This is a genomic window from Bacillus sp. UNCCL81, assembly GCF_900112535.1.
Taxonomy (GTDB): Bacteria; Bacillota; Bacilli; order Bacillales; family Bacillaceae_G; genus Gottfriedia; species Gottfriedia luciferensis_B.
Genome location: NZ_FOMF01000005.1, coordinates 281,794 through 397,136, shown reverse-complemented (window position 1 = coordinate 397,136; position 115,343 = coordinate 281,794). Strand labels below are relative to the sequence as shown.

At 33.7% G+C, this 115,343-nt stretch carries 96 protein-coding genes, 1 pseudogene and 1 other annotated feature (2 of these 98 only partly in view); of the genes and pseudogenes, 27 read left to right on the top strand and 70 right to left on the bottom strand.

Translation table 11 applies throughout. The annotated features are described in order from the left end of the window. Both BM319_RS13685 and BM319_RS13680 read right to left on the bottom strand, forming a co-directional pair. Positions 1-857 carry the 5' end (the start) of a S8 family serine peptidase gene (locus BM319_RS13685; protein ID WP_091023180.1) on the bottom strand. 3,412 nt of this gene lie to the left of the window's left edge, so the window shows 857 of its 4,269 coding nt (coding positions 1-857); the start codon lies at positions 855-857; its stop codon lies beyond the left edge, outside the window. Between the two features lie 130 nt (positions 858-987). Further along, positions 988-2,268 (bottom strand): helix-turn-helix domain-containing protein, encoded by a 1,281-nt coding sequence (locus BM319_RS13680; RefSeq protein WP_091023178.1) that lies wholly within the window; start codon positions 2,266-2,268, stop codon positions 988-990. A 437-nt stretch (positions 2,269-2,705) separates the two neighbouring features. Here BM319_RS13680 and BM319_RS13675 point away from each other — a divergent pair, with 437 nt between their 5' ends. After that, positions 2,706-3,068 (top strand): VOC family protein, encoded by a 363-nt coding sequence (locus BM319_RS13675; RefSeq protein WP_091023176.1) that lies wholly within the window; start codon positions 2,706-2,708, stop codon positions 3,066-3,068. 59 nt (positions 3,069-3,127) lie between these two features. Here the strand turns inward: BM319_RS13675 and BM319_RS13670 are convergent, their stop codons facing one another. After that, positions 3,128-4,057 (bottom strand): DMT family transporter, encoded by a 930-nt coding sequence (locus BM319_RS13670; protein ID WP_069035266.1) that lies wholly within the window; start codon positions 4,055-4,057, stop codon positions 3,128-3,130. 138 nt (positions 4,058-4,195) lie between these two features. On the opposite strand from BM319_RS13670, the gene pdxR reads away from it, so the two are divergent. After that, positions 4,196-5,629 carry a MocR-like pyridoxine biosynthesis transcription factor PdxR gene (pdxR, locus tag BM319_RS13665; protein WP_069035267.1) on the top strand — a complete coding sequence of 478 codons (1,434 nt, stop codon included), beginning with the start codon at positions 4,196-4,198 and terminating at the stop codon, positions 5,627-5,629. A 32-nt stretch (positions 5,630-5,661) separates the two neighbouring features. Continuing rightward, positions 5,662-6,507 (top strand): FtsW/RodA/SpoVE family cell cycle protein, encoded by an 846-nt coding sequence (locus tag BM319_RS13660; RefSeq protein ID WP_091023173.1) that lies wholly within the window; start codon positions 5,662-5,664, stop codon positions 6,505-6,507. A gap of 541 nt (positions 6,508-7,048) precedes the next feature. Here BM319_RS13660 and BM319_RS13655 read toward each other — a convergent pair. Then, on the bottom strand, positions 7,049-7,909 hold the full coding sequence (locus tag BM319_RS13655) for a pentapeptide repeat-containing protein (RefSeq protein ID WP_286143761.1): 861 nt from the start codon (positions 7,907-7,909) through the stop codon (positions 7,049-7,051). Positions 7,910-8,101: 192 nt separating this feature from the next. Continuing rightward, on the bottom strand, positions 8,102-9,136 hold the full coding sequence (locus BM319_RS13650) for a DUF3048 domain-containing protein (RefSeq protein ID WP_069035270.1): 1,035 nt from the start codon (positions 9,134-9,136) through the stop codon (positions 8,102-8,104). A 202-nt stretch (positions 9,137-9,338) separates the two neighbouring features. Here BM319_RS13650 and BM319_RS13645 point away from each other — a divergent pair, with 202 nt between their 5' ends. Both BM319_RS13645 and gloA2 read left to right on the top strand, forming a co-directional pair. Beyond that, entirely contained in the window at positions 9,339-9,557 is a 219-nt protein-coding gene (locus BM319_RS13645) for a hypothetical protein (protein WP_069035271.1), read from the top strand. Between the two features lie 197 nt (positions 9,558-9,754). Next, the gene (gene gloA2, locus BM319_RS13640; protein ID WP_069035272.1) at positions 9,755-10,141 is read left to right on the top strand and encodes an SMU1112c/YaeR family gloxylase I-like metalloprotein; all 387 of its coding nucleotides are present in this window, start codon (positions 9,755-9,757) and stop codon (positions 10,139-10,141) included. Positions 10,142-10,678: 537 nt separating this feature from the next. Here gloA2 and BM319_RS13635 read toward each other — a convergent pair. The 8 genes from BM319_RS13635 to BM319_RS13600 all read right to left on the bottom strand — a co-directional run bounded on the left by BM319_RS13635 (position 10,679) and on the right by BM319_RS13600 (position 24,007). Continuing rightward, positions 10,679-12,901: a glycoside hydrolase family 65 protein gene (locus tag BM319_RS13635; RefSeq protein WP_091023169.1), complete on the bottom strand. Its 2,223-nt coding sequence runs from the start codon at positions 12,899-12,901 to the stop codon at positions 10,679-10,681. A gap of 173 nt (positions 12,902-13,074) precedes the next feature. Continuing rightward, positions 13,075-13,473, bottom strand: a complete 399-nt coding sequence (locus BM319_RS13630; protein ID WP_069035273.1) for a VOC family protein — start codon at positions 13,471-13,473, stop codon at positions 13,075-13,077. Between the two features lie 56 nt (positions 13,474-13,529). Beyond that, positions 13,530-14,621 (bottom strand): threonine aldolase family protein, encoded by a 1,092-nt coding sequence (locus BM319_RS13625; protein WP_069035274.1) that lies wholly within the window; start codon positions 14,619-14,621, stop codon positions 13,530-13,532. A gap of 90 nt (positions 14,622-14,711) precedes the next feature. Continuing rightward, positions 14,712-15,320 carry a methyltransferase domain-containing protein gene (locus tag BM319_RS13620; protein ID WP_069035275.1) on the bottom strand — a complete coding sequence of 203 codons (609 nt, stop codon included), beginning with the start codon at positions 15,318-15,320 and terminating at the stop codon, positions 14,712-14,714. A gap of 92 nt (positions 15,321-15,412) precedes the next feature. Continuing rightward, positions 15,413-16,474 (bottom strand): DUF871 domain-containing protein, encoded by a 1,062-nt coding sequence (locus BM319_RS13615; RefSeq protein ID WP_069035276.1) that lies wholly within the window; start codon positions 16,472-16,474, stop codon positions 15,413-15,415. A gap of 206 nt (positions 16,475-16,680) precedes the next feature. Beyond that, positions 16,681-19,059 carry an immune inhibitor A domain-containing protein gene (locus BM319_RS13610; protein ID WP_091023167.1) on the bottom strand — a complete coding sequence of 793 codons (2,379 nt, stop codon included), beginning with the start codon at positions 19,057-19,059 and terminating at the stop codon, positions 16,681-16,683. A 404-nt stretch (positions 19,060-19,463) separates the two neighbouring features. Then, positions 19,464-20,318 carry a MurR/RpiR family transcriptional regulator gene (locus BM319_RS13605; protein WP_069035278.1) on the bottom strand — a complete coding sequence of 285 codons (855 nt, stop codon included), beginning with the start codon at positions 20,316-20,318 and terminating at the stop codon, positions 19,464-19,466. A gap of 179 nt (positions 20,319-20,497) precedes the next feature. Continuing rightward, entirely contained in the window at positions 20,498-24,007 is a 3,510-nt protein-coding gene (locus BM319_RS13600) for a S8 family serine peptidase (protein WP_091023165.1), read from the bottom strand. 952 nt (positions 24,008-24,959) lie between these two features. Here BM319_RS13600 and BM319_RS13595 point away from each other — a divergent pair. The 5 genes from BM319_RS13595 (at position 24,960) to BM319_RS13575 (ending at position 30,713) form a co-directional block, all read left to right on the top strand. Beyond that, the gene (locus BM319_RS13595) at positions 24,960-25,382 is read left to right on the top strand and encodes a VOC family protein (RefSeq protein WP_069035280.1); all 423 of its coding nucleotides are present in this window, start codon (positions 24,960-24,962) and stop codon (positions 25,380-25,382) included. 185 nt (positions 25,383-25,567) lie between these two features. Next, complete coding sequence (locus BM319_RS13590) at positions 25,568-26,338, top strand: MurR/RpiR family transcriptional regulator (protein WP_069035281.1); 771 nt, start codon at positions 25,568-25,570, stop codon at positions 26,336-26,338. Positions 26,339-26,529: 191 nt separating this feature from the next. Next, the gene (gene malX, locus BM319_RS13585) at positions 26,530-28,092 is read left to right on the top strand and encodes a maltose/glucose-specific PTS transporter subunit IIBC (RefSeq protein ID WP_069035282.1); all 1,563 of its coding nucleotides are present in this window, start codon (positions 26,530-26,532) and stop codon (positions 28,090-28,092) included. Between the two features lie 20 nt (positions 28,093-28,112). Next, positions 28,113-29,303, top strand: coding sequence for a MalY/PatB family protein (locus tag BM319_RS13580; protein ID WP_091023163.1), 1,191 nt, complete (start codon positions 28,113-28,115; stop codon positions 29,301-29,303). Between the two features lie 180 nt (positions 29,304-29,483). Further along, complete coding sequence (locus BM319_RS13575) at positions 29,484-30,713, top strand: MFS transporter (RefSeq protein WP_091023161.1); 1,230 nt, start codon at positions 29,484-29,486, stop codon at positions 30,711-30,713. 44 nt (positions 30,714-30,757) lie between these two features. Here BM319_RS13575 and truA read toward each other — a convergent pair whose 3' ends face one another. Next, positions 30,758-31,501: a tRNA pseudouridine(38-40) synthase TruA gene (gene truA / locus BM319_RS13570; RefSeq protein ID WP_091023158.1), complete on the bottom strand. Its 744-nt coding sequence runs from the start codon at positions 31,499-31,501 to the stop codon at positions 30,758-30,760. Between the two features lie 247 nt (positions 31,502-31,748). On the opposite strand from truA, the gene BM319_RS13565 reads away from it, so the two are divergent. The 3 genes from BM319_RS13565 (at position 31,749) to BM319_RS13555 (ending at position 35,697) form a co-directional block, all read left to right on the top strand. Beyond that, entirely contained in the window at positions 31,749-32,867 is a 1,119-nt protein-coding gene (locus BM319_RS13565; RefSeq protein WP_069035286.1) for a CdaR family transcriptional regulator, read from the top strand. Positions 32,868-32,953: 86 nt separating this feature from the next. Continuing rightward, positions 32,954-34,366, top strand: coding sequence for a glycolate oxidase subunit GlcD (gene glcD / locus BM319_RS13560; protein WP_069035287.1), 1,413 nt, complete (start codon positions 32,954-32,956; stop codon positions 34,364-34,366). Further along, entirely contained in the window at positions 34,363-35,697 is a 1,335-nt protein-coding gene (locus BM319_RS13555; protein WP_091023156.1) for a (Fe-S)-binding protein, read from the top strand. Before glcD ends, BM319_RS13555 begins: the two co-directional genes overlap by 4 nt. Before the next feature lie 116 nt (positions 35,698-35,813). Here the strand turns inward: BM319_RS13555 and BM319_RS13550 are convergent, their stop codons facing one another. From BM319_RS13550 to anmK, 10 genes are all read right to left on the bottom strand, one after another. Further along, positions 35,814-37,463 carry an Ig-like domain-containing protein gene (locus BM319_RS13550; RefSeq protein ID WP_091023154.1) on the bottom strand — a complete coding sequence of 550 codons (1,650 nt, stop codon included), beginning with the start codon at positions 37,461-37,463 and terminating at the stop codon, positions 35,814-35,816. Positions 37,464-37,840: 377 nt separating this feature from the next. After that, positions 37,841-38,695, bottom strand: a complete 855-nt coding sequence (locus tag BM319_RS13545) for a MurR/RpiR family transcriptional regulator (RefSeq protein ID WP_069035290.1) — start codon at positions 38,693-38,695, stop codon at positions 37,841-37,843. A gap of 203 nt (positions 38,696-38,898) precedes the next feature. After that, positions 38,899-39,789 carry an N-acetylmuramic acid 6-phosphate etherase gene (gene murQ / locus BM319_RS13540; RefSeq protein WP_069035291.1) on the bottom strand — a complete coding sequence of 297 codons (891 nt, stop codon included), beginning with the start codon at positions 39,787-39,789 and terminating at the stop codon, positions 38,899-38,901. A gap of 66 nt (positions 39,790-39,855) precedes the next feature. Next, positions 39,856-40,764, bottom strand: a complete 909-nt coding sequence (locus BM319_RS13535; RefSeq protein ID WP_091023152.1) for an N-acetylglucosamine kinase — start codon at positions 40,762-40,764, stop codon at positions 39,856-39,858. A gap of 50 nt (positions 40,765-40,814) precedes the next feature. After that, positions 40,815-41,132, bottom strand: coding sequence for a PTS lactose/cellobiose transporter subunit IIA (locus BM319_RS13530; RefSeq protein WP_069035293.1), 318 nt, complete (start codon positions 41,130-41,132; stop codon positions 40,815-40,817). Positions 41,133-41,164: 32 nt separating this feature from the next. Further along, complete coding sequence (locus BM319_RS13525) at positions 41,165-42,499, bottom strand: 6-phospho-beta-glucosidase (protein WP_069035294.1); 1,335 nt, start codon at positions 42,497-42,499, stop codon at positions 41,165-41,167. 403 nt (positions 42,500-42,902) lie between these two features. After that, positions 42,903-44,195 carry a PTS sugar transporter subunit IIC gene (locus BM319_RS13515; protein WP_069035296.1) on the bottom strand — a complete coding sequence of 431 codons (1,293 nt, stop codon included), beginning with the start codon at positions 44,193-44,195 and terminating at the stop codon, positions 42,903-42,905. Positions 44,196-44,232: 37 nt separating this feature from the next. Next, positions 44,233-44,541, bottom strand: a complete 309-nt coding sequence (locus BM319_RS13510) for a PTS sugar transporter subunit IIB (RefSeq protein ID WP_069035297.1) — start codon at positions 44,539-44,541, stop codon at positions 44,233-44,235. Between the two features lie 187 nt (positions 44,542-44,728). Further along, positions 44,729-45,823, bottom strand: coding sequence for a DUF871 domain-containing protein (locus BM319_RS13505; protein ID WP_091023150.1), 1,095 nt, complete (start codon positions 45,821-45,823; stop codon positions 44,729-44,731). An 11-nt stretch (positions 45,824-45,834) separates the two neighbouring features. After that, on the bottom strand, positions 45,835-46,983 hold the full coding sequence (gene anmK, locus BM319_RS13500) for an anhydro-N-acetylmuramic acid kinase AnmK (protein WP_286143760.1): 1,149 nt from the start codon (positions 46,981-46,983) through the stop codon (positions 45,835-45,837). Between the two features lie 436 nt (positions 46,984-47,419). On the opposite strand from anmK, the gene BM319_RS13495 reads away from it, so the two are divergent. Continuing rightward, the gene (locus tag BM319_RS13495; RefSeq protein WP_091023148.1) at positions 47,420-48,613 is read left to right on the top strand and encodes a M20 metallopeptidase family protein; all 1,194 of its coding nucleotides are present in this window, start codon (positions 47,420-47,422) and stop codon (positions 48,611-48,613) included. 101 nt (positions 48,614-48,714) lie between these two features. Here the strand turns inward: BM319_RS13495 and BM319_RS13490 are convergent, their stop codons facing one another. Next, positions 48,715-48,900 carry a hypothetical protein gene (locus BM319_RS13490; RefSeq protein WP_091023146.1) on the bottom strand — a complete coding sequence of 62 codons (186 nt, stop codon included), beginning with the start codon at positions 48,898-48,900 and terminating at the stop codon, positions 48,715-48,717. Positions 48,901-49,124: 224 nt separating this feature from the next. Here BM319_RS13490 and BM319_RS13485 point away from each other — a divergent pair, with 224 nt between their 5' ends. Continuing rightward, the gene (locus tag BM319_RS13485) at positions 49,125-49,889 is read left to right on the top strand and encodes a DUF2935 domain-containing protein (RefSeq protein ID WP_091023143.1); all 765 of its coding nucleotides are present in this window, start codon (positions 49,125-49,127) and stop codon (positions 49,887-49,889) included. A gap of 76 nt (positions 49,890-49,965) precedes the next feature. Here BM319_RS13485 and BM319_RS13480 read toward each other — a convergent pair whose 3' ends face one another. Next, a complete protein-coding gene (locus BM319_RS13480) occupies positions 49,966-50,652 on the bottom strand; it encodes a response regulator transcription factor (protein WP_069035301.1) in 687 nt (228 codons plus the stop codon). A gap of 538 nt (positions 50,653-51,190) precedes the next feature. Here BM319_RS13480 and BM319_RS13475 point away from each other — a divergent pair. Together BM319_RS13475 and BM319_RS13470 are read left to right on the top strand one after the other, a co-directional pair. After that, positions 51,191-52,093: a LysR family transcriptional regulator gene (locus BM319_RS13475; RefSeq protein ID WP_069035302.1), complete on the top strand. Its 903-nt coding sequence runs from the start codon at positions 51,191-51,193 to the stop codon at positions 52,091-52,093. Positions 52,094-52,398: 305 nt separating this feature from the next. Further along, positions 52,399-52,662, top strand: a complete 264-nt coding sequence (locus BM319_RS13470; protein WP_069035303.1) for a CD3324 family protein — start codon at positions 52,399-52,401, stop codon at positions 52,660-52,662. 1 nt (position 52,663) lies between these two features. Here the strand turns inward: BM319_RS13470 and BM319_RS13465 are convergent, their stop codons facing one another. Beyond that, positions 52,664-52,855, bottom strand: a complete 192-nt coding sequence (locus BM319_RS13465; RefSeq protein WP_069035304.1) for a hypothetical protein — start codon at positions 52,853-52,855, stop codon at positions 52,664-52,666. Positions 52,856-53,364: 509 nt separating this feature from the next. Here BM319_RS13465 and BM319_RS13460 point away from each other — a divergent pair. Next, complete coding sequence (locus BM319_RS13460) at positions 53,365-54,000, top strand: FusB/FusC family EF-G-binding protein (protein ID WP_069035305.1); 636 nt, start codon at positions 53,365-53,367, stop codon at positions 53,998-54,000. A 58-nt stretch (positions 54,001-54,058) separates the two neighbouring features. Here BM319_RS13460 and BM319_RS13455 read toward each other — a convergent pair whose 3' ends face one another. Then, entirely contained in the window at positions 54,059-54,805 is a 747-nt protein-coding gene (locus BM319_RS13455) for a TerC family protein (RefSeq protein WP_091023141.1), read from the bottom strand. Positions 54,806-55,018: 213 nt separating this feature from the next. Here BM319_RS13455 and BM319_RS13450 point away from each other — a divergent pair, with 213 nt between their 5' ends. Together BM319_RS13450 and BM319_RS13445 are read left to right on the top strand one after the other, a co-directional pair. Next, positions 55,019-55,930: a bifunctional helix-turn-helix transcriptional regulator/GNAT family N-acetyltransferase gene (locus BM319_RS13450; RefSeq protein WP_069035307.1), complete on the top strand. Its 912-nt coding sequence runs from the start codon at positions 55,019-55,021 to the stop codon at positions 55,928-55,930. Positions 55,931-55,988: 58 nt separating this feature from the next. After that, on the top strand, positions 55,989-56,387 hold the full coding sequence (locus BM319_RS13445; protein ID WP_069035308.1) for a DUF5412 family protein: 399 nt from the start codon (positions 55,989-55,991) through the stop codon (positions 56,385-56,387). Positions 56,388-56,450: 63 nt separating this feature from the next. Here the strand turns inward: BM319_RS13445 and BM319_RS13440 are convergent, their stop codons facing one another. Together BM319_RS13440 and BM319_RS13435 are read right to left on the bottom strand one after the other, a co-directional pair. Then, a complete protein-coding gene (locus tag BM319_RS13440) occupies positions 56,451-57,200 on the bottom strand; it encodes a class I SAM-dependent methyltransferase (protein ID WP_091023139.1) in 750 nt (249 codons plus the stop codon). A 33-nt stretch (positions 57,201-57,233) separates the two neighbouring features. After that, entirely contained in the window at positions 57,234-58,946 is a 1,713-nt protein-coding gene (locus BM319_RS13435; protein ID WP_091023137.1) for an ABC transporter ATP-binding protein, read from the bottom strand. Between the two features lie 326 nt (positions 58,947-59,272). Between BM319_RS13435 and BM319_RS13430 the strand changes: the two genes are divergently transcribed. Then, positions 59,273-62,299 carry an efflux RND transporter permease subunit gene (locus tag BM319_RS13430; RefSeq protein ID WP_091023135.1) on the top strand — a complete coding sequence of 1,009 codons (3,027 nt, stop codon included), beginning with the start codon at positions 59,273-59,275 and terminating at the stop codon, positions 62,297-62,299. Between the two features lie 139 nt (positions 62,300-62,438). On the opposite strand, the gene BM319_RS24740 is transcribed toward BM319_RS13430, so the two are convergent. The 19 genes from BM319_RS24740 to BM319_RS13340 form a co-directional block, all read right to left on the bottom strand. Next, a complete protein-coding gene (locus tag BM319_RS24740) occupies positions 62,439-62,591 on the bottom strand; it encodes a hypothetical protein (protein ID WP_175403534.1) in 153 nt (50 codons plus the stop codon). After that, positions 62,588-63,847, bottom strand: a complete 1,260-nt coding sequence (locus BM319_RS13425) for a helix-turn-helix domain-containing protein (protein ID WP_025569151.1) — start codon at positions 63,845-63,847, stop codon at positions 62,588-62,590. Before BM319_RS13425 ends, BM319_RS24740 begins: the two co-directional genes overlap by 4 nt. 548 nt (positions 63,848-64,395) lie before the next feature. Then, on the bottom strand, positions 64,396-65,103 hold the full coding sequence (gene chbG, locus BM319_RS13420; RefSeq protein ID WP_025569152.1) for a chitin disaccharide deacetylase: 708 nt from the start codon (positions 65,101-65,103) through the stop codon (positions 64,396-64,398). Beyond that, positions 65,100-66,431, bottom strand: a complete 1,332-nt coding sequence (locus BM319_RS13415) for a 6-phospho-beta-glucosidase (protein WP_025569153.1) — start codon at positions 66,429-66,431, stop codon at positions 65,100-65,102. Before BM319_RS13415 ends, chbG begins: the two co-directional genes overlap by 4 nt. A 16-nt stretch (positions 66,432-66,447) precedes the next feature. Then, entirely contained in the window at positions 66,448-66,804 is a 357-nt protein-coding gene (locus tag BM319_RS13410; RefSeq protein WP_439097800.1) for a PTS sugar transporter subunit IIA, read from the bottom strand. A 126-nt stretch (positions 66,805-66,930) separates the two neighbouring features. Further along, on the bottom strand, positions 66,931-68,247 hold the full coding sequence (gene celB / locus BM319_RS13405; RefSeq protein WP_069035315.1) for a PTS cellobiose transporter subunit IIC: 1,317 nt from the start codon (positions 68,245-68,247) through the stop codon (positions 66,931-66,933). Between the two features lie 22 nt (positions 68,248-68,269). Next, a complete protein-coding gene (locus BM319_RS13400) occupies positions 68,270-68,575 on the bottom strand; it encodes a PTS sugar transporter subunit IIB (protein ID WP_091023133.1) in 306 nt (101 codons plus the stop codon). Between the two features lie 495 nt (positions 68,576-69,070). After that, positions 69,071-70,411, bottom strand: coding sequence for a germination protein YpeB (gene ypeB / locus BM319_RS13395; RefSeq protein ID WP_091023131.1), 1,341 nt, complete (start codon positions 70,409-70,411; stop codon positions 69,071-69,073). A 16-nt stretch (positions 70,412-70,427) separates the two neighbouring features. Further along, entirely contained in the window at positions 70,428-71,144 is a 717-nt protein-coding gene (gene sleB, locus BM319_RS13390; protein WP_084007028.1) for a spore cortex-lytic enzyme, read from the bottom strand. A gap of 131 nt (positions 71,145-71,275) precedes the next feature. Beyond that, positions 71,276-73,042 carry an LTA synthase family protein gene (locus BM319_RS13385; protein ID WP_091023126.1) on the bottom strand — a complete coding sequence of 589 codons (1,767 nt, stop codon included), beginning with the start codon at positions 73,040-73,042 and terminating at the stop codon, positions 71,276-71,278. A gap of 50 nt (positions 73,043-73,092) precedes the next feature. After that, positions 73,093-75,345 carry a glycosyltransferase gene (locus tag BM319_RS13380; RefSeq protein WP_091023124.1) on the bottom strand — a complete coding sequence of 751 codons (2,253 nt, stop codon included), beginning with the start codon at positions 75,343-75,345 and terminating at the stop codon, positions 73,093-73,095. Between the two features lie 7 nt (positions 75,346-75,352). After that, positions 75,353-75,691 carry a hypothetical protein gene (locus BM319_RS13375; RefSeq protein ID WP_091023122.1) on the bottom strand — a complete coding sequence of 113 codons (339 nt, stop codon included), beginning with the start codon at positions 75,689-75,691 and terminating at the stop codon, positions 75,353-75,355. Between the two features lie 156 nt (positions 75,692-75,847). Beyond that, the gene (locus BM319_RS13370; RefSeq protein WP_091023120.1) at positions 75,848-76,768 is read right to left on the bottom strand and encodes a DMT family transporter; all 921 of its coding nucleotides are present in this window, start codon (positions 76,766-76,768) and stop codon (positions 75,848-75,850) included. 361 nt (positions 76,769-77,129) lie between these two features. Continuing rightward, positions 77,130-78,608: a protein adenylyltransferase SelO gene (locus BM319_RS13365; protein WP_091023118.1), complete on the bottom strand. Its 1,479-nt coding sequence runs from the start codon at positions 78,606-78,608 to the stop codon at positions 77,130-77,132. Positions 78,609-78,841: 233 nt separating this feature from the next. Next, on the bottom strand, positions 78,842-79,393 hold the full coding sequence (locus tag BM319_RS13360) for a VanZ family protein (RefSeq protein WP_091023115.1): 552 nt from the start codon (positions 79,391-79,393) through the stop codon (positions 78,842-78,844). Next, the gene (gene vanY / locus BM319_RS13355; RefSeq protein ID WP_091023113.1) at positions 79,390-80,304 is read right to left on the bottom strand and encodes a VanY-A/VanY-F/VanY-M family D-Ala-D-Ala carboxypeptidase; all 915 of its coding nucleotides are present in this window, start codon (positions 80,302-80,304) and stop codon (positions 79,390-79,392) included. The genes BM319_RS13360 and vanY overlap by 4 nt, the downstream gene beginning before the upstream one ends. Before the next feature lie 102 nt (positions 80,305-80,406). Continuing rightward, complete coding sequence (locus BM319_RS13350) at positions 80,407-81,519, bottom strand: HAMP domain-containing sensor histidine kinase (RefSeq protein ID WP_091023111.1); 1,113 nt, start codon at positions 81,517-81,519, stop codon at positions 80,407-80,409. Further along, a complete protein-coding gene (gene vanR / locus BM319_RS13345) occupies positions 81,512-82,210 on the bottom strand; it encodes a vancomycin resistance response regulator transcription factor, VanR-F/VanR-M family (RefSeq protein ID WP_091023109.1) in 699 nt (232 codons plus the stop codon). Before vanR ends, BM319_RS13350 begins: the two co-directional genes overlap by 8 nt. Positions 82,211-82,546: 336 nt before the next feature. Then, on the bottom strand, positions 82,547-83,152 hold the full coding sequence (locus BM319_RS13340) for an NAD(P)H-dependent oxidoreductase (RefSeq protein ID WP_069035327.1): 606 nt from the start codon (positions 83,150-83,152) through the stop codon (positions 82,547-82,549). Between the two features lie 119 nt (positions 83,153-83,271). On the opposite strand from BM319_RS13340, the gene BM319_RS13335 reads away from it, so the two are divergent. Beyond that, positions 83,272-83,700, top strand: coding sequence for a MarR family winged helix-turn-helix transcriptional regulator (locus BM319_RS13335; RefSeq protein WP_091023107.1), 429 nt, complete (start codon positions 83,272-83,274; stop codon positions 83,698-83,700). Between the two features lie 253 nt (positions 83,701-83,953). On the opposite strand, the gene BM319_RS13330 is transcribed toward BM319_RS13335, so the two are convergent. Beyond that, positions 83,954-86,485 carry a vitamin B12-dependent ribonucleotide reductase gene (locus tag BM319_RS13330; RefSeq protein WP_091023105.1) on the bottom strand — a complete coding sequence of 844 codons (2,532 nt, stop codon included), beginning with the start codon at positions 86,483-86,485 and terminating at the stop codon, positions 83,954-83,956. Between the two features lie 365 nt (positions 86,486-86,850). On the opposite strand from BM319_RS13330, the gene BM319_RS13325 reads away from it, so the two are divergent. Beyond that, entirely contained in the window at positions 86,851-87,345 is a 495-nt protein-coding gene (locus BM319_RS13325) for an acyl-CoA thioesterase (RefSeq protein WP_069035329.1), read from the top strand. Positions 87,346-87,380: 35 nt separating this feature from the next. Here BM319_RS13325 and BM319_RS13320 read toward each other — a convergent pair whose 3' ends face one another. From BM319_RS13320 to BM319_RS13305, 4 genes are all read right to left on the bottom strand, one after another. After that, the gene (locus tag BM319_RS13320; RefSeq protein ID WP_069035330.1) at positions 87,381-88,088 is read right to left on the bottom strand and encodes a M48 family metallopeptidase; all 708 of its coding nucleotides are present in this window, start codon (positions 88,086-88,088) and stop codon (positions 87,381-87,383) included. Between the two features lie 151 nt (positions 88,089-88,239). After that, positions 88,240-89,055: a DUF5995 family protein gene (locus BM319_RS13315; protein ID WP_091023103.1), complete on the bottom strand. Its 816-nt coding sequence runs from the start codon at positions 89,053-89,055 to the stop codon at positions 88,240-88,242. 285 nt (positions 89,056-89,340) lie between these two features. Then, complete coding sequence (locus BM319_RS13310; RefSeq protein WP_091023101.1) at positions 89,341-91,068, bottom strand: AAA family ATPase; 1,728 nt, start codon at positions 91,066-91,068, stop codon at positions 89,341-89,343. 211 nt (positions 91,069-91,279) lie between these two features. Further along, complete coding sequence (locus BM319_RS13305) at positions 91,280-91,576, bottom strand: hypothetical protein (protein WP_069035332.1); 297 nt, start codon at positions 91,574-91,576, stop codon at positions 91,280-91,282. A gap of 369 nt (positions 91,577-91,945) precedes the next feature. Here BM319_RS13305 and BM319_RS13300 point away from each other — a divergent pair, with 369 nt between their 5' ends. Further along, the gene (locus BM319_RS13300) at positions 91,946-92,677 is read left to right on the top strand and encodes a hypothetical protein (protein ID WP_091023099.1); all 732 of its coding nucleotides are present in this window, start codon (positions 91,946-91,948) and stop codon (positions 92,675-92,677) included. A gap of 125 nt (positions 92,678-92,802) precedes the next feature. Here BM319_RS13300 and BM319_RS13295 read toward each other — a convergent pair whose 3' ends face one another. The 4 genes from BM319_RS13295 to rpiA form a co-directional block, all read right to left on the bottom strand. Next, positions 92,803-93,474, bottom strand: coding sequence for a GNAT family acetyltransferase (locus tag BM319_RS13295; protein ID WP_091023097.1), 672 nt, complete (start codon positions 93,472-93,474; stop codon positions 92,803-92,805). Between the two features lie 15 nt (positions 93,475-93,489). After that, positions 93,490-94,161, bottom strand: coding sequence for a GNAT family N-acetyltransferase (locus BM319_RS13290; protein WP_069035335.1), 672 nt, complete (start codon positions 94,159-94,161; stop codon positions 93,490-93,492). 34 nt (positions 94,162-94,195) lie between these two features. Continuing rightward, positions 94,196-95,050: a carbon-nitrogen hydrolase family protein gene (locus BM319_RS13285; protein WP_069035336.1), complete on the bottom strand. Its 855-nt coding sequence runs from the start codon at positions 95,048-95,050 to the stop codon at positions 94,196-94,198. A gap of 113 nt (positions 95,051-95,163) precedes the next feature. Beyond that, positions 95,164-95,838 carry a ribose-5-phosphate isomerase RpiA gene (gene rpiA, locus BM319_RS13280; protein WP_069035337.1) on the bottom strand — a complete coding sequence of 225 codons (675 nt, stop codon included), beginning with the start codon at positions 95,836-95,838 and terminating at the stop codon, positions 95,164-95,166. A 169-nt stretch (positions 95,839-96,007) separates the two neighbouring features. Between rpiA and BM319_RS13275 the strand changes: the two genes are divergently transcribed. Then, positions 96,008-96,205, top strand: a complete 198-nt coding sequence (locus BM319_RS13275) for a hypothetical protein (RefSeq protein ID WP_069035338.1) — start codon at positions 96,008-96,010, stop codon at positions 96,203-96,205. A gap of 94 nt (positions 96,206-96,299) precedes the next feature. Here the strand turns inward: BM319_RS13275 and BM319_RS13270 are convergent, their stop codons facing one another. Beyond that, the gene (locus BM319_RS13270; RefSeq protein ID WP_091023095.1) at positions 96,300-97,649 is read right to left on the bottom strand and encodes an FAD-binding oxidoreductase; all 1,350 of its coding nucleotides are present in this window, start codon (positions 97,647-97,649) and stop codon (positions 96,300-96,302) included. A 100-nt stretch (positions 97,650-97,749) separates the two neighbouring features. Then, complete coding sequence (locus BM319_RS13265) at positions 97,750-99,081, bottom strand: cytochrome P450 (protein ID WP_091023093.1); 1,332 nt, start codon at positions 99,079-99,081, stop codon at positions 97,750-97,752. Between the two features lie 374 nt (positions 99,082-99,455). Here BM319_RS13265 and BM319_RS13260 point away from each other — a divergent pair. Beyond that, positions 99,456-99,833: pseudogene (locus BM319_RS13260) on the top strand (protease); the annotation flags it as partial. A gap of 132 nt (positions 99,834-99,965) precedes the next feature. Here BM319_RS13260 and BM319_RS13255 read toward each other — a convergent pair. From BM319_RS13255 to asnA, 4 genes are all read right to left on the bottom strand, one after another. Beyond that, positions 99,966-101,753: a helix-turn-helix transcriptional regulator gene (locus BM319_RS13255; protein ID WP_069035342.1), complete on the bottom strand. Its 1,788-nt coding sequence runs from the start codon at positions 101,751-101,753 to the stop codon at positions 99,966-99,968. Positions 101,754-101,848: 95 nt separating this feature from the next. Further along, entirely contained in the window at positions 101,849-102,427 is a 579-nt protein-coding gene (locus tag BM319_RS13250) for a sensor domain-containing protein (protein WP_091023091.1), read from the bottom strand. A 197-nt stretch (positions 102,428-102,624) separates the two neighbouring features. Then, complete coding sequence (locus BM319_RS13245) at positions 102,625-103,965, bottom strand: erythromycin esterase family protein (RefSeq protein WP_069035344.1); 1,341 nt, start codon at positions 103,963-103,965, stop codon at positions 102,625-102,627. 435 nt (positions 103,966-104,400) lie between these two features. Beyond that, on the bottom strand, positions 104,401-105,384 hold the full coding sequence (gene asnA, locus BM319_RS13240; RefSeq protein ID WP_091023089.1) for an aspartate--ammonia ligase: 984 nt from the start codon (positions 105,382-105,384) through the stop codon (positions 104,401-104,403). A gap of 69 nt (positions 105,385-105,453) precedes the next feature. Beyond that, positions 105,454-105,714, bottom strand: a binding site (T-box leader). Between the two features lie 463 nt (positions 105,715-106,177). On the opposite strand from asnA, the gene BM319_RS13230 reads away from it, so the two are divergent. After that, positions 106,178-107,011: a carbonic anhydrase gene (locus BM319_RS13230; RefSeq protein WP_091023087.1), complete on the top strand. Its 834-nt coding sequence runs from the start codon at positions 106,178-106,180 to the stop codon at positions 107,009-107,011. A 672-nt stretch (positions 107,012-107,683) separates the two neighbouring features. On the opposite strand, the gene BM319_RS13225 is transcribed toward BM319_RS13230, so the two are convergent. From BM319_RS13225 to BM319_RS13200, 6 genes are all read right to left on the bottom strand, one after another. Further along, on the bottom strand, positions 107,684-108,094 hold the full coding sequence (locus BM319_RS13225) for a VOC family protein (RefSeq protein ID WP_069035347.1): 411 nt from the start codon (positions 108,092-108,094) through the stop codon (positions 107,684-107,686). A 352-nt stretch (positions 108,095-108,446) separates the two neighbouring features. Beyond that, entirely contained in the window at positions 108,447-109,394 is a 948-nt protein-coding gene (locus BM319_RS13220) for a helix-turn-helix transcriptional regulator (protein ID WP_091023084.1), read from the bottom strand. Positions 109,395-109,560: 166 nt separating this feature from the next. Further along, the gene (locus BM319_RS13215; protein WP_091023082.1) at positions 109,561-110,733 is read right to left on the bottom strand and encodes a sugar ABC transporter permease; all 1,173 of its coding nucleotides are present in this window, start codon (positions 110,731-110,733) and stop codon (positions 109,561-109,563) included. A gap of 15 nt (positions 110,734-110,748) precedes the next feature. Then, positions 110,749-112,263, bottom strand: coding sequence for an ATP-binding cassette domain-containing protein (locus tag BM319_RS13210; RefSeq protein ID WP_069035350.1), 1,515 nt, complete (start codon positions 112,261-112,263; stop codon positions 110,749-110,751). Positions 112,264-112,372: 109 nt separating this feature from the next. Next, complete coding sequence (locus tag BM319_RS13205) at positions 112,373-113,521, bottom strand: sugar ABC transporter substrate-binding protein (RefSeq protein WP_254664640.1); 1,149 nt, start codon at positions 113,519-113,521, stop codon at positions 112,373-112,375. Positions 113,522-113,895: 374 nt separating this feature from the next. Then, on the bottom strand, positions 113,896-115,343 hold the 3' portion of the coding sequence (locus BM319_RS13200; RefSeq protein WP_091023080.1) for a response regulator. Its footprint extends 94 nt past the window's final position; the window shows 1,448 of its 1,542 coding nt (coding positions 95-1,542); the start codon falls outside the window, past its right edge; it ends in the stop codon at positions 113,896-113,898.

Here is a 115,343-nt window from a genome sequence, read left to right as displayed (position 1 = left end):
CCAGCTACATGAGTTCCATGCTCTGTATAATAGGCCTCTCCGTTTGTAGCCAATTCAGGCTGGCCAGATTTTTTCCAATCGGCATATGTTGTTTCCATTGGGTCATTGTCATTGTCGACAAAATCATATCCACCTTTAAAAGCACCTTTTAGATCTGGATGATTGTAATCAATACCGGTATCAAGAATACCAACTTTTACTCCCTTGCCTGTAAAACCTTCTTGATGTAATTTTTCAACTCCAGGAAATGTAACCATTGTATGAGTTGCTACTTGCTTAGTTGTTGATACATCACTGATTGAAGGTGGCTCAACTTGAACTTGCATATCACTCCAAACAGCTTTTACTGCTTTAGATTTAAGCAGTGATTTTACTTTGTTCGCTGGAAGAGTCATAGAGACCCCATTAAATGCTTTTTTATATGAACGTTTAATAGAATATGGATTTTTCTTTGATTTTAATTCACTGCTAAAAATTGTTTTTAAATCTTTTTGGAACGTATCATGTGACTCGTCCACCTTTGCTTTTGCATCATCTGCTGATAGCGTTACACCATCTGATTCTGCCTCTAAAACCGCAGTCTGCTGTGGCTTCTCCTTAAACTCGACAATGACAGAAGTAACCTTGTCACTTGTTTGATCGACTTCAGAAGATAATTGCAGTCCCTCTTTGTCACTTAATTTTAATTGCTTAATTGCTTCACGTTGCTGCGGAGTAAGATTTGCTAATACTTGTTCAACCTTTGAAGTTGCTTGTGCATGAACTTGTTGTGAAAAGGAACCTGGTGTCATTGTAGTACTGATAAGTCCTGTTGTTAATGCTAATGTTGTAACATTCCTAAACATTTTCTTTTTCAACTACTATCCCTACTTTCTTTTCTTAATAAGTTCATTATAATGAAACTTGATATAATTTTATTTTCTGAAAATTATGTCAAATAGTGTTTTTTTTTAAAATTTTTTTCTTCTTCAAACAAATAGAATAGAACTATGCAAAGTTACGCATAGAGCTCTCCTTTATTCCATTAATACTTAATAGTTTTATATACTTATTTATTTGATCAGAAGTCGCATGGTCCTTATATCTCCAATAAATTAGAAGACATTTATTGAATCTCTCCAAATTGCCAATTTGATTTGCAGTATAGGCTACATCCAGTAATTCATCTAAACCATTTGGCAGCTGTAGGCTTTCACACTGATAAAAAGCATATGCATAACGAAAATCCAAATGTACCTTCTGTTTTAACCATGGTTCGGCATCTATTATCAATTCTTCAATTGTATGTTTATATAAATCTAAGATTCTTTTAGCGTCATCTAATCGATTCAAACGAATAAATGCTTCAAGTACCTTTGGTAATCCAACATATACATCTTCTCTATCTTCTAGCCAACTAAGATATTGATCTACATACTCGAGCTGTCCGTAATCCAAATAAGATGCAAGTCGATTTCCAATAGCTAAATCAGCAAAATAATCATTGAACCCCGCATATTGTTCTGTAAGTTCTATTATTTCTTCTAAAGAGCCCCCCAGGCGTGCAAGCGCAAAGCTTTTATACATAAGTGCTCTACCATAATACTCTCCGTTTTTAACCAATTTCCTTAATCTCTCAGAGTAGTAAAGTACCTCTTCCCATTGCTCACGTCTATAATAAAATGCAGAGATCCATAAATATGCTTCCATTCTAACTTTTTTCGGCATGCAGTACAGATACTCCAACACATATGTCAATGCGTTATGACCATCCTCTGTCATTCTTAAAATATAAAAACGCCTATAATAACTTATTGCCAACAGTTCTAAAACGTCCTTCGAATCACATTCAATTATAATGGAGTACAAAAATAAAGCTTTTTCTTCTTTTCCAGCTTTAAAAAGCTCCTCTGCAACGAAAAAAATATAATTCAAATAATCGATTTGAATCGAAACTGATTTCTCAGTTGTCATTTTATGTAATAGATTTTGACAATGCTCCTCATAACCATTAGTAAAGCATTTGAATAAAAACTGTACACTTTTACGCTTGTCCAAAATTTGTTCCTCATTAAAACATTCCTCATAAAAATATGAATAAAGTGCGCCTTCCTCCAACCCAATAGCTTCTGAAATGGCATCCAAATACTTTAGTGTAAGCGAGCGCTTATGATTGAAAATACGACTAATTTCACTAATATGTATACCTGACTCCTGAGCCAAATCTGTTTTTGTCCAGCCTTTCTCTTTGCATATACATTGAATTTCATTAAATAGAGCTGCGTTCATTCTTCTCACCTACCAATTAAATTTACTTATGCTCAGCCCCAATCGTTACAAACGGCCAATCTTCTTAAAGTTATTAAATTACAATTTCATTATAACGAAACTTGATATAATATTATTTCTGAAAAATATTGTCAATTTGCATTTAATCTTGTAAACATACTCTATTTTTTTGGACCAGCAATTGAAAAAGGGCTTCCCATTAGTCACATAATGACGCAAAGAGAACTCCTTTAATTAGTTAATATTATATGAATCTACTTGATAACTTTAAGACGTTATAGATACTTACGAGATTATTTCAAGAAACCTAGGCATTAAAAAAACTCTTTAACTGAAATATTAGAGATGTGATTCATTTTTACTTTTTAAATGATAAAAAAGGTAAGCATCTGCTCTGCAAAGAATAGTTAGTACAGTAAATAAAAGGAGCTGATTAAATGAATGGAGTTTTAGATATTGTTATTTTTTGTATAGACACAAACTCTTCTAAAAGCTGGTATGAAAAAGTTGGATTTGAATATTTAAGAGGACATGATGGTATGTATTGGTTTAAAGCAGGGAATGGCGAGCTAATGCTCCATCCTACAGATACGCAATCCAATACTGATGCAGTCTTTCAATTAATCGTAAGTGAAGTCGATCCACTATTTGAAAGTGTGTTGGAAAAAGAATTGACGCCATTGGATTTCTCAAATGGAGAAAAAGTCATCACAGAACCTACTGTTCAGCCATGGGGGTATAAGGAATTTTGCTTAAGAGATCCAGACGGTTACATATGGGCATTTGTTCAAAAATCATAATTAAAGTAAGAAAATCCACAGGTTCCATGTGGATTTCCTTACTTTTTAGATTAACGATATTACTTTGAAATATTCACTTCTTTTTTTAAAAGCCTTCCTTGCTTTCTATACATAGAAAACGTTGACCAATTTGCAATGAATACACCAGATAATATTAGTATGCCACCAATCGCCATAATTGGTTTGATTGGTTCGTCCATTACGAAATAACCTAAGACACTTGCAATTAATGGTGATACATAAAGCCATGTTGAGGGGAATACCGGGTTCGTTTTAGATAGTAACCAACTGTATAACCCATGTCCCCCTATTGAACCTATAAATACAAGATACAATATTGGCCACACTGCGTCCCAAGAACTTAAACTTTCAATTTTCGGTTTTTCTAATAAAAACGAAACTAATAGTAGAAATATTCCACCATATAACATTTGAAAAGCATTGATTAAAAATGGCGATACACTACTGTATTCTGTTAATATTTCTTTTGAAGAAATGGATCCAAATCCGTAAAAAGCTTCTCCTAATAATACTGCGATACAAGCAGCAACCCATAAGTAAGAGACATGCTGACTTATCCCAGGTAAACAGACAAAAATTACACCTGCAAAAGCAATTAATAACGCTAATAGTTGTTTACCCTCAATTCTCTTATTATTTCTCCTTAATTGGAAAAGTAAGATCATCATTGGACCAGTTGCAGACAAAACTGCAGCTAACCCTGATGTTATATACTGCTCAGCCCAATATAATGTTGAAAATGTCATAAAAGTTAAGCAGAATCCAATATACATAATTCGTTTTGAAAAAATAAATTTCTTCACATTTACCCCTTTAAGAAGGAAATATAAAATAACAATCAGTCCCGCTAATGTAAATCGAATGCCTGCTGAAAATAAAGGCGAAACGCCCGACTCAATTCCAAATTTTATTGCTAGAAAAGTTGTACCGAAAATCATGCAAATAAAAATATAATTAATAATGATCATTTCATCACCCCTTTGATAAAAGTATTATATTAAAGTCGGAGTATAACAGTATAATAGAGCATATAACAGTTAGCTCTTTTTCCATTGACGATTGATCTTTTTTCAACTAATTTATAACTAAAAAACTAGTGGTGATCTATGAAAATTCAAATCCATAAAAAATCAACAGTTCCGATTTATCTCCAAGTAAGCACTCAAATTGCAGGCAGCATTCAAAGTGGACTACTTTTACCTAACGAAAAATTACCATCTTTACGAATATTGGCTGAGGAACTTTCAATAAGCGTTTTAACTGTTAGAAAGGCTTATAAATGGTTAGAGACAAACGGCTATGTCACTGTGATGCCAGGTAAAGGAGTATTTATTAGTAAGAAAGTAAAAAAAACATCCCAAGTTGATCCAAGTAATAACTGGCAACAGACTTTAGGAATCAATATAGTAAGATCCCAATATTTAATAAATAGAGAACAGTTAAAATATGATTTTTCAAAAGCAGTTGTATATCCACGTCTACTTCCTAATAAATTTTTAGCGGATGAAATGCAAAAACTATTAAGAGAAGATGCTTCTATATTAACAACCTACGGACCTGTTCAAGGTGATTCTGAATTAAGAACTGAAATTATTAAACATTTATATGAATTTCAAAAAATACGATCTAAAGCTGAAAATCTTATTATTACAAGCGGAGTTCAGCAAGGCATTGACTTAGTAGCACAAGCACTATTAAAACCTGGGGATTCAATTATAGTCGAGAGTCCATGCTATGGTGGTGCACTTGATATTTTTATAAATAAGGGGATTCATATAATACCTGTCGAGATGGATGAAGAAGGAATTCGATCAGACATAATTGAAGATATGTGTATTAAATTTACACCAAAATTAATTTATGTTAACCCGACCTTTCAAAATCCAACTGGAATCTCAATGAGTAATGGTCGTAGAAAAGAATTAATTGAACTTGCACAACAGTATCAATTTTTTATTCTTGAAGACGATTCATTTAGTGATATTTATTTCGAAAAAGCATTTCAATATTACCCAATTAAGTATTACGATCAATTAGACCATGTCATCTACATTAAAGGATTTAGTAAAACTTTAGCACCCGGGGTTAGAATTGCTGCAATGCTAGCAAATGGACCGGTCCTGGAATGGCTACTTGCGGTTAAAGCTTCAATGGATGTGGGTAGCCCTTTACTAACACAAAAAGCAATTTTACCATTTCTACGAACCGATCGAATGCGAAGTCACGTTGAAAAACTACGAATTGCTCTACAAATTCGGCGTGATACAAGTGTTGAAATACTTTCATCTGTTAATGATCAATTAAATTTTCGGATACCTGATGGCGGCTTTAATTTGTGGGTTACATTTCATAAAACCAATGTAGATATTTTTAATTTATTAAGAAAAGCTAATCATGAAAATATCTCATTCTTACCCGGTGTAGCATGTTTTAACAACAATACTGATATTTCTTCATTTCGGATTAGTTACTCACTAGTTAGCGAAAATGATTTAGCTAAAGGGTTAGAGAAACTACGCAATCTAATTAAACAAATATAAAACTATTGTAAAGGAAGGCCATTTAGAACAAGATGCTTAATTTTAAAAAAATAAACTTATTACCACTTGTCATAACAATGCCAGCATTGATAATCGGAGTACTTGCCATGATCAATAACCAAGTGTCCCCGTCCATTTACGGTCAAAATATTTTAATTGCTATTGTTGGAGGAATCATCTCCTTTTTAGTACTGTGTAGAGATCAGAAATCCACTAAGAAAAAGACAAATATCATTGTCATTACATGCATACTCATATTATTTTTACTTACCTTTTTGGACAAAGGATTACATGGTGTACATCGCTGGATAGCAATTGGTCCAATAAGATTTAATATCGCTTTAGTTTTCGTTCCATTAGTAATAATTCAACTATCAAACTTAATAAAATCAAAACCATTTTGGGTTACTTTTGGTTTTTCATTATTTTTTACAGCATTATTACTTTTTCAACCTGATGCATCTCAACTAACAGCTTTTACAATCGCTATCTCATTTCTATTACTAAATTTAAAAAAGAATAAAAGCGTTCAAATACTCTTTTTAATTGTTTTTATACTTTTAATTATTTTAAGCTGGTCTCACTTAGATCAACTTTCCTCAGTTTCTTATGTTGAGGACATTTTAAGTTTAGTAAAGAAAATGGGAATAGGATGGCTAATCTTAGCAGTAATTTCACTTTTAATTTTACTAATGCCATTTTTCTTATTTCCGCCAAACAGTGCAAAACCATTATCATTTAGTCTAGGGATTTATTTTTCAATTAGTATTCTTTCAAGCTTTTTTGGAAACTTCCCAGTGCCGATTATAGGTTATGGAACATCGCCGTTTATCGGTTATTTAATTGCGATTTCTTGGTATGTATATAATAAAAAATGAACCTTTAAAATGGTTCATTTTTACACGCTGTTGAAAAAAACTTTGTCAATTAAATTACCAAATTTTCGTAAAAGGAGTAGAGTGATGTTGATTTCCATTACAGGATGCTCGCTTTCCATGGGGCGGGATTCTTTAGCCTTCCCGCTAATCCCATAGGAGTCGAGCACCCCTCCATTCCAATCAACTTTTTCATCAAAAAAAGTATACAATAAATCCTAATCAAATAGCCTTTACTTAGAGTAATCTAGCAGTTTTTATTCAGTTTGTAGTTCTATTAATATCGAACATTAAACTAAATTTATCAAATGAATTTGTTTTTCTAAGAATAAGCTCATAATTTTTTAACTTCTGAAAAAAACATGTCTAGTGTTATTGGAATCATAAAATTGCTCGAACATATTAACATTTAAAACCATGAAAAGTCATCCAGAAAAATGATAATTTCATCATTATTAAATGCATTTAATTTCCGTTTTCCCTACTGACCATTTTATATTTCAACACTCTGAAAAATGAACCTTTAAAATGGTTCATTTTTTTCTCACCAATGAGATGGTCTTTTAAGTGTTGCTGGTATTCTAGTGTGATAATCTCCTTTGGCTGAGTTAATTTGAGCTTGAGTAAGAAAAATACTTCCTGTAAGGTCAGCACCACTCAAATTTGCATCACGTAAGTCTGCTCCGATTAGATCAGAACCTCTTAAATCCGCTCCCTTTAAATCAGCGGCAATTAGATAGGCCCCTCTTAAGTTAGCTCCGATAAAATTCGCATCCTTTAATTTCGCACCAATAAAATCTAAAGCTCTACCGGTAGCTTTTTGACGCTTCTTATTGTTGTTAAATTTTTTCAAAGCCACAGTCCTTGCTTTCTCACTAGCACGTAATAGTAAAGAGCTAACTTCTGCACGGTGGGCTGTGATATCTAAGTTTTGTATTCGTTTAGGCTCCATATGTGTTAATTTTTCAGTTTCTTCTAAAACTGTTTTTATTTCATCATGAATCTCACTTGCAGCATTAATGGTCAAACTTTCATTTAAATACCAAAGCATTTCATGTAGTTGCTTCATAATTGGAAATACTTCATACATCTCATTAGCCAATTCTGGATTTTGTCGCCAGTCTTTTCCATTAAAGGTTACTTGAGATACTTTTTGTCCTGCTCCAAAGCAATCAAAAACAGTACAACCTTTGAAACCTATCTCTCTTAAATTCTTGTGAACTCCGCAACGAAAGTCTGATTGTAAATTATGACAAGGTTTGCCTGCAATTTTATCTTTCGCAAAATCAGCCGATGCAGCAAAAGGCAATGCGACACAGCATAGACCAAAGCAACTCTCACAGTCCGATTTTAGATTTTTATAACGCTCGTTTACTAATCCTATATTTTCAATTTTACTAGCCACTCCCTGCGCCCCCTTCCTACCATATATAATTGGATAATATTTTTTATCGTAACATCGTAATTTTTTTTGGTCAAACATAGGACTTACAGCTTATAAAGGGCAACTTTCAACATTCATTAAGCGGTGTTCACTTTTCATTCTTTTAGCAATAAAAAACAGATAATTATATAAAATTATCTGTTTTAATGTACTTTATTTAATTGTTACATCTTTTAAAAATGGTACAAAGTTAATCCAAGTTTGCCCTGGTGAAAGTTTTATTTCAGTTCCATCTAATGTAAACGGAATGATTCGACCATCTACATTCTTCCATTGTATATTCATATATTTTCCATCAACAATATAATAACCTTTTCCTCCATGTTCGAGATCAATTGAACGGCGACCATAACTATCAATAATTTTATGAGTCGCTTCTACGACTAAAATATTTTTAATTTGAAGCTCTTTCCCGTTCAAAGCATCCTTTGCTACAATTCCATTTTGAACTCGCAGAAATTGTTTAGTTGAATTCGAATACTTGTAAGTCACATTATTTCTTGCATCATGAGAGTATTTTATAAATACCTCACCAGCATTTTTCCAAGAACTATCAAATACTAAGTCTTTCTGCGTAAAATCTAATGGAGTAACTTGTTCTGAATAAGAGTAATGTCTTTGAGCAACTCCTTTTTCAATACCCTCTTTCAAAATATAAGAATTGTGAGGTGCTTTTCTCGTTTTATCTCTTTTAAATAACGTTCCGTCGTAGATCAGTCCGTTTAATGAATCAATCATTCCTGAATCCATCATTTGTTTCGCTTTCGGACTATTTCCGTGGCATATAAATAATGCATGATAACCATTTGCCAAATTGATGTAATAATCTCTCGCACTTCTTACAGGACCTATTTTCTCAGGTATATTACTTTGAAAAATGGCTAGAAATCTTGTAATATCTCCCTCTGCTAAAATTTCATAAATAACATCAGCATTACTTAATCCACTTTGAGGTCTAGCTAAATAATAATTATTAACCATAACTGCAACAGGTCTTTGTTCACTAGTCTGACTTATTGGTAATCCACTTAAAGGAGCATAAATTGTATCAATTTCTCCTTTATCAATTACATGTTCATTCGAAGGATTTTTATCATCATTTTTAATTGTTTTTACAGACTTTTCGCCATGCTTACAACCTACTAAAAGCATACTTATCACAATTATTGATAAAAATTTCTTATGCATTGGCTCCCCCACAATCTGTTATTTTCTTAAATTGTATTAAATAACTTTTAAAATAGAAAGGATTTGTTAGAATTTTTCAAAAGTAAAACATTCAACTAATGACTGAAATTATTCCTTTAAATAATCAGCTTAAATATGTTCTTATTTTATTTAATCTTAAATATTGTATAAAGATAAGAATGATTAGAGGAGTTGAAGCTATATGATTGTAGTTCATTATATCGAGAAAAACGTTGAACTATTAAACCAACTACTCAAAAAGGTCCCCTCTGAAGGAGATACTATTTCCATTAAAGGTCGAAAAGGTAAAGTATTAAGAGTTAATCAAATAAATGATAAGCATGTGCACGTAATTGTAGAACTAGAAGTTATTAAGAAAGTACAGGTTTTAGCAAAAGATGATAAAAAAAGAAGAAGATAAATTTCTAAAACTTAATGGGAGATTATTCCCATTTTTTTTTTGAATTTTTGGCAGTTTTACAGTTTCACATTTCATTTTTCCACTTAAAACGATGAACTATACTGTCTAAATGGAATGTATTCTTTTTTCAAATTGTACTAATCATGATAAACTAGGAAAAGTTTTAGTAAATCAACAACGTAATAAGGAGTTTTAATATGGAAATTAAGAATATACATCATATCGCTATAATTTGTTCTAATTATGAATCGTCTAAGCATTTTTACATAAATTTATTAGGCTGTAAGGTAATTAAGGAAACCTATCGAGAGGAGCGAGACTCTTATAAATTGGACCTAAGTATTGGAGAAAATGGACAAATTGAGCTATTTTCATTTCCTAATCCACCAAAGCGACTTACAAATCCAGAAGCGGTTGGGTTACGCCATTTAGCCTTTACTGTAACTAATATAGAAGAAAGTATTCAATTCTTAAAACAAAATGCTGTCTTTGTAGAACCAATTCGTATTGACGAGTTAACAAATAAAAGATTTACATTTTTCCATGATCCCGATGGCTTACCATTAGAATTGTATGAAGAGTAGATTTTGAAAAACAAAACCCAATCTTTATAAAAGGTTGGGTTTTCAGGCTGTTGAAAAACAAAATTAATGATCAAATTTTCGTAAAAGGAGTCCACGTGAGATTGATTTCCACTACAGGATGCTCGCTTTCCATGGGGCGAGACCTGAGCCTCCTCGTCACGTTCGTTCCTGTGGGGTCTCAGGCTTCCCGCATATCCCATAGGAGTCGAGCACCCCTCCGTTCCAACCAACCTTTCTCTTTTAAAAAAAGATTACACTAAAAACCTAATTTATTAACTTTTACTTAGAGTAAAAGCAGTTTAATGGTCAATTTATAGGTCAATTAAGCTCGAACATCAACTTATCATTTAATCATTTTATATTGTTTTTTTGTTTTTTAAAAAGATAGTACAATCAATTTAATCAACAAATAAAATCCACAAAAACTACTATATAATGCACAAACTTTTCAAAATTAACTCCAATTTATTTCAACTAACTGACAAAACACAATCTCAATAAAAGATTGTGTTTTGTTTTTTCCTTTTTTCTCTCTTCTTAAAGCGAAACCTTTATTTTATCTGTTAAATTAAATGTTTCACCATTAATTTCTAATGATACTGGTGGACCATATTCCTTTGTGACTGTTATTGATTTTTTCGATATTGTTATTTCAAGTCTTGCTCCTTGCCATGTGAAAGGAAAAATCATTTCATTCCAATTTGAAGGTAATTTTGGCTCAATTTTTAAACCATTTATGTCCATGGTGATATTTGCAAAGCCAAAGATTGCTACTAGCCAATTTGCTCCCATAGGCGCAGCATGAATTCCATCATCTGATGAATTTGGATTTGGTCCTAAATCAATTAAACATCCTTCTTGAAATAATTGGTAAGACTCTTCTCCGTAGTCACATCTTGCAGCAACAATTGCATGAATTGCTTTACTTATTGGCGAATCATGAACAGTACGCTCTTCGTAGTACTCTAAATTCTTTTTAGCGATTTCCGTTGAGAACAAATCTGGGAAAAGATAGAGCAACATGACAACGTCAGCTTGTTTTAACACTTGTAGTTCATATAGATCTTGTAGGGAATAATCTAATAGAATATCCCGACTTGCAATGGATTGTCTGTATTCCGTTAAGTCAATCTCGGGTTTACTTAAAAATGTATCATCTTGTGGGATGACATTTTCATCATTTTGGCTTGGTAAATATAATCGTTTTAAAAAATCAGTACATTTTTGCTGTAATTCTGCATCAGGATCATTGTATTTCCCCATATAATTTAACGCATTCTGCACATTATAAAAAGCCATGTAATTCGTATAAGCATTATTATCAACTTGATCTGTATATTCGTCTGGACCGATGACATTTTTAATAATTAAATCGCCATTTGTATCAGTTGTCCTACTCACCCAAAAGCGAGCAGTTTCTTTGAGTAGTTCAAGTCCATCATTGGCCATAAAGCTTTCATCTAGCGTATTTTCATAATATTGTACGACAGCAAATGCAATGTCAGCTACAATATGTTCACTTGATTTTGCTAAATTTGAGCTTTGAACGATCTCGGGTTTTGTATTATTCACTGAACCTTTTTGTGTTTCTTCTTTTCCGGAAAAAGCACTTGCCCAAGGAAATAATGTACCCTCATAACCTGATTGGTAAGCATTCACTTTTGCTTCTTTAATATGATGATAGCGATATCTTAGTAATCTTTTAGCAATCTCTGGTTCAGTAAATAAGTGAAACGGCGCAATAAACATCTCTGTATCCCAAAATATTAAACCATTATTGCCCTCACCAGTTAATCCCCTTGCGCCTATACTCAATCGATCATCATGACAAGGGGTCATTGCTTCAATGTGGTACAAAGAAAAATCTAGTGCTAATTGATCTGCTTGATCCTTTGAATTAATGACCACTCTTTTTTGCTTCCAAAAATCCTGCCATTTGATAGTCGTACAATTTCTTAAATTATCATAACCCTCTGATAAATATTTCTGTACAGTATTAACACTAGCAGCAGAAGGTTCTTCCCGTAACATATCATTAGAGGTATAAACTGAGCTAATCTTTGAAAACTCAACAGTTCGGTCAACTACGAGATCTTGTGTAATCGAGGCTAGAAGTTGATTATTCAACGTAAAATATGAAACTTCACTCTCATCAGGAGTTACACAGCATGTTGCGATAGCAATTTTATGTTTAGTCTCTGTAGTTTGATAAACACCATGCATAATTCTATTATCCATGATTCTTACTAATTCTTCTGTAAGTTCATTCTTTTGTTGACTGACACACTCCGCATTAATACCTGTTTTTATTTTAATCTTGGCATTACAATCTAAAGCTGTGACAGTAATTTTTGAAGCAAGTAAATGTAAATCATCCTTTGAAACAAAACGCTGAAACAAAAAGTGGAATCGATTTCCATCATTATTCTTCCAAATTAACTCTCTTATTAATTCGCCGGTCATCATATTTAATTTTCGATCATAAAATGTAAATTGACCAGTTGCATTCGAAAAAATATCACCATTTATTTCAATTTCCATTCCAATTAGATCTGGAAGATTCACAATCTTTGTCGTTTGACTTGGAGATAACTGATTATAGATTCCTGCTATATACATCCCCCTAGTTTGTCCTTCATAGTCTTCTTCATGACAAGATCTTAAACCTAAGTAACCATTACCTAATGCCATTAAACTTGCATATTTATTAATTAATTGCTCGTCAAATTCTTTTTCAGAAATCATATTTACTTCATTCATATCGTTAAAATCTCACCTTTATAAAAATTCATATAGTAAAAGTTTGCAATAAATCTTCTTATTTTAAACTTGATATTATAAAAAAATAGTGGTTGATTTGTTAAAAATAAGATTACTGACAATAAAAAAAATCGTGTCACTGTTTCCAACACGATTTTTCATACAGTTCTTTATTATTTTTTTGCGAGGGTTAATTGCCAAGATACACCATATTTATCATTCACCCATACAAACTTTTCACTGAATGGATATGATTGCAAAGGCATTAATACTTCACCGTCTTGACTTAATTGTTTGTATGCATTTTCAATTTCTTCATTTGTTTCACAAGTCACATATAATGAAACAGCTGGTGTAAACGTAAATTTATGTTTAACGGTACTATCAATGCACATAAATTGTTGGCCGTTTAATGTGAAAGTAGCATGTATTACTTTCCCTTCAAACTCACCCATATCTGCTCCATAACGCTTAATATTCACAACCTCTGAATCGTTAAAAAGTGACATATAAAAATTCATTGCTTCTTCTGCTTGTCCTTCAAACATTAAAAACGTTGTAATTTTTTGCATTAAAGTCAACTCCCTTTTCATTTATATTAAAAATTCATTGCTTAAACAATCTTGGTTTATAGTGATTTCATTTCTTCGTTTAATTTGTTAAAAATACTGTGAAGATCCTCTTTAGAGATTGTTGAATATAAATCTCCAATACTAATCTCGCAATAACAAACTTCCTCATTAACTGGTCTTAAGTTACCAGTAATACCAATTTTTGTTTCTTCATGAATAGATTGTAGTATGATTTTAACCTGTTCAATCGGAGCATTAAAATGGACATGAAACATATTAGAAACAGGAATAGTTGGTACAGTGTTGATTGCTTGGCAACTATTAAAGAATTTGGCTAACTCTACTGCATCTTCATAGTATTGCCCCATCTTATTTGCTCTTTGATCAAAATAATAATTTGCACTTATTATGTAAGGATAAAGACTAATTAAATCTCCTCCATGTCTTCTTTTCCAAACTTTCGATTCGCCGATAAAATCTCGGTCACCAGCAAGAATTGCTCCCGCTACTCCCCCGATGCCTTTATAAAATGACATATAAACACTATCAAATAAGCTACATAATTCAGAAGCTGTCTTCTTATAGTATGGGAGAATTTCCATTAATCTAGCACCATCTAAATGCAATTTAATTCCCTTTTCACGGCAGTATGAAGAAATTGATTCTAGTGTTTCATATGATGGTAGTTGTCCACCAATTTCTCGTTGTGGTAATTCTAGTAATAAACAAGAGATTTCCTCATCCATTGCTAAAACATCCTCTAACTCAATAACACGACTTTTATCTGCTAGTAAAATAGGCTGTATATTATGTAGTTTTTTCAAACCATCTTCTTCATGAATTTCTAAATGTGATAAAGGATGATAAGCAACTTTATTAATTCCTTTTTGATCACACCAAATTCTTAATGCGATTTGCTGAGCCATTGTTCCGCTAGGAAAAAACACTGATGATTCTTTACCTAAAAACTCTGCCATTTTTTCTTGAAAATCTTCAATAAAATTCCCTGCTCCATAAAGATCGCTTTCTTCACTACCATTGAAGTCATTTAGAGCATCCCTTAGTACTTGAATATTTCTAAATCCATTACCCACTAATTGTTTGTTTGTATTTTTAAACGATTCTATAAAAGGATTAATGTTTTTCAAATTGAAATCTTCCTTCCGACTATTAAATTTACTCTTAAACACTTAAAAAAATTCTATATAAAGACCAATAAATCCTTGAATCTTATAAAATTAGTAATTTAAACGATAGACTAAAAATCTTTCATTTTGATTTTTCATATAAGCATCTGCTAATAGAATCTCTTGTTTTAATTCAAAAGCAGTCTGGTTTTCTAAAAAATAAATATAATCATCCGAACTATAATACAAAATGATTTCAACATTTCTTTTTGTTTGCTCAACTGAAATTAAAATATTATTTACGATATTCATAAAAATTTGGATTGAAAATGGATTAAAAAAATAGAAACAATTATCTAATGGATTAATTTGATAATCTTCAGCCAAGCAGCAATAAAACAGAATCTTGTCTTCATTCACCTTTGATTTCTTTATGTAATTCTTTTTATTCTCAACAGCCTGGTTATAATATTTTTCATTCATTTCAATTCCAACAACAGTAGCATTAAATAAACTATTTATATAGAAATTTAATCTTCCTTTACCGCATCCAAAATCAACTATTCGGTCATTGCTTGAGGGCATGTATTGTTTAAATAGTTGTTGTAAAGCGCTATAAGGTGTTGGCTCATATCGATGATAATGAAAAGATTCATTAAATCCTTTTTGCTCTCCCTCTGTTTTTATATTCAGTAAGTTATCATAATACTTATCGTCCATTTTTCCACGACCATTCGAACTAATATTTTGTAAGTATCTTTATCATACCGTTTCTAAATAGTTCAGTCTAACCATACAAAAAGAAGCGTGTTTTAAACACGCTTTAACTTAAACTTCTTACCCGCTCCAATATATTGTAATAACGATAGATCGTCTTCAATAATCCCTATTACATTTACTTTCTCATCGCTTGGTAGATTAGTAAGCATAATTTGTAGCTCTCCTCCATATCTGCCATATAATTCATTATCGATAGTAATAGAACCCCTGTTTCTTATGATCGTATTTACTGGTTTTAGACTTTTCTCGCCAAAGCTACCGTATAATCTAGATTCCATTGATCGAATACAATCGCGTGCAGGGTCTTCGCGATTGGTGTGGACTTGCTCCACAATGGAAAGGGTTTCTTCCTCTTGTGTATACGGTCTATATCTTAATTCAATAAAATCCTTTGTTTTTGAAAGAGCTTCCATCGTATCTATTTTTATGCTAATATCACCAACTAAAACTTTATCAATGTAACAGTTTTGAGTTAGGTCTAAGTAAGCTAGCAGAGGATTAATTCCACGATGTTTTTCTAATGTTGGGAGTCCTTTAAATAGTGGTCCTCTCATTTCATCATTTCCTGGAATAAATGCCATTGTTGAAATACCAGAGTTTTTTAACCATTTGTTTTTTTCGATTAAATAAGTTGTTGCTAATCCGGTTTCTGGGCGGGGATAAAAATTATGCCAAGCCTCTACATTTTTAGTTTGTAATCCGTATTTCAGCAATTCATCTAAAAATGCAGGCGTAAGTGTACTAGCATTAAGAGCAATTTTCATTTCTTTAGAAAGATCTGCTATTTGTTTTTCATCTAATCCGTAATCTACTCGTAGTCCAGTAACACCCCATTTTTGTAATTCGCTGACGTTTGAGTAATCTAACCCTAAATGTGTAAGTGACTTTGCTGAAATATCTGCCATAAGCTCCATTCCATTTTTCATCGCATCTTTACCAAGTAATTGAAGAAGTGTTTTATAAGTCGAAGGGTCATCCTCTGGTATGTGTAATGACGTAAATATTGAATGAAATCCATTTTTTTTAGCTATTTCGATATATTTTTTATTCTTCTCAATATTTTTTTCAGATAAATAGATTGATATACCTAGCATAGTCTTTCCTACTTCCTACTATTAGATTTATACTATTTGGTTATCATTTTAAACTTTCGAAATAAAAAGTCAACACAATCCATTATATACACGAAATTATATTTCATATTAAAGTAATATATTCTTAGTTTGTCTAGTGGTTTCCTATTAATCACTTAAAAACAAAAAAGAAAGACAACATTAAGTTGCCTTTCTTAAGTTCATTATTATTTATAAACTACGATTGATCCAACTGATTTGTCAGTAGATTGACCATTAACACGAACTTTTAAACCATAGTGTCCGATGTTACGACCAGCATCTGGTAAGAATGCATTATTATAGTCTTTGCTATCATTAAATAAAGAGATACCTTCTTGACTTGGAGAATTTAGTTTTTCTCCTGTAGAATAAGCAATGTTATAACCTGATGTCGGATTTAATCCGAATGCTGCATCCGCTACATGGAAACGAGAACTTGCTTCAGCGCCATAGTTCCATAATAAATTTGTATCGTCGTGAGCATCAACAACACCTAAGAATCCATCACCTGGGTGAATACCTGACCAGTTTTCTGTAAAGCTATCATCAACATACCATACTACTAAACCGCCATCGTAGCTCATTAAAGAGTTTCCGCGTTTAATATGAGCTAAACCTTCGTCAGCACCTTTATGGTTACGCCACTCTAATAAGTAGTAATGATTTGCATATTTATTTCCATCGAATTTTGAAAATCCTTTTAATGTGAAAGGAGAAGTTGCATTTTCAGCACCATCATCAACAATTGTTGCACCATCTGCTACTACTTTAATATTATCAGCAAAGAATCCAATATTTGAAGTACCCCAGTCAGTTGCAGAACGTAAGCGAAGCTGAATTTTCTTACCTTTATATGCTGATAAATCAAAGCTTTGTGCTTCCCATCCATTTGATTTTCCAGTGAAACCAGGCATTGAATTTAAGATTGTTGGATATCCTTCAGCTACAACATCACTTCTAGTGTGAGTGTTTCCTAATGATTTCCAAGTTGCACCATTATCAGTTGAAACTTGAACAAATGCGAAATCCCATTGTTCTTCCATATCGTACCAAGCGTCAAAAGTTAAAGTTGCTGAAGATTTTCCTGTTAAATCTACATTCGTTACCATGCTGTTATCCATTTCGTCTGCTTGTCCACCCCAGTATTCATAAGTGCCAGCAGCCGGTTTATTGACTGGTAAAACTTTTTTTGGTAAATTCACTTGAACAGCTTGGTTGTTTTGGCCAAGTGGTGAATTTGCTTGATCTAATAAGAATTGAGTACCTTTTGTCGATACATCTTCCCAATTTACTACAGTTGGGTTAGTCCATTTTCCACCTAAAGTTGATTGGAAATATGATTTTGCCCAAGGAGAGAAACCTGTTGGCTCTGTTCCAGGAATTGTTCCTGCCCAAGAACCAGCTGACATGATTGACCAATATTCAACAGCTTCACCAGCACCAGAGTAAATTGTATCATACTCATCTGGTAATCCTAAATCATGACCATATTCGTGTGCAAATACACCTGTTGCACCGTCTTCTGGCATCATTGTATAGTCATAGAATCCTGGTAAGCCACTACCAAGTCCATCTGGATCTACAAATTTAGCAGAACGGTGAGACCAAATTGCATTGTCTCCTTGTGCTCCACCGCCAGCTTCTTGTCCCATACCTGAGTGGATGATTTGAAGGTGATCAACTAAACCATCTGGCTCCCAGTAGTTACCGTCTCCATCTAAATCATGTGGATCTTCTAAATCGTAATCTTGTAAAGGAACTCCTGCAGCTTTTGCAGCAGCATAAGCATCAATTACTAATTGTTTTGATCCACCTGGTGTTACGTTATCATGTCCAGTTTTAGAATCTTTTCCGTAATATGCTGCAGTTCCTGGTACTTTTAACCAGCCATATGCTTTACCATCAACTGTATAAGTTCCACCAGATTGTTGTTCATAATATTGTTTTTGTGAAAGGAAATTTTCTCCATTTGGACCTTTCACACCATTTTTACCAAAAATCATATCTTCATAGTGTTGTTGAGTAAAATCTGGGTACCAGTTGTCTGTTTCATTCTTCTTAATATTGTTATGAGGAAGATCAGAGAACTCTACCATTAATGTTAAAAGTTTACCCTTCTTTTGAATACCTGGTGAAGCTGACTCTTGAACTGGATCAGGAGTACCTTTTAATTGACCATTTTTCTTACCGTTTCCGTGTAATAGGCCATTATTGAAGTCTTTAAATTCACCGTGTTTAGCAGCATCTGCTTTTTTTACTTTGCTAGCAATTGGATCTTTGTCTGTTACTGGATCCGCTTGACCTTTAACCGCTAAATAACTTTGTAATGCAGCTTGTTTCTGTGCTTCAGAAGCATTAGCAGAAACTACACCACGTTTAATTAATGCATCTAATAACTTTTCGTCATTAACTAACGATAAATCTAAAGAACTTTTTGAATGCTTAGCTAATGCACTATGTACTTTACTTAAGCTTTCAGATGATGCTGTTTTTAATGGAATCCCAGAAAATAAAGTTCCGGCAACCATTACTGATGCAAAACTAGTTACTACAAACTTGTTCAAAATAAGCCCCCCTTAATAATTTTCAAAGTACATTTTAATAATATTCTAAAAATTCTTAGGATTATAGAGGGTTTTATTCATCAAATACTTACAAAATTCATAATATTTTTACTTTTTTTTTACTTTACCACATAAAAGTACGTCGAATTTCGTCAGTTTTTATAACTTGCTTTTTTATAACATCTATCTTTAGTCTTATATTAATCTTTTTAACTAGTTTTTATAATTAGCACTTTAGAATTATTAAAATTGAATTAAAATATAAAATTTAAAAATAATACATGTAATTGTAACTATTTAATGTAAATTTCTCTTTTCAAATTTTGACATTTTTTTCCTTATCACTATAACAAAAAAGAAGATAAGTAAATTTTTTTTACCTATCTTCCTTGACTAGATTCAGATTACCTTCTTAATTTTCCTGCTTCTTCACTATACTCATGAAGTTTACTAGATACTTTATTACCGATTCGATTAAAGCATATGACATATAATGAATCGATTATATTTTGTTGTGCCATTTTAGAGGCTATACTTCCTATTCGAATATCTTGTTCCATATCAGGTGTGCAAAGCTTGATATCAGCTTCCTTAAATAACGGAGACTTGCCAAGCTTTGTAATCGCAATGATCGTTGCTCCCTTTTTCTTAGCAAAGCGAGCAAGCTCTAATACATCCTTAGTTTTCCCAGAATTAGAAACAGCTACAAAAATATCGCCTTCTTCCATATGACCTACTAAAGTGATCACCATATGGAAGTCAGGGGACATAATCGCATGGTAGCCAATTTTCCCAAATTTATATGCTCCGTCCATAGCTGATACGGCTGAACCGCCTACTCCATAAAATATAATTTTCTTAGCTTTTACAATTTCTTCGGTTGCTTTATCTAATTCTCTTTTATCTAGAGTTGATACCGTCGCTTCAATAGCCGCTTTATTTACATAAGTTACTTTATTAAATAAATCATACGGTGTGTCTTTCTTATCCATTACAGAAAAATCATTAATATTCATTTCAGCTACAGTCAAATCTCGAACTAATGCTATTTTAAAGGCTTTAAAACTACCAATTCCAATTGTTTTACAAAATCTAACAACACTTGCTTCACTAGCTCCAGTATTGTTAGAAATATCTTTAGTCGTTAAGTTGGGGACAATTTCAGCATGCTCCATTATATAAACAGCGATTTTCTTTTCGGCTTGCGTAAATCGATCCATATAATTTTCAATTTTTGATAAGATTGTTAAATGTTTCATTTACTAAACACCTTTCTGCTAAAAAACATACAAAATACTATTATTCTCTATTATGAACCAAATGTTTAGAAAATCATATTAATAACCAAATTAATGTTGTTTTTTAGTACTTTTTACATTTAAAAACTTATAAAAAATAAAAAAGTGTAGGAAAAATTCTTCCTACACTTTTTTTATCGTTATTGCTGTACAGTAACTGTTTGTGGTTTTACTGATACTTTAAAACCATCTTTACTAGATACATCCGCAGATATTGTATACGTACCATTTGGAACACTTGCTTCTGGAGTCCATTTTAAATGGATTTCATTTTTATCTTGTACATCCATTGAATCAATTACATTACCATTTGCATCTTTAACATAAACTTTCCAATTTACATTGTTATTTGCAAATGCATTGATTCCTGCAGGCGTTTTTGTATTTACATTTTTATTTGGATACACACTGAAATAGCTAACAAGCATTCCATCGTTAATATAAGAAGGATCTCCCCAAACTGTATAACTTTGGTTAAGTGCATAGTCTGATCCTAATACTACAACACTCTTAGGTTCTTCTTTTACTAGAGTAGATGTTTCACCTTGAGCCAATGGCTTATACTTGCCGTTATACCAAACAATCGCACCATTAAAGCCACTTCCAGCATCATCCGCTTTGAACGAGATTTCGTATTGTCCATTTTTAGGTGTTACTTTTATATCCGAAACAACTGGAGCAACTGAGTCAATATGCAATGGAAGTTTTACGATTTGTGGCTTAGCACCATTATAATCAAGCGTTGTTTTGATTACATAGTTATAAACGCCATCTTTCACCACTTGACCATTTTGATCTTTCAAATCCCAACCATATCCAGTATTCAAATAGTCTCTAAAAGACATAATGTTTTTACGGAATTTCCATGGCTTACCAGTATATTCACTAAAATCACCTAAGTATTGTAGTAATTCACCTTTATCATTTTCTACGTACATTTCAGTTTTAGCTAAGTTACGTAGTACTGTAAATGATGGATATACTTCTTTCAATGGAGTATTAGGAGACATTACAATTCGATCCATATTAAAACTTCCTGTTCTTGGATCATAACCTAATGGGAATACCCCTTCTGCTCCTATTTCATCATTCCAAAGAGTTGTATAGCCTAAGAATGCATCTTTCTCATATGCTGCTGGATCAATGTTTTTTGGTTGATCCCATTTTCCATAATACCCCATGTAAGGAACTGATAACGGAACTGCTGAATCGCTATTATTTCCAGAAGGAACTAAACGTACATAACCCTCGACAAATGAACCGTCTTTTAAGCTTGATGGAAGTTGAATCTGAACATCAAGATTTTTTTCTTGTCCCGGTTTAATTTTTAATGTTTTTCCTACTGTGCTTGTTACTGTTTCACCATTTACAGTTGCCTTAGCACCTTGTACACGCTCACTTTTTAATGTTAAATATTCTTTTGAATCTAATTTCCCATCATTGTCTAGGTCAAATTCTTTTGTTTCTCTGCCATCTGTATATACATCTACATACACTTGATACTCTAAATCTTTTACATTCAGATTTTGAAGAGCTTCTGCATTTAATTTGAAGTGAATATTATTATTAACTTCTTTTAATGCAACAGCTCCTGCTTGCTCAAGTGGAGTTTTCTCTCTTGTCACAAGTACAGGTGTTTTAATTGCGTTTTGAATTTGCATTAGTCCAGAACCTTGTACACGAGGTGAATATGGTACTTCATTATTTGTACTAGGATCTTGAATTAGTTTAGAAGTATTCATTAAAGCAATTTTTGCTTTTAAAGCTGTACTTTCCGAATGTTTTAATCCTTTTTCATATAGTGATTGTAATACTAATGCCGAACCACCAGCAACATGTGGTGATGCCATCGATGTACCACTCATTACCTCATAGCTATTACCTGGTATCGTTGAGTAAATATTTCCTCCTGGTGCAGATATTTCAGGTTTAAAGTCTAATGTATGTGGAGCCCCATAGGAAGAAAAATATGACATCGTATTCTTATCTGGGTTATCAACATATACCCCTTTAGACGGTTTCATTTTTACAACATAACCACTTTTTAACTTAGTAATTAATTCATTCCCTATCGCTTTACTTGTTGTAGCTGCCTGAACATTAAAATAAGGACTCCAATAAACTAATGGATAGTCGACATCTACATCAGCTGGAACAAGAATGATTGCTTTTGCGTTCTTTTTCTTCGCTTCAGATTGAATATAATTGTAAGTAGCATATCTTTCATTTGGTTTTGCTATAACAATTTTTCCTGTTAAGTCAGGAATATTTTTGAAGTCAGCCGTTTTACCTTCTCCAACATATACCATTTCATATGATTCTAATGGTGATAATACTTTTGATAGGTTAAAGTTATATTGTGATTGGTCTTGGTATGGAAGCTGTATCCCATTTTCCTCTTTTAGCGTATTCATATGTATACTTGAATTTTCATATGAAGCCACAGATATCGCAAAAGGACTTACACCTGGTTCCCCAACTGTACCAATATCCGGATTTTCAGCATATGGTTTTAAAGAAGATTGTAGCAAATTATTTTTTGTACTATAAGCAGAGTTTCCACCCGCGACGATTACAAGCGTACCTTGCTCAGTTGCTTCACGTATTACTTTTTGAATTGGATCATCTTCTTCACTAACAAATCCTGAGTCGGTACCTAAACTCATATTAATAACATCTGCGCCCATCGTTACAGCGTGCTCGATACCTGCTATGATATCATCTTCATACGCACCACCGTTTCCGTTATCAGAGAATACTTTTTCTGCTAATAACTGAACGCCTGGAGCAATACCTTCCACACCATCATTAGACTCATCTCCGTTTGCACCTACTGTACCAGCAACATGCATTCCATGCTCATTCCCGGCAACACGCGGAATAACATCTGTATCATGATCTGCCCAGTCATAACCTGTTGGAACTTTATCGCTATACCAAACATCTCCTACACTTGTTTCTGCAAGTTTACTTTTAATGTTATCTTGATTCCATTTTTCTTTTGCTTTCCCTTTATCAGTGATTGTCATGTCTTTATGTGTATAGTCAATACCTGTATCGACAATTCCTACTAACAATCCTTCTCCGTGATATCCGTAACTTTGCCAAACTTTTTGAGCTTGTACTAATTCTTTACTTGCTCCCATTGAAGGTTGGAACTTTCTTGCAATATGTACATTCGTTACGCCTGGTGTTTGTTGAATTTCTTTTAAGTTACGATATTCTGTCTCCAAACTAAAACCATTAAATCCTTCATAAAAGCGTTGATTTATTTTAGGTACGGATCTTTCCTTTGAAATCTTTGAAATGACTTGATCTTGTTTTTCTTTAAAGCGCGCTTTTTTAGTTTGAGTAGATTCATCAGAAGTTGTTGGTTGTTCAACCTCAACGATTACGCGAACTTTTTCATTTGGTTTATAAGCATGAGCATCATTTAAACCCTTATAACCGAATGGGTCTACAGCTTCTTCCCCAGTTTGTTTTTGTTCTTCAGCAAAAATCTTTTGACCCTGCTTTGCAATCTCATCTAAACTTGGAGCCGGCACTTGATTTTCATTTGTTCCTTCAGCAAATCCAGTTGATGTAAATAACATTGAAGCTAAAGTTGTCGTTGCAAGGACTTTGTAAGGAAAGCTTTTTTTCTTTTTCATCTTTAATCTCCTCTACAGTAAACTTTAATGTTCTGAATCTATTAAAAATAGATTCAACCAAACTGATTTAATTAATTGCTAATGCTTTACTAAGAAACTTGATACTAGTTTAATTTTAATTACGTTGCCCCTATAATCATATTGGGTTATTCAACCGGACTTTTGGCATATTCAATTTGGAGAGAACTTAAAGAATTCAAGTAGAAAAAAAGTGGATTTTGACATATTCAGTCGAGGATGTTCGAAAAAATTTTATTAACTTGTGAAAATTGTATTAATTAGGTTATGACAAATTGGAGTTATATTAGTTTGTATTAGATAAAAAAAGCATTTTGCCATTTTCAATTGGGGTCTATTATTTTATGAATAGGTAAAAATATGCTATTGAAAGTAATCTGAACAATCAGATTTTACCATCTTTACGACAAACTTCTACTTATTTTCCACCTGAACATTGGAAGGTTTGGTAAGTTGATAGATAATGAAGCATTTTTGTGTAAAAATTGTTTTTAGCTTATCAATGAAGTAGATTTCAGAAAAAAATACTTCAATATAGGAAGTATTTCAATGGTATCAGATGCACTTTGATTGTTTTGGATGTACTTATTGGTTATGCTTTTGTTTTAATTGCTGTTTATTTGCGGTTCCAAGATTTTAATTGCCATTTCCCATTTTTAATTGCGATTACACGAATTTATTTGCCATTTCCCATTTTTAATTGCGATTACACGAATTTATTTGCCATTTCCCATTTTTAATTGTGATTACACGAATTTATTTGCCATTTCCCATTTTTAATTCCTCCCCTAACGATTAATACAATTTCCCATCTCAAAAAAATCAGAATTTTTCATACAATTTACAATTCTTAGTTTGTTAAATTACCTTTTTTTGGATAGAATGGATTTGTAGGCTTTTAAAGTCTTAATACATAACATTAGGAGTGAAAAAAATGCCAATCGATGTTTATTTAAATTTTAATGGTAATACACGTGAAGCAGTTGAATTCTATGCGTCTGTATTTAACACAGAAACACCAAAAATTATGACTTTCGGTGAAGCACCCCCAAATCCAGAATACCCACTACCTGAAGAAGCGAAAAATTTAGTTATGCATACTAGACTGAACATTAGCGGTAGCAATGTTATGTTCTCTGATACTTTCCCTGGTTTCCCTTTTAACCAAGGTAATAATATTCATTTATCTTTTTTAAGTGAGGACTTAGAAGAACTTAGATCTGTCTTTACTAAATTAAGTGATGGCGGTAAAGTAGAAATGGAACTTCAAGAAACATTTTGGAGTAAAGCTTATGGTAGCCTAACAGATAAATTCGGCATTCATTGGATGTTTAATCACGGTACTGGTGAATTTTAAATTATAGATAAAAAAAGGAAATGAACCCTGTTAATAGGATTCATTTCCTTTTTTTACATATTTCTACTACACTTCCTCATTTGAGAAATCTCTCATCTTGCTCCTAACTCTATATTTCTTTTCATTCAGAATATTTACTATATAATAAAGTATATTTCTAGTTCTCTAAAAGTAGGTGAAATTTTATGCAAATACTATTAAAACGATTATCACAAAATAGAGAAAAACTTAGCCAGCTTGAAAAACAAGTATTGGATTATATTTTACAAAATACGGATTATATTACGAAGCTGAATCTTGATGAATTATCAAAAGAGCTTTATGTATCTACAGCAACAATTAGTAGAACATGCCAGCAATTAGGCTTTCGTGGGTTTCAAGATTTAAAATATACCCTTTCAATGGAAACAAATAAAGTTCAAAGTCCAGTTTCCTCTACCTCCTATCTACTTAATACTCATATAGAGAGAATGAAAGAAGAAATGGAAAAAACATTGGAATATATTGATGAAGAAAAGATTAAACTAGCTGCTAATTATCTAAAGCAAAGTACACATGTAGAAATATTCGGAGTTGGTAACTCCCTTCCCGCTTGTGTCGACGCTTCTAGAAAACTCATGTTTGCAGGAAAGTTATGTAATGCGCGAACTGATTGGGACGAGCTACGTAGTGCTGCAAATAGTTTAACTGAAAATGATTTGGCCATACTAGTTTCATTTAGTGGGGAGACTTTACATATGTTAGAATTTGCCCATATTTTAAAGAAACGGAATGTTAAAACGATCGCCATAACTGGCAGCCACTCAAATCGTTTACAAAAAGAAGTTAATCTATCTCTTCAAGCTTATATTACAAGCACATACTTTGGTGAGCTTGATATGACATCAAGGTTTCCATTAAGTATGGTACTAGATTTCATTATTATTGCCTATTTAAACGAAATGAAAATATGTTAGGTATTTAAAAGAGACAGAAGTCGTCAATTACCAGACCACTACTGACTCTTTTTCTTTATGAACTTATTAAGCTACTTAAAGTAAGCAATATACAAAAAATGTACACGCTTACATAAACACCTCAAACGGTTGTTAAACAATTTTGCCGTGAGTATTCTTAAGACATAATAAAAAACGAAGGAGCTAAAAACATGGCAAAGAAGAAGTCCGTTAAATCACAACTTTGGGAATTTTTTCAAGGGCTAGGTAAGACCTTTATGGTGCCTGTAGCATTATTAGCCTTTATGGGTCTTATATTAGGGATCGGAAGCTCATTTACTAGTCCGACAACTATCGAGACATTCCCATTTTTAGGAAACTCCGTACTCCAAGTTATTTTTAGCTTTATGTCCACTATTGGTGGATTTGCATTTTCATACTTACCAGTTTTATTTGCAATGGCAATTCCGTTTGGACTTGTACGATATGAAAAAGGTGTCGCTGCTTTCTCGGGATTTGTTGGTTACGTCATCATGCACTTATCGATTAATTTTTATTTAACAGAAACAAATCAATTAGTAGCGGTAGATAAAATGCGCCAAGCTGGTCAAGGTATGGTTATGGGTATACAAACAATTGAAATGGGCGTATTAGGCGGTATCATCGCTGGTATTATTGTCTATTTATTGCACAACCGCTTTTATAGTATTAAACTTCCAGATGCATTTGCATTTTTTGGTGGTGCTCGCTTTGTTCCAATCATAACGACACTTGCATTATCAGTTGTTGGGATCATCATTCCGATGATCTGGCCGATTTTCGCAATTGCTATTACAGGAATCGGAAGTTTAATTCAAAAATCTGGCGTTTTCGGGCCATTTTTATTCGGTGCTGGTGAGCGTTTACTACTTCCATTTGGTCTTCACCATATTTTAGTTGCAATGATTCGATTCACAGAGGCTGGTGGTACTGAAGTCGTTAATGGTCAAACGGTTTCAGGAGCTCTAAATATTTTCTATGCACAATTAAAAGCCGGTGCTCCGATCAGTCCATCAGCGACAGCATTCTTATCTCAAGGAAAAATGCCAACATTCATGTTTGGTTTACCTGCAGTAGCGCTTGCGATTTATCATACTGCCCGTCCAGAAAATCGTAATAAAATTAAGGGGTTATTAATCTCTGGTGTTATTGCAACTTTTGTAACCGGTATCACTGAGCCAATTGAATTCTTGTTCTTGTTCGTTTCTCCACCTTTATATTTCATCCACGTTATTTTAACGGGTCTAGGTTTTATGGTAATGGCTTTATTACATTTAACAATTGGTAACACAGATGGTGGAATATTAGACTTTATTATCTTTGGCGTTTTACAAGGAGTAAAAACAAAGTGGTATCTTGTACCTGTAATAGGGGCAATTTGGTTTACCGTATACTATTCAGTTTTCAGATATGCAATTTTGAAATTTAATTTAAAAACTCCTGGTAGAGAAGAAAAAATTGATGATCAACAAGGTGAGGAACCATTGGTGAAAGGCACAAATGCCCAAGCATTAAAAATTCTCACTGCTTTAGGTGGCAAAGAGAACATTCAATCACTAGATAACTGCATTACAAGATTAAGACTTGTTGTAGATAATATGAATATAGTTAATGAAAAAGTTCTAAAGGATTGTGGTGCACTTGGTGTTGTAAAGTTAGACGAACACAATTTACAAGTCGTTATTGGTCCACAAGTTGGTATTCTTAAAACACAATTAGAAAAATTATCATCTTAAATAAATTGGGGTTGTACGAAATGAAATACAAATTTGATCAGATATTTGATCGGACCGGTACTTATTGTACACAGTGGGACTATATTGAAGATCGATTTGGAGTGCCAGATTTACTACCATTCTCGATTTCAGATACTGACTTTCAAAGTCCCGATGAAGTAATACACGCTATAGAAAAAAGAATGAAACACGGTATATTTGGCTATACGCGATGGAATCATACTGAATTTAAAGAAGCAATTATAGATTGGTTTCGTAACCGATTCTCTTGTGAAATAAAAGAAGATTGGATTGTTTATAGTCCAAGTGTCATTTATTCAATTTCAAAACTAATCGAATACTTGACGAATGAAGGTGATCATGTCGTTATCCAGACTCCGGCTTATGACGCTTTCTTTAAAGTCATTCAAGATAACAATCGTTTCATTTCTGACAATCAATTAATCTACGAAAATGGTAAGTACCGAATCAACTTTGAAGATTTAGAACAGAAACTATCTCACGAGCGTGCCAAGGTCCTTCTACTTTGTAGCCCGCATAACCCTACAGGACGTGTTTGGACAAAACATGAATTAGATATAATTGATGGCTTATGTAATAAACATAATGTATTTATTATTTCAGATGAAATTCATATGGATGTTGTACATGATCCTTATTCCCATAGTCCGATTATAACCACTGGCAGTGACTTGAGAAATGTGTGTATATGCACTTCCGCGAGTAAAACGTTTAACACTCCTGGACTAGGTGGATCATATATGATTTTACCTAATGAAACGATAAAACAAGCTTTTCTTTTATCATTGAAAAATCGAGATGGCCTTTCATCCGCAAGTATTTTTGGGACGTTAGCGACAATTGAAGCCTACAAAACTTGTGAAGAGTGGGTTGATGAATTGACCGAATATATTCATGATAATTTAAAAACAGTAGAAGACTTTATTAACGAACAACTTCCGAATCTTAAATTTACAGTGCCAGAATCAACATACCTAGCATGGATTGATATTTCCAGGCTACCTTTTTCTAGCGAGCAATTACAACATGCACTTGTTCATCATGCAAAAGTTGCCATCATGCCCGGTGAGACCTATGGTGAAGTTGGTAAAGGATTTATCCGTATGAATATCGGCTGCCCAAAGCCTAAGATTATTGAGGGATTAAATCGTCTAAAAAAGGCAATAGATTACTTAGAAAGTAATAACTAGTTAATTTAATAACCTCTAAAAGTAGAAAATCAACAAACTACTTTTAGAGGTTTATTCATTTGAAAAAAATAGTTAAATATCCCTTATTCAATTTTGTTAACAAGTAGTTATTAATTAGCAAAGTAACATATATTCTATTAAATCGCTTTTTTTTAGAATATAAATTGGGGAAGTGTTAGAATGTATTCCACTAAAGCTATTAAGCATTCATCAAACTGGTATGTCTTACTTTCGTTTGCTGTACTTGCTGGAATTAGTCAAATGCTTTGGTTAAATTTTGCACCTCTAATTTCATATTTAAAATCGCATTATGAAGTTTCAGAATCAGATATTAATCGGTTATTAATTGTATTTCCATTAATTTATATCGTATTTTCTATTCATTCAGGTAAAGTAATAGATCGAGCTGGCTATCGATTTAGCATTTTACTAGGTGGCATTTTCATGTCAGTTTTTTCTACTATTAGAATTTTTGATTCTAGCTTCTCGTTTTTACTAATTGGTCAAATAGGAATTGCGATTGGCCAACCTTATATTTTAAATGCAATATCAAGTTTAGTAGTTGATTGGTTTCCGAAAAATAAACAAGCTACCGCCACTGGCATAGGTACAGTCGGTATGTTCGTCGGTATGGCAGTAGCCTTAGCAGGGACACCGCTTCTTGTAGATCTGTTTGGATTCCAAGCCACATTAGTCATCATGGCAATTATAACTATACTTGCAACACTCGTCTTTTACTTCATCGGTCATCATAATTCAGATTTCAACCGAAATTCCAGTACTTCAGGAAGTTTTAGTACTACATTTAAATTATTGAAAAACAAAAATCTTTTACTACTAAACATTGTTTCCTTTCTAGGCTTAGGAGTCTTTAATGGACTAACATCCTGGCTTGAACAAATCTTAAAACCGTACGGAATTTCATCAGAACAAGCCGGAATTATAGGAGGCACGGTAATAGTCGGTGGCATTATTGGTTCGATCGTTATCCCGCTGTTTTCAGATAAAATTGGTAAAAGAAAGCCCTTCTTATTAGTCACTATAATCGGCTCCCTACTATTAATCTATCCTGTTTGTACTTCAAGGAATTTTACTGTTCTAATTGTAATAGGCAGTGTACTTGGATTCATATTTTTACCAGCCTTTGCTTTGCTATTGTCTGCTACAGAAGAGCTAGTTGGTGACAAAGTTTCCGGTGAAGCTACAGGACTACTTTTAATGGCAGGGAATTTAGGAGCTGTTATTGTAATTGGAGCAATGCAGCTAATTAAAGGCGAGCAGACAACGTGGAATCATTCAGTTTTTTTCATGCTAATCTTAATGCTTATTGGATTTTTCCTTATGATTTTATTTAAAGAAAGAGCTTGTTTGGTAGTAGATAACAAGAAAAATGCTAACGAACATAAGTAAAAAAAGCATTGGAATCCATATATTCCAATGCTTTTATAGTTAAATTAAGACTTAAATTCTATTTTCTCCAAATATAACCCACCCGGATCTGCAAGATTACTCACTTGAGCACGATCCTTTAAGTCAATTATTTTTGATATATTTTCAGCTTGTAGTCTACCTGCTCCAACTTCAATTAGTGTTCCTACGATTTTTCTTACCATATTGTATAGGAAACCATTTCCGCTTATTCTTATTTGAAGAAATCCGTCTATCTTTTCAAAATCAATCGAGTAGATTTCTCGTACCATCGACTTCTTTTTAGATTTGGCATTTGAGAACGCTGTAAAATCATGTTCACCTAAAAAGTACTTGGCTGCAGCCTTCATTTTTTTAAGATCTAGTTTCTCTTCTACATGCATACTATATTTGCGCATAAATGGATTCGTATATTCCTCATTCCAAATTTTATATATATACGTTTTTGAACTAGTATTATATCTTGAATGGAAACGGTCAGATTCAATCGAAACTTCCTTTATACTAATATCTCTAGGTAAATAACGATTTAAATAACTTTTAATTTCGATTTCAGGCAGGTTCTCTTTTATTTTAAAATTAGCAACCTGTTCAAATGCGTGTACACCTGCATCAGTTCGACTACTTCCAATAATTTCAATTTCTCTTCCTACCATTTCTGATAGTACATTCTCAATTTTACCTTGAATTGTATTTTCACCATTACCAAGCCTTTGCCAGCCTTTATAACGGCCTCCATCATATTGAATGACTAATTTATAATTGTTCATCTCTTGCTCCTTTATCTAACTCTATGTATGTACTATTTTGTCTTTAACGTTAAGATTTTAAAGTACTTATCTTTTTTACTTCCTGCTCTTAACACTTTACCACTTTTTTATTACATATCCTATTTTTAGCCTATTGGCTCTAAGTTCATAACTTTTTTCACTTTTTCACAAACTACTTTAAGACTATATAGTAGAAATAAGACATTTTACATTATACTAATAGTAACAATTTTTAAGGGAGTTTGACATGGTACTTGATGAGTTGGCACTAAAGATTATTAATGAAGTTAGAAAGTTAATACATGAAGATATCATTATTATTAATACAGATGGCATCATAATAGCAAGTACAGACCCAGCACGAACTGGCACATTTCATGAAGGCTCATTAATTGCAATTAATGAAAGAAAAACATTCACAATCACATCTGATGATGAAAATCGTTTAAATGGTGTGAAGGCTGGAATTAATCTTCCTATTTATTTTCAAAATGAAATAGTCGGAGTAATTGGCATTACAGGAAATCCAGAGCAAATTTCCCCTTTTGGAGAAATGCTTCGTAGAATGACAGAATTATTGATTAGAGAAAACTATTATACAGATCAAATTGATTTGCAACAAAGAACGCTTGAAGCGTTTGTATTTGATTGGATTCAAGATATTGAGTGGGATGATTATTTTTATGAACGTTCTACTATGCTAAATATCGATTTAAATTATATTAGGCAGGTTATTATTTTTGAATGGGAAAATACCAAAATGGTCCCAATCGATACAAGACAACTAATAATTGATTTGGCGAATCGTAATAAAGATGACGTATTTGTTCGTTGGGGCAATAATCGAATTGTATTTTTGATGAAAGTTGACGATACGAATAAAGATATTCATATACTACAAAGAATACATGATTTATATGAGATCATAAAAAGTCGATTAAACTCACCCATTTCTGCAGGCGTTGGGCAACAAATCTCTCCAAAACAATTGCATCAATCATATCATCAAGCGGATCGAGCATTAAAAGTTGCATTAAAATCAAGTTCAATTATTTTTGATGAAGATTTAACAATTGATTTAATTCTGCAGGAACTTTCACAAGAGATTAAGAAAACATTTATAGAACGGACAATTGCACCTTTATTAAGTGAAGAAGATTTATTTATTACAATCAAAGAGTATTTAAATCAAAATCAATCTCTTAAAAATACCGCACAATCCTTACATATTCATATAAACACACTTCTATATCGCCTAGGTAAAATTACTGAATTAACGAAATTGAATCCAAAAGATATCCAAGATTTAGTTAAATTGTATATCGGAACATACCTACTAGATGATTCTACAAAAAAACACCGATAAATGGTGTTTTTTCTGTATGTTCCTCTATAGTAAATTCATCTATTTACTCTTTATACTTGAATTAAGATAATGGGGGGAATTTATTTATGATTACAAATGACATTGCACAAAGTTTCATAGCAATTGTTGGAAAAGAAAATTATGATGATTCAAAAGTAGAGAGACTCGTATATTCTTACGATGCTACACCAAATTTGCAAGCTCTTCCGGATGCAGTCATTAGTCCTCGTTCTACTAAAGAAGTATCCGAAATCGTTAAAATATGTAACGAAAACCACATTCCAATCGTTCCTAGAGGTTCTGGAACGAATTTATGCGGTGGTACTTGTCCAACAGATGGCGGTATCGTGATCTTATTTAAACACTTAAACAATATTCTCGAGATAGATGAAGAAAACTTAACAATTACAGTTCAACCTGGTTTAGTGACTCTTGATATGATCAATACAATCGAAGAAAAAGGTTTATTTTATCCACCAGATCCAAGCTCAATGAAAATTTCTACAATTGGTGGAAATATTAATGAAAATTCAGGTGGTTTACGTGGATTAAAATATGGTGTAACACGTGATTATGTAATCGCACTTGAAATCGTATTAGCAAACGGAGACATCATTCGAACTGGTGGAAAGCTAGCAAAAGATGTTGCTGGATATGATTTTACTCGTTTATTTGTTGGTTCTGAAGGAACTTTAGGTATTATTACCGAGGCTACATTAAAGCTTATTCCGATGCCAGAAACGAAAAAAACAATGCTTGCATTATATGATAGCTTGGAAGATGCAGCCAAAACGGTTTCTAAAATTATCGCTAATAAAATTATTCCTACTTCCCTAGAATTTATGGATCAACCTACACTAGAAGTTGTTGAAAACTTTGCGCAGATTGGGCTACCAACCGATGTAAAAGCTGTCTTATTAATTGAACAAGATGGTCCTAGTGAAGTTGTAAACAGAGATATCGAATTAATAAAATCAATTTGTCAGCAAGAAAAATGTATTTCAGTTAGCGTAGCTAAGTCCGAAGAAGAAGCAGTAGCATTACGTACGGCTAGACGCTCTGCTCTTTCAGCTCTTGCACAATTAAGACCAACAACAATTTTAGAGGATGCGACTGTCCCTCGTTCTAAAATTGCTGAAATGGTCTCTGCAATTAATGTGATTGCTGAGAAACATAATGTAAAAATTTGTACATTCGGTCATGCAGGAGATGGAAATCTACACCCTACTTGTCCTACGGATGCTCGTAATCACGAAGAAATGGAACGAGTAGAAATGGCATTTGCAGAGATATTTGAAAAAGCAATTGAACTAGGTGGCACGATTACAGGTGAACACGGTGTTGGAATCGTAAAAGCTCCTTATCTAGAATTAAAGCTTGGTAAAGAAGGCATTAACGCAATGCTCGCTGTCAAATCAGCTTTAGATCCGAATCATATTATGAACCCAGGCAAAGTCTTTGCAAAAGACAGTCGTAAAAGAATGGTGGTGTCAAAATGACAACACTTCAAGAACAACAAGCTATCGGACAACAATTTAAAGAGCGTATGAACGAAGACGAGCTTTTAAACTGTATGCGATGCGGTTTTTGTTTACCGAGCTGTCCAACATATATTGAATCCGGTCAAAAAGAATCACACTCACCACGTGGTCGCATCGCTTTAATGAAAGCAGTAACGGATGGATTAATTGAACCAGATGAAGATGTGGAACGTACACTTGAGCTTTGTCTTGGATGCCGTGCATGTGAGCCTGTTTGCCCTTCTGGTGTGAAATACGGTCATCTACTAGAAGAAGCTAGAGATATTATTGCTCAACACAAAAAACATTCACTCCCTGCACGAGCTGTTCGTAAAGTTGTATTTAAAGAACTTTTCCCGCATCAAAAACGTATGAGACTTGCAGTTGGTTTATTAGGTTTATATCAACGAACAGGCCTTCAAGTCGTAGCAAGAAAAGCTGGTATTATGAAGTTGATCCCAAACAATTTATCTGCAATGGAAAAGGTTTTACCAAAGGTCCCTACTATGAAACAAATGAAGTCACGCCCTGACTATTTGCCACCATTAAAAGAAAAAGTAAAGAAGGTTGCATTTTTCTCTGGATGTTTAATGGATACAATGTTCTTAGAAACAAACAATGCAACGATGAAGCTTTTACAATTAGCTGGTTGTGAAATTGTCATACCAAAAGACCAGGCGTGTTGTGGTGCATTACATGGTCATAGTGGTGAAAAGTCCATTGCAAAAGATATGGCAAAGAAAAACATCGAAGCCTTCGAAAATCTCGGAGTAGATTATATCATTACAAATGCAGGTGGCTGTGGTGGTTTCCTAATTGACTATGATCATCTTCTTAAAGATGATCCAAATTGGAAAGATCGAGCTCTTGCGTTTAAAAATAAACTAAAAGATATATCAGAAATTCTAGTAGAAGTTGAGTTTCATAACAAAGTGAAATTAAGTTTACCAGAACAAATTATTACGTATCAGGATTCATGCCATTTAAGAAATGTCATGAAAACCGCTTCTGCTCCAAGAACATTATTGAAGTCAATTCAAAATATATATTATCACGAAATGAAAGATGCAGATCGTTGCTGCGGCTCAGCTGGTATTTATAATATCGTCGAATCCGAAATGTCAATGCAAATACTAGATTACAAGATGAAACAAGCAACAAAAACACAAGCTACTACAATTGTAACTGCTAACCCTGGATGCTTATTACAAATGAAGCTAGGTGTAGATCGAGAGAATCAATCAGAACATATGGAAGTTGTACACATAGTTGATTTACTTTTAAAAGCCGCTGAATATAAAGCAAATTAATTCTAAAAAAAACACAAGGAAATTAATTTTCCTTGTGTTTTTTATTACCCTACTATACGTTTTGATTTTATAAAATCAAAGGGCCATGGAAAGAATCCTTGGATCCCATGTAAATATTAATGACTTACAACTGTATATTTTGCAGCAGCACTTGTATTTCCTGCTTTATCTTTTGCAGTTACAGAAATAACTGTTCCTTTTTTCTGTGCTTTGATACTAACTGAATAAACTCCACTAGAGTTAGTTGTTGCAGATCCTAATACAGTAGTACCTTTTTTAACTGTCAAAATTGAACCTTTTTCAGCTTTTCCAGTAACTTTTAAATCATTGTCGTCTACACGATTAATCGTTGGTTTAGATGGTGGGATTACATCAACGACAGTTACTGTAGTCGCTACGCTTGTATTTCCTGCAGCATCTTTAGCAGTTACCGTTAATTTTGTCCCAGCCGCTTGAACCGCGATTTTCGCTGAAAACGTTCCAGTAGTTGTAGCCTTTACAGTCGCTAGTGTTGTTGTCCCTCTTTTAATCGCAACAGTAGAACCAGCTTCAGCTTTACCTGTTACAACTACATCGTTATTATCAACTCTGTTAACAGTTGGTTTTGCAGGCGCAATTACGTCTACAACCTTTGTTGTTCCAGCCACACTCGTATTACCAGCAGCGTCTTTAGCATAAACACTTAACGTTACTCCTGCTTTTTGAACAGGAATCTTAACTGAATAAGTTCCAGTAGATGTCGCTTTTGTAGGAGTTCCTAATACTGTACTACCGTTTTTAACTGTTACAGTAGAATTCGCTTCAGCTTTTCCAGTTACAACTACATCATTGTTATCAACTTTATTTACAGTTGGTTTAGTTGGTGCAATAACATCAACAACTTTTGTTGTCCCAGCAACACTCGTTTTCCCAACAAAGTCTTTAGCATAAACACTTAACGTTACTCCTGCTGTTTGAACTGGAATCTTAACTGAATAAGTCCCATTATATGTTGCTTTTGTAGGAGTTCCTAGTACCGTACTACCGTTTTTAACTGTTACAGTAGAACCGGCTTCGGCCTTACCCGTAACAACTAGATCATTATTATCAACTTTATTTACAGTAGGTTTACTTGGTGCATCATTTAATAATGTATAGACTCCATAATAATCATCTTCGGTATTATCATCGTATTCATCATTATCATCATCCCATGCAACTACATAATATGTACCAGCTTTAGCTTGATAGTATTGTTGTTCAAGATCAGTATCTTCATCATAATCGTAACCTAAATCAATTAGTTTATTATCTTCAACAAAATCTTTTTGATAAATGCCCATTGCTAATACAATATGTTCAGAACCAAAAGCAGATCCACCTAAAGTAATTTTCCCATCGGTAGGTACAACGATTTTATAAAGGTCTACATCATCCAAAGGAAGCAATTGACCGTACATATTTGCTCCAATTGGTAAATCATTTGCTACATCAAAATCATCATTTACTTCTTGTTCGTCCAGTTCTTCAATCTCATTATCTAGAGTAGTATAATTTAATAGATTTATAGATGATTTATTAGTAAAGCCAGTAAGATGTGATTTTAAGTTTAGACCATTAAATGTATGTAACTCCTTTGCACCTTTCGGAAGCAGCTTTTCAACGTGGCTCTCACTGCTTTTCTTTAATAAATTATAATAGTTTCCTTCAGCATGAGCAGTTGTGAAAGAAAATGGTGAAGCTAATAAACCTAAAGTTGCTAAAGATAAAATTCCCTTTTTCATCATAATATTCTTTCCCCTTTGTATTTCGTTCGTTATAGTGAATCTCTTATTAGTATCCTTTAATAATTAGCTATGTGCAATACAAATTTTGCATTATACTAACAAAACTTTATGACCACCAAACAGTGCTCCGGCCAAAGTAATTGGACAACACCAATCACAATAGCCTTTTCCTTTTTTCTGCCTTCCCAAGCAGCTTTCTAATCCTCCTTTGTATTTTTATTGTTAACTATATTCTACCAACTCACCCTTTCATTTTTTTGAGCACCCAACTGCTCATCATACTAACTGTCTTAAAAATAAAAAGCACAAAGAACTTAGATTCCCTTGTACTTTTTATATAAATTGCCTATCTCCTGTTTTAGCCTTGAACCTTACTTTTATTTTTTTAACGAAGAAATAGCCGTTCTTGTTTGATCGATATACTGAATTGTTTGATCGTACTCTTGTGTCGCGACCGCCATAAATAAAATATCGATGACATGTAGTTGAGCCATCCTTGAAGACGTTGCTCCACTACGAAATGTTGCTTCCCTATGTGGAGAATTAAATAATTTAATGTCCGCTAAGTTTGATACAGAATTGGAACCAAATCCAGTGATACTAATGGTGTTCACGCCGTTTTCCTTTGCAATTTGAAATGCTTTCTGGACCTCTAGCGTTTCGCCAGAAAATGAAATTCCTACTAAGACATCATTCTCCTCGTGGTTCGCTATTTGAACAGCTAACAAATGCAAATCAGTAAATGCAGAGGTGTATTTTTTTATACGTAAGAACTTTTGTTGTGCGTCTAAGGCGACAACCATTGACCCACCTACACCGAAGAAATAAATATTTCTCGCTTTTGTTAAAGCTTGAACAGCTTCCTCTAAATCACTCACATTAATAATATCACTAGTATCTTTGATAGCCTGGATATTGTTATTCATCATCTTTTTAATAATGGATCCAGTTGATTCCCCTAAATTGATATCTCTTGATCCTACTTCTGTTGTCGTGATAATATCACCTGCAATTCGCAGCTTAAGCTCTTGAAAACCCTTTAGACCAAGTGAACGACATAATCGAATAATTGCAGAATTACTTGTTTGACTTCTTTCTGCAAGTTCAAAAACTGTATATTGAATCGATTTTTCTGGGTTTTCAATTATATATTTAGCTGCTCTTCTTTCAGATGGTGGAAGCTTATACAGCATTTCGTTTAACATGATTAAACCGCCATTTAGTGCATTCATTTAATCTACTCAACTCTCTTTTTATTTATATAAAATGATGAATTATAAAAATCTTTATCCGGCGTTTATTGCTTCTTTAACCGTGTTGACCACATGATTACAACAAAATTATATAGTATAAAATGAAAAATCTGAATCATATTTTGATATGAAATAGAAAAGCGACATACTAGTGAAAAAAATGACTAGTTGTCGCCTTCTAATTAATTTTTTACTACTTTGCTAATAAAACCACTAGCTTTATTCAAACTAACAATTGCTTCATCATAATTCATTCCGGTTAAAATCATAATGATTGCTACTTTCGTTTGATTATTTGCTTTCAGTAAGTAATTACTTGCCGTTTCATAATCACAGCCAGTAGCTTCAACGATTATTCTTTTTGCTCGATCAACTAGTTTACTATTCGTTAATTGCAGGTCTACCATTAGATTTTTATATACTTTTCCAATACCAATCATTGAAGCTGTCGAAATCATATTACAAATTAATTTTTGAGATGTTCCAGCTTTTAATCGTGTAGAGCCTGTCAACACTTCTGGACCATTATCTACTTCAATTTTTTGGAGGGCAACCTCTCCAATTTTTGAATCTTTATTACATGCTACCGCTACAGTTTTTGCCCCAATCTCGTTTGCATACTTTAAAGCACCAATTACATAAGGCGTTCGTCCTGATGCTGCAATACCGATCACAATATCATTTTTTGTAAGTGATATTCGTAATAAGTCTGCCTTACCAAGCTCTTCGCTATCTTCGGCACCTTCAACAGCTTTAATAAAGGCCCTCTCTCCGCCTGCAATTAATCCAATGACTTCACTAGGATTCGTTCCAAATGTAGGTGGACATTCAACTGCATCAAGCAGACCAATTCGTCCGCTTGTACCAGCACCTGTATAAATTAAACGTCCTCCGTTTTGAAATGCTTCAACAACTAGTTGAACTACCCTTGAAATCATCGGAATTTGTTCTCTAACTGCTAGAGCCACCTTTTGGTCCTCTTCATTCATTATATTTAAAAACTCATCAACGCTTAGTTGATCTAAGTTACTCGTACGCTTGTTTCTAATTTCAGTTGTTAAGTTCTCTAACACAATTACACCTCAATCATAAAGCAGGATTTTTTGTACTACCTGTTCTTCCTGTTTTAGCTCACTTAATTATTCCTTACGTGAATTTATTTCTTTCATGGCTAATAGATATCCTCCGAAGGTCGAAGAGATTTCGTTCGTATAAAAGGTTACTGTTGGATAGTGCTCATGAATTGTTTGAATAAACGTTTTCTGAACGACGGGTATTTTACTTAAAATACTTCCTTTTATTGCAACTCTTGGCTCTTCTCGAAGATTTAACTTTTTTATGGCTTGAATCGTCGTTTTCCCAAGAAGTTGACCTGCTCTTTCTAGAACAGACAATGTCATTAAATCACCTATGTTGGCCATTTCAACTATAAATGGAACATGTGAAGCAATCTCGGCTTTTGTATTGTGGTAAATATATTTTTTAAGTTCTTCTGCTTCTTTTAACTGCAATTTTCCCAGCATTTTCAAAGATAAATAACTTAATGGGATACCCTCATCAAATTCCTGTGTAATCTTTTTAAAGATTTCCATGCAAATCCAATATCCGCTTCCTTCATCCCCTAAAAGATGTCCCCATCCGCCTGCCGTTACAGTACGCTCTTTATGTATTCCAATACAAATTGAACCCGTGCCAGCGATTGTTAATACACCACTTTGTCCATTTAGTAATGCTGCATGTGCAATTTGTGCATCATTAACAATTTTAAATGGGATATCAAAAGCATCTTTTAATGCTTTTTCTAAAGGACCCCGGTCTTTCACTCCACCAATTCCAGCAATTCCTAAAAATAAGAACAGGCAATTCTCTTTTGATAAAGGGCTCAAGCAATTTTCAATTGCTTCTATAATGTGATTAATTCCATCTTTTTCATTGATTAGTAAATTACTAAAACCAGAATAACCTTGACTAATAATTTCACCTTCTAAATTATAAGCAATAGCTTCTGACTTCGTTCCTCCACCATCAAGACCTATAACATATTTCACTTAAATTGCCCCCTACCCTCTTTCGTCTATTCTATGACGATATGAACCGATTATTTCTCGGCTAATTTTTTATGTAAACGAATGATATGCTCTATAAGCTTTTGTTCACTCATTGCAGTCATTAAATGATCTTGAGCATGAATCATTAATAGCGACTTTTCACTTGGCTGACCATTTAATTCAGCTTGTATTAAAGTCGTTTGTGTTTTATGTGCATGACCAATTTCTTTATGAGACTCTTCGATTAAGCGATCTGCTGTTTCAAAATCATTTTTTTCCGCAGCCTCTAATGCCTCGTAAGCTAGTGATCTTGCATTCCCACCGTGTGATATAATTTCAAAAATTTCTTGTTCGTTAGTCATCATCATATTCATACTCCTTAATTTTTGTTTTGCTATCCTTATCGAGCTGCCAATTCTTCTTTATAAAATAATGGTAAGTATTCTTTATGAGCATCTAAAAGTGCATCTAGTACATCCTTTGCAGCTTCATCACTCGGAACTAAAGGATTAATCGTTAATGCCAATAATGCTTTATCATAAGAACCAGTAACAGCTGCCTCGGCTCCAACTCGTTCAAATGATTTAATCTGCTGAACTAATCCATTTATTTGAGGTGGTAATTCACCTACTGATATCGGAATTGGACCTTGCTTTGTAACGATACAATTTACCTCTACAGCCGATTCATTCGGAATTCCCTGTATTGAACCATTATTTTGAACGTTTAATACTTGGATATCCTTTTTATCGTTATAAATAGATGTAATTAAGCTACAAGCTGCATCACTATAATAAGCTCCACCTCGTTTTTCAAGCTGAGGCGGTTTAATAGCTAAATTCTCATCTTTATATAATTTAAATAAATCATCTTCCAACTTCTTAACAACCTCTGCTCGAGTAGTACCTGTTTTGAAAGATTCTAATTCTTCGTCTAATATATGTTTCGTTTTGTAATAGTAACGATGGTATGGACAAGGAAGTACACCTAATGACATAAGAAATTCTTTTTGCCATGGTAATGGAGCAATATTTTTCATGGTCATTTGTATTTCTGGATTTGCTAATAGCTCTAAGACATATTCAGTCACTTCTTTTCCATCAACATAAACATGAAGTCCATATACCATATGGTTTAATCCTGCAAAATCAATATGTACACGACTAATATCCACTTCTAACAATTTAGCAATCGTCATTGTCATATTAATTGGTACATTACAAACTCCAATTACCTTTTTATGTTTACTATATCGAAGTAATGCTTCTGTAACCATTCCAGCTGGATTTGTAAAGTTAATCAACCATGCATCAGGACAAAGTTGCTGCAATTCTTCAGCAATTTCAAGTAATACAGGTATTGTTCTTAAACCTTTAAATAGACCACCTGCACCATTTGTTTCTTGACCAATCATACCGAATTGTAAAGGTATACGTTCATCTTTAATTCTTGCCTCAAGTAAACCTACTCGCATTTGAGTCGTTACAAAGTCAGCATCCTTTAGCGCAAATTTTCGGTCTAACGTTAAATGAATTTCCATTGGAACTCCAGCTTCTTTTACCATTCGTTTAGCTAAATTACCAACAATCTCTAACTTTTCCTTCCCTGCTTCTATATCAACTAGCCATAACTCACTTACAGGTAGCTCGTCATATCTTTTAATAAAGCCTTCCACTAATTCTGGGGTATAGCTAGAGCCGCCACCTATTGTTACGATTTTAATACCTTTATTCATGATTATCTCACCTCATAATATTTTAAGAACTCAATATAGTATTCTTTTATAGTGGGAATAACAGAAAATAACTCATTATTGTACAAACAGCCGTAGAAACTAAAATAAATTTTAACGCTTGACTCTTATTCTTGTATTTCCCTTCAAGTTTTAAAACAACAAAAGGCAATCCAATACTACAAGCAATACTATTTGCAATAAATAATGATGTCTGGTAGGCAAATCCTATTTGTTGAAAAAGAGGACAAAGTAATAAATTGATGATTATTACGAGGGAGAAAAATATAATTGCACTTTTATAATTAAACTTTATAAACCAACTAGATTCTTTCAATCTGATCACCCTTTAAATTTAATAAAGAAAGGTCGAACTGTTCTAGAAAACAGTCCAACCTTTTTACTTTTATAATGAAATACTAGTATTTTTTTCAGTTACAGTCTCTACATTTTCTTCTTGTGCAAGCTTATTATCATAAACTTTAAAAAATGGTAAATACACAAAGAATGAAATTGCGATGTTAATGAATACTAGTACAATCGCTCTCCAGTCTCCTCCAGTAGATAAATATGCTCCAATAGGTGCAGGTAAAGTCCAAGGAACCATTATATAAGTAGGTTTTACAAACCCTGCAACAGTAGCAAAATATGATAGTGTTGCTGTAATAAATGGTGTTAATACAAATGGAATAATTAAAATTGGATTTAACACGATTGGTGCACCAAAAATTACTGGTTCATTAATATTAAAGATACCTGGAATAATCGCTGATCTACCAACAGCCTTTGTATACTTCGATTTTGAGAAAAATAACATTGCTAGTACTAGTCCAATTGTTGCTCCTGAACCGCCAATCCAAATAAACCATTGGAAGAAAGTTTCTGGTGCTACGTGAGGAATAGCATGTCCAGCCGCAACCGCTTCAGCATTTTTTGCTAAATATACTTCCCAAAGTGGTCTTGCCACCGTACCAACAATCGAGTCTCCATGAATACCAAAAATCCAGAAGAACGTAATAAAGAATACTGGTACTAATACTCCTCCAAGACTGTCCCCAGCGCTAACTAAAGGAGAGATTGCTTTATCAACTAAAGTATGTAAATCAATTTTAAGCACAACAGTTACTAAAGTTAATACGAATACAACAAAAGCAACAGGAATTAATGATTCAAACGAGCGAGCCACTGATGGTGGAACTGAATCTGGCATTTTAATCGTAATTTTCTTTTCCTTAAAGAACCTCAATGATTCAACAGCAAAGATTGACGTACACATTGCCACGAATAATCCGTGACCACCCATATTCCCCATCGGTAATACCATTCCAACTTTATCATCTAATTGAGGTGTTAAAGTTAATAAGAATGCTGCAGCCGATAATTGGGCACCTGATAATGGATCTAACTTGTAGTTTTTCGCTAAGTTATATCCAATACCATAAGCAATATATAGCGACATAATATACATTGTTAAACGATATGGAATTAGAATCTCAAAAATATGCTTTTTTGCCCAAATTGAGATTGCCCATTTTTCTGGTAATGGAGGAAAAGCAATAATTAAAAATAAAGAACCAATAATAATAAAAGGTAGTGCAGAAATAACTCCATCACGAATTGAACGCAAATGTTTTTGCTCAGAAATCTTTGCCATTGGGCCAGAAAGATTTTTTTCCATAAAATTAATAAAACCGTTCATGATTCTCCCCCTTTTTCATTTTTAATGTCTACTAAACTTATTTCTTAGTAATCTCTTGAACCATCGTTAATAATTTTGGTCCTCCCAGTGGTGTGTAAGCCATAGGCGGTATTACTTCACATGGAACGTTCGCTACATCTGCCTCAGCTTTAAAGCTATCAAAACGATGACGTACTTGTGGAGCAACCATCGCTACGTCCCAACCGTTTTTAACCTCTTCACCGAATTCTTGGGTTCCTACTGCTAGGACTTCCATTTGGATACCATTTTTTTCTGCTTCTTTTCTTAACGCATTCACAACAATTGCACTAGACATTCCGCCTGCACATACAAAAAGTACTTTCATTTTATTCCTCCTAGATCTAGATAAATTGTTTTTAAAAAAATACTGAATACACAAAATACTGAAAACGTTTTCTATAAAGTTATTATATTCCCACCAAAAATAAATTTCAATATTTTCCGAAAAAAAGTGAAATAAAATTTCAAAAAGATGTAAAAAATTTTTTCACATCTTCTTAAATATTAATCATTTAGTTTTCCTTAAACTGAAACTTACTCCAAGGATGTAAGAAATCTAATAGGAAGATTTCTTCCTCTGCAATGCGTCCAACCACATTCGTTTTCCCTGAATTCTCCATATCCTGTAGTGCTATTTGCAATTCACCTTTATACTGTCCATATAATTCATTTTCTATTAAAATATCGCCTCTACGAATAGGTGGAGTATAAGTAGGTTTAAACTCTTCATCTCTATATTTAACGCGAGACTGAGTTGAACGAATTAAGTAATCTGATACGTCCCCGCGGTAAAAATGAAACTCATCTAAAACAATCTTTTTCTCTAAATCTGTAATTGAATCATGTAAGTCAATATTTAGTGTAAATAAGTCTTTACCGTTCTGATTTAGCTCCGCAAGTTGTTTGAACTCTTCTTCAGATGCATAAGCATTTGCGATAATAACATCATCAATTAAGTCTGAATAAAATAAATGTTTCGCTTGCGTTACGACTGATAAATTACGGTGCATCTCTAAAGTACAAAGACCTTCTGATACTGGCCACGGTCCGTATGTTGCAGCTTGTGAATTAATAAATGCTGCTGTACGAATACCATGCTTTTTAAACTCTTCGCTACATTTTACGAAATGTGAATAGCTTAAACCTGCATAACGATGAGGATAAAAATTATGAGATCCGATTAAATTAGATTGATTAGGCTTATAGGCTAAAATATTTTCTAGATATTTCGTAGCATTACTCATGTTAATTTCAATTTTTAATCCATATGGATTATAAGTCATAATAGACTCTTCATTCCCAGTAAATCCCATATCAAGTCTAATTCCATAAGCTCCTAAGTCAGCAAAAAATGATAAATCATTATATGAAATATTTAATGTACCAAATACTCGAGGGGCAATATCAACAATGACTTCCATTTCTAAACTATTTGCATAATCAACTATTTCTTTGAACTCTTTTATAATCTGTTCCTTGTCACCATTTACTGATAATAAACATGTAAAGATTCGTATAAAACCATATTGATGAGCTAATTTAATATAAGCCTTATCTTTTTCAACAGTTGAGTGCTCTGGATAAATTGAAATCCCTAATTTTTTCACGATGAATCCTCCTAGTATGGTATTGGTGTAATATTTCCTAAAACAACTAAACGATTTGCTTTTGTTGCTCCAGGTACATTACTTGGTAAACCGTTTAAAGTTTCATTTGCTAATATCGCAAAGGCAATTGCTTCTTTTGCATCCGAAGAAAAACCAATATCTTCTTGAACTATTACTTTGGAATCCACACCTAATAATTCTTGAAGCATACATAGTAGCGTTTTATTATGACTACCTCCGCCACCTACAATTACTTCATCAATTGGATGGTCTGGTAAAATATACTTTTTATAATTTTCAGCGATCGATTTTGCAGTAAACATCGTCATTGTAGTCACTAAATCAATTGGTGAGAGATCACTAAACTCTTCCAATATTTCATCAACAAACTGTGTACCAAATAACTCTCTTCCAGTTGTTTTAGGTATAGGTGCTAAAATATAAGGAATACTCATGCATCTTTCTAGTAATCTCTCATTTACATTACCTTTAGCAGCCAAATCTCCATTTGCATCATATGGAACATTAAAATAGCGCTTACAAATTTCATCAATAATCATATTACCTGGACCTGTATCAAAGGCTACTAAATCATCGATTGTAGAATTCCTTGGAATGATCGTAACATTACCAATCCCACCAATATTTTGTAGTAAACGCGTTTTAGTTTTACTTTTATAAAGTAATAACTCAGAATGTGGAACTAACGGCGCTCCATATCCACCAGCTGCCATATCCATCACTCGAAAATTAGAAACTACTTTCGTTTTTGTTTCATATGCAATAACTGCTGGCTCACCTAACTGTAATGTGGATTGAATGAATTCCCCATGAGCTTCAGGCTGGTGATAAATCGTTTGACCATGCGATCCAATAAATTCAAGTTGATCTAATGAAAATTCGTTTTTATTACAAATTTCCTTTACTGCTTCTGCAAAAGCATAGCCAAGCTTAAAGTTTAAACTACATAAATGCTGAGCGTTTGAAGAAACAAGTGTAATCGCATCTTGAATTTCTTTTAATAAACCTTCCTCAAGAGGAACTGTCATAAAATCAATCATTCTTACCTCTGTCTCAGGTCCACATCCAGTGATTTCTACTAAAGCTGCATCGATTCCATCTAAAGATGTACCCGACATTAACCCAACTGCATATCCCAAATCATTCACTCCTTCATATTTTTATTAATAATACCTTAAAACAGAATTTCAAATTTGTAAAAGAAAAGAGTGAAAGTTTATTTAGAATCTTTCAAAAAATAATTGTAGATGTTTTTTATAAATTAGCGAATAAAAAAAGATCTTTACAGACTGATTTAGTAACTACACATCTACCCTGACTCATTTCATATCTAGCATAATAAACTTCCGTATAATGCATTATTACTCATTTCACTCTCTCTCATAAAAATAATACTTAAAGAAAAATCCAAATTAAACTAATTACCAAAAACCCATTCATCACTTTAACAAATAGGTATAATTATCTTCTAAAAATTAGTAACTAGTAAAAAAGTATTGATTGAACAACAGAATAATTATACAATTCTTTACATAATCAAACATAAATTCTACCTAACAATAAGGAGTATCTAAGATGAAGCATTTAGAAACACAAATAGATGAATTAGCAGATCAATATTCTACGAGACTAATAGAGATCCGTAGACATTTGCATATGTATCCCGAATTAAGTAATCAAGAATTTCAAACAACGAATTTTATCAATCAACAATTAGAAAAAGCTAATATCAAAAAAATTCAGTTGAATAGTCAAACAGGAACTGCAGCCGAGATCAGTGGCAATTCAGGGCCGATTGTTGCCCTGCGAGCTGATATTGACGCACTTCCAATTCAAGAAGAATCTGATTTGCCATTTCGTTCAGTTATTGATGGAATCGCTCATATGTGTGGACATGATGTTCATACAACTATTACACTCGGAGTTGGATTTATTTTACAGGAATTAAAACACCTGATTCCTGGTACAGTTCGATTGATTTTTCAACCTGCTGAGGAGTCTGAGGGTGGCGCTGAGCAAATGATCGCTGAAGGCTTACTTAACGATGTAAAAGCTATTATCGGACTTCATAATATGCCGGATCTTCCAGTTGGTACGATTGGAATTAAAGAAGGCTTCCTAATGGCAAGTGTAGATGATTTTGAAATTAAGATTAAAGGGAAAGGCGGTCACGCAGCACTTCCTGAAAAAGCAATTGATCCGATCGTAATAGGCAGTGCAGTCGTCAACCTTTTACAAACTCTAGTTAGCAGAACAATTTCTCCAAAAGACTCTGCTGTCATAACAGTTGGATCGTTTCAAGCTGGGAATACAAATAATGTAATCCCTGAATTTGCAGTTTTAAAAGGCACAGTGCGAACTTCAAATGAAACAATTCGAAAGCAAATTCAAGAAAACTTTCAAACACTAGTTCAAAATCTTGTACATTCACTTGGAGGAGAAGTAGAAATAGATTATCAAGTATTACTGCCACCAGTATTTAACCATTCAAAAGTTACTTCGGTAGTACGAGAAGCAGCAATCTCAACAGTCGGAGCAGAAAATATTGTGACTGCAGAATCGACAATGGGCGGAGAAGATTTTTCATTCTATCAACAAAAAGTGCCTGGTTCTTATATATGGTTAGGCTCTGGAAATAAAGAAAAAGATATAACGTATGGATGGCATCATCCAAAATTTATGGTTGATGAAGATACAATAAAAATTGGTGTAAAACTAATGGCCCGATCAGTATTAAATCTATTGAGGGATACAACTCTTGATAAGTAATAGACAAAAAGTGAAATCATTGATCGAGCAATGTTTTCACTTTTTTTTTCATATATTGGCTTGAAAGTGTTTTATAAACACTATGAGGTAGGTCTAATAGATTAGTTGTCATTCCTAAATATAAGTATAGCGAGCATAAATCCGAAAATTGTAACTAAACCACCAAATACACCGAAAATATATCGATTATGAAAATAGTCCTCAAATATTGTAGTTATAGTTGCATAAAAGGCACACGCAAAAGCCATTCGAGAAATACTCATTTTTCCTTTTAAATATTTTCTCATTAATTTTCTCCCTCTTTAAATTGCTATTTATTAATTCTATTTAATTGATAAATAAACCTTTCTTAATGAAAACTATAGCGCCTCTTAGACCAATAAAAATTTAAAAAACAAACATAAGATACTCCAATTTACCTAATTCTTTTACTAACTCTTCCTGCTTTTAATTTAATATTTTAGGACATTCATTAATATAATTACCATGTAGAGTTTATAGGGGGGATTATATGCCGGATTTTGTACAAACTGCCAATTTTGAGCATTCGTTCTGGTTACATGTGTTAAGAGATCATTCTCAATTTATATTGGATGCATTACCGTCTAAGCAAGAGGAAGAAATTAAGATTGCAAAATCATTTTACGTAATTTTTAATAATTTATTTACTAGGGTAAATAACAATGAAAATATGAACGAAATTACAATTCAAGCAGAAAAAAGTGCTTTAGCATTGCGCGATTTTAAACTTTCATTGCTAACGAAACATATAACTGACGCTAATTTTTCGATTTACTTAACACCTACATTTTTAAACCATATGGTTAATGAATTGGAAGAATATTTATTAGTACTATCTTACTTAAAACAAAATCAAACCCCACCTATCTTCAATGAACTTCATCATCATTTATTATGGGTGCTAGATGCGGCAGGTCATGCAGATGCCATTTATACGAATCTCGATGGTACAGAAAATATGCTAAGAAAGAAAAGTCATGAATTCACAAAGCATTTTGAACACTTTTATCTAAAAGCAGTAGAACTCACCGGATATTTACGTACTAAACTAAGTACATTTCCTGCATTAAAAAGAATGAACCAAGACGTAAAATTAGAAATTCAGCTATTTCAAATATTTCTAAAAGAAATCGAAGAATTAGATATTTCTAGCCAAATGTTGAGTAACTTTTCCGCTTTAATGGCAGATCATATGTACAGAGAAGAAATGTATTTCTTAAAAAAATTAGAAGAATCTTCATCCATTAATAATTAATTTTTTGAAAATTAAAGCACTCTATTAAACACGTAATATGGTGTGTTTAATAGAGTGCTCTTTTACTTTAATGAAATTATTGTTTTATTGAAATCCAGTTATTTTTAATTACTTTAATGACTGCATTTAAGCGATCTGGTACGTCTAATTTCATCAAAATATTGGCGACGTGGTTTTTGACTGTTTTATTCGAAATAAATAATTCCTTACCAATTTGGATATTTGAAAAGCCCTTTACTAAAAGGTGAAGTATTTCGTATTCTCTATTTGTAAGTAGTTCTTTTATATATGAATCATTGGGCGGCATAAAATGGATTGAATTATCCTTAAGAAACTTGTACTCTTTTATCAATTCATTCGTAAAGCGATTGTCTACCATGAATTGTCCACCCTGCACTAGCTTAACAGTATTCACTAAATATGCCTCGTCAACATCTGTTAAACAAATACCTTTTACTCCTACATTCAATAAACGATCTATTTCATAAAAGTCTAAAGAGTTTTTAATGGTAATAATTTTCGAAGAATCATCATGTAACATAATACTTCTTGCATGCCTTACCATTTCTTCTCCCGAAACTTGAGTTATAAGAATTGAATTACTTACTTCCTGCAACGAAAAACTATCTTCTAAATTAATTTTAATAGCATTTATTCGATTAAATTCTAATATTGTACGAATACCCGCAACGAAAAGCGAATTTTCAACAAAAATAACAGTATTATTATTTCTTGGATGATTTGGAACTAATTTTGCTAACATTACTGCCACCTCCAATTTGCAAATTTTTTATAGCAACATTTGTATTGTACATATTTGAATTGATTAAATAAATTAAATATTTTTGAAATTAAAGTTAAGTACTTCTTAAACATAAGATTATTTTTATTAAAATTTAAACTAAATCGTTAAAATAAAGGATTCAAAAACTTACGGTCTTATATTATGATATCTATGTACAGATATTTTTTTATTACTATAATTTTCCCAAGGAAATATTTTACTTTGCAACGTTTCAACTTCTTGCTTCTTTAGTAAAAAGAGATTACGAACAAAATTCAAGAATTATTTTAATAATATAAATTTACCTATGTACAAGATTTTCCAGTAAAAAAGGTGTATCATTAAACTGTTTTCTTATCTTAAGTGTTTCTTCATACCATATCCACAATATAATTTTATTAGCTCCTCAAAATTAATGAAATTACTAAATTTTAATCAACGATGTCCACTATCTTTTAAGTTTTTATGTTCTTAAATTACTACATGTTTTAGAATTTTTTATTATTAGGAGATTACTATGAATTTCGAACAATTAGAGTATATTGTTTATGTAGCAAGTGAAAAATCAATATCTAAAGCTGCCGAAAAGTTATATATCTCTACATCAGCTATAAGCCAATCTATTTCACAACTAGAAAGAGAGTTAAATATAACAATATTTAATCGTTCAAGGATAGGAACTACTCCTACTCCTGAGGGAAATATTGTAATAATGAAAGCAATAAATATATTATCGAATATTAAGCAATTAAATGAGGAACTTTTTAACTTAAATATAAAAAAAGAAAAACAGTTAAAAATCGCTGCAGCAACAGCATTTTTTGATATTTTTCAAGAAGCAGTAACAAACTTCAATTTAGAAAATCCTCAAATCTCCATTGACGTTGAGGAAATGCTTCAAGAGCAGTTACTAAAAAGTTTTAATCCAGATCGTTATGATGTTGGTTTTCTACCAATAGAGAAAGAAGAATTAGATAAATATCCAAAATTGGGTAAAAAGTTAATCAGTAGAGCTAGAGTAGGTATAGTAGTTGGAAAGAATTCAAAATTATTCAATTATGAATATGTAACACCTGCAGATTTAAATAATGAGAAAATAGTAATATTAAAAAATACAAAAAATGGCATAGTAAAAAAGTTTTCAAAATGTATTACGAATCATGTTATCTTAACTACAAATAACCCTAGACTACTATTAAACGTCGTTAAGGAAAGTGCTGGTTTTTCATTTATTCATGAGTTTACAGTAAAAAACTACCCTACATTTCGTAATGATGAACTCAAAGTAATACCGATTACATATACTGATGAAACTAATTACATCTATCAGGATATATGGGCTATTTATTCGCGTGAACATGGACTATCAAGTTCATCCAGTGAGATTATTAAACACATATTATTTCAGTTAAATAAATAATGAAAAGGAATAGGAGCAACCCATCTAAAAGGCTTTCTATTCCTTTTTCATATTATTTATAAGTAACAAATGCAATCTGAACAGATATAATTTATAATAAGTAAAAAGTTTTCATGATTTCTTTAGGAGGTGATCTATTATGACAAGTACTGTTAGTTTGTCAGATAAATCAACATCCCATGCAAAGCCTAGATTTAGAAAGGCGATACTTTGCATGGGCAGGTTTTACTAATCGCCCAAGTAAGCAGTTCTGATTCAACGGCTTTGCACCTTATTTACTAAATAAGAATAAGGGGCTGGCAAAGATGGCATATATAAAAGCGACTGCTATTTTACCTGAAAAGTTATTATTGGAAATACAAAAATACGTACAGGGAGAAACACTTTATATTCCAAAAACTGAAAAAGTCCACAAAAAATGGGGCTCACGTTCAGGAACAAGAAAGCTAATTGATAATCGAAATAAAGCAATTAAAGAAGCATTTAAAAACGGTCAATCAATTGAGCAACTAGCGAAAGAATATTTTCTCTCAATCGAAACGATAAAAAAAATTGTATATACTAAATAAATCAAAAAACACTGATTAATATCAGTGTTTTTTTCATGCTGTTGAAAACAACCTTATCAATTAAATTACCAAATTTTCGTAAAAGGAGTAGAGTGATGTTGATTTCCACTACAGGATGCTCGCTTTCCATGGGGCGAGATTCTTTAGCCTCCTCGGCAAGCCTGCGGGGTCTCAGCCTTCCCGCTAATCCCATAGGAGTCGAGCACCCCTCCGTTCCAATCAACTTGTTCATCAAAAAAAGTTTACAATAAATCCTAATCAAATAGCCTTTACTTAGAGTAGCCTAAATGTTGTATATTAATTATTAATCAGCTTGTAGGTCAATTAATATCGAACATTAATTAAACTATTAAATTGAATCTGTTTTTCTAAAAAATTAGCTCATAATATTTTTAACTTCTGAAAAAAATCATTACATTTGTTATTGGATTCATGAAATTGTTCGAAAATATTAACATATAAAACCATTAATAGATCATCCAAAAAATGATTAATTTCATCATTAAATAAATGTTCATTAATGTCATTTTTCCCTATTGACCATTTTATATTTCAACACTCTGACAAAACACTGAATCAATATTTTTTTATGGCAACTTTGTTTATTAGATAAACTCAACATATATAAATTCGCTTTTTTGATGTAAATTAAAGATGTTAAGTTATAAATCGAACTTTCCTCTCAAATTAGGAGTGATATAAATGAAACCTTTTATTAGAACAGAACAATATAATTTTATTAAACATCAACTTCAAGTCTTAACAAATGGACATTCTACAGTAAATGATAAAACTGTTTTAAATGCTTTACATTCACTAGTTAATGATAGAATTCTAAGTTTATTTCCTGAACTAACTGAAGAGCAACATCTACTCTTCAATCCAATTAGCACAATTAAAAATTCTGATCAAGCAGATGTTTTACTGAACCAACTAAAGCCTTATATAATTCCTTTTAAAGAAGTATCAGAACAATCCATCAAAAAGCTATTTCCAAAAGCAAAAAAATTAAAGCTTCCCTTATTACAAAATATTGATTTAGTTGAGACAACATATATCGGATGGGATGACTTAGGCTCGAATTCTAAGTTTATTGTCACATATTTAAATGACAAACTAATTGGTTTACAAGGTACCTTTAATCCTATGAAAAAAAGAGGCAACTGCACAATATGTAATAAATACGGTGACTTAGGATTATTCATGACAAAAACAAAGGGAAAAATTGAAGGTACTTTTACACAAAGAGGAAATTACATTTGCAAGGATAGCCAAGTATGCAATCAAAATATTATGTCGCTAGATAAACTGCATGATTTTATTATGTTGGTTAAGTAGCGAAAACTAAAAAATCGCTTAGTGCTACAAACCTAAGCGATTTTTTATTATTTATCATTTATTCTACGTTAGTATCTGTTGATTTCTTTTTAGAGAGAAACCAACCACCTAAAGCGATTAATAGCATGACTGACCAGAAAATCGTATTCCAGATTGGTCCTTCAACGAAATGATGTGAAATAATGTGTAGAGATGGATGTGCCAAAGTATGCATTAGTAGTTTAACCCCTACCCATCCAACTAAAAGCATAGCTGCTGTTTCTAAACTTGGACGTGTTGTCAACAATTTAACAAAAATACCTGCCGCAAAGCGAATAACAATTAAACCGGCAATTGCTCCAATAACAATGACAATAAATTTAGAACCATCCATGCCACCTATATTACCCATTTTTGTATTAGGTAGATCAATGACTAGCGCTACTGCTGCTAAAATAGAATCGATCGCAAATGCAATATCTGCTAATGATATTTGAGCAACTGTCATCCCAAAGCTTTTTTCCTTTTTTCCTTTATCATCATCATGCTTTTTAAATAAATGCTTTAATGCTATGAAAATTAAATACGCCGCTCCGATTGCTTGAACCTGCCATACATTAAAAAGAAATGAAATAATAAAGATGGCACCGATTCGAAAAATAAAAGCTAAAAGTAAACCAATATTGATCGCTTTCTTTTGTTGTTCCTCTGGTAAATGTTTTGCCATAACAGCAAGTACTAGTGCATTATCGGCCGATAATAACCCCTCTAATAAAATTAGAATTATTAATACCCAACCGTACTCTAATAACAAAGTTGGTTCCATGTTTTCCCCCTATTTAATTTACTTTTAACTTATTTTTAACCACTTTTTAATTATATTCCCTTTTTTATAAATTCCTTATCCAAATTTTTGAATATTCTAGTACAATTTTCACCATTCACACCTTTATCACCTTCAAGATAGTTGACTTAGTCAACTTTATTAGTTTATATTATTAGTAATCTAAAATTTCAGAATATTAAAGGTGAGAAAAATATGAATTATGTTGAAAAAATACGCAAATTTAACAGACATTATGCTAATGTATTGGGAAAAATTGATCAAGAAATCTATAATCACCCTTTTCCATTAACCGAAGCTAGAATCATAACGGAAATCAACGAGAACCACGGATGTACTGCCACAGATATTATCGAAAAACTCGGCATTGACCGTGGTTATTTAAGTCGCATTATTCAACGATTCGATGATGAAAACATCATTTCAAAAATCCAATCACCTGAAGATAAACGTCAATATACACTTCATTTAACAGCAAATGGAAACGAAATCTACAATAAATTAGTTAATGATGCGAACATTGGAGTAGAAAGTATGATTCAAAGCCTTTCTACTCCTGAAGTAAAAGAGCTAGTTAAATCAATGGAAACAATTGAATCCATTTTCTCTTTAAATCAGACACCTAATCCTGAAATTTTGATTCGACCATTTAAACCTGGCGATGTTGGGTATGTCGCTTATATTCATGGAAAGATTTATAGTACAACCTACCAATTTGGACGTGTATTTGAATATTATGTAATGAAAGGATTAAGCGAATTTTTATTGAATCCTAATGGAGGCGAACTTTGGGTCGCTGAAGTAAATGGAGAAATCGTCGGATCAATTGCTATTACAAAGACAAATGAGTCAGTAGCACAACTTAGATGGTTTGTATTAGATGAAAAATCCCAAGGATTAGGTATCGGTAAAAAGCTAATCGAAACAGCACTCAACTTCTGTAAGGAAAATCAATTCGAACATGTATTTTTATGGACTGTAAGCACATTAGAGACCGCACGTCATCTATATAAAAAATATAATTTTACTTTAACTGAAGAAAAACCTAACTTTGAATGGACTGGATCTGAGTTAATTGAGGAAAGATGGGACTTAGTACTTTCATAAAAAAGTAATGATATAAGATTATACGGGATAACTTTTAGACGTTAAGACGGAGAAAATAATGAAAAACAAATTGATAAAGATTATAAAAATATTTTCAATCATTGTAGGGATTATAACAGCTATCTGTTTAGCTGGTTATTATACTTTAGATTATTTATTTGGAGATATGTGCGGAAATGAAATTACCCATAAAGAAGTTTCTCCTAAAGGCGATAAGGTAGCTTATATTTTCGAAAGAAATTGTGGTGCTACAACTGGATATTCGTATCATCTATCTATAATGGATTCAGATCAGAAGTTAACGAATAATTCAGGAAATACATTTGTTTCAGACGATTTATTTAAAATAGATTGGATAAATAATAAGAAAATACAAGTTAATTATCCAAAGTCCACTAAGACGTACGAAATGGATCAACACGTAAACGGAACTAAAATTATCTATGTAGGAAAATAATGTTATTTTTTCAATAATAAAAGAGCATCGATTAAGATGCTCTTTCTACTTATATTGCCATATCTACACAAAACCTAAATAACTTTTTGTAATATAAGGATAAATGATTTTGCCATTTAAACTGTACTTATTAAATAAATTTGTAAGTGCAGTTCGATATGGTTCAAATTCTTTTTCCCCATTTAATGGAGAAAAAGAAGAAGATAAGTTTCTACCTAAAAATCCTTCTAAATCCATTTCCAAATCATTTCTATAAACCAGCGTTTCATAGTTCCCGTTTTTAAAAAATTGGTTAGTAACATTTGGGGGCTCTTCTATTCCACCACTAAACCCATTAAACTTAGGACAAGTTGCTTTGCAAATCTCCTGCAATTCAGTCATTAATGGACTTAATAAATCTTTACTATTCCAAACTAGAGATACTTTTGCATTCTCTTTTAGGATCCGTTTGCATTCTAAACGGAAATTTTCTTTATCAAACCAATGAAATGCTTGCGCTACTGTTATTAAATCAACGCTATTATTTTTTAAAGATGTATTTTCAGCTCTTGCATTAATTGACTTATATTGATCGTATTCCTTCAAGGCCTTCTCTGCGATTCCTCGCATATCATTATTTGGTTCAATTGCTAAAACAGTTAACTTTTTTTCAAGTAAAAGCCTAGTTAAAATACCCGTACCTGAACCAATGTCTGCAATAACACTCCCCTCATTTAAATGATTTTCTGAGAGTAAATAATTGATATATTCTTTAGGATAACTTGGGCGAAACTTCGAATATAGATCTGCCTTACCAGTAAAATTTTCAATCAATACAAAACACCTTCTTAAAAAATGTTTTTTAGGTTAAATTTGATGAGCATGAAGTCTAGCAAATATCCCATCTTCCTGTGATAGTAGTTCTGTATGCGTACCATCTTCAGCAATTCCTTCTTCAGTAATGACTAAAATACGATCTGCTTTTTTAATTGTACCTAATCGATGGGCAATGACTAATGTTGTTCGATCTTTTGATAAATCATTCAATGCCTCTTGAATAATTGCTTCTGTCTCTGTATCTAATGCTGAGGTAGCCTCATCTAATATTAGGATTGGTGGATTTTTCAAAAACATTCTAGCAATTGCTAATCGTTGTTTTTGTCCTCCAGAAAGCTTTAATCCTCTTTCACCAATTTGAGTTTCATAACCATCAGGCAATGAAGCAATTAAATCAGTTAAGTGGGCTTTTCTAGCTGCTTCTTCTATTTCTTCATCGGTTGCATTTAACTTACCGTAAGCTATATTTTCTTTTAATGTACCTGTAAATAAAAAGACATCCTGTTGTACGATTCCAATATTTGATCGCAACGATTCTTTCGTCATGTTTCGAATATCAATTCCATCAATTGTGATCGCACCGTCTAAAACATCATAAAATCTTGGAATTAATGAGCAGATTGTTGTTTTCCCTGCTCCTGAAGGTCCTACAAAAGCAATTGTTTTACCGGCCTCAATAGAGAAGGAAAGATCATTTAAGATTCTACGTTTGTTTTCGTAACCAAAAGAAACATTTTTGAACTTAATATCCCCTCTTAGATTAATTACTTCAATTGCATCAGGAGTATTTACAATGTCTGGCTCGTTATCAATCAATTCAGTAAAACGTTTAAAGCCTGCCATACCCTTTGGATATAATTCAAGTAAAGCACTAATCTTATCAATCGGTTTAAATAAAATGTTTAAATATAAAATAAACGCTACTAATTCTCCATACGATAAAATTTTCGTAAAACTTAACCAAGCTCCAAAAACTAGAATAACAAGTGTCATTAATCGAGTAGATACATAGATTCCTAGTAAATTCACACTCATAACTTTATAAGCTTTTAGTTTCGTTTTACGGAAGTATTGGTTATTTTTATTAAATCGTTTCATTTCATATTGTTCATTCGTAAAAGATTGAACTACCCTCACGCCTGAAACACTATCTTCAACTTGTGAATTTACATTCGCAATATTTCCATACATTTTACTCCATGATTTATTCATTTTCATGTTTGAGTAGGAAATCAACCATACTAAAAATGGAACGATTATGATTGCTACTAATGCAAGCTTCACATTAATTGCTAGCATAATCCAAAATGCACCGATGAAGGTCATAATTGCAATAAATAAATCCTCTGGACCATGGTGCGCTAATTCACCAATATCCATTAAATCATTTGTAATACGGCTCATTATATGACCAGTCTTCGTATTATCAAAGAAACGAAAAGATTGACGTTGAACATGATTAAATAACTCACGACGCATATCAGTTTCAATATTAATACCAAGTTTATGGCCCCAATAATTTACTACAAATTGCATACCAGAACTTACTAAGTAAAGTACTAAAAGTCCAATACTAATTGAGATAATTTTACTCCAATTCCCTTCAGGCAGCAGTTTATCAATAAACCAAGACACTGCTAGAGGAAATCCCAGCTCCATTAATCCAACTAATATTGCACAAAAAAAGTCTATATAAAATAGCTTTTTGTGCGGGCGATAATAACTAAAAAAACGTTTAATCAAAATACAGCACCTCGAATTCTATTGATTAATCTAGTCGTTAGATGTTAATACCTTACCACATGTGTTTTAAGTGTGCTATCATTTCAGAATTTTCCAACTAACCAACAAAAATATCGGAAAACTGAATTCATTAAACAAGTATAAAAGACCAATAGTCTCATACTTTAATAAAGTATGTACTAATTCATTTACCTGTTTAAATGTCGAATTGTGCTTTTAAATATTTTGTAAATTCTAAATAAAATGTGTTTTATTTTCAAGATTACTGTGTTACGATTCAACTTGTGTGTTACTGGATATTTTTACCATAAAGGGGGATAACTTGAATGTCGTGGTTTACAAAATGGGCCTTTAATAATAAAGCCGCCATTACCTTTTTATCAGTTCTCATTTTATTAATTGGAGTACTAAGTTACAAAAAGCTTCCGATGGAATTCCTACCTGCTGCAGACCAACCAATTGTTTCTGTCATTGTTATGGGCCAAGGTACTGATTCGAAAACAATGGAGGATCAAGTAACTACTCCGATCGAAAATGCCGTCTCTGGTGTGAAAGGTAAAAGTCATATTTATTCGAGCACAAGCAATGGTTTTTCAAAAATTGATGTATATTATGAATCAGGAACAAATATGAAGGATGCTAAACAAGAAGTCCAAGAATCTTTAAATAAAATCACTCTACCTCAAAATGTTAGTAAACCTACAATTGTACAATTAAACACTTCCATGATCCCTATCGCAGATGTTGCAATCACTTTCGAGGATGGATTAAGTCCAAATAATATTGATTTTGCAAACAAAAAAGTTATTCCATATTTCAAAGACATAAAAGGCGTAGCTGACGTTCAAACATATGGTACAGAAAAATCTTTTGTTTCTGTAAAAATCGATAATGCGAAGCTCACGCAGAATAAAGTATCACTAGAAACAGTCATGGGTATTATTCGAGGCCAAAATTCTGCAGTTTCAGTTGGCGAAGGTATTATAAATGATAAAACTAGTAATATAAAAGTTGTTGGGAATTTAGATAATATAGACAAAGTAAAGAGTCTTATGGTCGCTGATCATGTTAAATTAGCTGATATTGCAACTGTTGAAGTGAAAAAGCCAGCAAACAATCTAACAAGAATCAACGGAAAAGACGGGTTATTATTAATCGTCACAAAGGATAGTAATTCTAATGCTGTTAGTATTACAAAGGATGTAAGAGAAGCTACTAAACACTTAAATAAGAAATATAAAAATATGAATTCAGATGTCATGGTCGCAACATCGGATATGGTTAAAACTTCTGTACATGCAATGATTAAGGAAGTTTTACTTGGTGCATTATTTGCTACGATTGTCATCATGCTATTCTTAAGAAATGTACGTTCAACACTAATTACCATTGTTTCAATTCCGCTATCGCTATGTTTAACATTATTTTTACTTGCAGAGTCTGGTATTACACTGAATGTTTTAACACTCGGTGGAGTAGCTGTAGCAGTTGGACGATTAGTTGATGATAGTATTGTCGTTATTGAGAATATTTTTAGAAAAACTCAATCAGAGAAATTTTCTGTTCAAATGATTATTGATGCTACGAAAGAAGTCGGAAGTGCAATCACAGCCTCAACTTTAACGACTGTTGCTGTATTTCTACCAATAGGAATTATTAGCACGGGGCTTAAAGATTTTATGCTTCCTTTTGCTTTAACCATTACTTACTCTTTATTAGCTTCATTATTTGTTGCATTGACGGTCGTTCCATTATTAAGTGCATTCTTCCTTAAAAATGCTAAATTAAAAGCACATAATCCTTCATTACGATATAAAAAAGTTCTTACTTGGTCATTGAATCATAAATGGGTAATTGTTGTCGTTTCATTATTATTATTTGTCGGCTCAATTGGTACTTATTTCGCTATGCCAAAAGGGGCAACAGATAATTCTTCATCAGATTTTGTTCAAACAACTTTAACGTATCCGAGTGATACACCAGTCGAAAAAGTAAAAGAAAACACTCTTAAACTAGAAAAGTATATTCTTGAACAAAAAGGGATAAAAGGAGTTTACACTCAATTAGGTAGTACAGCTGATGCTGCAAAATATGGAGATGTCCGCTCTTCTACTCAAGCAATCTATTTAATTACATTAGACGATAAAAAACTTACTGACCAAGTCGTAAAAAAAATCAACACGCAAAAGTCTAACTATGCAGATGCAGAATTAACTACGATGGCATCTAGTTTATTTGGAGGTTCTAAAACCCAAATTACGATCGATGTGGTCGGAAATAATTTAAATGATTTAGAGAATACCGCAGGCGAAATTAAAAATAAGATTAAAAATATTGATGGAGTTAAAAAGGTAACTACAAATGAGGAAGATAAAAAAACTGTTTATTCTTTAGAGGTTGACCCTTCCAAAGGTAATGCAGAGCAACTATCACAACAATTATTTGTTATGTTGAATCGAACTCCACTTGGTACAGTTACAATTGATCAACAACCGACTGATGTTTATCTTGAACCAATATTAGAACCTAAAACTCCTGAGGATATAAAATCAGTACCGATTATGACGAAAACTGGAATGATTCCAGTATCATCAGTAGCTACACTAAAAGTAGAAGAAAAGTCTTCTAATCTATATCATAAAGATGGCGATCCGTATTTAAGTATTTCTGCCGAAGTAAAGCCAGATAAGCTTTCAAAAATTAATGCAGATTTAAATAAAGTTATTTTTGGAGATAAAAAATCAAAAGGCATGAAAATTGCTGATGGTGTAAATGTATACATTGGTGGGGCTCTTGCTCAACAATCACAAGATTTCTCAGATCTATATATGATCATGCTTGTCTCAATCGGATTAGTTTTCCTAATCATGATTATTACATTTAAAACATTCCGTGCACCAATTGCTATACTATGTTCTCTACCTTTAGCGGCGATTGGAGCTGTGCTTGGATTAATTATAAGTCGTATATCCGTTGAACCAACAGCACTATTAGGAGCACTGATGCTTATCGGAATTGTCGTGACAAACGCAATCGTATTACTAGATCGAGTAAAACAAAAGGAAAAACAAATGATTCTTCGTGAAGCAATTATCGATGCTGCAGTAACTCGTATTCGACCAATTCTTATGACGGCTGTTGCTACAATTTGCGCAATGCTACCATTATTATTCAAAAAAGCCGAAACTGGTAGCCTTGTATCTCAAAGCCTTGCAGTTGTAGTAATAGGCGGACTAACTGTTTCAACATTATTAACACTAATTGTCATCCCTGTTATTTATGAGTTACTTTATTTTAGAAAGTCTAGAAAACAGCGTAGACAGCAAGATACTAGTAAGCCAGTAAGTTTGTAAATAAAAAAGGGATATCTCGTTTTTTAGAGATATCCCTTCTTTGGTTAAAGATCCTCAATTTTTGAACTCGGTTAAATTGAAATTAAAACAAAAACACAAGGAAAATGAATTAACCTTGTGTTTCTTGTTTATACCAGCATCAACTTCCTGGAGGTTTTGGATCATCTTCCTGCTTATTTGATGCGTAAATTTCATTGTTTGGCGAATGATGACTTTGAATCGTATTTATTCCTACACTCACCAGAACAGTAATAACTAAGGAAAGAGCGATAAGTTTAATCTTCTTTTTCATCTGAGAACTCCTGTATTATGTGTCTTCTTCATTTGATGTAAACTGATTTGTAAATACTTATTAGCTAAAAGTGTGTCGCCTTGTCTTTGGTAATATTCAGCAATTCGTTCACTGTATTCATAAACCTTCATTCGATTACCATGTTTCTCCATAATTGGTAAGCCGTCTGCCACTAAATACAGGATTAGTGCCTTCTCTTCATTTTTTGCTTCAAAATATAATACTCGTAATTTCACATATTCTATTCTTGTTGTATCTTCGAATGACCCTAGTTCTTGTTCTAACATATTCACAACTTGTTCATTTTTTTGTAGCTTTAGCAAATGAGTAGCAATATTACCTATTGTAAGGTAATAACTCTCAGTATATTTCTCTATTAACGCAAGTGATTTATAATAACACTCCAACGCTTTTTCTGAAAAATTTTGTGTCCCATATAAAAAACCTAAATTATGCCAAGCCATTTCTTCAATTGTTGTGTTTTGAATTAATTCTGCATCATCTAGTATTTCTTTTAATAAATTTTCTGCTCTTTCATATTCACCTGTTTCAGTTAAATGGATTGATAAAATAGTTTTCACATCTAACATTCTAATAATATTATTTCTTTTTTTGAAAACTTCAAGAGCTTTATTACCGAAATAGATTGCTAATGCAGATTGTCCTAATCTACAATGCATTAAGGATTTTAAATAATAATATTCAGTAATGTCGTCACGATACTGTTTTCTTAAATCTTTTACCTCTTCCAGTAAGTCTAAAGATTTAATAAAATTGTTCCTTTTATGATTAAAAATTGCATTTAATACATTCCAAACAAATAGTTCAAACTCAGAAAACATCTTCGTATTTTGACCCATTTTTTCAATTAATTTCTCTGCCAAATCGACCTGATTTAAAAACAAAGTATACCTTAGCATGTATAATTCATATACATAAAGCAATTCTGTATATTGGACGAACTCCTTATATTCCGTGAGATCTAGATAGAGTATATTTGCTTTTTTATGATGCAGTCGTTCAATTGCATCATAGAACTCCTGTAGTTTTATTTTAATGTGACTAACTTTATTTTTTTCATCTTCAATTGATATACCTAGCTTCATACACAATAAGTTTAAGGTTTCGATATTAACCTCTTTTGAGTTGTTCTCTATCTTACTTAAATGAGAAATTGAACAAATTCCATCACATAGTTGTTCTTGTGTCATCTGTTGTTTTTTTCGATGGTAATTAATAATTTTTCCAATTTTCATAGGTATTTTCCTTAAATATTATTTTAATATTGTTAATATTCATTATAGTGTAAAACCACTCCTATTTCATCTTACATTTTTTCCCATTATTATAAAACTCTAATTATATATATATACTAAAAAAAAGCATAGAGCCTAATACAGACTCTATGCTACACGCTATAGAAAAAAGATGTTGTCAGTTAAATAAGTAGAATCATGTTGATTTCCACTACAGGGTGCTCGCTTTCCGCGGGGCGAGACCTGAGCCTCCTCGTCACGTTCGTTCCTGCGGGGTCTCAGCCTTCCCGCATATCCCACAGGAGTCGAGCACCCTTTCGTTCCAATCAACTACTCAAATATAAAAAACTAATCTTATTAACCAATAAAAATTCCGATGAGAACCCCAAATTACTCCTGATCTTAAATTTAATAATGATTTTGTTTAATTTTTGAACAAGTGAATTTACAATCAGGTCAATTAAAAACGTAAATATTTGATTTGCAAGAGTCAACGCATTGAATAAATTTATCTTAATTCAGACTCTATGCTAATTAATTAAATTACTCTATAATAAATCAATCACTCTTGGTAGTTTTACAGTAGATAAAATTAGTGTCTCTTTTACTCGATCTTTGGCGTAAGAAGAATTGTTTAGTATCTCGTGATCAAGATATCCAGGATGGCACATGACTTCAACAGATTGACCGTTCTGAACCCGTGTTAATATCTTTTCAAAATAATCATCTGTCACGCCTTCCCCATAGAAATCATGAAGAAATACATCCGTAAAAGGAGCGACTCCTTGTAAAGCATTTTCAGAAATACGTCTAGCACTTAAATTATATTTTTGAGCTAACTTCTGTACGACTGGTAAAAACTCAGGTACGGTATGAACATGGTGGTGGCTATCAAAGTGGGTTGGTTTTAGGCCCGATTCTAAGAATTTTTCTATTTGTGCAGTCCATTCTCTTTCTAATTCATCCAGTGATATATTTTTATCTTCAAAGAATTCATGTCTACTTTTAAAATTACCATGTTCATTAACAAGTGTTGGAACATCATTTAAAAGGGGCTTTCCACATGTTAGAACAAGATGGATTCCTACTTGAAGGCTTGGATTTTCTTTTGCTAGCTCTACTGCGTGACTTACGCCGGGCATATTCATCATCATCGTAGCTGAGTTAACAACCCCATTTTTATGTGCATCAATTATTCCATAATTAATTCCCCTTGAATAACCAAAATCGTCTGCATTCACAATTAATTTAATCATTTAACTTTCACCTCTTTAAAAAATTGAGGTAAGTATTTTTTATGTGCTTCTAGCATTTCATCAACAATTTCCTTAGCAACTTTATCCGATGCCACTAACGGGTTAATCGTTAATGCTAGAATTGCCAAATCATAATCACCTGTTACCGCTGCTTCACAAGCTACTCTTTCAAATGATTTGATTTGTTGAACGAGCCCTCTTACAGATACCGGTAAATCCCCCATTACGATTGGTTTTGGCCCATCCTTTGTAATGACACAGCTAACCTCTACTGCTGAGTCATTAGGAATACTAGCAATCGAACCATTATTCATCGTATTAACTGGTTGAATATCACCTTTATCATTATATATAGAAGAAATTAAGCGAACCGCCGCATCACTATAATAGGCTCCTCCGCGTTTTTCGAGCTGAGGTGGTTTGATTGAGAGGTTTGGATCTTTATAAAGTTCAAAAAGATCATCCTCTAATTTTTTAACAACTTCAGCACGAGTCCCTACAGTTTCGGCATTTTTTATATCTTTTTCAACCATTTCACGAGTTTTATAATAATAGTTATGATAAGGACAAGGTAGTGCATTTAAAGCACGAAGAAACTCAGGTTCCCATCCATATCCTTGAATATTCTTAACAAAACTAGAGTTTTCTGGATTCGTTAATAATTCAATGACTTGTTCTTTTACACTTTCACCGTCAACAAACACATCTAATCCATAAACCATATGATTTAATCCAGCAAAATCAATCCGAACACGAGAATGCTCAACATTTAATAATTTGGCAATTCCCATTTCCATTCCAATTGGGACATTACATAAACCAACTACTTTTCGATGGTCGGTGTAACGAAGTACCGCTTCAGTAACCATACCAGCGGGATTCGTAAAATTTACTAACCACGCATTTGGACATAGATCCCTCATATCTTTTACAATATCTAAAATGACTGGAATTGTTCGCAAACCTTTAAATAATCCTCCTGGTCCATTTGTTTCTTGACCAAGTACACCATATTTTAAAGGTATTCTTTCATCCTTTGCCCTCGCATCTAACAAACCAACGCGAAATTGCGTTGTAACAAAATCAGCATCTTTAAGTGCCTCTTTTCGATCAAGTGTCAAATGAACTTCTACTGGAAGACCTGCCTTTTGAAACATTCGTTTTGCTAATTGACCAACAATCTCTAATTTCTCTTTGCCTTCTTCAACATCTACAAGCCATAGCTCTCGTAATGGAAGCTCATTGTACCGCTTAATAAAACCTTCCACTAACTCTGGAGTATAACTAGATCCTCCACCAATTGTCGCAATTTTGATTGATTTTCCCATCCTATGTAGCCTCCTTTTATTGGTTGCTTACCTCTTGCCGCAGTTCAATAATCTCCCTTGCTAAATCTTTAAGTGTCATTGCTGTCATTAAATGATCTTGTGCATGAATTAATAGAATTGGCGTATCAAAATCTTCTCCACCAGCCTCTGCTTGAATCAATTGAGTTTGAAAGCGATGTGCTTGACTAAACTCGCGATCTGCCTCTGCAAGCTTCTCAAAAGCTAGCTCAAAATTCTTTTCTTTTGCTGCATACATTCCCTCCATTGAAAGACTTCTAGCATTTCCACTATGCAAGATTAACTGAAAGGAAAGGTTGTACAATTCTTCTTTTGTCACTAGAATCACACCCTTTACTAGAATGTAAGAATACAATACCAAGAGCCTGCCTATAGGCAAGCTTCCAGTGTGTTTACACAGAATCAAAAATCTAAAGGTGCCCAGACAAATTGAAAGCGAGCGCTTAGCAGGTAGTCTGGGCAATCCCCTTTTTTGCTTTTCTTATTTTGGTGAGCCTTGTTCAGTTTGTAAATTTTGTTTATCCCACATTCTAAAGAATGGGAAGTAAATTAAGAATGCTATAACAAGATTAATCAATTGCATTGCAGAGCCTCTCCAGTTACCTCCAGTTGCTAGCCAACCGCCGATAATTGGTGGAGTCGTCCAAGGAATTGCAATACCATGTGTTTTTGGAGCAAATCCCGTTTTCATTCCTATATATGTGGTTACAACAAGTACTAATGGCGTTAGAATAAATGGAACTAATAGCAATGGATTCATTACGACAGGGGCACCGAATGTAATTGGTTCATTAATATTGAAAATACCAGGTCCAATCGATAGCCTTCCTAGTTGTTTTGCATGCTGACTCTTTGCAAATAATAGCATCATAAGTGCAAAACAAATTGTTGCACCAGAACCACCCATGTAGATGAAGATATCAAAGAATTGTTGTGTAACAACATTTGGCATTGCATGATGAGCTTGAAGAGCTAAACGGTTTGCATCAGTTGCTGCTAACCATACTGGACCCATTACACCACCAACAATTGCCGCACCGTGTAAACCAACGGACCATAATAACTGAATTAATAATACAGCAATTAACGCGCCAGCTAATGAACCACCAAGTCTACTAAGTGGATCTTGTAATAGATCCCCAACGACATTGTGTAAAGTTTCATAGTGTGTATGTTCAATTAATAAACGAATAATCCATACTAAGAGAATAACTAGAAATGCAGGGAATAATGCAACGAATGATTTACTTACACTAGGTGGTACGCCATCCGGCATCTTAATAACAAAATTCCTTTGAATTACCCATCTATAAATTTCAGTTGAGAACAACGCGATTATAATAGCAACAAACAGACCTTTACTTCCTAAAAATGCCATAGGGAGTACTCCGCCTACTTTAATAGCAGCAGTTGCTCCATCCGGTGTAAACATTGTGAAGTATGGTGTTGATAAAATAAATGAAGCAATCGAGATCGCACCAGCATTCAACGCATCTACTTTGTAATGTTCAGCGAGTCGATAAGCAATACCAAATCCTGCAATGAGCGCCATTATATCAAATGAAGCACTTACCGGATAAAGAAGCTTTGTTTGCCAAGCGGCACCAAATGTTTTTGCCATAAAATCCGGATATCCGTCAAACGGTAAGAAGCCTAAGATTAAGAAAATAGAACCGACAATAATAAGAGGCAGTGTTAAAATAATTCCATCACGTAATGCTTGCAAGTGTCTTTGACCTGCAATTTTTCCAGCAATAGGCATTACTTTCTCTTCTAACGTTTGAGTAAAGTTGGCCATCATAAATCACCCCTATATGAAATTATGAACCTATTAAATCGATTGCAAATTTCAGGACCTCTGCTCCTTTACACATCCCGTAATGAACCGGATTGATGGCATCAACTGGTATTCCTTTTTGTAAACCTTCTTTTTTTAATTGTGGGAGTAGGTACCTTACTTGGGGCCCTACAAGTAATACATCTGCTTGATCAAGATGATTTTTAACATCATTAGCACTCACTGCCCAAATCCTTGCATTGATTCCTTCAGATTTTGCAGCAGCTTCCATTTTTGTAACTAATAAACTTGTAGACATACCGGCAGCACAACATAATAATATGTTCATTTAATCCCCCTTTCTCTCTAAAGGAAACGCTTACAATACAATTAAACTTCTACTAACAAGCAGAAATTACCCCTAACCTCTCTCCCTCTAGAATTTTAATCTCAAGAAATATATATTCACCATTTTGGACAATAGGACAAATCTAAAAAATATTTTTTTCTAATTGAACGCTATAAATTACTACTCCTAAAGTCGCTTAAAATAAAGCTTTGTACAAGCCTAAAGTATGATAACTAATCAAACTTAACTGACAGGGTTTTACAATTAAAAGATCTGAAAAAAGTCTCGTATTTGTACTATATAATGCATGTATTTTGAACTGAAATACTAGTTTGGAAAACCGATCGTCTTTAAATCTAGTAACAAGAAAAAGGAAATGGTTCTAACTCAAACCATTTCCTTTTTTTATCTTCATTACTATTAGGAAAATCTTTGAAATTCTATAGAGGACTTAAGTTACATACTTAAGTCCTCATCATTAAAAAAGTATGAGCTTCAGTCGTAGTTTTCGACTAAGACATTCAATTTTTTAATCTGTTCTTCTACACCAGTATCCGCATTCACGAATATTTGATATGTGTCATTACCACGTGTTCCTACAAATTCATAGCAAAGTACTTCTTGATTCAATTTATTTAAAATGATCGCTTGGCGTTCTTCCATTATTTTTAAGTTTGAACTAATACTATTTCTCGCTTCCTCAACCGATATTTTCGGCTTTGGAATCGTTCGTTTTGTATATGCTGCTAAGTAATTTTTTGATGAAAATCCTACAATACTTCCGTCATCAAGTGCAATTTTCATCGTAACAGATTCAGGATAGATTCTTACGCCGTCCTGTTTTGTTACATATGTAAACACACCAATCGTATCATATTGTGAGCTTTCTGTTAGTTCCATATTAGAGAATTTATTACGTTCTAAAAATTTAAGCCCATTAATAGAAGCCTGATTTAAATCGATTTTTTGCGCCTTAATATTTCGACTATCAATCACCCAAACTGGATACCCTCCTTTTTCGGTAATATCCATATAAATTTCACTATTTGTTTTTGGTTCCTTAATTTCTAAGCTATAGTACCGATCTGCTAATTTTTCACCTGTAAGATCAACTTTTATTTGTGCTGTACTATTTAATTCAAGAAACTTTTTCGCAATGTCCTTCGCTTGCTCTGTCGTTATTTTTTCGCCTTTTACATTCGAAAGGTTAGCACGATTTACTTTATAATTTGTCAGTGAAGGATCTGCATTTGCATCGGAATAGGTCATTACATTCCTTTCCACTGTCTTAAATCCGTCAATAATTACGTTATTTTTCGGATTTTGATCTTTTGCATAAGCTAGCTCTACATCCATCCAACGTAATTTATTCTCAAATACCATATGCTGAACTTTTCTAATCTCTCCTTGAATTTCAGCAGAGTTATCATATAACTTTTGCAGTGTTGCGTATTCATTTTGGGTCAATGGTTCTTTATCTAAATCTCTTACGGCAGTTCGATAACTAAAATCACCAATATTTGTTAGAAATTCTTCCGTTTTATTAACTGGTAATAGCCTCAAAGGAAGTTGGCCTACGTTAGATCTAGCTTGAGAAGTTAATCCCCAAACTTCTACAAGTGCTGGAGAGAGGGATGACTTTGATTTCATTGCTAAAGTATCGCCAATTTTATCATGTAATAAATCTAATTCATAAGTTAGTTCATGAAATGCTCGTTGATAGTTGTTTTCTGCTTGGATATTGATTTCGTTTTTAGCCTTATGCTCTGTATAACCCCAATATGATGTTCCGATAAGTCCAATTGCTAACACGCCTATAGCAGCTTCCTTAATCACTTAAAACACTCCTTTCTTATCGGCAAAATATATGTCTACCAATTTGTTTTATTTGTGGTCTGCTCCAAATCCAAGCACTTGTCGCTGTGTCTGGATTAAAATAATAAAGTGCACTTTCACTCGGGTCCCAACCATTTACAGCGTCTAAAACAGCTTTTTTAGCCGTCTCATTTGGTGTTAAATAAATTTGTCCATCAGACACAGCCGTAAATGCACCCGGCTCAAAAATAACTCCTGACACTGTATTTGGAAACGATGGATTGCTAACACGATTCAGAATTACTGCAGCAACTGCTACTTGTCCGATATACGGTTCTCCACGCGATTCACCATAAACTGCATTAGCCATTAGCTGAATATCATTTTGCGAATAACCATTCGGAACATTCGATCCAGCACCTGCATTTTCACCTTTTTCATATTTTGTAGCTTTTACGAGCATCGCTTTTGTCTTAGCTCCAACAACCCCATCGACAGGCATCCCGAAATTATTTTGGAAATTCCGAACCGCCCAATATGTGTTGTAGCCAAACACCCCATCGACCTTGCTAGTGTAATAACCGTTATATTTTAACCGAGACTGTAATTCAATAACATCTTCTCCTGTAGCACCCATTTGCAGGACTTGGCTTGTAAACGCATTTACATTTTTAGGTTGAACATTACAAAAGAAACTAAAAAATACGATTAGTAATATTAAAGGACCTTTTAAGAAAACTAGTTTCCTCATCACAAACCTCCTAAAGTCTAATTATCTCTTTTTGTATTTTTTTCAAGAACGACCAATTTATGTAAATTCTTTTAAAATAGTTAAAAACAAGTCAGTTTTTTACCCAATAAAAAAGGGACCTTTTGGCCCCATTTTTACTTTCTATTAAAGGTAATACCATCACCATATACTCGATCATAGATTACCCAATCCCATATATCATTTGAATGATTTTGAAGTACCCAATCATACCATGAATGTTCAATCTGACCGTTTGTTAGAACTTTCATTAGAAGAGGTGCAATTTCGTATGATTCTAATTTAAGATTTCCTTTTTCTAAAAATGGCTTTGAATAGTTTCTAATCTTGTCCATTGTATTTTTGTCATTACTCCAAATCCACATCGGTGTTTCATTATACCAATCTTCTCCTTCACTCTTCTCCACTGGTGCTCCCCAATGCTCGTATGTTGCCTTTTTATCACCAAATGTTGGACGATGATCACCATAAAAAAGGACGATTGTAGGACTTTTACGTTTTTTTATTTCCTGCCATACTGAAACAAGAGAATTGCCGCTTTTATAAATACCACTTGCATAACTTTCCACTTTTCCTTTTAAATCCTCATCCATCGGTACTCCACTAACTCTCATGTTTTCTTCAGGAAAACGGCCTTTATGCCAATCAAAATGATTTTGCATTGTCACAAAAAATACAAATTGACTCCCTTTTTTATTAATTACTGACAATGCTTTTTTCGAGCTACAATCGTCTGATAGATAGGAACCGAATTTTTCACAAGAAGTTAAATCTGTTTCTGACAAGAACTGATTAAATCCTATGTTAGGATATACTTCTTTTCGTTTGAAAAATGACGTTTTAAATGGATGAAGGGCTATCGTATCCATACCAAAGTGTCTAACATCTTGAATGAAACTAGGTGAAAGTCTATTCCCCATTTTTCCTTCTTGGTATGGTGTCCGATCTTCGAATTTACGTTTTAATTTTAGACTAGTTAATACTTCAAACTCCTCGTTAGCCGTCCGTCCTCCAAATGTATTACTAATTAACGTTCCATGAATCCCTTCATTTATAGAGCGAAGAGGTGCATTTGGATCAGTCTCCCATTTTAATTTCATGTCATCTAGAATACTGTATGCCTCACTTTGAATCACTAAAATATCTGGTAATTGTTTAGGTTTAGAAAGTGGTTTGAAAGATTTGATTTCTTTAATAACCTCATTCTTTACTTTATTAGATACTTTAGGTTCTTCACGTTTGCTATTTACATAAGTTACTAAAAATGCTGGATACATACCATATCTTTCGACACTAGTCTCGTAATTCCAAGGTATATATTTTACATTTGAGTTTTTTACAAAATAAGCATAGCCTTCTTTTGAACTAAATGTAAAAAAGACCCCAAGTAATACGATTAGTAAAAACCGTAGACTATTTTTCCTTGCAGAAGCATTTCTCCATTTTTTATAGGCAAAGAAAGTCCCTAAAAAAAGAAATGTTATAATTCCAATTAAACCTCCCCATTTAAGAAGAAATGGCAGCTTTGAAAATTGTAAAAAAACGATTGGGTCACGCAGGAAAAATAAGTCGCTTGGATGAAAAGGCTCACCAGTATATTTTATTTTTTCTGATAGCGCATATGAGAAAATTCCAATTGAACCTACAATCGTAATTAAAATCCACCACACATTAAAACCTAGAACAGAAAGTCCAATTACTAGTATGGAAACAACAACTGCCACAATCATAAAATTCCACTTAAAGAAATCCGTAATGATCCAATTCTGATAAAGATTTACATTGTTCTTCCACAAATAATTATGAGACCAAATAACCAGTAAATAGCTACAGACCAATCCGATTAGAATTGGTCCTAGCAAATTAAAACTCTTTTTCATCATGAAGAATCTACCCTTTACAAAATTATTAACACTAACTTTGTTTATTTTTTTTACATTAATTTCTCATTCGGTAATGCTTCATCAAGCTGGTTGAATTTTTGAATTAATTTCTCCGTAACTAATGATTCAAACACTTTAGTAGCACCTTCAATATCGCCAATCTCTGATTTGTATTTTGTTTCAAATTTACTAAGAATACTACCTTCTTCAAAAATTCCCCATATATTATTCCCACTACCTTTGTAATCGCTCAACTTAGAAGGTAAGTATGGATTAATATTTTTATAATCCTTCGTAAACGCATCATTCACAATAAGACAATCGAATTTTGTTGTAAAATTTAAAAACTCTAAAAAGTTAACATATGGGTTTACTTTTACATGTTTTTCAATTACTTCTCCCGAAAGTTCATTTGCAAGTGATTTGGGATCTGAAGTGAAAACATGAAGTTTAATTTTATCCCTTAATTCTGGTTTCGTTAATTTAAGCCCTTCAATTATTTCATTTAATTTCCTCGTTTGATAAAACGTTCCAAAGTAGCCTAGGTTTACTTTGTTCTCATCAATTCGATATTTACTTGCTTTAACGTGATAATATTGTTTCGGTAATGTCGGTTGATTACAAATTCTAGCTTTCTTTAAAATGACTTCTTTCAATTCTTTTATCGGGAACATCTCTGACATGTATTTCAACTGATTTTCATTTGTAAAAACAATTTCATCTGCAAATGCATAAGCAATGTATTCACACCAAAAAAACATATTGTTATTTAATGCTAGTGGCAAGTTTTTTTTCTTTAAAAGTGCATTTACTTTTTTATAAAACCCTAAATCAATAATTGCGGACTTCCGTTCATTTCCATGAATGTCTAATAGGATCGGATCTGAGAATTCTGCAACCCATTTTGCCTTTGGATTTTTCATTTTATATTCAAATGCTAAAAAGTGTGAAGCTGGCCATAGTGCTCGGCTATAAATTTTATGGTATGTACCATTTTTTCTTTCTTTCAATTTAATTTCCTTAAGAGATTTTTTAATAAAGTCTTTCATTGATTTCCATTGTTTAAAACTACTGGCAGATGATATTTCCATTCGATTATTAATAAAACCATCAACCATTGCATTTTGTCGATAATCTGTTTCTCTTACCTTCGACATGTTATTATAAATTACGTCCACCACTTCATTATTCTCAATAATACGCTTAGCCATTACAGTTCCGCTTGTATCAACATATGGTGGGAAACAATAAGAAATAATTAAAGAACGCGTCTCACCATTGTATAGCTTAAAATAAGGAAAATAGACGAAACTGTGTTTATTTACTTCTTCAATTACTTTTTCTCTCAATTCATTGCTATTGTTAATATACCTGTCTATAAATCCATATTGAGCGTGTATTTTTCCTTTAATGAATTGTTGAATTGTAGGACTATTCGTTTCCCCTAGTAAAACATCAAGATGTTTCATGACTTCCAAGCGTTCTTTTACATTAAACTCAAATGAATTTTTACGTCTAGAAACTGAATTATCTCTTAAAACTCGATAATAAATTGCCTGCTCTTCTAATGGAACAATCTTTAAGTGAAAATGATGCAAAGCAAATAATTTAGTAAAAAACACTACATCTTCTCCACTTTTTAAACCAAGTTCGTATCGTTGGGTTTTTACTTTCTTTGTTGGTATTAATTTACATGCATTCATTGTTAAAACACTATTTAAATCAGTATAAGTGTAAATTTTAGTATCTAATGCTTTTTTAATTTGGGAGTTAACAGGATTGTTAGAATTACTATTACCTTCTAGATCTACGTCCACAACTTGTGAAATGACAACAGATTCTTCATCAGCATGATCAAATAGTTTTTCAAGAAAGTTAGGTGAAAGATAATCATCGTCATCCAAGAATGTAATGTATTTTTTTGATGCTTGTTGAATTCCCATATTTCTTGCAGCAGAAACACTAGCTTCTTCTGAATGAAGAATATTGAAATGATTAATATTATGTTCCTTAATGAAATTCATCAATATCTCTTCAGTTAGATCTTTTTCTCCATTGATAATAAAGAACACTTCAAAATATTTTGGTGATAAAGTTTGATTTTTTAGTGATTCAATACATTTTTTTATTACTTTTTCACCCTTGTATGTCGGGATGATTACGCTAATACCGTTTATTAATTTTTTAAAATGATATTTAGAAAATATTAGGTCTTCCGGGATTTCCTTATTCATTCGTTGGTAAATTTCGATCTTAATTTTTTCAATTTCTTCTAATCTTTGCTGAATTTCAAATTTGTTCAAAACTGACTCACCAACCTCTTAACTTTCTAAAAAGCCATCTTTTAGCTTTCCAATAAAACTGAATTAATCTGCCTAGCTTTGAGTGCATTACTTTTCGATAACGTTCTTCCATTATTTGAATTTCATTCTCTAGCTTTTCAATATACTTTATATTTTTATAATGCAGCTCTAACGCTGTTTCTTCATTAATTAATAAGGTTAAAAATTGTTCATAAAACTGAGACTCTATGTCCAAATTATTTAAATTAGATTTAAACTTGTTTAATTTTATAAACCAACTTGGTATTTCTAATTCATTCTCCATTGTTTCTGCATTTAATGAATGAGTTCTTGGGTCGATTGTCATCTTGATGAGTCCTTCCTAATAGCTTGAATACTTTATAATATGCCCTAAATAGGCAGTTTTTTTTCATAAAATGATGAATTAGAATCATTTCTTAAAATAAAAAAAGACAATCACCTTATCGGTAAATTGTCTTATGATCCGTATACTATTTTGTAATTAGATTTGGATTTGATTATCCCTTTTAAATTTGCGAGATACATCTTCATATACTCCTGAACCAAATAATACACCTATTAAAATTAAAATAAATCCGACTACTTGAGTTAAAACAATTTTTTCACCTAAAAATAATACCGCACCAATAAGTGAAAAGAATGGATTTAAATTTAAAAAGATTGCCGCCTCTGTTGTGCCAACCTTTCCAAGAGCAAAATTATATAGCATATGCCCCATAGCTGTTGCAACAACTGCTGATGCAAAAAATACTGCCCAAATTCCTACTGAATGATGCACCATACTAGCCATACCACCTGGCTCAAGTATTTGACTAATTCCAAATAAAATAATCGAACCCATAACTAGCATATATCCAGTCATTAATCTTGGGTCTAATGTTTTCGAAACTTTTTTAATTAAAACAAAGCTAGATGCCTGAGCTAAGATTGCTAAAAACACATAAAAATCTCCATGCGAAACGCCATGAAAACCTCCACCGCTCTGGAAAACAATAAAAGCAACACCTGCAAAACCAAATAAAACGCCTAAAATTCTAACAAAATTCAATACACTTCCTAAAAAGAAAACCGACAATAAAGCTGTTAAAAGCGGCCCCATACCGAGAATTAGGCCCCCGTTTGATGCTGAAGTTTGGGAAAGACCGATTGATAAAAAATAATGATGTGCAACTACATTCAATAGCATCGCAAAAAATACATACCCAAACTCTCTCCTAGTAAGCAAACGAACTTTTTTTATTAAAAATAAAATAATAAAAACACTTACTCCAGCAGTGAAAACACGGATAGCTGTCATCGTAACTGGCATAAAGTTCTCTACTAGAACTTTTGTCGCAATTACATTAAATCCCCATACCACCATAATACAAAATAAAATGATATAAATTTGTTGCTTCTTCAACTTCCCCACTTCTTTCTACTGGCCTAAATATAAAAAGAGGGAAATTTCCCCTCTTCAGACTGCCCGCCAAACGCTCACTTTCTTCGTTACTTCGCCTGTTGAGCGGTGCTCATTACCGTATAGGGTAACTTCGCGCCTCGAAAGACAAGCTCTTGCAATCCGTCTGAAAATAGTTTTTAGTTCCCCTCTTTATTTTAATTCAGAAAACGTTTAATTTACTTTTTCTAATATAGTAAATTTTTGAGATTTATTCAAAGTGTATGCTCGGATTCACTAAAAATATGTTCCTCGTTTTACTTAAAAATAAAATACTACCCTTGAAAAAGGTAGTATCCGTACTATAAAAAATATAAAAATATAATCATGTGCCACAGAAAGTCTGATATGGACGATCGGGATCAGGAGGTAGTGTACAATAATTTATCTGTTCATTCGTTTCAATAAAAGGATTAGAAAGTGCTTTAAGCAATTTCTCCATCACGCTATAATCTCCGTTTTCTACCGCTGCTTCTAAAGCTTCTTCTACGCGATGATTTCTTGGGATTACAATCGGATTGTTGTCTCGCATTAATTGAAGTGATGCTTCTTTTGATTCTGGTTGTCTACTTAATCTCTCCTGCCACTGCTTCTCCCACTGTTTAAATTCAGTTGATGTAAACAAAGGCAGTTCATCTTGATTGCCATATGATAATGCTCTAAACGTATTCGTATAGTCTGCTTTATACTTTTCCATTATTTCAAGTAACTCATCAATTAATGACTTATCCTGTTCTTCTTCATTAAATATTCCTAATTTTCTCCTCATGCCTGCGATCCAATTATCTACATAAATTATAGGGTACTCAGATATTGCATCTTGTGCTATTTCTAAGGCTTTTTCCTGATCATCATGCAATAAAGGTAATAAGGTTTCGGCAAATCGAGCAAGATTCCAGCCAGCCATTTTGGGTTGATTTCCATATGCATAACGACCTCGGAGATCAATAGAGCTAAATACAGTTGCTGGATCGTACGCATCCATGAATGCACATGGACCATAGTCAATTGTTTCACCGCTAATAGTCATATTGTCAGTGTTCATTACACCATGTATAAAACCAACTAATTGCCATTTGATAATTAAGGAAGCTTGGCGCTTAATGACCCCTTGAAGTAATGAAAGATATCGATTTGGATCATTTAGTTCAATTTCCGGATAATGCCTTTGGATTGTATAATCAGCTAGTTCTTGAAGTTCATTCACGCTACCCCATCTTGAAACATACTGAAACGTACCAACACGTATATGACTAGCAGCAATTCGAGTCATAACTGCCCCAGGTAATCGAGTTTCACGCTGGATTTGTTCACCTGTCGTTACAACAGCAAGACTTCGTGTAGTTGGTATCTTTAGTGCATGCATCGCCTCACTAATAATGTATTCGCGAAGCATCGGGCCAAGTGCTGCACGACCATCACCACCCCTTGAATAAGGTGTTCTACCTGAACCTTTCAGTTGTACATCAAATCGCTCGTTTTTTGGAGTGATTTGTTCACCGAGTAATAATGCTCTTCCATCCCCTAGCATATTAAAGTGTGCAAACTGATGTCCTGCATATGCTTGGGCAAGTGGCAATCCACCTTCTGGCACTTGATTCCCGGCAAAAACATTTACACTTTCTTCGCTTTGAAGAGATTGAACATCTAGACCAAGTGATAATGCCACTGGTTTATTTAAAACAACTAATTTCGGTGAACTTACTGGATTTAAGTCTTGAGTAGCAAAGAAGAATTCCGGTAATTTTGAATAACTATTATCAAAATTCCATCCTGCATCACTTTTTACTTTTCCCTGTGTCATCTTATCCCCCTTTTCCACTTTTTTCTTTTTTATTATTTACTCTCTACATATAACAAAAAAGAAATCGTTTTTCTATGATTTTGATTTCTCCATCCATTTCCCAGGTTAGTGTCTACTCCTCAACTTCAATATATTCTAACATTGAAGGAAAAAAGCAATTAGTTCTTATAACAAAAAAACGGCTACTATACAGCTGCAGTTTCTAGTATCGTTTTCTGTTTAAATCGAGGATTTTAAAATTCCTGTTTATCAACAATTTCTCTATCTTGGACACTGCTTGAAGTATTTACGATAAGTTTATTATAAACCTTATCACAAAGCTTGATCGCACAATAGCCAAGCAATCCTCCAGAGGTATTTAGTATTAAATCATCTACATCAAATATCCCTATCGAAAAAATAACCTGAAAGCTTTCTATGCATAAACTAAAACTCAAAGAACTAATGAATACTCCTATGAATGATATCCTTCTATTTTTTGATAAAAATACAAGAAACATTCCAAATGGGATGAATGCTACGATATTCCCAACCAAATTACTAAAATCAGGCCATGATGATAGACTCTGAATATTAATGGATATTGTTTTAAATGGAATAAGATTTCCCATTTTCAATTCGTTTATAAGATTAACAGGATTCCTGAGATTAGTCTGAAGTTGATACCATAAAAAGGATAGATCTCTCCAGCGGAATTTAAATAGAATGACTCTAATTAATGCATACATATAAAAGACGAATAGTGCTGAAACAAAAATTTTGTTCATTAATTTTATTATTTTCATTCTACTAATCGATCCTCCTTAGTATGTGTTGAGCTATTAAATACCGTCACAATCACACCATCCATATTGTTGCCTGATATTTCATAACGAAGATTGGTAGGCACATGAATGGTCGTATTTTTTGTAACAGGGTAATAGGATATTTCGTATTTTTGGCTATTTATAGTAGTAGAAATAGCCTTTTGTTTTTTTAAGAAATCCAAATACTCTTCTAAAGAAAAATTCTTTTTCTCCATAATCACACTGTGTGGCAATCCAACATAGCGAATATGCCAAGGTTCATACTGAATCCCTGTAATTGCCGTTTTATCCTTTGGATAGCGTATGATAAAGCCATATTTCCAAGCATTTTTTTCTAGCCACTTACCTTCAGGTGCCTCATTCATTTTCATTTCGGTAGATCCTACATCAAGTGATAAACCCAAATTATGTTCACTACGGCCTGCAGGCAAGGCATAATCTGATCCCATTTCATGATAAAGTGCATTTTGCTCATCAAAATCTCGAAAACCACTATTAATTGTAAAATGGCGAACCCCTTCTTTTTGAGCAGCAGTTATCATCTTCGAAAATTTACGGGCAACATCCTCTGACAATTCAATTTTCGTATCTAGTAATTCGTATCCATTTTTCAATTCTTTGTGAGTAAATAAGTTTACAACATCTGATTTTATACTTTCCTGGTGTACAGGATATTTTTTGTTTATTAAGAGTAAATTCCCTTTATAGACCGATTCTTTAGTAATGCTCTTCTTTTGAAAACTTTCAGAAGTCTCTCCATTAACTAATTGGTCATTGTTAATTTTTTTATATGTTTGAATCTCTACTTTATCTTGAAGCGACGTTTCTTTATTAACGAATGTAAAAATCAGGCAAATTATTAAAGCAACTAAAAATCCCCACTTCTTCATTTTCACGTTCCTCCTAATTCTGATTGATTCTAGAATAGGAAAAACTTTTTAAATAAAAAGTAGGGTAAACTTTAAATTTTTCTTAAATTCTTTATGAAACGTTTAAACTTTGTCAATTGGGATACGTTCCTGCGGTAATCGAACTTCAAATACAGTTCGGATTATACTACTTTCGGCTGTAATTGTTCCATTATGTTGCTCCACGATATTCTTTGCAATAAATAAACCAAGACCTGTGCTATCTTCTTGATGAGTTCGTGCTTTGTCACCTGTATAAAACATATCAAAGAGGTATGGAAGTTCCTCCGGTGGAATACAATCTCCAAAATTAACAACCTGAACAATCACTTCTTGCCCATCAACAAACCCGTTAATATCTACGAACTGACCATCATATCCATATCGATTTGCATTGGTTAATAGATTTTCAAACACACGAGCTAACATCTCACCATCACCCAAAATAGGTAAATTAGGCAGAAGATTCATTCGAGCGATCAAATTATTTTTCTCAAAAACAGGGTACAATTCTTCTTTTAGTTGAAAAAGTAGATCACTTAAATTAATTTGCCTTTTTTCAAGAGGTAACATGCCATAGTTCATTCTAGTTATTTCGAATAATTCATCAATCAGTTTTTCTAAACGCTGAGATTTAGTAAAGGCAATCGTTAAAAAATGTTTGACTTGTTCCTTGGTTAACTTCTCATCCTTAAGGATTAAATCTAAATAACCTAACACAGAAGTTAGCGGAGTACGCAAATCATGTGCCAAATTTACAACTAATTGTTCTTTACTGTTTTCTGAAAAATCGCCTCTTTGTACGGCTTCTTCTAATTTTTCACTTGCTAGATTAATTGCTTGAGCAATATCTTCGAACTCATCATTTGACTGGATCGAAACCCGATGTTTAAAGTTGCCACTAGCAAGATAATGAATCCCGTTTGATATTTCATTAAAATAAGTAGAATAGGGTTTAGTTAGTAAATAGAAAAACAATATCGAAAGTAGGATAAATAGAAATAAAAAGAAGTTAACGTCTCCAATACTCTGAATGAATCGACGAAGCTGGGCTAAGGGATCACCATAACGAACCATCGTGTGATAATAAAGCTGTAATCCTTTAAAAATTATGTAAGTTATCATACCAGCCAGCGTCATACTTAAAGCAAATAATACGATGATTTTGGAGCGAAAACTGCGTATAATTTTATCCATTAAATGAATACCCCACTCCCCAAACCGTTTTGATTAACTTATTTTTTCGCTTATCTTCTCCGAGTTTTTTCCGCAAGGTGCGAATATGTACCATTACTGTATTACCACCTTCAAAGTATGCATCACCCCAAACCTGCTGAAAAATATTTTCTACACTAAAAACTTTCTTTGGATGACTCGCTAGTAAATACAAAATATCAAATTCTTTCGGCGTTAGCTCGATGTTTTCACCATAATGCAAAACTGTCCGTTGATCAGGGGAAATCATTATTTCACCAAACTCCAAAAGAACTTTATGATCATCTACTTTCGGTTGGTTCAACTTCATAAAGCGTCGCAATTGAGCATTCACACGTGCAACCAATTCAATGGGGGTAAATGGTTTTGTAATATAATCATCTGCTCCAATAACTAATCCTTGTACTTTATCAAAATCAGATGTTTTAGCACTCAAAAATATTATTGGCATATTATGCCGCTCGCGAATGAGCCGAGTTACTTCATATCCATCCATTTTTGGCATCATTATATCCAATATCAACAAATCAATTGACCCGGTCTCGACTACACGGACAGCCTCCTGTCCATCCGAAACTTTAATAACATGATACCCTTCTTTTTCTAGATGTAAGGCTATGAGATCAGCAATCTCCTGTTCATCATCCGCTATTAAAATAGATATAGGTTTCAACAATTTTTCCTCCTATTAATCGTTACATTCAGTGGATGATTATCCAATTAAATATCCTAACGATGATTTCTCCCAAAGACTTAAATTAGCAATTGCTGAGTTGTCCAATAAATTGGGACTCTGTTTTATTTTCTATTATTTCCTCTTATTCTTCAAGAATATGGAGCATTTTGAGAATAAAGCTGAACTTTTAAAAATTTCTTCTAACTAATGTCCTTGTTCTTATACACATAAAAAACACCTCTTTAGATTATTACTTCTAAAGAGGTATTTCTTCACGATTGTAGATTTAAAATAAAGTTTGATCATAAATATCTCACAAACCCACATCTTACGTTAACTTAAAAGAACTTGTTTTGACTCTATTTTTTTAAAATACTGGTAAACCTTTTCTAGTTTTTTCTTCTGTTTTCCATTAGGGCTCTCCATTTTACCGAATTCAAAAAACTTCACTTTGTTAATCCCTACAAATTGAAATAAGGCTCTTTTCATTAATATTTTATGAGCATTATTTAACCAAAGAAGAGGATATTTCGCAGGCCCCTTCATGGTAGAGATACATACTACTGACTTTCCTTTTAACAGCCCCATGGGCAAAAGTCCCTTCTTATCTTTATAAGCAAAGTTTGATGCAAACATCTGATCAATGTAACCCAGCAGCATTGCTGGGGGTCGCCCCCACCAAATTGGATAGACAAGGACTAGTTGATCAGCCCATAATATTTGTTTCCTGTACTTTTCTAGGTCAGGATCACGATGCATATCACGTCTTCTTTTATTCTCATTAAATACCAGGAGAGGATTAAAGCCCTCTTCATATAAATCCAGCACCTGCAACTCCTTTATGTTTGTGTTTTCATTACATCCTTTGATGACGTTTTGTAAAAAAGAATAACATAAACTTTGGTGATTAGGGTGCGTGTAAATTATTAGGGTCTTCATAGGCCACCTCTTTTAGTTATCAATTGATAACTAAATCATAACACTTGCTCTTTTTACTTGTCAATTGATAATTGTATTTTGACAACTTTTTTGATATCTTATCAAAAGAGGTGAATTTTATGGACAATTCAGTACTTTTTTCTAAATGTGTATCATTCATAACTTCGGTGCATAGAGTAACGCATGAATTAACAAAAAACTCAAAATCCGGTTCAATCACACCAATTCAATATAAAATTCTTGAATATATAACGGTTAGTCAGCCCGTAACTCCAAGTGAAATTAGTGATTGTCAGAATATATCGATGCCAAATACCAGTCGTGAATTGAAAAAGTTAAGTGAAAAAAATTTAATTGAAAAGATGAGTGATCCTGCCGACCGACGAAAACAATTCATTCGTCTTACAGTGGAAGGAGAAGCCATGATGAGTGAATCCTTTAAGAGCTTAGAATCTCTTTTACTCTCTCGTATACAAAATGCTTCGAAGGAAGATTTACAAGATATTGAGCATGCAATGGAAATCCTGCAAACAAAAGTGTTTTATTAATAATAAAGAATCATGGAACAATAGCACTCAATTGAGTGCTATTCTATGTTTCTTTGAGGTAAACAAAAAAAGACTTCAAACTGCTACCTAATGGAGGGTCTACCTCTTTATCAAAAATAGATGTAACTCTACCCAGAACCACGCCCTTCTTTAATCCATTTGTCGATTTTAATTGTACTTTTAGACATAAAAAAACCCCTTTAGATCATCACATCTAAAGAGGTCTTTCATCAAAGCTATTTAAAATTTACTTTTATATTCCACACTTCAACTGAACTTGACAATTATCGCATGTATTACAACCACCATGTTCAACTACAGTACCTACTAGGCAGATTGGACAAGTGTCTCCGTTTTCTACACCAACGTTACCTGTTTTAACTTGTGAAGTTTCATCAGGATCGTTATTCGTTTCATCTTTTATCGTTTCAACTGTTTCTAATTCTACATTTGTAAAATCATTTTCTTCATTAGTTAGCGATAGTACTTGGGCATCACGTGAACCGTCTACATATACAGTCCCGCCTTTTGCTCCACCTTTGTGTAATCTTTCATACACTTTTGCTACTTGTTCAACAGAATAACCTTTAGGAGCATTAACTGTTTTACTAATTGAAGAATCAATCCATCTTTGGATAATACATTGAACATCAGCATGCGCCTCTGGAGAAAGGTCCATTGTTCCAACAAATTGTTCAGGAAGATGTTCAATCATCTCATAAACATTTTCTTCATTTACTTCATATCCATTTGCTTCTAACCATTCTAGTGCGATATCAGCTACAACTGGAATGAATTTACCTAATCGTCCTGAACGGAAGTATACGAAGTTAAAATAAGGCTCAAGTCCAGTGCTGACATTCATCATCGTACCAGTACTTCCTGTAGGAGCAATTGTTAATAAGTGCGAATTACGAATGCCGCTTTCTAAAACAGCTTCACGAATTTCTTCAGGCATTTTCTTCATATATCCCGAGTTAATAAAACGTTCGCGTCCATCTTCAAAAGTCGATAAGAATGGGAATTCTCCCTTTTCTTCCGCTAATTCAATTGAAGTTTTATAAGCAGTAGTTGCAATCACTTCAAAAATTTGATCAACTAGTTTGTTGCCAGCTTCCGATCCATATACTAGGCCACAACGGATTAGTAAATCATGTAACCCCATTACACCTAATCCGATACGACGTTCACCTTTTGCTTGCTTTGTATTCTCTTCTAGGAAATACGGCGTTGCATCGATTACGTTATCTTGCATTCTCGTTCCAATTTGAACAGTTCGTTTTAACTTTTCCCAGTTAACTTTACCATTTTCCGTCATTTCAGCTAAGTTAACAGCTGCTAAGTTACAAACAGAGAATGGAGCAAGTGGCTGCTCTCCACAAGGGTTTGTTGCAACTACTTTTTGACCATAAGAAACAGCGTTTGTCATTTTGTTTGCATTATCTAAGAAGAAGATTCCTGGCTCAGCAGAATAAGTTGCACAAACATTGATTAAATCCCAAAGTTCTTTTGCTTTTATTGTGTGGTACGTTCGTACACCATATCTACGTGCAGCCCATTCACGTACATCTCCACATTCCTGCCATTCTTGATCATAAATTAAACGCATTTCATCGTCATAGTTTTCTAAATCAGGGAATTGAAGCTTGTACTCTCCATCATTTTCAACTGCCTCCATAAAATCATCAGTTAAACAAACAGATATATTTGCACCTGTTAAAAACTCAGGGTTATGAACTGAATACTTACCACCGTCATTAAGCAGTTCTTTTGCCTGTTCGATTTCAGGTGTATTTAATTTCCCTTCAATTGTTGCAATATGAATTAAAGCTTCATAAGCTGCTTTTTCAGTTGCATTAATTGGCTCGAACTTTAATTTACGCTCTACTTCTTCACGAATTAATTTCGATTTTGTAGTTTGCGCAATATAGCGTAAAACCTTTGGATTTTGGTTCTTTGATACGATGAACTCTACAATATCAGGATGATTGACGTTCATCATAATCATTTGCGCACCACGTCTTGAACCACCTTGAATAACTAAATTGGTTAATTCAGATAAATCATGTAACCAAGAAACTGATCCACTTGAACGTCCATTCACACTATAAACAATCGCATCGCGAGGACGTAAAGTTGAACCGTTTGTTCCAACGCCACCACCACGTGACATAATTTCCATTACCTTCTTACGGTGTTCACCAATCCCATCACGAGAATCGTGAATATGAGGCATTACATAACAGTTAAAGAATGTTGTTGAAGCTCCTGTACCGGCACCAGCCAAAACACGTCCCGCTGGTACAAAAGTTTTGTTAGCTAAAATTTCATAAAACATCTCTTTTACTTCGGAGAATTTTTCTGGAGTTTCTGCAGATGCAAGCCCACGTGCAACACGGTCTGCAATTTGTTCGTAGAAGATTTCAAGTGGTTTGTCTACTTTATTAAATGCAACTGTAATGATTGCTCCGTCTTCAAACTGAGAATCTAATTGAACAGTTACTTCTTCCTGACTATTGTCAATAGCAATTACTTCACCATAACCACGACGAGGAAACTTTGGATCATCCTTATATGTTAGTACAACTAGGTCACCTACACCTAATGTAACAAGTTTAATATCTTTAAATGCGTATCGATCTAACATAACCGTTCTAGATACACCTTTAAATGTTGTTTTATGCATCTTTGGATTAATAGGTGTAATCATTGGAAAATGCATTATGTCTTGATTTAATTTCTGTATATTCGCAGGTAATTCAGCATCAATTATTGTATTTATCATCACCTGTTCCTCCTCGCAAAAGATTATATCGATTTTACCATATATCGATATATAGGTGTTCTCTTTCTTTTTAACACCCATATGTAGTATTCATCCCGTCTCAACAAGATATAAATATACCGACTTAAGAAGTAAAAGTCAATGTAAACGACTGAAATAAACTTATTTAAATTTGCACTATTTCCTACAAATTTCATTGACAAATATAAATTTTACTACGTGATGTTAAAAAACAACTACAAGAATTCCTAATTCATAAATATACTTCAATGGAAAGTTTGTTCATATAATTTTTTTTATTAAGTATGCTAATTTCTCTTTTAAATAGTGTACAATTTATAGATATTAAAGAATGGAGAAATCACATGGTAACTTGTAGTGAAACAAGAGTCATTAGAACAAATTTAGTTCTTCCCAATGATGTAAATAGTCATAACACTTTGTTTGGTGGAAAATTAATGAATGACTTAGATATTATCGGAAGTATATCAGCAATGAAATTCTGCCGATCTTCAATCGTAACTGCTTCAACTGATTCAGTTGACTTTCTTCACCCAATTACAATGAAAGATTCGGTGGCATTCGAAAGTTATGTAACTTGGACTGGTACCTCATCATTTGAAGTTTTCGTGAAAGTAACTGCAGAAAACTTAAGAACTGGAGAAGAGAAAATCGCTGCTACTGCTTTTTTAACTTTTGTTGCACTGGACGAGGAAGGTAAATTAATTAAAGTTCCACAAATTGTTCCCGAAACTGAGGAAGAAAAATTCTTATATCAAGGCGGAGAAGAACGAGCTAAAATCCGTAAAAATAGAAGACTTAAAAGTAAGGAATTAGCAGACTTTTTTTACAAAAAATAAAAAATGGGCCGACTATTGTCGTTCCCATTTTTTATTTATACGGTCATTTTCCAACTAGATAACGCTAACCAATTTTCTCTTTCCTTATATTCTGGAATAATTTTACCGACAAGTCGCCAAAAAGACCTGTCGTGATTCATATGAACCATATGGCACATTTCATGGACAACAACATAGTCAATCACCTTTTGAGGTGCCATTGCTAGTTTCCAATTAAATGTTAGTTGCCTTTTTGAATCACAAGTCCCCCAGTTTGTTTTACTATCAGTAATACGAATTGAAGATGGCTTTACTTTAAAATTACTTTGATACTTCTGAATACTCTTTTCAACTATTGCTTTAATTTGTTGGTAATAAAACCTTTTAAGCGCCTGTTTTATTCGTTCATCCTCTAGTTGTTTTACAATAATATTTAGCCTATTCCCTTCAAAAACTACTTGATCTTGCTGAATACTTTCATCGTGTGAAATTTGTATAGGATATGAATTCCCTAAATAAAGAAATGTCTCACCGAATTCATAAGTCCGTTCTTTTGGACCACGAAGTCGCTCCTTCATTTCATTTGATTTTTGAAGAATCAACTCCCAATTAGCCTCTAAAACTTCGATGACACTTTTATCAGGTGTATCTTTAGGAGCCTGAACCTCAACGTTTCCATAAGCATCTATATAAATACCGATCGATTTTTGCTTTTTATATTTTATATTAAAACTGATTGTTTCATTTAAATATGTATGTATCATTTATTTATCACCTATCGTTAACCTTCTAATCCTGAATCTTTACAATTATATAATATACTACAGTAGCAGTTTTAATTTTTAAATAGTAAAAACAACACCCTAATAAACGAGTGTTGCCTTAGATTATCCAATCTGCTTACTCTCTTTGAATTTACAATTGAATACCATCAGTTGAAATTGTTTCAAAGCGAGTATGATTTAAAAGATCTAAGTTTCGTTCAATATTTTTGGATTCACGAAAACGAATTGCCCATAAACCAACCTTCAGCATCCAACTACTTGGACGTGCGACCATATTTCCAATTGATGCAACCTCATTATCATGCACTTTTATCAGCGCTTCCCACTCACTATCATTAGCTGTAGCCAGCTTTTTTGCAAAATCCCATGCATAATTTCGAGACTTCTCTAGACTAAAGTTTATGATTGCCTTTGAAGCTTTTGGGTCAACATGATCTAAAAAACCAATCCAAGGTGAAATTCGATCCATGTCATCCCTCACCTCATCAACTAATGAGGCCAAAATACTATTTATTTTCATAAAGTCATTGTAAAGCGATAAAATATCTGTGCCTTGGCATACCTTCGAAGCAGCTACTCCTAAATCTAAATTAATATGTGCATTAATACCAAGCAACAAATGCTGTAACAATATAGATTGACGGTTTTCTGCGTGTCGAAACGCTAATTGCCAACTGAGACTTACAGGTTCTCCATTTAAATAGTTTTTAAGTGCTTTTAAATAGAAATTTGCAAAATTTACATCCAGCCTTTCCATTCTTGTCCCGTCTTCGAACTGATTATTTAAAATTCCAACTTTCACTTTAATCGTTACCAATCGATATAAAGAAGCAAAATATCCTAGTTTGCTTTTTGTTTTATTGCTCATTGAAATAATCTCATCTAACTGTTCAATTACATCATCAATTGTATTTGCGTTTCCTATATGATTTAATAGACTATTCATTACTCACTCTCCTAACTGTTGTGACAAGTACGTTGTATTAGATTTGTTAATCAATATGCTATTTGTTTTAAAAAGATACTTCTATGGTGGAGATATCTTTTGATATTCAGTGCGTCTATTGAGAATTCCTTCGTATGGCGAACACTTCATAAACTTTCCTTAAATAATAAAAAAGAGCAACTCATCGCGAGTGCTCTTTTTATTTATTTTTGACCAATATTTTAGAATCAATAAAATCCACAAGGAACATCGAATACCTTGTGAATTTCCATTATAGTTCTTTTACTAACTCTGATCGCTTTCAGGTAATTTATCAAAATCCTTAAGCAATCCTTGAATATTTTTCTCATAAACAGTACCAATCTTTACAATAGGTGGTTCAGGACGGGTACGTGCATAAATGCTTTCGTAAATATCTTCTATTTCTTCGCCTGTTAAGTCACCTCTTTTTAGCAGCTCTTGTGCAATTGAGTGTACAAAATCTGCGTGTTCGGTAACAAGTTTTTTTACTTGGCTCATTTGGTCCTTTAGAAGAAGGTTAATTTTTGGTCGTAGCGCTCTAAGTCCTTCTGCTTGTGAGCCTAGTGCATTCCAACTGAATAACTCATCGCCCATTCCAACTAAACCTAAATATGCACCAGCAAGTAGGGTTGCTTGTTGTAGATCAGATGTGACACCGTTTAATTTCTTGTAGAGAAACTCTTCTTCTACTGCTCTAGCCGCCAAACAAACTTGGATTGCTGCAAGTATTTCGCTGTCGCTTCGATTATATCTTTCTGTTGTTGGCTTAGTCGCGGCAAGCCCAAGTGCGTCACCCCTACGAATAATTGTTACCTTCCATACTCGATCGTGTGGCTTTAACAAATATTGAGCTACGGCGTGACCTGCTTCATGGTACGCTACATTTCTCTTCTCATCTTCACTCATAGATCTAAGTGGCTGCTTCAGTCCCCACTCATACGTTTCCATTGCATCTCGGAAATCAGTGTAATTTGCAACCTCAGCACCTCGCTGATGAGCAATTACGACAGACTCATTCACTATATGTTTAATTTGTGCTGGACTATATCCAATCGTATCAAGAGCTGCTCGCTCTGGTGTTAAAGATGAATCGATTTTCACCTTTTTTAGATAATATTGGAAAACATCAATACGTCCATCATAATCAGGAGAATCTACCCAAAGTTTTCGGTCAAAACGACCTGGTCGAAGTAATGCTTGATCAAGTACATCTGGTAAATTGGTAGCTGCAATCGTCAGAACTGCTGGACGCTCAGCTTTCTTTTTACGTAAACCGAGTGATCGAAGAAATTTTGCTATTTTAGAAGTATCAATATTTGGAGGATCCATTTGTAGTAAAAGTTCATTCAATAATCCAGTACCCATTCCCATACCGAACATTCCTCCGCCACCTGCTCCTCCTCCTTGACGAGACATACCAATTGCGTCGACTTCATCGATAAAAATGATACACGCTCCGTAAATATTAGCTAACTTTCTAGCCTTTTTGTAAATTCCCATTACTTTCAAATTCCCTACACCAAAGAACATGTTTTGAAAACTTGGAGCCGAGGCATAAGCAAAAGGTACTTGGGCCTCATTCGCAATAACCTGTGCAAGATAAGATTTCCCTGTACCCGGAGGACCACAAAGCAGCAATCCACGAATAGCCTCTCCACCCATCTCTTTAAACGTTTTAACACCTTTTAGTAATGTTACGATTCGTTTTGCATTTTCAACAATCTCAGGGTTTCCACGATAATCATCCCACGTCGATCCAGTCTCACCAGGTAAAATCCAATAAGTACGACCTCTAGCTAGAAACCAGAAAATTGCTACAAATTGGATGATCGCCATGAAAATCATAACGGCGAACTGAAATAAAAGACTAACAATCGATATTGCTACACTCCAGTATGTTGGCCCCCCTTTAGTAAGCACAACACCAATAAAAATAATAACAGCTAACCAAATTAATACTCTTCGCCATTTAACCCATTGATATTTTGTCATAAACATTACTTCCTTCTAGGGAATTTTTTGAATATTCTATGAAAAAATTAGCCCATTGGTGCCTAGAAATATATGTATGCAAAAACTAAATAAATTTGTGTATTTAAATAAAATAAAAAAACCTCTTTGTCATAGGCATTTAAGTTTGTTTACAAAGTCCAAAAACTTGATTTCAAACTAAAAAGCCCCCATTTAATGAGGGCTTCAATACTTATTGAAATTTACTAAATATGTCTTTCAAATACTTAATAACGATTGCGATTCCAGCAATGAAATAAAATGTTATTAAAATCCATCCTGTAGGATCAAGTCCAAACATTGTTATTAAAAACTTCAGTGGAAAAATGAAGTATAGAATATCCTTTAAATATCCTAGTATAAAAGATGTATCGAATGAACCTTTCCAGAATGAACGGATAAATGCTATTACAAAATCAAGAATCATTAATCCAGTAACTGCCCAAATAGTATATAGCATCCAATCCGCAAGTCCGAAGCCTAAATCCATAGTTATCACCACCTTACATCATACTATTCAAAGAAAATAGGCTGGTGATATTAATTTACTTAATTTTCAGATAATATTTTTTAAACCTTTTAATGAGCATTGTTCTGTTCTTTATCCTCGTGTTTATCATATTAATTTAATAAGAGCTTAATTGCTAAAAATGAGTCTAAGTTCCCACTTCATATTTACTAAAAATACTCTTTTACTAAAATTTATTATATGGAAAAGACAGAACATTCCACACTTCAAATTGCCTAACTAACCGTCGTTTTCCAGCTACACTATAGCCCAACTAAGCATACCCAAGTTCCCCCATCTGTACTTGAACATAAAATATTAGTAAAAAAATATAGAAAGGGAGAAATAGTAGTGGGATTATTTATAAATAAGAATGAACACCCTGATGTCTTTAAAAATAATGAAACAATACAAACACCGAATCAAGGGCTTGTTCGGCATAATTACTTAGCTGAACTAATGGAAGAACAACAAAAAAATAACATGAGCCTGGAAAAATCAATCTCTGAATTGAAGCCACGATATGAGCAATTAGAAGAATTGCAAACAAATCAGTGGAATCATGTTAAAAATCAAATAAATAGTCTCATAGGTAGTAACCATGAGCGTGAACAATTTGAAAGAATCATGATCCAGCGGTTAAATACATCAGACGCAAATGAAAGTCTGGAAAAAAAATCGTTGATTGATAAAATGATTAGTTTAAATGAAGCTTACACAGAATTGGCAAAGCGATTGGAAAAAAGTGAATCTGATAATCAAGCTCTCTCATTACAACTTGATAAGCTAATTGAAAAACAAAATGAAGTAGCTCATGGATTATTACAACAAGAGGAATTTCAACATGGGGTTTTAGATCGCCTTGATACGCAAGAAGCAATGATGGATAGAATCTCTCACCAGCTCAACAACTTACGCTCGATTATTTTTGAACGAGCAAGCTATATCACAACAAAACTTGAAGACAGCTATAAACTAACAACTGACTATATTTATAAACTAATAAATGGTACAGATAAGCCCAAATCATATACTACTACGGTGAGCACAAAAAAAGAAGAAAAACAAAAACAAGCAGACTAACTATATGGCAAATGCTCAATTGGAGAATTGTTCGAAATCCTTTTTAAGTTTCATTCGATCGAATATAAAAAAAGCTTCTCGAAGTCTGCACTTAGACTTAATCGAAAAGCTTTTTTTATGTTCACTTAAAAGTAGACTAATGCAACTTTTTCTTTCTCTTCTAAATTTTCAATCATCGAATACCAAGACTCTGGTTTATTAGATAACACTGTGTAATAACGCTTTAGAAACTTTACGATCAAGTCTGATTGAAGCTCATTCATTTCCCCATCCATTGGAAGGAAACACAGATCTAGACCTGTTACTGCTTCACCGTCATTATTCCATGAAGGATGGATATATTCAAAATCCAGACGCTTATACCCTAGGTGAGCTAATACTTCCCTACGCACATATGGATTCATTGGTTTAACCCCGCCAAACTCATGGTGTTCTACTTGATAAGGGTCATAAATTTCAGCAAACATACCTGATAACTTTTTATTATTTTCGGTTGCTAATGTCTGTAAATCTACTAATCTATTTTGTGCCAAATATGGGCCGATTCCCAAACCAGCTTGGCCAATTATTGTAAAGTCAGTCATAGCAACATTAAAATCGTCATAATAGCGGTATTCTGTAGCACCTACTACTTTCTCTTCATGGACAGCAACAAAAACACGAATTCCTGGATCCTCCAAAGGCTCTTTCCAAAGATCGAATTCTAATACTTCTTCTGGAGGAAATACATCTTGCATTAATTGATGCATTTGTTTAAATAATGGGTCATTAATATTTGTAATTCTTTTATAGTCCATTTTCTTTCTCTCCCTTTAATTAGAATGTTTAAATGGATTTTTCCATTCCATTAGAGTCCCATAATTGCATGATTCTTCATCCTCTAAATAATTAGCTACTACCTTAACCGGGGTACGACCACATCGAAGTAGAAAACTAATAACTGGATCCTTTAGCTCCCCTTTTATTACAGCATCTAAGTATTGATCGGGTGACAAGTTATCCGCCTCTTTATGATATCCTGGCATCCTGCCTCCACCAAGCAATCTTTCCAAACCAAGATGTACAACAACATCATACATAGAAAACATTAACCATTTACCTAAACCTAATTTTCGATAGCTGGGTCTGACACCAATATCAACGACATAAAGTGTATTTCCGTTTGGGTTATGGTTACGAATATAACCATGATCAGTAACCTCTTCCCATGAATGGTCAGGATGGCTAGGATCAAAATGAACTAGTAGACCTGTCATAGAACCCGCCATTTGACCATTTACTTCTATACATAACGCTCCCTCTGGAAAAAGAGTTATATGATTTTTAAGTTGCTCCTCATTCCACCATAGTTCCGATGGGAATGGTGGCGGAAAGCTTTCTTGTTGAATACGGATTAAATCAGTAAAGTCATTCTCATTATAATTACGAATTACCACTGGGACTGGTTTGTCCTGGTCGAAAACAAAAAATTCCTTTCGATACATGTGCTAAAACTCTCTTTTCTATTTAAGAATAAGTTTACCAATCTGGATAAAGGTCTGTACGTCTGTCACGCCATGTTGTAACGGATCCTTTTTCCCGAACTTTGTATAATAAATCTAAATTAAGATCAGCTGTAACAATCATATCCTGGTTCATTTCACCTTCTACCATAATTCCTTTTGGAGGAAATGGGATGTCGTTAGGAGTGATTACAACTGCTTGACCGAAATTTGCACGCATAAAATCAACAGTTGGAAGTGAACCAATCGTACCTGTATTTACAACATAAACTTGATTTTCAATTGCTCTTGCATGACATGTATAACGTACTCGGTGGAACCCATGGCGATCGTCTGTGCATGATGGGCAGAAAATGACATCTGCTCCTTTTGCTTTTGCCATGCGAACGATTTCTGGGAATTCAATGTCATAGCAAGTCAACATCGCAATTGTTCCTTTTTCTGTTTCAAAAACCTTTAAACCGTCACCTGCACTCATATTCCACTCATTTACCTCTGTTGGTGTAATATGTAGCTTTGCCTGCTCACCAATTCGGCCATCTGGATAGAATAAATGTGCAACATTATATAGTCGATCGCCTTTTTTAATAACATGCGTTCCTCCAATAATGTGCATATTGTATTGTTTTGCCAACTTTAAAAATAAAGAACGATATTGCTCAGTAAAGTTAGGTAAATCTTGGATTGTTAATGCCTCACTTTTTTCATTCCCAATTGACATAAGCTGAGTTGTAAAAAACTCAGGAAAAATGATAAATTCCGCTTCAAATTCCTCTGCTGTCTTAATATAATGCTCTACTTGTTTTTCAAACTCTTCAAAGGAGTTTATTGTGTGAAGATGATATTGAACGGCTGAAACTCTTATTTGCATATTATCCCCCTCTTCCCTTTAACTCTTTATCTCTTACTATTATTATTGAATAAATAGAAGGAACGGGCAAGTATGTACTCTGCATTACATTTAGTAAATGACTTAACTATGCACTATTTACTTAATATTTCAACATCCCCATTTTTATCCAGCGTGATAACTAGATCAGTCATTCCAACAAATAATCCGTTTTCTACCACTCCTGGAATTAAATTGAGTTCTCTTTCTATTATTTCAGTTTGAATATGATTAGGTATACTGCAGTCAAAAATATAGTTTCCGTTATCCGTAATAAATGGAGTCGCTCCATTTAAACGAAGTTCAGGGCTTAAACCGATTGCTTTAATATGTTTCATCGTCATTTCCATGCCAAATGGAATAACTTCTACTGGTAGTCGGAACTTCCCTAATCTCTCTACCATCTTAGTTGGATCAGCAACTACTATAAATGTTTTAGCTGCTTTCGCAATGATTTTCTCTCTTAATAGAGCGCCTCCCCCACCTTTAATTAGCTCAAAGTTTGGATTAATTTCATCGGCACCATCAATTGCTATATCAATCTGTTCAATTTTACTAAAGTTTACGAGTTGGATACCCACCTCTTTAGCAAGCTTTTCAGTTTGTATGGAAGTTGGAATACCCTTTATATTCAGTCCTTCCTGAACTAATTGCCCAAGCCTTTTTATTGTATATAAAACTGTAGAACCCGTACCTAATCCAACAACCATACCATCTTTTACAAATTCTGCTGCCTTTTCTCCTACAATTTGCTTATCATTCTCATTCATGTTTACACCTTCTATTTTTTGTTCTATTTCTTAACTAGTATAAGTAATAAATCCAAATTTCATTTTTCCATAAGATGATCAATTTAATCGTACTATATAAAAATAATTTGAATAAAGAATTTTAACTATGAAAAACTAAATGAAAAATACTAAGTAAGGTGAAGATGATATGGATGTCCCTAATTTTGTACTTAAGTTTTGCATCATTTTAATGATTTTACCTGTGACGATCGTGTGTTGTTATTTTGGTTACTTAGATAAAAACTACCAAATCGTTATTTTCGGTTTTGCACTGCTATTATTTTCAATACTCGGTAATTACTTTGTCTTTACAAGAGGCAATAAAAATAGTAATTCAGAGCAATAAGAACTTTTTGTTAGTAACTACAGTTATGGAAAAACCGACCAATTTGGAAATTCAATCGATCGGTTTTTCACTAGTATTTTTTGAATTTTTCACTTTAAAACCAACTAATAAAAGGAGGAATACTTTGAGGGAATTTAAATAGATTGAATGGGTCATATTCTCGTTTCACAACTCTTAGACGATTTAAATTCCCACCATAATATGCGGTTGGCCAATTTCTAATAAACCGATCAGGCCAATTTACGTAGTCACCAGTAGTGTATCTTGATAAGGCATTCCTTAGGTCTTCAACCCATTGATTGTTTTTTCGCTCTTCGTCAGGTGTACTCCAATTAGCAAGATACTCTTGAGCAATAATGGCATCCCTGTAATAATAGGCAGTTTCATCTGGTCTAATCCGCCTTACTGCTCCTCCAAGAGATTGGTGCCAAATACTTGACTTTCCATTTGGTGTATTTTCTAGAAAACTTTTCATGATCAAGATTGCTCTCTTTGGAAAAGTTTTATTTAGAAAAGACCCTGATCTTTTTTTATAAGCTGGGACATTCCCACTTGGTTCATCAAAAAAATGAACAGCTTCTATATAAGGTACTTCCCTTACCATTACTTTTATAGGTGAACCAGTTTCTGTTAGTGGCCGTAACAGTTCTTTCAATTTTGTTACTGGACCTACAAATTCCCCTTGAGCAATAATTTGATTTACTTCCCTAGATTTTAGTTCAATTTCTGAAGTTAGCTTGATATCAGTGTTAATTGCCCAATTTTGCCAAGCATCAAAAGCGGCTTCAAAGTCTTCCCACTCCCAAATAATCGAGAAGATCGAAACAGTTGAAATTGGGTGTACTTTAAATTTAAGCGACGTGACAATGCCAAAATTTCCGCCTCCACCGCCACAGCAAACCCAAAAAAGATCACTATTCTTGTTCTTATTTGCTTTAATCAGTTTCGCTTTCCCATGCCCATTCGATACTACTATTTCTATTTCAAGTAGATTATCACATGTAAGACCATATAATCGCGACAGCATCCCGATACCTCCACCAAGTGTAAGACCAACAAGGCCAACACTACTTTCAGTACCTGCTGGGATTGTCGTACCATTTTCCCATAGAATATTATATACTTTTCCTAAATCAGCCCCGGCTTGTATTTTTGCGGTCATGCTTTTGCAATCTACACTAACTGTATTCATCTCACTAACATCGATAACAAGACCACCATCTACGAGCGAATAATTTTCATAGTTATGCCTGCCACTTCTTACTCTAAATGGCATATTATTTTCCTTCACCCAATTCAAAGCATTTATTACATCTCGTTTCTTTTGGCAAAATACTATTATTTTAGGAAATTTAGGATTGTTTAAAGTATTATTTGTTCTAGCCTGTTCATAATCCGCATCACCTGGTGTCACAATCCGTCCAGTCAGTTTTGTCTTTTCCAAAAAATATAACCCCTTTCAAACATACAGTAAAGAGAATGCTATATTCTATGAAAAATCTCCTGGAAAAGACACTTGCCTATGTGTGTACATTAAATACCGCTCATTTTCTCTTTTTTACAATCATACGCAATCCATCTTTCGGACGAAGTGTGATAAGTGGTTCTGTCTCCACTTTATGATGATTAGGAGCTAGTTCAATCGTATAATGCTGAACGACTGTTGCTAATACTAAAGCAGCCTCCATAATTGCGAAATGATTTCCGATACAAACACGTGGCCCACCACCAAAAGGAAAATACGCATATTCAGGAACCCCTTCTACCTTTCCATTCTTAAAACGCTCTGGAAGAAATTCTTCCGCATGTGAGAAATACCTTTCAGAACGCTGCATGATATAGGAACTCATCATGACTGTCTCACCTTTTTGAATTCTGTAGTCACCAATGCTGACATCTTCTATTGCTTTTCTGCTAATAAGCCATGCAGGGGGATAGAGACGTAAACTTTCCCAAATAATTTGCTGAGTATAAATTAAATCTTTCATTGATTGATAATCTGCTCGTTTTTTACCTAGAACACGATCTACTTCTTCATATAATAATTTAGCTTTATCCGGATGCTGAGATAAAAGATATAAGCACCAAGATAATGCATTTGCAGTCGTTTCATGACCCGCAAGAAAGATTGTCATTGCTTCATCCCTTAATTGTTGATTCGTCATGCCTTCATTAGACTCTTCATCCCTTGCTTGCATTAATAGTCCTAGTAAATCTTCCTTTGTTTCTGAGCTATTTCTTTTTTCAATCATTTCATATAACACCTTATCGATAGCCTTAATAGCCTCCGATAAAGATTTATTTTTTGGTGAATTCAGTTTGAGTGGAGCTTTTAAAACGGATCGAATTCGCTTCGTTGCAATATCCATAATAATGTCAAAATGCTTCCCAACACGATCATGTCCTTGACTCAGATCCATACTAAACATAGTTTTAGCAATAATAGCTAATGTAAGCTCCATCATATCTCTACTAATGAGACGCTCTTCACCATCTTTCCATGAACTAATAAACTCTTCAGTGAGCAATGTCATATCCTTTGCATAGGATTGGGTATGCTGCTTCGTAAATGATGGCTGAATCAAACGCCGCTGCCTCATATGTACTTCATCTTCACTCGTTAACAATCCCTCACCGAGCAACGTTTTCATCTCTTGAAATGGCTTTGATTTATGGAATGAATACTGCTTCGTTACTAATACCTCTTTTATTAAATCGGGCTCTAATAGCAAGTTCATTTTACGATGAGCAAATCGAAATGAGACAATCGTATCATGATTTCTATAAAGTTCACTTAAAAAATATATTGGATCTTTCCGAAACTCATTCAAATGCCCTAAAGGTGAATAAGAAGCCAGTCCTTTTACTTCAAGCATTAAAATCACTCCATTTCAGGAAATTTTAATCATAGGATACTCTTATTATATTAAGAAGAAGAGACGGCTAATGCTTTTTATATTTAGATCTACGTGTACTTAAATTTAGTAGACTTGTATTCTAGGATTTATTTTTAGAACTAAAAAAAGACTGCCTAATTTAGACAATCTTTCAGAGATGATACGTTCTGATAAAGAATATGGTACAAATCTTGAAAAGTTAATCTTCTTCTCGACTGTGTACAATCCATTCTGAAACGACATAAGAAATAGAAGGTTCTTTTTACCATTCCAAATCGTGTTTCTCGACATAGTGTTTTTTTATTTCTAGTCCATATGCCTAATTCTTATCAAAGTTTGTCGACAACAACTGGACAGGTCAAGGATACCATCCTGGTGATGGCTTCTTAGGAGTTGTCGATGCCGATCAACATAACAATATCTGGCATAATAAAAATTGGACAGATCCTACCGATAGCTATGGACTAAATAAAGTCCTAGGTTCAAACAGCTACCAAATGCATGATGCGGCATTTAGCTTAAATAAAGGCAGCGATGTCACTATTGGTGATTCATCTTTCTACATGAAAGATAATTTTACACAAAGTAATGCCCTATTCGATGATTCTCAAGATTATAGCAACCCTCAAGATCCAGATGTTGGCCGAAATGTTCCTAAATACGGATTGAAAGTTCGTGTAGTGGGTCAAAGTGCTGACGGTTCAGTTGGGAAAATTGTTGTCTTTAAATAAAAATGAAGTAAACCCAAAAAGTTTATAAAATTGATAGCGAGGATTGAATCCTGTATTGTACAGGACTCAATCCTCTTAATTTTGTCTAAAGTCGTCTTCCGCTTAGCTCTAAAGAAACAATAAACATTTTTCTCATTCAATTATTCCTATTTCTTGAGCCATCTGAACAGCTTCTTCCTTGTTACGCACGCCTAACTTTGTGTAAGCCGTGGAAGCATAGTTTCTGACCGTACCATTTGACAAATATAACCTTGAAGCTATCGTATTGTATCGTAGTCCCTTTGCTACTAGCTGCAATATTTCTATCTCTCTAGCTGTTAGCTCATAAGCTGTTGCTTTTGATTGTGGTGTCTCATTTTGCGCATCAAACTTCTCAAATATTTTGTGAGACATTTCCTGATCTATCAGGGTCCCACCTCTGTGTATAAGTCGGATCGCATTAGCTAGCTCTAGCGTTTCAATAGATTTAAGTAAAAAACCATCCGCACCACAACGAAGGGAGTCCAACGCCTGTTCCGTATCCTGAAACGTTGTAAAAATCAATACGCGGATATGTGGCCATTGTTGTTTAATCCTTTTGGTTGCTTCGACTCCATCCATGTGGCGCATATCTAAATCCATTAGTACAATATCGGGTTGAAGGCTCCCGCACATCTCGATGGCTTGATTGCCATCTTCAGCCAAACCGACTACATTTAAATCTTCATATCTTTCGAGTAGTGTCCTCAAACTTTCCCGAACAAACGGTTGATCGTCGACAATTAACAATCGAATAAGTCCATCTTTTATTTCAGTTTGTCGCGGTATAGTACAAGTAACAAGCATTCCTTCATCTGGTTTTGTATATACAGACAATTGACCTTGCAAATTCATTGCCCGCTCTTTCATCGCTCTAATACCAAAGCCTTCCTGCCATTCTACATTTCCCTTACCATTATCTTGCACTTCTAACCTAGTAAATTGTTGTTCAAACTGCAATGAAACTATAATTTCATTCCCCTGACCATGACGTACTGCATTTGTAAGGGACTCTTGTAAGCAACGGATGAATGCCATTCTCGCCTGCCGAGACAGTTCGTATTCCTCTCCGAATGCTCGAAAGCTTACATTCACCCGAGCGTACTCTTGAAATTCGGCTCCAAGATTTTGTAGAGATTGAGTTAAGGAAAGCGATTGACACGGTGAATCCATTTGATGTAGGTAACCTCTCACGTCCTCAATGCTTCTACGCCCCATTTCAAGCAGAGAATCTAACCTCTGAATACCCTTTTCGGTAACAAGCTCGGTACGTAACGTTTCCATCCCCAAAATAATGGATGTATAAGTGTGGCCAACTGTATCATGAAGCTCACTAGACAGCCTGCTTCGTTCCTCTGCAAGTGTAATGCGTTCGATCTGAGACATATATTGCTCAAGTACCGCGTTTTGTTTACAAATCGCTTCATTTTGCTTATGATTGACGATTAATAAATGAAAAGCGAACCCCATTACATAAGCGAATCCGTAGTATGTGACCATAATCCAATAGCTATTACTTGGCGCAACCGCATCGAAAATTCCAGTTATAATAAAAATTGTTGTTGGAGCTGTCCAATAATAGGACAAATACTTACTATTTGCTGCGATAAGAAAGACCGATATAAGAAATGTGCTGTAAGCTTCTGGAAATAAAGAAGTTAAATAGATACATAGTCCGCCATATAGCAATATTTCTGTGAACAAGTAATATTTGTAATTGAACAGTAAGGCTACCCATGGAATAGAGAAGGCAACAATCTCCCAAGGAATAATAACCCAAAGTGATAGTGTTAAACCATCCTGAAAATTTAATGTAGTTAGGATGATCGAGACACTAACAAGTAGACGGATTCCTAACATAATCCAATCATACCAAAACCAATACTTAACCATATTCAACAAGTCATTTACCCCCTAAGTAGCCTTCCTTCTTATTACCTATATTATAGAATAATCTTTATCGCATTTTTATACTTTTAAGTTTAGACTGCAAACTTCTATCGATTTAGCTGCCGAATCATATTGCGTGTATAACCTCCAATTTTTTTTGCCAAACCATCTACTAATCTAATACTTATAGCGGTAATCATTATACCCATAGACATTACAATGAGTGCCTTGACAAAAGTATCAATCTGCATGAAAAAAATATTCATGTCGATGTATCGATACAGTATTGGTGCCAATAGAAACATAAGTGGCATTACATATAAAACGACTGCACTTATGAGACTGAAAATTCCAATCACAAATTTCTGCATTAACCAAAAGACTGCAGACCAGGTGCGACGATTCGTAAGCCCTAATTTCACTTGTGCCCAGTCCGATGTATCCGTTGTTACACTACTATTATAAGAGTCTGTCGAAATATCAGTGTAAATTTTCGTTTGTATACGTTCGAATTGGATAAAGGATGTGGTCGTCTGAAGTACGCGTATAACTAGTGGAATCCCGACTACAGTAAATGAAAGGGTGAAACTCAATAGCAGAGCAACCAGGTAAAAACAAAAATAAAACAGTCCTGTAACAAAAGTTAGCAATAAAAAATAACCATTCTGGATGAATCTTAGTTTCATAAGGTTCATCACTCCTCTCTATTTAATACCAGCATCATACTGCTTTCTTTGTCAAACTCACTAGTGTAAAAATGTCATATGACATTTTTACATAATGCTAAAAAGGGCGAATTAGCCTACTCCTGTTTAAAAAAAGATGATTTCCATCATAAAACAATCCCGTTCTTGGCTCTGCAAGAAGGGATTGTTTTGTACTCTTAATTAATATGAGATGGACTTGTTTTTCGGATATGAAAAATTATATCGAACTGCTCAAGCAATGAAGTATCATTATATAATGAACCGTTTGGGAGGATCTGTCCCCCTATACTCAGTAATGGCCTCTTTTCTCTAACCCATTTCTTTGCTTGACCATTAAGGTGACGATTATCTAACAAAAACATATTATATGGGACTTTTCCAAGGATATAATTGAAACTATTCACATCTTGTGGAATCGTATCAGTTGCAATCTTACCTCCAGTGGTAGGATTATATTCGCTGTATAAGGTGAATTTTCCCTCGGTAGTTGTACTGCCAATTGAAACATAATTATTGTCTAAACGTTCTTTCAAAAACTGTCCCGCAACATTAGGGTATAATTTCTCATCGATAATACCTTTGGCTATGTGGATATTGTGTGCCCATACCATAGTTTTACCGCCAAATGTCTCTTGTGCCCACATTGCATGATCAGCCAAATATTGATCATGTAGCTTCACCATACTTGGATAATCATTAGGAAGCATCATTGTGGTAAATTCCTCTATTACATTCGCCGTCTCTTTCACCCAGATAAACTCGGATGAAACTCTCTCTGTGTTTGCTTGTTCATTTTCATTATTTAGCAATTGGACTACTTTCTCAGCATTTGCCTTGAATTTTTCTTTCATTTCAGGAGCAAGCTGCATATATTCCTGTATACTTCCAGTGTAAGAAGAAAGCTCTTTATAGTTTTCTTCTACTTCTGCCCGTATATCTGGTCGATGCTGCTTTACATAATCAGTTACTTTATGAAAGACACTTTGATCCATTGTTTTTAAGTCAAGTCCGATAAATTGGATTTTCTTTTTATTGGATGGATCAGCATTATAATCTTTCATCCACTCAATCATGGCTATAATTTCATCAGTAGGATATAACAATTTTAAGAAATCTCTAGGATTCCCTTTTCCTGTTTGGATATAGTCATTTAGCTTTAAGCCGTTCCCCCAATCTTCTTCCATTCCGAAATTCGTAAAACCCATCTCAGTAACTAAGTATTTCACTAGGCGAAACTTCATGGTGAAAATTTCGGAGCTTCCATGAGTATTCTCTCCTAATCCTACATATTGAGCGCTCCCAATCATGTTCTTAAGTGGTTTTAAATCGTCAAATGGTTTTGATGGTTCTATCGTTTTTAATCGCTTTGCCTGTGATTCTATCGAATTAACGATATTATGTTGGATTGGTTGAACTGAATCTTCGACTGCTACCGCTTGAGCTTTTCCTTCTCCACCAAATCCTGCAACTAATATAGCTGTACTAACCATTGCACAATACATCTTTTTCTTATTCATTTTCTCACCTCAATTGAATTATTCAAAAGCAAGATTGATTGATGCACTTGCACGGATCAATCAATTGCCTGAATTCAATTGTTAGCTATTTCATATCACATTTTCTAGTTACATATTGTCATAAGATTAATTGACACAGGTCATATGCTAATCATTACACTTTCGTACTTTCAGTTTTATCTGTAATTTTTACAATATTAACTCTAAGCTAACTCTACTTTATTTTCCAATTACCTTTGACTAAACAGTCACTGCCATTCAGAGCAACAAAAAAAATCGAATTTACATTCGATTTTTTTGTCCACTAATGCATGGTATATTTTAGTTTTCGATTTTCTTAAGTTTCAAGAAAATGATTCATAGTCTTATAATGTATTCTAATTGTTTAACCTTTGGTTTTGTATATTGCATTCTTATTTAGAGGTCCTGTCTTTTCTAAAACAAATGAATGTTTTCTTTCTTACATGCTTCTCGCATTTCATCAGGCCATACAGAAGATTGAACTTCACCAATATGCGCTTTACGTAAGAAGAACATGCACATTCTTGATTGCCCAATACCACCACCAATTGTTAGTGGAAGTACTTCCTCTAAAATACCTTTATGAAAATCATAATCGCGTTTGAAATCTTCACCTGTCTTCGTTAACTGCTCATCAAGTGATTTACGATCAACACGGATACCCATTGATGATAATTCAAATGAGGATTGTAATACTGGATGCCAGAATAAGATGTCTCCGTTTAATTTCCAATCGTCATAGTCAGCTGCACGTCCATCATGTTTTTCACCAGAACGAAGTACATCGCCAATTCCAATAATAAAAACTGCACCATGCTCTTTTGCAATTGCATGCTCACGATCTTTCGGTGTTAATTCTGGGTATTTATCTTCTAATTCTTGGGCTGTAATAAATATAATATTTTCTGGTAAATACTTCCCAAGATACGGATATTTTTCAAATAAATAATTTTCCAAATCTTTGAAGATTCCATAAATTGTTTGTACGGTTTCTTGTAAATAATCTATTGTACGCCATTGATTTTGAATAATTTTTTCCCAATCCCATTGGTCAACATAAATTGAATGAGTAGCATCAAGTTCCTCATCACGGCGAATCGCGTTCATGTTTGTATATAAACCTTCACCAGCTTCATAACCATATTCATGCAGTGCAAATCGTTTCCATTTAGCTAGTGAGTGAACAATTTCTAACTCTTCTCCTGAATGTAGCATATCAAATTCAATGGGGCGTTCTACACCGTTTAAGTGATCGTTTAAACCCGATTTTTTCGTTACGAATAATGGTGCAGATACGCGGAACAGTTCAAGACGTTTTGCTAATTGTTCCTCAAAAAATGTTTTAACTTCCTTAATTGCGATTTGTGTCTCTCTTACTGTCATTAATGATTGATACATGCCTATTTCCTCCTAAAATGTTTGGATGTAGTAAAAGAAGCCAACAAAAAAAGCCCTTCTTTCCCAAAAAACTGGGACGAAAGACTTTGGTTCCGCGGTACCACCCAAATTAGCAACAGAGGTTGCTCACTTATTCAGTACGGAGATTAGAGAGATCTCGATACTGTTCTTCTTTAACGGCGAAGTTCACGGCTAAGTCTACTTTCCTAAAAAAGGATTTCGGTTAGCGACTCCAGGAGGTTCTTCATAACAGGCTTCGTATCAGGCTCACACCACCCCTGACTCGCTTTGTCTACGTCCTACTACTACTCGTCCTTTCACAGTCGTTTGTTGTCACATCTCTGAAACATTTTATTAATGATTATTTTATAGATAAAAATGAGAAAGTCAATGTTTTTTTCAATTTTTATTTTATTCTAAACAAATAAACATGTTAATGATCTATCTTTAAACTGTTCTCTTTTGCGTTATTTTGTAGCCAGTAATAGATCTTTTGAACTCGAAGGTTTCATTCATTGTTGTCAACTATTTTCACGGATGGCTAACGCTCAACTAGCCCAATTCAACAACCTTAAAGCTGCTTTTTTAGCTTTTTTCTTATTCAAGTAAATGGCAGGTTAGTGCAATAAGAAAGGATTAGAAATTTAGTTAAATAATCTACAAAAGAAGGAAAAATTTCCCTTTATATAGAAATGGATATATTTGGATATCATTTTTTATAAGGAGAATTTTAAATTATGATAAAACGGAAAGTAGTCATATATAAAAACAGGAAATGGGGAAAGACACTGACATGAAGAAGATACTCGTTTATCCAATTTTAGCTGTGATGTTAAGTTCTGTATTAGGAGCTTGTACATCACAAAATGCACAAACTCCCAAACTAAAAGAAGAACAGGCAACTGAAAAGAATGCAGGAACAGAAGTAACTAAAATAAATACTTCCCATTGGTCCTATAAAGGGGAAACAAGCCCCGAGCACTGGGGGGAATTAGATCCTGCTAACTCAGCCTGTGTAAATGGTAGTGAACAATCGCCAATTAACATTGAATTTTCGCAAGTTGAGAATGAACAAGATGCAGAAGACCTTCAAATTAATTATGAACCGATGTTATTTTCACTCATGAACAATGGTCATACTGTACAGGCAAATGCTGCGGGTGGTAGTAACAGCATACTCATTGAGGGGAAGGAGTACAAGCTTGCACAATTTCATTTCCATACCCCAAGTGAGCATCAATTCAACGGCAAAAATTATGTAATGGAGCTTCACCTTGTACATAAAGATTCAAATGGAAAGATTGCTGTCCTTGGAGTGATGATTCAGGAAGGTGAAGAAAATAAAAATCTGGCAGCGGTCTGGGATATTCTACCGAAAGAAGAAACAGATAAAGATATTCCCTTGAATGAGACAGTTGATTTAAAGGCTTTGCTTCCTGAAGATCAAACTGCATTTCATTATGAGGGTTCATTAACGACCCCTCCTTGTACAGAAGAGGTAAAATGGACCATTTTTGAAATGCCGATTGAAATGTCAAAAGAACAAATTGAAGCATTTCGAAAGATTTTCCCCGATGATCATCGTCCAGTTCAATCTCTAAATAATCGTAAAGTCATAAAAAGCTAAAATATCCACGTTAATAGATTGTTATACCCAACGGGAGCGTTGATCAAAGAGAGATTAATACTCTATTTTGTTGACCTTACTTATATAGGGAATAATTAATAGTCTTATCATGATTGAAATGAGGGAAATTAGAATGTAGTCTCCTGACAATAATTGATAACTAATTACATCACCATCTTTTAGATCAGTATTAGCAATGAACCTCTTTGGTATTTTTTTAGCTTGTGGTTGTTAGGAATTTATTTGTTCTTTTAGTTTTAGTAATACTGCTTGCCGCTTCTTTTTTAATTGTTCGTCATCTGCCCAATATTCAAGATCATCACCACTATCAATAATTTGAATGGCTATATCTTTTACTTCGTCTTGGAGTCTACCTAATTTCCATTGAATACACGCAAATGTTAACCAGAAAGTAGTGATTTCATCATCATCTAATCATTATTCTTTTTTATTAATAAAGCTCGATAGAAATCTATCTTTTATTTTATTGGCAACAATTTCATCAAATTGTTTTATTCGATGAATATAGAGGTCCATTTTCTTAATGGTTCATTTTCAAACCTGGAAGACGATGTAGCCACCAGAGAAATGATATCGGCACATTCGGCCCAAAATGGTCATATATTTTACAAATCGTGGCCACTCTCAAAATTGTGGCCACACTCGCTTCAACTATCCGTCAACCCTACCGCTGAACCGTTTGATCGCTTCCTCGGTCACCGGCTCGAAGAGGTTTACAAGGTTGCCGTCGGGATCACGGAACAACATAGCACGGTTCCCCCACGGCATCGTGGTCGGTTCCTTCACCCACTCGTCAATAAAAGGCTTTAAACGTTCGTATTCAGCATCGATGTTGTGGATTTGAAATTCGATGATAACAGTGTGATTACTGGCCGCTATTGCGGAACCAGTGCCAAACAGTGGTACCGTCTGCGAGTGGCCGATTGCCAGGGTGCACGATTTCAAAACAAGTTCGGCAAAAACAGGCGCGGGGCGTTCCGCTGAAACACTCAAGACTTTTTCATAAAACTTGACAAGACGATCCAAGTCGTCGGTAATAATGCGAACAGAAGCAAAATTCACTAGATAACACCCTTCCTAATAAAATATCGTATCATATCATTTTTGGCCAGAACCAGCGATGCTATCGTAAATTGCAAAAGGTTACGAAGTCCTGTTTTTTCCATTTTAAGTAACCTAATTTGCGATTTAACGGACATTCGTTGGTTCTACCCAGGTTTAAAACTGTAAAGGCTAGATTTAATCAATAATTATTCCATTTTTGGTTTTAGGACCCATCCTTCCATGTCTGCCTACTGTGCAATTGGTCCATAGTAATATGAATTATCCTTTGCAAGACATACTTCGCATTTATCTCCCACTCCTTTACGTTTGCTTACTCCCATTATAAAAAAACACTACTGACAACAGTATGTCAGTAGTGTTTTAACATTTTTTTGACTTCCTCACGAATCCGATTTCGGAATGATTCAGGCTCCAATACAATCACTCCCGCTCCCCAGCCAAGCACCCATTGTAGCAATTCGTCTAGTTGACGAACGCGTAAGACCACATGCAATCCATCTCGATGCTCTTCCATATCCTCCATATATTGATGGTTCGACTCCCTCACTTTATCTACGATGTCATGGTTAAATCGAAGGCGTACTCGCAAGTTCCTATCATCCGGAGGGGTATACTCCCTTAAGTTAAAATGCGACGCCAGTTCGAATCGTTCTTCCAGATCGATAAGTTCCGTCATTCGGGACAAGCGGAAGTGGCGAATCTCTTGGCGCAGATCACATCGAGCTACGAGCATCCACGATCCTTGAATGAGCACCAATCCATAGGGAGCAACGGTACGAACACTATGGTGCTTCCCCTCGGAATCTGCAAGTCTTTTTGCATAATGAAAGTTTATCTTTCGCTCGTCTAATATCGCTCGACGGATCTTTTCTAGATATTTCTTTTCTTTTGACGGCGTAACCTGTTTATCGGAAATGAGCAAACGCATAGTTTTGAGTACTTGAGAAGTTTCATTGCGAACGCTCGACGGAAGAATGGCCTCGATTTTGGCACCAGCCGCTTGAGCCCTGACACGATAATCATCATCAAATTGTTGTTCGATAAAGTCTGTTCCAATCAGTAGGCTCACGGCTTCTGGTACCGTAAAACTGATAGGGGGAAGGAAATAGCCTTCCATTAAGGAATATCCTGTCCCAGGGGCTCCTATGATTGGCACACCAGCTTCACTCAGCGCCTGAATGTCGCGGTAGATGGTTCGCACGCTAGTTTCAAATAGGGTTGCCAAATCTTCGGCACGTACAACTTCTTTACGTTGCAACTCCAGCACAACGGCTAACAATCGGTCTGTTTTGTTCATTGGTTCCCCCCTTGAATGTTTATTACAAAATAATATACCACATGTTCTTCAACTAACCTGCCATTTAATCGAATAAGATAACCTCAATCCACTTTAACAAATTCAAATTTTAAAAATAAAAAAACAGAAACAAGCCACCACAATCGACTGTTTCTGTTTTTAAATATTATTTCCCTTTATTACGTGTCATTACGTCAAACACAACCGCAAGAACAAGTACTGCTCCTCGAATGATGTATTGGTATGAAATATCAATACCCATTAAGTTCATCCCACTTGTTAATGAAGCCATTACGAATGCACCGATAATTGTACCTGTTACTTTACCAACACCACCAGCAGCAGAAACACCACCTACATAAGCTGCAGCAATTGCATCTAACTCAAACATTGTACCTGCTTGGGGAGAAGCAGATGCAAGTCGAGCTGTAAACAATACGCCTGAAAGGGCTGCAAGCATACTCATTGAACCGAATACAATGTAAGTGATTTTCTTTACGCTAATACCACTTAACTGTGCTGCTTCAGGGTTTCCACCAACTGCATAAATGTGACGCCCTAAAGGAGTTCTTGTTGTAATGAAGTGGTAGACTACTACTACAATAAACATGATCACAGCAGTCCAAGAAATTCCTTGATAGCCCGCTAGAATATAGCAAATGTAACCAATGATACCAGAAATAAATAATAATTTAATAATTTGCATTGGCATTGAAAGTACTTCAAAACCGTATTTTATGTTTACGCTTCTCTTTTTAAAATCACTCCAGATAAAAAGAATGATAGAGATCGCACCGATTAATAGTGTTGATATGTGTAAACCATTTAAATTTCCTAAACTAGGAATATAGCCATTTCCAATTGCCTTAAAGCTTTCGTTAGCAACGATGATTGTACCAGTTTTAACAAGAGACATTAGTAGTAATCCCTTGAATATTAACATTCCTGCTAATGAAACTACGAATGAAGGGATTCCTAAATTAGCAACAAAGAATCCATTAATTAGACCAATAATAGCGCCAAATACTAGAACTGCAATGATAGAAATCCAGACTGGCAAACCGTGTGTTAGAAATAGAGCAACTACTGCTCCTAGAAAACCAGCAACGAAACCAACTGATAGGTCAATATGTCTAATGACAATTACTAATGTCATCCCAACTGCAAGGACTGCAACATAACCTGTCATATTGATTAAATCACTTAAGTTACGAGATGACATAAATAATCCATCTGTATTTAAAGTAAATACTAACATTATTACTGCAAGAGCTATATACATTCCATATTCACGGATGTTTTTCCTTAATAACATGCCTGCTTCTTGAAAAAAGTTCATTTTATTCAACCTCTCTTAAACGGTAGCTAGAGCCATAACGCTCTCTTGAGTTGCTTCTTCTCTTGATAATTCTCCGGTTATTTTACCTTCTGCCATTACATAAATTCGGTCACTCATACCAAGGACTTCTGGAAGTTCAGAGGAAATCATGATAATGCTCATGCCTTGTTCAACCAGTAGATTCATAAAACTATAGATTTCAAATTTTGCACCTACGTCTATTCCACGTGTAGGTTCATCAAGAATAAGTACATTCGGATTTGTAAATAACCATTTACTTAACGATACTTTTTGCTGATTTCCCCCACTCAATTTCCCAACAATTGAAGTAATTGAAGGAGCTTTTATGTTTAACTTGTTTAAATAATCATTTGCAACGACAATTTCTTCATGTTGATTAATCACACTTGACTTGGAAATTTCAAATAAGTTCGTAATCGAAATATTATTTTTAATATCTTGTTCAAGGATTAATCCGTCGCCTTTACGATCCTCTGTTACATAGGCTATACCAGCTTTTATTGCATCTTTTGGATGTTTAAAACGCTTTTGTTCACCATGCACTAAAACGGAACCATCAAGTTTAAAATTTGTTGGATTACCAAAAATACTTTTTGCTAGTTCTGTTCGACCCGATCCCATCAATCCAGCAATACCGATAATTTCGCCTTTTCGAACATTTAGATTGATATGATGAAGAATTTTTCGACCTAATTTTGGATCGTATACATCCCAGTCTTTTAATTCTAATGAAACTTCACCAAACTTTTGATTTGGACGCTTCGGATAAATATCATCAATTTCACGCCCAACCATATGTTTGATAATTGTGTTTTCGGTGATTTCTTCTTTATTTAAAGAGCAAATTGTTTTCCCGTCACGAAGTACAGTAACCGTATCTGCAACAGCAATTACTTCTTTAAGTTTGTGCGAAATCATAATACAAGAAATGCCTTGGTTTTTTAATTCTTCCATTAAGAATAGTAGATTTTCACTATCATCTTCATTTAAAGCAGCTGTAGGCTCATCAAGAATCAGCAATTTAACATCTTTACTAAGTGCTTTAGCAATTTCAACAAGCTGCTGTTTCCCAACACCTAATTCCTTAATTTGCACGTCCGGATTTACATCCAACTTTACCTTTTTTAACATTTCGATTGCTTTTACAATCGTTTCATTGAAATCAACCGTCATTCCCTTTTTAATTTCATGTCCAATAAAAATATTTTCATATACGGACAGTTCAGGAAAAAGCGATAATTCCTGATAGATAATTCCAATACCCTTTTTTTCACTATCACTAATTTTTGAAAATTTTTGAACTTCATCTCCAAAAACAATATCACCTGTATAGGTTCCAAATGGATAAATACCACTTAAAACTTTCATTAGGGTCGATTTTCCAGCACCATTTTCACCAACTAAGCAATGTATTTCCCCTTTTCTAACCTTGAAGTTAACATTGCTTAATGCTTTCACCCCTGGAAACTCTTTTGTGATATTTCTCATTTCTAAAATAAATTCACTCATATGATCCGTCTCCCGAATTTGCCATCTACTTGAGTCATTGAAATTGAATAATTAACAAAATAGTGACGGTTAGACCATCACTATTTTGCAAGTTTTTTTCTTCTATTAATTACTTCAATCCAGTGAAGTCTGAAGCACTATAGTATCCAGAATCAACTAAGTCTTTCTTCACTGTGCTTTGATCAACAACAATAATATCTGTTTGTTTTGTTTTGATATCAGCTTTACCGTTGTTTGTAACGCCTGAAGCATCAGGAGTTTCATTTTTTAAGATTGAAGTTGCAGTAGCGATTGCATCTTTAACTAAAGTACGAACATCTTTGAAAACAGTCATAGATTGTTTGCCATCGATAATGTATTGTACAGAAGCTTTTTCAGCATCTTGACCAGAAATTACATATGAAGTTACGTCTTTATCTGATTTAAATGTATCAGCGATTGAACGAGCTGTTCCATCATTTGGAGCAAGAACTAATACATCACCTTTGTCAGCTTTAGTAGCCTTTGTTAAGTTAGATGAAGTTAAGTTTTTAGCTACATTGAAATCCCAGTTAGTTGTAACTTGACCAATAATTTTTGCTTGCTCATCACGAGTTAAATCAGCTTTAGCTTTTAAGCTATTTGCAGCTGCTGAATTCTCAACTTTGAATGTTCCATCAGCAATTTTTGGTTGAAGAACTTTCCAAGCACCTTGGAAGAATAAGAATGCATTGTTATCAGATGCAGCACCTGCGTATAGGTATAAAGGTTGGCCAGTTTTACCTGAAGCATGGTCTACAAGATATTGTGCTTGTGCAGCACCTACAGCAACGCTATCAAATGATACATAGTAATCAACTGCGTCAGTACCTGTAATTAAACGGTCGTAAGAAATTACTTTAACACCAGCAGCTTTTGCAGCTTCAGCTGAAGCAGCAGCAGCAGCACCGTCTTGAGGACAAATAATTAAAACTTTAATGCCTTTTGCAATTAAAGAATCAACGTTTGCTTTTTCTTTAGCAGAGTCACCTTGTGAGAATAAAATTTCAACTGAATAATCTGTATCTTTTAAAGCATTTTTAAAGCGAGTTTCATCTTGAGTCCAACGTGGCTCATCTTTCGTAGGTAAAACGATACCAATATCAACTTTACCATCCTTACTTTTCTTACCAGCAGAAGTGCTATCACTTGATGTTGCTGAAGATCCACATCCAGCTGCGACAAGAGTCATTACTAAAAATACTGAAATTATTGCAAAAATCTTTGATAACTTTTTCAAAGTGTTTCCCCCTTTTTTTCTGGTTACGCTTTCATAAATAAGGTTATCACGATTTTTATTGGAAACGCTTACCCATTTCCTTCACTCTTTTGTCTATTACCTGTACTAATTTACCCCACATCAGAAAACGTTTACATTCAGAATATTAAAACTAGCATTATCTTAACTTTGAGACATATTAGTGCAGTTAATTTCGATTTAATACAAAAAAGAGTCAAACAGAAACTCAATAAAAGTATGTACAAATTTAAAAACAATTCGTAAATACGATCATTAAGTACGTCGTTAGACTCTTTAAACAATAATTATTCAAATAAAGTAATTAATCATTTATTAGTTCAAATTTAAGTTTCCAAATTCTCCTCTAATTCTCTTTAAATATTCATTAAAACTTTCTTCCTATATTCCTTAGGAGACTCATTCGTACATTTTTTAAATACTCGACTAAAGTAATTTGGATCATTATAGCCCACTTGGTAACAAATTTCTTTTAAATTCAATTCTCTTTTTTCCATTAATTGTTTTGCTTTATTGATTCTCAAATTCATTAAATAATCACTGAAAGTCTCACCTGTTTGTTTTTTAAATAGTTTACTAAAGTAGACCGGATTCAATTTTAAATAGTTGGCCACTTGCTCAAGTGAGAGATCCTCTATGAAGTGATGAGCGATATATTCCCTGGCCAATATCATGAGATGATTCGTTTTGATTTCTTTTTCTCGATCGATCTTTGTAATTAAATGAATGATTTGTTGCTCCACAAACATCTTCAATTCACTGATTTCGTTAATTTCTGGAATATGAAATTTCTCAACTTCAATCGATGAACTACGGAGAGATTGGAAAACATGATTAAATAATGAATTTAATTCCCTTCTAACTTGCTTAACATTATAATTAACAAATCTTTCATACAAATAATTAAATTGGTTCATAACGTCTTCTAAATCAGCTTTTCTAAAAGTATCAATTAAAACTTGTTTTTCCTCGTCCGAAATACTTAAAGAAAGATTTACTGAATGCAGATTAACACGTGTTAACTCATCACATTCTAAACTTGCATGAAATGCCTCATTATAAGATTGTCGTAATCCTTCAATCCCTTGCTTTAAAGACCCGATACCAATCACTGTTTGATAACCAGTTTGATTTTCTATATATTCAATGGTTTTTAAAGCATCTTGATAGAGTACAAGCGATTGTAGATCAGCTTCTTGGTTTGGCTGTACTGGAATAAATATGGCTAATTGGCCATCTACAACAGGGCTGATTAAACAATTCCTCGAAGATTTCATAAAATGCCTTACGCATTCATAAATTCTCCTCTGCTCCTTGTCATTTTGACTAATTTCTTTTGGCAATTTAATGACGTTCGCATAACCTAATTCGATTTCAAAACCGAGAATACTAGATAGTTGAGACACATTAAGTTCCTGAACAGTATTAAACATTAACATTAACGTATATTCATTTTCAGTGAGAGGACGTATAATCGATAAATTTTCAATAGCCTCTAATTCTTGTAATCTTTTCTTATGATCTTCTTCTATTTCATCGATCATCTTTTGAAGCAAAGAGATAATATGATCCTTTTTAGCTGGCTTTAAGATATAATCTTTAACCCCTAATGAAATGGCCTCTTGTGCATACGTAAAATAGTCATATGCCGTGACAATGAATATTTTCGTATCAGGTAGTTTTTGTTTTATAACTGAAACAGCTTCAAGTCCTTGAATACCAGGCATTTTTATATCCATAAAGATAATATGAGGCTGGTATTCTATTGATTTTTCAATCGCAACTCGTCCATTTTCAGCTTGTT

Excerpts from the sequence above, each read along its gene's own strand:
- BM319_RS13475 (WP_069035302.1), top strand. The coding sequence starts at position 51,191 with ATGAATTTCGAACAATTAGAGTATATTGTTTATGTAGCAAGTGAAAAA.
- asnA (WP_091023089.1), bottom strand. The coding sequence starts at position 105,384 with ATGTATCAATCATTAATGACAGTAAGAGAGACACAAATCGCAATTAAG.
- BM319_RS13290 (WP_069035335.1), bottom strand. The coding sequence starts at position 94,161 with ATGTATCGAAAGGAATTTTTTGTTTTCGACCAGGACAAACCAGTCCCA.
- BM319_RS13250 (WP_091023091.1), bottom strand. The coding sequence starts at position 102,427 with ATGAAACTAAGATTCATCCAGAATGGTTATTTTTTATTGCTAACTTTT.
- BM319_RS13670 (WP_069035266.1), bottom strand. The coding sequence starts at position 4,057 with ATGATCATTATTAATTATATTTTTATTTGCATGATTTTCGGTACAACT.
- BM319_RS13525 (WP_069035294.1), bottom strand. The coding sequence starts at position 42,499 with ATGAATAAAGGTATTAAAATCGTAACAATAGGTGGCGGCTCTAGCTAT.
- chbG (WP_025569152.1), bottom strand. The coding sequence starts at position 65,103 with ATGATTAAATTAATTGTGAATGCAGACGATTTTGGTTATTCAAGGGGA.
- BM319_RS13580 (WP_091023163.1), top strand. The coding sequence starts at position 28,113 with ATGAAATACAAATTTGATCAGATATTTGATCGGACCGGTACTTATTGT.
- malX (WP_069035282.1), top strand. The coding sequence starts at position 26,530 with ATGGCAAAGAAGAAGTCCGTTAAATCACAACTTTGGGAATTTTTTCAA.
- BM319_RS13295 (WP_091023097.1), bottom strand. The coding sequence starts at position 93,474 with ATGGACTATAAAAGAATTACAAATATTAATGACCCATTATTTAAACAA.
- BM319_RS13615 (WP_069035276.1), bottom strand. The coding sequence starts at position 16,474 with ATGCTAGGTATATCAATCTATTTATCTGAAAAAAATATTGAGAAGAAT.
- BM319_RS13465 (WP_069035304.1), bottom strand. The coding sequence starts at position 52,855 with ATGGGATTAGCGGGAAGGCTGAGACCCCGCAGGCTTGCCGAGGAGGCT.
- BM319_RS13455 (WP_091023141.1), bottom strand. The coding sequence starts at position 54,805 with ATGGAACCAACTTTGTTATTAGAGTACGGTTGGGTATTAATAATTCTA.
- BM319_RS13445 (WP_069035308.1), top strand. The coding sequence starts at position 55,989 with ATGAAAAACAAATTGATAAAGATTATAAAAATATTTTCAATCATTGTA.
- BM319_RS13350 (WP_091023111.1), bottom strand. The coding sequence starts at position 81,519 with ATGGATAAAATTATACGCAGTTTTCGCTCCAAAATCATCGTATTATTT.
- BM319_RS13675 (WP_091023176.1), top strand. The coding sequence starts at position 2,706 with ATGAATGGAGTTTTAGATATTGTTATTTTTTGTATAGACACAAACTCT.
- BM319_RS13330 (WP_091023105.1), bottom strand. The coding sequence starts at position 86,485 with ATGATAAATACAATAATTGATGCTGAATTACCTGCGAATATACAGAAA.
- BM319_RS13530 (WP_069035293.1), bottom strand. The coding sequence starts at position 41,132 with ATGATGATGACTAACGAACAAGAAATTTTTGAAATTATATCACACGGT.
- BM319_RS13210 (WP_069035350.1), bottom strand. The coding sequence starts at position 112,263 with ATGAGTGAATTTATTTTAGAAATGAGAAATATCACAAAAGAGTTTCCA.
- BM319_RS13480 (WP_069035301.1), bottom strand. The coding sequence starts at position 50,652 with ATGTTAGCAAAATTAGTTCCAAATCATCCAAGAAATAATAATACTGTT.
- BM319_RS13430 (WP_091023135.1), top strand. The coding sequence starts at position 59,273 with ATGTCGTGGTTTACAAAATGGGCCTTTAATAATAAAGCCGCCATTACC.
- BM319_RS13425 (WP_025569151.1), bottom strand. The coding sequence starts at position 63,847 with ATGAAAATTGGAAAAATTATTAATTACCATCGAAAAAAACAACAGATG.
- BM319_RS13490 (WP_091023146.1), bottom strand. The coding sequence starts at position 48,900 with ATGAGAAAATATTTAAAAGGAAAAATGAGTATTTCTCGAATGGCTTTT.
- BM319_RS13365 (WP_091023118.1), bottom strand. The coding sequence starts at position 78,608 with ATGACACAGGGAAAAGTAAAAAGTGATGCAGGATGGAATTTTGATAAT.
- BM319_RS13605 (WP_069035278.1), bottom strand. The coding sequence starts at position 20,318 with ATGAAACATTTAACAATCTTATCAAAAATTGAAAATTATATGGATCGA.
- BM319_RS13450 (WP_069035307.1), top strand. The coding sequence starts at position 55,019 with ATGAATTATGTTGAAAAAATACGCAAATTTAACAGACATTATGCTAAT.
- BM319_RS13545 (WP_069035290.1), bottom strand. The coding sequence starts at position 38,695 with ATGAATGCACTAAATGGCGGTTTAATCATGTTAAACGAAATGCTGTAT.
- BM319_RS13510 (WP_069035297.1), bottom strand. The coding sequence starts at position 44,541 with ATGAAAGTACTTTTTGTATGTGCAGGCGGAATGTCTAGTGCAATTGTT.
- BM319_RS13215 (WP_091023082.1), bottom strand. The coding sequence starts at position 110,733 with ATGAACTTTTTTCAAGAAGCAGGCATGTTATTAAGGAAAAACATCCGT.
- BM319_RS13285 (WP_069035336.1), bottom strand. The coding sequence starts at position 95,050 with ATGCAAATAAGAGTTTCAGCCGTTCAATATCATCTTCACACAATAAAC.
- pdxR (WP_069035267.1), top strand. The coding sequence starts at position 4,196 with ATGAAAATTCAAATCCATAAAAAATCAACAGTTCCGATTTATCTCCAA.
- BM319_RS13415 (WP_025569153.1), bottom strand. The coding sequence starts at position 66,431 with ATGGGAAAATCAATCAAAATTGCGACAATTGGTGGAGGATCTAGTTAT.
- BM319_RS13470 (WP_069035303.1), top strand. The coding sequence starts at position 52,399 with ATGGCATATATAAAAGCGACTGCTATTTTACCTGAAAAGTTATTATTG.
- BM319_RS13595 (WP_069035280.1), top strand. The coding sequence starts at position 24,960 with ATGCCAATCGATGTTTATTTAAATTTTAATGGTAATACACGTGAAGCA.
- BM319_RS13635 (WP_091023169.1), bottom strand. The coding sequence starts at position 12,901 with ATGAATGAAGTAAATATGATTTCTGAAAAAGAATTTGACGAGCAATTA.
- BM319_RS13275 (WP_069035338.1), top strand. The coding sequence starts at position 96,008 with ATGGATGTCCCTAATTTTGTACTTAAGTTTTGCATCATTTTAATGATT.
- celB (WP_069035315.1), bottom strand. The coding sequence starts at position 68,247 with ATGGCCAACTTTACTCAAACGTTAGAAGAGAAAGTAATGCCTATTGCT.
- BM319_RS13360 (WP_091023115.1), bottom strand. The coding sequence starts at position 79,393 with ATGAAAATAATAAAATTAATGAACAAAATTTTTGTTTCAGCACTATTC.
- glcD (WP_069035287.1), top strand. The coding sequence starts at position 32,954 with ATGATTACAAATGACATTGCACAAAGTTTCATAGCAATTGTTGGAAAA.
- BM319_RS13590 (WP_069035281.1), top strand. The coding sequence starts at position 25,568 with ATGCAAATACTATTAAAACGATTATCACAAAATAGAGAAAAACTTAGC.
- BM319_RS13495 (WP_091023148.1), top strand. The coding sequence starts at position 47,420 with ATGAAGCATTTAGAAACACAAATAGATGAATTAGCAGATCAATATTCT.
- truA (WP_091023158.1), bottom strand. The coding sequence starts at position 31,501 with ATGAACAATTATAAATTAGTCATTCAATATGATGGAGGCCGTTATAAA.
- BM319_RS13315 (WP_091023103.1), bottom strand. The coding sequence starts at position 89,055 with ATGAATAGTCTATTAAATCATATAGGAAACGCAAATACAATTGATGAT.
- BM319_RS13680 (WP_091023178.1), bottom strand. The coding sequence starts at position 2,268 with ATGAACGCAGCTCTATTTAATGAAATTCAATGTATATGCAAAGAGAAA.
- BM319_RS13310 (WP_091023101.1), bottom strand. The coding sequence starts at position 91,068 with ATGACAAAATATCAATGGGTTAAATGGCGAAGAGTATTAATTTGGTTA.
- BM319_RS13550 (WP_091023154.1), bottom strand. The coding sequence starts at position 37,463 with ATGATGAAAAAGGGAATTTTATCTTTAGCAACTTTAGGTTTATTAGCT.
- BM319_RS13565 (WP_069035286.1), top strand. The coding sequence starts at position 31,749 with ATGGTACTTGATGAGTTGGCACTAAAGATTATTAATGAAGTTAGAAAG.
- BM319_RS13400 (WP_091023133.1), bottom strand. The coding sequence starts at position 68,575 with ATGAACATATTATTATGTTGTGCTGCCGGTATGTCTACAAGTTTATTA.
- BM319_RS13515 (WP_069035296.1), bottom strand. The coding sequence starts at position 44,195 with ATGAACGGTTTTATTAATTTTATGGAAAAAAATCTTTCTGGCCCAATG.
- BM319_RS13220 (WP_091023084.1), bottom strand. The coding sequence starts at position 109,394 with ATGAACAAAACAGACCGATTGTTAGCCGTTGTGCTGGAGTTGCAACGT.
- BM319_RS13555 (WP_091023156.1), top strand. The coding sequence starts at position 34,363 with ATGACAACACTTCAAGAACAACAAGCTATCGGACAACAATTTAAAGAG.
- BM319_RS13375 (WP_091023122.1), bottom strand. The coding sequence starts at position 75,691 with ATGACAATCGACCCAAGAACTCATTCATTAAATGCAGAAACAATGGAG.
- BM319_RS13265 (WP_091023093.1), bottom strand. The coding sequence starts at position 99,081 with ATGCTTGAAGTAAAAGGACTGGCTTCTTATTCACCTTTAGGGCATTTG.
- BM319_RS13385 (WP_091023126.1), bottom strand. The coding sequence starts at position 73,042 with ATGATGAAAAAGAGTTTTAATTTGCTAGGACCAATTCTAATCGGATTG.
- BM319_RS13650 (WP_069035270.1), bottom strand. The coding sequence starts at position 9,136 with ATGCATAAGAAATTTTTATCAATAATTGTGATAAGTATGCTTTTAGTA.
- BM319_RS13230 (WP_091023087.1), top strand. The coding sequence starts at position 106,178 with ATGAAGAAGATACTCGTTTATCCAATTTTAGCTGTGATGTTAAGTTCT.
- BM319_RS13325 (WP_069035329.1), top strand. The coding sequence starts at position 86,851 with ATGGTAACTTGTAGTGAAACAAGAGTCATTAGAACAAATTTAGTTCTT.
- BM319_RS24740 (WP_175403534.1), bottom strand. The coding sequence starts at position 62,591 with ATGAAAAAGAAGATTAAACTTATCGCTCTTTCCTTAGTTATTACTGTT.
- BM319_RS13460 (WP_069035305.1), top strand. The coding sequence starts at position 53,365 with ATGAAACCTTTTATTAGAACAGAACAATATAATTTTATTAAACATCAA.
- BM319_RS13630 (WP_069035273.1), bottom strand. The coding sequence starts at position 13,473 with ATGCAAAAAATTACAACGTTTTTAATGTTTGAAGGACAAGCAGAAGAA.
- BM319_RS13620 (WP_069035275.1), bottom strand. The coding sequence starts at position 15,320 with ATGGACGATAAGTATTATGATAACTTACTGAATATAAAAACAGAGGGA.
- BM319_RS13245 (WP_069035344.1), bottom strand. The coding sequence starts at position 103,965 with ATGAATAAGAAAAAGATGTATTGTGCAATGGTTAGTACAGCTATATTA.
- rpiA (WP_069035337.1), bottom strand. The coding sequence starts at position 95,838 with ATGAATGAGAATGATAAGCAAATTGTAGGAGAAAAGGCAGCAGAATTT.
- BM319_RS13575 (WP_091023161.1), top strand. The coding sequence starts at position 29,484 with ATGTATTCCACTAAAGCTATTAAGCATTCATCAAACTGGTATGTCTTA.
- BM319_RS13660 (WP_091023173.1), top strand. The coding sequence starts at position 5,662 with ATGCTTAATTTTAAAAAAATAAACTTATTACCACTTGTCATAACAATG.
- vanY (WP_091023113.1), bottom strand. The coding sequence starts at position 80,304 with ATGAAGAAGTGGGGATTTTTAGTTGCTTTAATAATTTGCCTGATTTTT.
- BM319_RS13645 (WP_069035271.1), top strand. The coding sequence starts at position 9,339 with ATGATTGTAGTTCATTATATCGAGAAAAACGTTGAACTATTAAACCAA.
- BM319_RS13485 (WP_091023143.1), top strand. The coding sequence starts at position 49,125 with ATGCCGGATTTTGTACAAACTGCCAATTTTGAGCATTCGTTCTGGTTA.
- BM319_RS13305 (WP_069035332.1), bottom strand. The coding sequence starts at position 91,576 with ATGGATTTAGGCTTCGGACTTGCGGATTGGATGCTATATACTATTTGG.
- BM319_RS13320 (WP_069035330.1), bottom strand. The coding sequence starts at position 88,088 with ATGATACATACATATTTAAATGAAACAATCAGTTTTAATATAAAATAT.
- BM319_RS13335 (WP_091023107.1), top strand. The coding sequence starts at position 83,272 with ATGGACAATTCAGTACTTTTTTCTAAATGTGTATCATTCATAACTTCG.
- BM319_RS13340 (WP_069035327.1), bottom strand. The coding sequence starts at position 83,152 with ATGAAGACCCTAATAATTTACACGCACCCTAATCACCAAAGTTTATGT.
- gloA2 (WP_069035272.1), top strand. The coding sequence starts at position 9,755 with ATGGAAATTAAGAATATACATCATATCGCTATAATTTGTTCTAATTAT.
- BM319_RS13600 (WP_091023165.1), bottom strand. The coding sequence starts at position 24,007 with ATGAAAAAGAAAAAAAGCTTTCCTTACAAAGTCCTTGCAACGACAACT.